The following is a 113,392-nucleotide window of genomic DNA, read 5'->3' on the forward strand; positions in this document are numbered from 1 at the left end:
GCCACCATGTGACCTGTATCGACAAGGACCGGGAAAAGGTGGAAATGCTGCGTTCCGGCGGCATCCCGATCTATGAGCCCGGCCTCGATCAGCTGGTCCAGCGCAATGTCCGCGAGGAACGCCTCAGCTTTGACACCGACCTGACCCAGGCGGTGAAGGAAGCCGATGCGGTCTTCATCGCGGTGGGCACGCCCTCGCGGCGTGGTGACGGGTTTGCTGACCTGTCCTATGTGCACGCGGCCGCGAAGGAAATCGCTGAAGTGATGGACGGCTATACCGTCATCGTCACCAAATCGACCGTTCCGGTCGGTACAGGCGATGAAGTCGAGCGGATCATCCGCGAAACCCGGCCCGATGGTGATTTTGCGGTTGTCTCCAACCCGGAATTCCTGCGCGAAGGCGCGGCGATCGACGATTTCAAGCGGCCGGACCGTGTTGTTGTCGGAACCGAAGATGAACGCGCCCGCGAGGTCATGAGCGAACTTTACCGTCCGCTCTATCTCAACGAGACGCCGATCCTGTTTACCACCCGCAGAACCTCCGAGCTCATCAAGTATGCGGCCAACGCCTTCCTGGCGATGAAGATCACCTTCATCAACGAAATGGCGGATCTGTGCGAGAGCGTCGGCGCCAATGTTCAGGAAGTCGCCCGCGGCGTGGGTCTGGACAATCGCATCGGCGGCAAATTCCTGCACGCTGGCCCCGGCTATGGCGGCTCCTGCTTTCCCAAGGATACGCTGGCCCTGACACGGACGGCCCAGGAGGCCGGAACGCCGCTGCGCCTGATCGAGACCACTGTCGAGGTCAATGACCGGCGCAAGCACGACATGGCCAAGAAAGTGGTCAAGGCGATGGGCGGCGATGTGTCCGGCAAGACGATTGCGGTGCTTGGCCTGACCTTCAAGCCCAACACGGACGATATGCGTGAAGCACCGTCGCTCGACATCATTCCGGCTCTCCAGGACGCCGGTGCGAAAATCCGCGCTTATGATCCGGCGGGCATCGTCGAGGCCGAGAAAATGCTCAAGGATGTGGAGTTCACCTCCGGCCCGTATCTGTGCGCGGAGGGCGCTGATGCCATCGTCATCATCACCGAATGGAACGAGTTCCGGGCGCTTGATACAGAACGCCTAAAATCGGTGATGGCCGGCGATATCATGGTCGATCTGCGCAATATCTACAGCCCGGAAGACATCCAGAAACGCGGCTTCAATTATACCAGCGTCGGCCGCTAGGCCATTTTCTCAAAAAAAACCTGCCTATAACGTCCAAACGATCCTGATTTCTAACAGGCTAGATAACGGTCGCCATTCCCAATGCGTGGTTTTTGGGATTAACGGTTTTTTGTTTTCCCTGAAATGGTGGGATCAGCAGGGTAATTTCAAGTATTTTCAGGGTAGAGTGACGCATCGTCGGAGAGGTGATATATAAATCTCAAAGGGTTGGATGTTTTTTCCCTAATCTCATTATCAGGGAAACAAAGGGCCGGATCAGCGTGAGAATGGACATTATCACGGAAAGCTGCGGCTAGAATTTCAGCGAGCCAAGTAGCGCTACCTTAATTTCACGATGAACAAATTCCGTGGTTTCAAAAGCCAGGCAAGCGACGGCGTCAGGTTCTATTTCGTGTTATAAAAGAAGCTCTCGGGAACAATCGCTACCTAAAACCCAGCTATCAATAGACATCGATTTGATTGACGACGTTTACGGTCAGCTTGATCGGCAGAGAAGAAAGTCCGCACGAAGTCCGTTCCAAACCGAAATGATGTTAGATAGAAAAAGTCAGCCACCGCCCTCTTGCGGAGGTGATTTTGCCGATGATCTCGAATATCGAGGCTATGATGGATTGCGTTTCGGCGAAAACCGTTGAGCTAAGTCGGGCCGCTAATGTTTCTAATTTGTGTTCCGCAACCCAACCAGCTTTCCGCTCTTTCAGGTTCAAGAAAATTTCGATCTGATTGTACAAAGTAAGACAGGCGAAGAAGCGCCATCTGACGCGACCTAACGCTAGGTGGTAGGCTCACATGTGTTAAGCTGGACGCTTTCATTTTATGCCGTCCAGCTGAACGCATCTTTTCAAACCAGAGGTGAGGTCAGCGAAGGCGTGCTGAGTTCGATCGGTGTAGTAGAGGCGCGCACGACGGGCCAACCCGTCCAGGGAGTCTGGTCTGACCCCCCATATCAAAAAAGATGCACTTTCGTTTCAATCACCTGATCATAGAGTCTATGATACCCGATCAGAGCCTGGGATAGCGCATCCACCTGATCATCGTTTTTGCCTTCTGGAAACGCTCTGCATTCATCCAAAAACTCATTAATCCAAGGTGCGCGAGAGGGGTGCCATACGTGCACGCGTCCTTCGGAAAGGAAAAGGCTTGCAATATCGGCACGCTCTTCCTTTGACCCCTTCGGTGAGAAGGCATGAAGATTGGTGTTTATGCCAGAACCATTGAGCCGCTCTTTGTGCAGAAAATGGTCAACCTCGTCTGCGAGGCCCGGCCCGTTCGAGGCATTTTCGATGATTAGTTCATTCGGCTTGAAATGTCGGATCAGCTTAAAGGTGATGTTCTTTAGTTCAACCAGTTTGGCCTTTTGTCTCCAACGAGCGTGGAGATACATATCTCCGTCGAAAACGTAGAAAATCAAAATCACTGAGTATGATTTTGCATACGGTCCGCCGCTAGCAGGATCAATGCTCAACAAGATCACGTCGGGTTTGTCTCTGGGATATTTTTCGAAAAACTTGAAGTCATCGACATCAATCATTCCTGAGCCAAAAGGAATCGGCATTTGGAGAAATTGCGCCTTGTATGCGTGTTCTCCCAGGACCTTTTTCTGCTCTTCAAGGAAGTCCTTTGGTAGGCGTTTTTCGTGAAGCAGCTCACCTTTTTTCCAATGGGTGAAATGGCCTGGTCCTGTTTCAATCTGACGATCCTCGGAATTTTGGGCGGGAAAGATGAGGGTTTTCCATCCGCCAAGGCTCGTTAAGGCAGCATGAGGGTCCCAAATTGATAAACGTTGCATAACCAGAATGGCGGGATCCGACGCAGCATTGTTAAAGCGCGTCAAGGCACTTTGCTTAATCCAGTCAGCGGTCTTTTCACATGCTGATTCATTTGCCGCATCCGTTGCACTAATGGGATCATCGAAGATAATGATGTCCGCTCCCATGCCCGTGAGTCCGCTCATCGTGGTCACGGCAGTCCGGGCACCGCCCTGTGACGTCGTGTAAACCCGTTCCGTGTTTTTATTTGGTTTAGGGCCGAGTGTTGGAAACACCTGATGGAAGTCCGGGTGCGATAATAATGTGCGGAAAGAAGACGAATGCTCGTTGAGCAGATTCTCGCCGTGACTAATTACCAGCAACTTTTTTGTTGGGTCGTGTCCGAGCATAAATGCCGGGAATGCTACAGACACTATGAATGATTTAAGCGTCCGCGGTGGCATGTTAATCGCCAGCCGTCGGCAATTCCCGGCCAAGATTTGCTCCATCTCGTAGCAAAGTGTGGTGATGTGGAAATTGTCTGCAAAGGGATTTCCCGGGAAGACCATTCCAAAGGCAAGCCGGACAAATGATTTGAAGTCGTTTCGCGCTACGGTGAAGACGGTCTTCTTAGATGGATTAGGTGCCGTCAATTTGCCCTCCACCGCGATTTGAGGATCGCCGTACAAAGTCTTCCAAAAGCTCCAGGTCCTCTTCTGTCGGGGGCAAAGAGTGGAGGCTTCCCAAGGCCTCCTCAGGCCAATGGGCTGCGATCTGGCGCATGAGTTCGGCCATGGCCCTCGCATCGCCATTGATAGCGCGGGTGACGAGTTGTTTGACCACGGCCTCTATTTTTGTGAGTTTCTTAGATTTTCCTGCCTCTTTGATGGTGAGCTTTTCCGACAGCTCCGCGATGAGGATGGTGGAGAAGTTTTTCCGGCCCTTAGGGCGCCCCTTGGGATTGCCGGACTTGCCCTTTTTGAAACGGGACGCTTTTGGCGGTTTGCCGTAACCGATGTCATAATCGCTCATGACAGACCTCCCTTTTGAGAGGGCGCAGGAAGCCTGGCGGCGTCCCATCGCGCTTCTCGATCGTTAGCCGATGCGACCAGCTCAGGAGAGCGCCCTGTGAGATCAGACCAGCGTTTCAGGATTACATCGACATAAGCCGGCTCGAGCTCGATCACGCGAGCCCTCCGACCGGTCTTTTCCGCGGCAAGGAGTGTTGAACCCGACCCCGCAAACCCATCGATGATAATTTCATTGGGCCTGGAAGCATCCAGGATGGCATCCGCAATCATTTTTGTTGGTTTAACCGTGGGATGGTCAGCCAGATCTTTATCCCGGCCGGCATGGAAGGCGTTCGCGCCTTGATAGGTCCATACATTGGAACGATTGCGCCCATACTTGCCCAGCTGAACATTGTTTATGTGTGGGCCGTTGCCCACTTTAAAAAGAGCTATCAGCTCATGACGGGAGCGATAGAAGGATCCCATGCCTGCATTGGTCTTGTTCCAGACAATAAGATTGAGCTGTTCGGAGAAGATAGGATCAGCCGCCGCATAGAGTTCGCGTAAATGCCGGTGATCCATACAGATGTAATGGAGAGCGCCTTCTTTTGAGAACGTGGCTGCGTGTGAAAGCCCCGTTGCCAAAAAGCAGGTAAACTCACTTTTTGACATCTCGCCGGATGCCATAGCGAACTCGGCGTTATCTTTCGAAGAGACGTGGCCCTTGATAGGCACGTTATAGGGCGGATCGGTAAAGCAAAGTATCGCCTGATCTGGGCCCATCAATGTCCGCCAGCTGGTCTCCTCGAGGCTCGAGCCACAGAACACCAGATGATCATCCAGTTTCCATAGATCCCCTGGCCGGGAAGCAGGCTGCTTTGGCGGTGGAGGGATGTATTCAACGTCATCGGCGCTATCTGCCGCTTCATCGCCTGCGAACATGAAATCGATCTCGGCGACTTCAAAACCTGTAAGCTCGATCTCTAATTCCGGAGCCATATCCATGATGGCCGCAAGCTCGAGCTTTAAGACCCCGTCATCCCATTTTCCACGTTCGGGCAGCCTGTTGGCGCTGATGACGAAGGCCCGTTTTTCCGCCTCGCTTAAGTGAAACACCTGAACGGCGTCAATCTCATCACGGCCGAGTTTCTTACACACCTGCACGCGCAAGTGGCCTGAAAGAATCACATTATTCTCATCAATAATGATGGGATCGATCAGCCCAACCTTTTCGATCGATTTTCTAAGAGCGCTTTGTTTTCCCGCATCGTGTTTACGGGCGTGGTTTTGGAACGGTTCTAGCTCATCAATGCGAACCAAACCCATGCGATGGATGTTGGCTGGAGCTGCCATAGATCTCTCCTAAGTTCGAGTAACAGATCTGGTGATCGGGCTCGATCTGGAGAGAGTTCTGGCAAAAAAGGCTGGATCCGCCGCGCTCATCGATCAAGCTGATCGTGGCATCAAAGCGTCTTCATTTTGATCGCGGCACTTTGGCCTTACCCAGCAGCGGGCTGATCAAAACTCAACTCTGGTGGAATCCACATTGGGTAGATAAATATCTGATTCTTGCCGGCCAAGCCATCGAAAATTATAAGCTGGGAAGATCAGCTCTAAAGGCACGCTGCTCGAAGAGATGAGGGCGGCCATCGCGCTGCCGGCCGCATTGCGTTTGAATTCTGAATCGGACGAGACGCGCGAGAGCGCTGCTCGATTTCGGCAAGGACCGTGTCCGGTTCTTCGCGGGTTAAAACGAAGACGATCTCTTCATATTATCGATAACCGAAACGACCACAGACACGGACATCTTGCGCGACGCGACCTTGGTTGTACGATCCTGGGTGGTGTTCAAAATTTATTGATGTCGGCTAAAAAGCTGCACTCTCATTGATCTGGTTGGTCTCATATCCCTGAAGGGAGATGCGTCCCTTGGTTCTGTCGATTAATGCCCTTAAGAACCGATTATTTAGAGGCCCAAAACTGAAAGGATAATCGCGCTGACCCTGCCACGTGCTATCAATCGCCAAACTGCTATCAAGCTTGCAGGCTTTCTCTTAGCGATTAGACAGACCAACGTTCATCGCTAATCGCCAACAGACTAGGGAATTGAATTATGTCCGGAATGCCTTGCGCCGACTTGGCCCCAAACACCTGGGAGTTTGAAAACTCGGCTTTGATTAAGCCAACCGGCTTTCGCGAATATGATGCGCGTTGGTGGTTTGGGCATCCGGCCTCTAACAAGGCGCCTGAGATTAACCTATACGGCATTCAGGCGCTTGGTCTTGGCCTTGGCACGCTCATACATGAAATCGGCGTCGCACCAAAGATCGTAACGGGCCATGATTTCCGAAGCTACTCGCTGGGCGTAAAGCAAGCCCTGACCGTCGGCCTCATGTCGGCGGGCATTGAGGTTCACGATATCGGTCTCGCCCTGTCACCGACGGCCTATTTTGCCCAATTCGATCTCGACATTGACTGCGTGGCGATGGTGACCGCCAGCCACAATTCCAATGGCTGGACGGGGGTGAAGATGGGCGTGGAAAAAGCGCTGACCTTTGGCCCGGATGAAATGGCGCGCCTCAAGGAAATCGTCTTGAACGGTCAGGGCATCGCCAGGCCCGGTGGCGGCTATGTTCGACAGGAGCGCGTGGCCGAACGCTATCTTGCGGATCTGTTTAACGGGGTGTCGATCAAGCGGCCTTTGAAAGTTGTCGCCGCCTGCGGTAATGGCACGGCCGGCGCCTTCGCGCCGAAAGCTTTGGCCGCCATGGGCGTCGAAGTGATTCCAATGGATTGCGAGCTGGACCATACGTTCCCGCGCTATAATCCGAACCCGGAAGACATGAAGATGCTGCACGCGCTGCGCGATGCAGTGCTGGAACACAAGGCCGATGTGGGCCTCGCATTTGATGGCGATGGTGATCGCTGCGGCGTGGTCGATAATGAAGGCGAGGAGATCTTCGCCGACAAGGTCGGTCTGATGCTGGCGCGGGATCTATCGGGCCGGTTCGATAATGCGAAATTCGTCGTCGATGTGAAATCGACCGGCCTTTTCCTGACCGATCCGGTGCTCCAGGCCAACCAGGCGACCACCGAATACTGGAAGACCGGCCATTCCTATATCAAGCGCTATTCCAAAAAGACCGGCGCGCTGGTGGGTTTCGAGAAATCCGGCCATTTCTTTTTCCAGCCACCGCTGGGCCGGGGTTATGATGATGGTATCGTGGCCGCCCGGGCCGTGCTCGACATGCTCGACCGCAACCCGAACAAGACCATGGCCGATATGCGCCGTGATCTGCCGGTCAGCTTTTCCTCGCCGACCATGTCGCCGTCCTGTGCCGACGAGATCAAGTATAACGTCGTCGACCGGATCGCGGCGGCTTACAAGGCCCGCCCGGAAATCCTCGGCCGTAAGGTGCGTGATGTGCTGACCGTCAATGGCGTCCGCTTCACGCTGGAAGACGGGGCTTGGGGTCTGGTGCGCGCATCCTCGAACACGCCCAATCTCGTGATCGTGGTGGAAAGCCCCAACTCGGCCGAGGACATGAAAGCGATCTTTGCCGATATCCGCGAGGAGCTGGCCAAAAACCCCGAAGTCGGCGAGTTCGACCAGTCGCTATAGCCCTTAAATGTCGGGCTTTCGCAATGCCGAGAAAGATAATCGCCCGGCGGGTTGAGGCGGGATGCTTGCCTTCCGGATCTTTTGAGCAGGGTTATTACGCCTCTCTAAAAGCTAAAAATCCGGTCCGTATAAATGTAATTTGTGGCCTACGGGCAGGCCAACAAGGTTCGTAGTATGCTTTGGTCCAAGGTTAGCTGGAAATGGTACTGAAAATCGCGATTTGGCTTCTGATAAATCCCCCTATGGTTGTGCATTGTTGCAAGCCAACATAGTTTGGCCATGATCGAAATGATTCTCGGTTTTTCCGTGAAAAAGGATCGTTCCTATCGAGTCGAAGCGGGGTGCGCCCAGACGCTCCGCTTCATTCGATGCTTGTTGGGGGAAGGCGCATGTATCAGATGCATTTAGAGTTCGATGGTGATAAAACTGCGAAGGCTTTCGACCGGCAGATTGCTAAACTTCTTGAGATCACCTCTCAGCAAAGCGCTGATCCCGCATTCGTGATGATCACAAGCAATAATTCTGCTGATAAACGCCGTCGCAAAATAACAACAGACGACCCAACATTATTTGTAAAGCTGTCTGAGATGACGTCCGACTAAAATGAATTAGCGGGGTTTTCCTCTAAAAAAGCAACTTATGATTGCAACGCAAATCAGCGCGGCTCCGACAAACAAACTTGTAGCACCCATTTTCATCCTCGCCCATAAAGCCACTATCATAGGTTTAAAATATTGGGAAGCCAGCCGTCTCGCCTGACACACGAAAACTTTGCGAGCGTTCAAGAAACCTGACGCAGCCCCGTGGTTTTCTTCCTCTTTCGAAGACTTTGAGCATTTGATTAAAACGGAAGTCCGATCATCTTTCCAATATCCGGGAAGATGGATTAGCCTGAGATAAGATTGACAGCCTCGTCAGCTATTGAGAAAGCCGCAGTCAATCCTGGGCTCTCTATGCCGGTAAGGCAAACCAGATTTTCGATTCCATGATGGCTTGGTCCCAATATTCCAAAGTCCGAAAAACCACCTGCGGGACCACAAAGCTTAGGACGGATCCCCGCATAACCGGGCAGTAACTTAGCGTCCACGACGCCCGGCCAATAAGCACGGATTGCGCTCACAAAAAGGGATTTACGCGATTCATCAACATCGAATAATCCCGCCTCCTCATTTGTCGTATCCAGCCATTCGACATCAGGACCGAATTTTACACCACCCGACCCGTCAAGCGTTGCATGGACCCCCAAGCCGCCTTCGACCGGCAAGGGGTATATATGCCGGCTAAAAGGCGATTTGCCTTGCAAAACAAAATAAGAGCCGCGTGCCCAGACTTGTTTGGGAAATTTCGCTTCAAGCTCGGCAGGGCAGCCCGCAAGGAGTTGATCCATACCAAGGCCCGCTGCAAGCACGACTTGGCTACATTGGATTATTATGTCTTGTCCTGAGAGCAATAACTCGAAGCTTTTGCCGGCCCGGCCAATGCTGCTGACTTTGGATTGCAGTACAATTTGGCCGCCTTGCCTCTGTATATCGGCCTCTAAGGATTGAATAAAAGCAGTGGCATCAACCCATCCTGAATCCGGCGATAAGAGCGCGAGCGGCGCGAAAATTTCCGGCTCATTACGCTTTAACCAACTTGGCGTTACAAGCTTTAGGTTATCAACACCTGCGGTTTCAGCGTTGATCTTGAGATCCAATAATCTTGGTATTTCCGTTTCGCTCGCGGCGACAACAATTTTACCGGACCGATGGTAAGACAGCGCCCGGTCTTCTAAATAGCCATAAAGGCGCTGACGCCCACGAACACAATGGAATGCTTTCTTAGATTTCGGCGGATAATATATGCCGGCATGGATGACCCCGCTATTGCGTGAAGAAATACCCTCGCCGAGTAAGGATGCGCTCTCAAGGACGGTAACGGAATGGCCTTCCTGCCCAAGTGCACGAGCGCAAGCTAATCCGATAACACCCCCGCCAACAACAACCGTATCGAGCTTTACGAGCTCCATCCGCACCTCTTAACCCGCTACCCAAACGCCTATTCTCTTCAATCTCCGACAGAGAACCAAAGCTGCTTTACATGACCTTGAACGCCCGCACTCAAAAACAGTCGCCAGGAATAAGAAAGGCCAGTTTCTCAACGTCGTTTAAAGTTGTTTTGAACCCTTTTCAGCATGGCCTCCATTCGAAGAAGGGGAAAGGGTGGCTTTTACGGCAACGACAAGCGCTTGGAGGGGGCGCTGCCCCGCTTTGTTTGGCGTGATGATCTGTTCCCCAAATATGGAGCGGAGCCAGTCGGCAAACAGGCAGCATTTTCGATCCTTGGCGGACCAAATTGGGCTCAATTCGCTCGGCAAAAGCCGCCTAATTGTGGGATTGCATTCGTTAAACTTGGCTTCCCATAGATTGATGCTCCTCCCAAAGCTCGCGCGCTATCGATAACGCATCGATCTTGTGTGCTGCCCACCATTCCGCTTCATCGGGATCGCGATGAAGTTTATCATGGCACATCCGACAAAGAGGAACCGTGAATTCGTCCGAAACTTTACGGCCGAGCGCTTTAGGTTGTGCAAAGCGGATGTGGTGAGCATCCGTTGGTTGACGAGCGCAAACCAAACACGGGTGTGATCGCACAAGCCGAAGATGATCTGGCTCGCGCCGTCTTAGCGGTTTTAGCCGGGTCGCGGGTGCTTCCATCGCCCTTGCGGAAACACCACTTGGGTTCGTAGCGTCTTCGTTTTCATCCGATTTGTTTTTGCTTTTGCTGGGGCGGTCGGTGCGAGAAGTTTTCTGTTGAACGGATACCCGTTGACCATTCGCGACAGAGAATTGCGTTGGATCAAAACGGCCATCCGATGGTTCATTGCGCGGGCCTCGCGATAAACACTTCGCGGCATTCTCGGGCCTGTTTTGCGACGTCGACAAGCATTCGCTCGCCTTGCTTTCCGGCTTGGTCTTGGACGTCGGCGGTACAATAAGCCCAAGCGCCTTGCCCATGGTCGCAAACGCGCGAGCTGTTGCATCAAGCTCGGCAGCTTTTAGCCCCCGATCATGGGCTTCAAACGGCGTTGTTCCTTTACCCTCGCCACATCCATGCGCCTCGCGATGGATCGGCCCAGACTCCGAGACGATGCTGACCTTAACCCGTGCTACATAGGCGGTGGTAATCACGCCGTCGCGTTCTCGTGTCGCCGCGTTTCGCATTTCGATAATATCACGCGACCAATTGAATGGACCAAATAACCGGTTCGCCTCTTGTATGATGCCCCTGGCCGCTGCGGGGCCGTCAAGGCTCAATCCTTTTCTGCCCCGCACAAGTTTCCGAGCAAGCGTTTGGGTCTTATGTTCGGTCATCTTTAAACCCTCACGCTAAGGCAGAAAGTAGCATCCCGCAGTTTCGCGCCGGGAATGGCTTCATCGGATTTAAGGGCGGTAAGAATGGCACGCCGATCTATTTTTGCAGGCTGGGCGATCAAAAACCGTTCAGGCAGAGCCGCTTCATCGACGATGTCGACACCAGGTGGGCTGTTGCGCACAGATGCGGTTAAATCAGGCTGCCGCAGGCTGGAAATTTCGCATTCACGCATGATCTTCAAACACGCCGCTCTTTTGCTCTGAGCACGGTTTTGAAATCGGCTGGCGCGAACGCGCAACGTTTCCAAGCGTGTCTTGATGGACTCTGCGATCGCTTCATCCTCAAGCGCTGAGCGCAATGTCTCTGCTATCATTTCTGGCAAGTCGCTTATGCCAGAGAGCGTGTCCTCAAGCGTAACATCGTCGATATCATCGTGCGCGGCGAGCAAGCGTTCACGCCAAACCAAATACGACGCTTTTTCAATTTGCATATGGTGCATTAGATGAGCCCTCCTTTTAGTTTAGCTCATCCGCACACACGCTCTGATTTCTCTACAAATCCAGTCTTTATGTCTCAGCGGGATTAAGATGGATCGATCAACTGTCTCCAACTGGAGACAGGATCGCCAAACCAAAGATGGACTTTTTGGGCTAATGAGACAGCCACACAATAAGAATGCGGTGCCTTTCGTGCGTTCTGCAATCAAACGAAGCAAAATGAATTCCAGATGCAGGCTGCGCTGAAATTTTTTTGGAGTTCATCGTCCTCAAATTCCAGCCGGGCAATTTCTAGCGTGCCAAAGCCCCGGCGCCAGGTTAGGGGTTCCAATTAAAGCTGGATAAATGCGGATCACCTTTTTGCGGCCTCATGAAACGTCACATCGATGATCCGCCGAAATGTGAGCTTATAGTTGGAACTGAACTAAACCCAACAGGTTGTTTCGGGTTAATGAGCATCAAAGGTAACCAATGCGCTAGCGTTAAAAGCCTACCATCAGAAAGCCAATGAACATACTTTTGTTGTAGGTGAAGGGCTTCATGATGATAGATATAATATCGTCGTCGATGTCAAAAAAAGCATCGCTGCGGTTAGCTGATTGAGGGTTGTTTGTTGACAGACCGCTTGGCGAATATTCAGTCTCTAAGGGCCCTGGCAGCGTTGATGGTCGTGGCGATCCACATCCATGCCAATGAAGTCCGCGTCGCTGGGGAGCCGCTCCTCTCGCCCTGGTTTTATCATGGTGTCGCGGGTGTCGATCTGTTCTTCGTCATTTCGGGTTTCATCATGGTCCATGTGACCCGGAACCGCGATCATTCGTTTGGCGGGATCGCCCATTTCTGGTTTGACCGCGTCTGGCGCATCTATCCGCCGGCGATTCTTTTCACGCTGCTGACGCTGATTGCGTTAAGCATCAGGGGAACGCTGGATGATTGGCTTTCGCAAACAAGCCTGATTTCCTCGTTTCTGCTTTTGCCCCAGCAGAATCATCCATTGCTGGGTGTTGCCTGGACGCTCGTCCATGAGCTCTATTTCTACCTTGTTTTCGGCGCGCTCTTGCTGCTCGGACAGCGATGGCTGCCGCTGGCGCTTCTGTTCTGGGGCGCCCTTATTGGGCTTGGATTGACTATAGGGGTGGCGCCCGCCGCCAATCCCTGGGTTCAGGTCGCCTTTCATCCGCATACATTCGAGTTCATCGCGGGCGCTTTTGCTGCCCTGGCTTTCCACAGGGGCTGGGTGCGGTTCCCCGTCGTCATCACCATGTTGGGCGTGGTCGCCTGGATAGCAGGTGCCTTGTGGATCGGAGAGCCGGCTTTCGAAGGGTATCCGGCCTATTGGGGCCGCGTGCTGGCCTTCGGCCCGGCCAGCGTCCTGCTGGTGCTGGGTCTGGCCGGGCTCGAGCGGCAAGAGCGGCTCGTCCTGCCCGCCTGGTCGCAGGTCATCGGCGACTGGTCCTACAGCCTCTATCTGTCCCACGTGCTTGTCATCGTCACCCTGACGCATCTGTGGATGAGGTTCGCGATGCCCGGGCCGGCAGACAATCTGCTCATGATCGGCTTGATGACGGGGCTGGCCCTGGGGTTTTCTGCGATCGCCTACAATGTCTTCGAGCGGCCGGTGCTGAAATTCTCCAAACGCCTGGGCCGGAAGCTCTTCGCAAAGGCCGGCTGAGCGGCGCTGTCCCAGCCGAAAGTAACGGCGTTCCAAGCGCTATCTGTCGCCGGTTCTGAGTTCGGCACCGCAGCGTTGCGCCACGCGCTGCGCCATGGGGACCATCTCGCTATCGGCCGCCCAAACCAGCTGGAAGCGATGCTTGGCCGTTTCCAGCCACAGAATGTATTCGGAAACCCACAAGAACACCGATTGGCGCACGGATCGGCCGAAGGGGCTGGTCAGACCGATGGCCGCAGCAATCGTGGTCCAGAAGATCATGGTCATGGCGAGCGGATAGAAGCGGCTGAAATAACCAGCGATAACGCCGGCGATGATCAACTGGCTGAGCAGCATCAGCAGCCCTGCAGCCCGCGGCCGCAAATCCCGCGTTTCCTCGTCGCGGTGCGCTTCGCCGCCGGAATCATAGGACAGGGAAATCACCTGATAGCCCTGTTCGGTCAGGCTGGACCGCATCTGCTCCAACCGGCTGTCATTCTTCGGGAATTTGGAGGAAAGCAGGAGGGCGTGTGGCATTCTATCGAATCTGGGCAAAAGCGATGGCGTTCGCGGCAGGTAATCCTGCCGGTATGGATGGCGATGTACGTCGCGCTTCAGCCTTCACAGGCCGACACGAAGACGCGTGCATCACCTGCCATGCGGAATGTGCCCTGATCAAGCCTTAGCGCGTGGTGGCAACGCCCTCACCCCGGCTCTGGCGAACCTCTACTTTCCGCAAATGCGCAATAGTTCAGTGCTCTGGATGCTTATGGCACTTCGTCAGCCCGTCCTTTTCGCTACCCAATTCTCAAAGGCCTCGTTTGCCAAGGTTTCAGCTATCCGCTTTTGTAGCAGTAGGCGGGCAAAATATTTACGAAAATCTTGAGCATTCATTTCGTCGGGCTCTTCTCCGTCAAGTCTCGCAAACTGCTCGACGATTTTCAACTCAGCATCATTCATTTTAAACCTCCGACTTAATGGGTGCACTTTGCAACATTATACATTACCACGAAGAGGTAATGTGCAAATCTGCAAATCTATATATGAAGATACGACAAGGAGAATCTTGATCAAGCGTAAACTTCGCTTCAAGAATAGCACTGAATCAGGAGATGTGGCCCAGGCTTCTGATCCGCGGTTTGCCGCCTGGTCCTGGCCTGCTCCCTTAGAAGTGGTCCGTTTTGAGAGTTAGGGTCTGGCTCGTGATGAGGAGTTGGGACATGGACCGGAAGGTATACTAGGCCGGAGAGATTATTGCGCATTTGCGGGAGGTAGATGTTCGCCAGAGCCGGGGTGAGAGCATTGCCTCGGCGGTGAAGGCGATCGGTATTACCGATCAGACCTATTATCCTTGGCGGCGGGAGTATGGGGGCTTGAAGGTTGATCAGGCTAGACGTCTGAAGGCCTTGGAGAAGGAGAATGCCTGGCTTCGCCGTGCGGTCTCTGATCTGACCTTGGACAAGATGATCCTGTCAGAGGCTGCCAAGGGAAACTTCTAAGCCTTTCGCGTCGCCGGGCGTGTGTTGATCACGTGGTGGAGGCCTTGCGTGTATCTGTGCGCCGGGCCTGCCGCATGATCGGCCCGCATCGCTCCACCCAGAGAAAACCTCCGCAGGGCCGTCAGGATGCAGCGGCCCTGACGCAGGCTGTGATCGACTTGGCTGAGCAGTATGGCCGTTTTGGCTATCGTCGGGTCACAGCGCTTCTGCGGTCTGACGGCTGGTCGGTGAACACAAAGCGGGTCTACCGCATCTGGCGACGTGAAGGGCTTAAAGTGCCCAGCAAGCAACCGAAGCGGGGCCGGCTCTGGCTCAATGATGGATCGTGTGTGCGTCTACGCCCGCAGTATAAGGGCCATGTCTGGTCCTATGACTTAGTTCAGGATCGCACACATGATGGCAAGGCCTATCGCATGCTATGTGTGCTCGATGAGTATAGCCGGGAGTGTCTGGCCATACGGGTTGAGCGAAGGCTTAACTCAACACGGGTTCTGGAAACCCTTGCCGACCTCTTCCTTGAACATGGGGCGCCTCAGCATATCCGCTCTGACAATGGTCCCGAGTTCATCGCCACAGCCCTGCGCGACTGGTTGACACGGCTGGATGTGAAGACGCTCTACATCGAGCCCGGATCACCATGGGAGAATGGTTATTACGAGAGCTTCAACTCAAAGCTCCGCGACCAGTTCCTGAACCGGGAGGTGCTTTACACACTCAAGGAGGCCAAGGTGCTCATCGAGGCATGGCGCCAGCACTACAACACCATAAGGCCTCACTCGTCACTTGGGTATAAACCGCCGGCGCCCAAAGCTATCTTGCCAGCGGCTTATCTGCCACCTTACGATCAACCCATGACGGCAAATAAACCGCACATAACCCGTCGGGCCCTAACTTAAACCATGGGCCCTAAATAGGGGCAGCCTATTCCAGAAAATCAAAGTCATCGCGAGCGGATAAAAACGGCTAAAATAGCCTGAAATAACGTCCGCAATCACGAGCTAGCTCGCCAGCATTAACGTCGCAATTGCTCGCGGATGTAAATCCAATGTTCTTTCCTCCTTGACCTTATCCCCGCCCGAGTCGAAGGCAACAGAAATAACCTGATAGCTTTCGGTTATCAGGTTAGATCGCGCTTTTGCTAAGCGTCGGTCGACCTTCGGAAATTTTTTTGAAAGAAGAAGTGAACAGGGCACTATAGAGTTTAATGAATCAAAACCGAGAAATAATTGTTATTCGCACATAGGGTAGTCAAAGCGATAAGGAGACGACGGACTCACTAAGTATACGATTTGCAACAATCCCGATAATTGCCATAGTTTTCTCGGATCGTCATTTAGCGGTCAGCCGAAGAGCGAGATTGCTTATTTTCGTGCTAACGGGTTGCCTTCATATATTGCGAAACAACATCTCCAGAAGCTCCCGCTGCTTCTACCCGGCCTGCGTCCAGCCATAAGGCTTCATCGGTTTGATGCTCGATAAGAGCTAGGTCGTGGCTAGCGAGCACCAACGCTCCTGACCGATCAACAAGTGAATGCATTCGCTTTTGAGCTTTCTGCTGAAATATGCGATCACCCGCTCCCAGCCACTCGTCAACGATAAGAATGTCCGGCTCGAAAGCGGTCGCAATAGCAAAGTTTAATCGCATTGCCATGCCCGAAGAATATGTTCGAACGGGCATACGAATATAATCTTCTAGCTCGGCGAAGGCAGCTATTTCCAATACCCGAGCTTTAGCATCCGCTTTGGAAAGGCCGGCGATCATACCGCGTAGGATGATGTTTCGCTCGCCCGTCGCTTCGATCCGCATGCCATGAGCGATATCAATTAATGCTGATATCTCACCGTCAACGTCGATATGACCTGAGGTGACCGGGAGTAGACCTGCTATAGCTTTTAAAAGCGTGGACTTTCCCGAGCCATTGCGACCGATTAATCCGAGGCGCTTGCCGTCCGATAAATCAAAACTTACGCCCTTAAGTGCATTCACCCAACGCTTAGCGCCCTGCGTGGTTGAAATTTGACCCGCGCCTTTAGGGCTGATCATGCCATCAGCATTATCGTAAACGCGAAATCGAAGCGATACATTTTGGGCTTTTATCGATGGCATTTCACTAAAACCAATAAGGAATGCGATTTCTAAAAACCGAAAATACACTCACAGACAACACCGCCAACAAGAGCGTAAGGCAAATTGATATCAGCCAGCTCATCAGCGGTAATTCAAAGTCAACTAAAGGCGCGCGCACGATATCAATGTAATAGGTGAAAGGATTCCAGATAAGAAAATCGGCGAGCGGCCCCACTTGATCAGGGGTCCAAACCAGCGGCGTGAGGAAAAATAAAACGCGCATGCCGGTTTGTACGATTTGTGCGATATCGCGATAGCGAAGGCAGATTACCCCAAGCAGCATCTGTAAAAAGACACCGTTGAGGATAATAAGCAGTATCCCTGCGAGCGATGAGAGCGCTACCAGACCTGGAAAATGGCCTGTAAAAAGAAGCACAGCGACCGCCACGACGGCGCTGTAGGCAAAGATAACTATATCGCGCGCAACACTCTCGAAAAAATAGGTCGAATAGGGAAGCTTAACGCCTTTTACCCAAGTTTCAGAATTGATCAGCGACGTGCACCCATCCACTACAAATGCGCTGACCATTTGCCAAACCAGAAAACCTACTGTGACGTAAGCTGCAAACCATGGAAGGGGCGCAGGGTTGATCGCGCCAAAGATAAAGATCTTTGCAACGATAAAGATGAGATAGGACAGCGTTAGCCAAACCAATCCGAAGATGGTTCGCCGATAGCGTTGTCGAAGATCATCTTGTGCCAGTGAAGTCCAAAGCTCAAATTTGCTCAAGCCTTGGCGAATGTCACGAATTGCGATTTTAAATCGTCCCGCCATCAAATTTTATTGGCTTTGATTACGCTGCGCATCGTCTCGATAGAAGATTCACCTTCCTCACCATGGTCGAGGGCAAATTGAAGAAACGCGCGCAGATAGCCTTGCTTGCTGCCGCAATCAAAGCTTTCGCCTTCGTATTCCAGCGCGAAAAAATCCTGCTCGCGCATGAGTGCTGCCATGGCATCTGTCAGCTGAATCTCCCCGCCTGCGCCGCGCGCCTGATTTCCAAGAAAGCTAAATATCTCCGGCTGTAGAATATATCTGCCGGTGATCGATAAGTTGGAAGGCGCTTCCTCGACGGTCGGTTTCTCGACCATTCCCCTCATTTTTATGGTTCTATTGTACTGGCTTTCAGGAGCGACGATACCATACTTATTGACCTCGGTTTCCGGCACCGTCTCGACGGCGATCACATTGCCGCCCTTTTCTTCATAGGTCGCCACCATTTGCGCCATGCAGCTTGGGAAAGCTTTCACAATGACATCGGGTAACAGAACAGCAAACGGTTCATTACCGATGACATCTCGCGCGCACCAGACTGCATGCCCCAGGCCAAGTGGAGCTTGCTGACGAACAAAGCTCATTGACCCAGGCTTTGGTCGCTCGATTTCCAATTGCCGAAGGAGTTCCTGCTTGCCTTTTTCAGAAAGCAATGATTCTAGCTCATAAGCCCGATCAAAAAAATCATCAATAGCGCTTTTGTTTCGACCGGTCACAAACACAAAATGTTCGATTCCCGCCTCGATTGCCTCGTTTACAACATACTGAATCGCAGGACGGTCGAATACCGGAAGCATTTCTTTTGGGACGGCTTTTGTTGCGGGTAAAACGCGGGTTCCCAAACCTGCGACAGGCAGAACGGCCTTCCTGATTCTGGCCATAGCAACTTTTGTTCCTTCGCCTCGCCCATGTGCCTCAAGGGCTTTCTACCAGCTAATCTAGACTGATTGCATCCCTATGTCGATTTTAGGCGCTGCACTAACCTTGTCGCCTGCCATGCATGGCATTAGGAGTAGGTTTTTGATTACCAAAGAGAGCGTCAACGTGATAAGGCCAATTATATTATGCGGCGGCGGGGGAACACGGCTTTGGCCATTATCGAGCCCGCGACTTCCAAAGCAGTTTCTCAATCTGGTTGGGTCGCAATCTATGTTGACCGAAACTGCCGCGCGTGTTGGCGACGCAACCCGTTTCAGAAGGCCTCTCGCGATTGGCTCGACTCGGCATGCCGGTCTTTTGCGTGAAAGCCTGCCAAATGCGGATTTATTGCTAGAGCCTGTGGCAAGAAACTCGGCTCCGCCCGTCATAGCTGCCTGCCTACTGAGCGACGCCGACGAACTTCTGTTGGTGCTGCCATCGGATCAGCACATTGCTGACATTTCGGCTTTTACGGCGGCCATCGAAAAAGGTTCCCTTTTTGCAGCTGATGGTCGTATCGTTACGTTTGGAATTGAGCCAGATCATCCGGCCACTGGCTATGGTTACATTGAGGCCGAAGGTGGCGGCGACGTGCGTCCGGTTTCGCGTTTCGTAGAAAAACCTGATTTTGAAACCGCCGTGGCTTATCTCGAAACAGGACGCTTCTTCTGGAACGCCGGCATTTTTCTTTTTAAAGCCGGCACTATGGTAGAGGCATTTAAGAAGTACGCGCCAGATATCTTCGAAGACACGCAGGCGGCTCTAAATGGTGGAAAGCTAGATCGAGACGCATTTTCCAAAGTTCGGTCGGAGAGTATCGACTATGCAGTCATGGAGCGAGCCCGTAATGTATCCGTATTGCCTGTTTCCATGGGGTGGAGTGATCTCGGCGATTTTCGTTCTTTAATGAAGGCTGGCGCGGTTAGCTCAAGTGATAAGGTGGTTAAGTACGGTCCGGTAGCCACGACGAATACGACGAATGCTTATGTCCGCTCTGAATCGCCCCGTGTAGCAGTGCATGGTCTAAATGATCTCGCTGTCGTGGCAACTAGGGACAGTGTTTTGGTCACGCGGCTTAGCGACGCAGAAGGCATTAAGGGCGTAATTAATGAACTTTCGATCGCAGGTCATGCTTCTGTTTCGGAGGAACACCGGTCTTGGTTAAGGGGCTGGCTCTGGAGCCACATTATGCCAGCGTGGGCGCGATTGGCTGTCGACCCTTCGAGCGGCGTACTGATCGAAGGTTTAGATCTAGGCGGCCAACCAATGTTGTTTGCCGATTGTAGAGGACGTGTAGCCCCGCGACAACTTTTCAGCTTTGCGCGGGCTAAGCGGCTCGGTTGGAATCCGGGAAATTTGGCCGACAATGTCATTGAATCCGCGCTGGCCTTTCTCGCCGACAAAGCCCGCTCGCCGAAAGGGGGCTGGGCTCATGCATTCAATGCCGACGGCTCAATCGCAAACGGCGCACGCGATTTGTATGATCATGCCTTTATAGCTCTGGCTGGATCCGAGCTGGTTGCATTGGGCGAACGCCGCGGATTCGCACTGGCCGAAGAAGCCTTCGAGATTATCGACACGCTATTCGCGGATCCGCAGTACGATGGCTGGTATGACCCTGAGATCGCGCCAGGTGAAAAATTGGCTAATCCACACATGCATTTGCTGGAAGCCAGCTTGGCTTATTATGAAGCCGTGTATGATACGGCCTCGTTGAGGCGTATCGAAAAGATTACCACGCTCTTCGAACGCTGGATGTTCGATCCGGAGACGGGAGCAATGTCTGAGCAATTTGACGCCGATTGGTTACGAAAAGCCGGTTCTCGAATAGAGCCGGGCCATTGCTATGAATGGGCTTTTCTTTTGCATGAAGCTGAGCGACTAACCGGACGCGATACAGCGAGCTGGCAGCGCCGCTTGGTAGACTATGCAGAAACTCACGGCTTGCGGAGTGGCCTAGCTGTAGACACTTTGGGAGCTGAGCCTGTCAGCTTCCGCCTATGGCCGCAGCTCGAACGCCTGCGCGCTTTGACCCATGTGCCGCGGCCGGGCGCGGACGTGGCTGAAATTTTAGGGCAGATCATCGCGTATTATTTACGGCCCGGCCCCGATCATTGCTGGGTCGACAAGTTGAATGTAGAACTTGAACCTGATGTTTCGGCTGTCCCGGCTAGTATGGTCTATCATTTAATGACGGCGCTTGCGCCGATTGCGCCACCCCGTTAGGCCGGGCTTTCTCGGAGTGAGACAAGGGAATTCAAGATGAGTGGACCCCCGCTGGTTGTTGTCGCGTCGCGATCATTCTCCAATCATCCTATTTTGGTTTCTGAACTGCGTGCAAAATATCCCAACTTACGCCTGAACGAGGCCGGCAAGTCGCTTGCGGGCGATGAGCTGGTCAAGCATCTTCAGGGTGCGGAGCGCGCGGTCATAGCACTTGAAAAAATCGACGCCTCGATCCTCTCGCGCCTGCCGGACCTGAAGATCATCGGCAAGTACGGCGTGGGCCTAGACAATATCGACATGGCCGCGATGCGCGAGCACGGGGTGAAGCTGGGCTGGACCGGCGGCGTGAACCGGCTGGGCGTCGCCGAGCTGGCCCTGGAGCTGATGCTGGGCGGCCTGCGCAAGACCTGGGAATCCCGCGAACTCGCCGAAAGCGGCGGCTGGGTGCAGATCCGCGGCCGTCAGTTGTCCGGCAAGACCGTCGGGATCATCGGCTTCGGCCATGTGGGCAAGGAAGTCGCGCGCATCCTCGCGCCCTTCCAGGTCCGCATTCTGGTCAATGACATCAAGGACGTGTCTCAGGCTGCGGCTGAGGCCGGCGCGGAGCTGGCCGAGAAGGATCAGATCTTCGCCGAAGCAGACGTGATCACACTGCACACGCCCAAGACGGCGGACACCACGCGCATGATCGACGCGCGCGCCCTGTCCATGATGAAGCCTGACGCCGTCGTGGTGAACACCGCTCGCGGCGGCCTGATCGATGAGCAGGCGCTGTACGACGCGCTGACCGAGAACCGGATCGGGGCCGCCGCCATGGACGTGTTCGAGGGCGAGCCGCCGGGCGATAATCCGCTCATCAAGCTGACGAATTTCGCCGCGACGACCCATATCGGCGGTTCGTCGGAGGAAGCGGTCCTGAATATGGGTCGGGCGGCCATCGCTGGACTTGAAAACGCCGTCGAGGCAGTCGAATCCAATTTCTACTATCGTTGAGCAAGAGTGATCCCATGAAGGAAGACGCGCTTTCGGACCTGAAAATCCTGGTCACCGGCGGCACGCGCGGCATCGGCAAGGCCATCGCCGAGCGGCTGGCGTCGGGCGGGGCCCGTGTGGACGTCACCGGCACCCGGCCTGACGGCGAAGCGCCTGAGGGGTGTGGCTATCACGGCGTGGATTTCTCCGACCGCGTGGCCATCGACGCCTTCGCCCAAAAGATCGCCGAGGCGGGCTATGACGGTCTGGTCAACAATGCCGGGGTCAACAAGATCGGCCCCTTCGCCGAGATTGACCCGGCCGATTTCGACTGGATTCACCAGATCAATGTCGTCGCCCCCTTCCGCCTGTGCCAGGCGGTCCTTCCGGGCATGAAGGCGCGCGGCTTCGGGCGGATCGTGACCCTGTCCTCTATCTGGGGCCACATCTCCAAGGAGTTCCGGGCGAGCTACTCCACCAGCAAGTTCGGCGTGGACGGCATGACCGCCGCGCTTTCGGCTGAAGTCGCCGAGCATGGCATTTTGGCCAACTGCGTGGCGCCGGGATTCATCGACACCGAGTTGACACGGCGCGTCCTGGGCGAGGACGGTATCGCCGAACTGGTGCAGAAGGTCCCCGCACGCCGGCTTGGCAAGCCGCAGGACGTGGCCAATCTCATCGCCTGGCTGGTCAGCCGCGAGAACGCCTATGTGACCGGCCAGAATATATTGATCGACGGCGGGTTCACCCGCACCTGACGGCGGACGTCGCTCTTAAACCAAGGAACGGACATACGATATGGTCGAGAACCTGACGATCCAGTCCCACAAGGGTCCCTACACGGTCCATTTCGAGGAAGACGCTCTGGAGACGCTGAACGCGGAGATTCCGGAGAACACCCACTTCATCATCGACCGCAATATCGCCGAGCTGTACCGGGAGAAAATCCCGAACATCCTGAACCATGAATCGGTTCTGCTCATCGAGGCGATCGAGCCGCACAAGAGCCTGGAGGAGTGCCCGAAATACGTCGAGCACCTGGTCAGCTGCGGCATGCGGCGGGGCCATACCCTGCTCGCCATCGGCGGGGGCATCATCCAGGACATCACCTGTTTCCTGGCCGCGACCATGCTGCGCGGCGTGCCCTGGCGCTTTTTCCCGACCACCTTGCTGGCCCAGGCTGACAGCTGCATCGGCTCGAAGAGTTCCATCAACGCCGGCTCGGCCAAGAATATCTTGGGCACCTTCACGCCGCCGGTGCGCATTGATCTGAGCACGCGGTTTCTCGATACGTTGCCGGCGCGCGACGTGCGCTCGGGCGTGGGCGAGATGATCAAGGTCCATGTCATCGACGGGCCTGAGAGCTTCGACACGATTGCGGCGGATTATGAGCGCATCTTCGAGGACCGCGAGGTCATGCGTCACTATCTGCGCCGCTCGCTCGCCATCAAGAAGAACTATATCGAGAAGGACGAGTTCGATCAGACGATCCGGCTGGTGTTCAACTATGGCCACAGCTTCGGACACGCCATCGAGGCGGCGACGAATTTCGAAATTCCCCATGGGATCGCGGTGACCATCGGCATGGACATGGCCAACTGGGTCAGCGCTCAGATGGGCATCGGGACGCAGGCTCATTTCGAGCGCATGCACCCGGCCATGGCGAAGAACTACGCCGGGTACGAAAACACCGCCGTACCCATCGACGTGTTCATCAAGTCCATCTCCAAGGACAAGAAGAATCTCGGCAAGGGCAAAGTGACGCTGATCCTGCCGGACAAGGACGGGAAGATCTTCCGCGACAGCTACGACAATGACGAGCGGTTCAGCGAATTGTGCGAGCGTTTCCTGATCGAGGTGCGTGGCATGAGCCTGGCGACCGCCTGAGGCCACGCCCTTCTGACATGAAAAAGCCCGGCGCGGCGCGCCGGGCTTTTTTCTGGGTTCGGCTAGAGGTTTTACGACCGACCGGCCGCGGCGGCCTCTTCCGCCAGGCGGCGCTCCATGAGAAATTCGCAATACGCGAAGTCATGCTCTTCGTCGATGTCCACGCTTTCAAGATGGGGCGTCGGAAAGAGCTTGGGATTGTCGCCGACCCGGTGGCCGTTCTTGGCGAAGGAGTCCCGGGTGAAGATGTAAAGGCAGGAATTCTCTTCATAGATCGGCGGCAGGTGCTGGGTGGGCAGCATTTCCTTGGGATTGTGGTTCACAGGCGAGCCGTCCGGCCAGTAGAGCCTGGTATGCATCGCGCTCACGGCGAACAGGCTGTCATGGCCGCCCGGCTCGAAATACGCTTCCACCGCTGCGTCGATGGTCTCCGCGCGCAGGAGCGGGTTGGTGGAGTGGGTTTGCAGGAACACCTCGGCGTCTGAATTGGCCATGTGATGTTCGATCAGCGGGTTCATGCTGACGAAATCACCCTTCAGCGCATCAGGGCGGCGCAGGATCTTAATGCCGGGAAAATCTGCCCGGACGGTCGCTTCAATGCCGTCATCGTCGGTCTCCACCGAGATGTCGGCGATCCGGTCGGCTTTGAGAAGTTCCGCGATGATCCAGTAGCAGCATGGCTTGCCGGCCAGCGGACGGATATTCTTGCCCGGAACACGGGAAGAATGGCCCTTCATGGAGATGAAGGCGGTTACAGACTTGATCATGAAACAAGCTCCGACAGGAAACGCCGGGACATTAGTCTTCGACTGATTTGCGCGCCTGTCAACTCCGTCAAGGCTCGCTGCTTTGCGGTGCAGCAAAAGTTGTCTATCTACCCATTGCCTGCTCCAAAATGAATGCGTAAAAGGCCTCGTGATTTTCAGTCGGCGGTCTCAGCGTTCGCCGCAATAGCCTGACTTTAAGTACGCCGAGGGGAATTGCCGACATGACCGCAGCGCCCGCCAATTCACGGCCGCCCTCCGACGGGGCATCCGGGACAAATCTCAAAGGCGGTTTTCACCGGTTCAAGAGCGAATTGCCGGACAGCGAGCTTGAGGCGCTATCCGATATGCTCGGCGGTGCGTTCGACATCGAGATCACACTGGAAGAGGCCCAAGCCGCCCAGGCGCGGATCCAAAACTATGTCGCCTCAATGGATGGTCGGGTCGGCGAGGGGGTCGACGACCTTCTGGCGCTGTGGTTTGCTCGCAGGGCCGCGGCGCTGAGTGTTCTGAAGGCAAGCAACTCCAAAGGGCGTCCGAAGGTCAACAGCTTCGAGATCGGATCGCTGTTCGGCGGCAGCGGCGGGACGTCCATCATGGCTGTGGACGATTTGAAAATCGCACACCGGCTTGTCGCAATTGACCCGCTGGACGGTTATTACGGTCAGCCGGTCGACCCCGTGACTGGGGCGTCCGTCGATCTGAACACGCTGGAACGCAACTTCGCCCGCGCCGGCGCCGAGCCGACAGATTTCGAGATCGTTCAGGGCCTCTCGGAGGATCCCGAGATCATCGCCCGTGCCTGCCGGCTGAAGTACGCCAGCGGCTATATCGACGGTGACCATACCCTTCTGGGCATTCACAACGACTGGTTCGAGTATACGCCGCGCATTCGGCTGGGCGGCTATGTAATCGTCGACAATTATAGCGACCCGACCTCGCCGGAGGTCAGCCATTTCATGGACAATGTCGTCTTGACCGAGTTGGCCGACTATTGGACCCCGATCCTGAAGACCGGACAGACTATCGTCCTTCGCAAGGACGTTGAACTGCCGCCGGAGTTGCGCCGCCGACTTGCCGGGGCGGTCGGCCTCGCCGCTCTGCGTGCCAATGTCCGCTGGCGTGACAAGGAGCTGGGCAAGGTTACGCATGAGCTGACCGAGCGGCGCAAGCAGGTCCAGAATCGTAATGATAGAATCGAACAGCTTCTATCCGATATAAAGCGAGCCGAAGCCGAGCGTAACTTGATCGCCGAAAAGATCCGTTCGGAGACTGCCAATGAGTATGCGCCTAAACTGGCTGAGCTGGATAAGACTCTCAGTGCCCGCACCGCTGAGCTTAAGGCACTTAGAAATGATCGTGAGGCCGACCAGGAAGCACTAGAAGCCGCGCGTCTCAAAGTCCAGAGGCTGGAGAGCGAGCTGAGCGACCTGGCAGCTCGGCTGTCCGGGCTTCAGGTCGAGAACAAGGCGGTTGCGGACCGGGCGAAAGCGCTGGAGCGCCAGGTCGAGGAGGCCCAACGCAGCCGTGACGATGAGCGCGCCGCGTTCCATGAGTCTCAGGTCGAGCTCAACCGATTGAGCGAGCGTGCGGTTGAGGAGCGGACTCAGCTAAACCAGGAGCTGGCCTCCCTGCGTGGAACGCTACACGAACGCGATCTGGAATTAGTGCGCCTGTCAGAGCGCCTTGAAGCACGTGACCGCGAACTAGAGGGTGTCCGCCGGAGCTCGGAGGCTACCGAGGTTGCACTTGATAAGACTCGCAAAAAGGCGGAGGAGCTTGATAAACAACTGCGCGATCAGGACGGCTTGATCCGCGAGCTGCAATTCAAAGTCCAGCAGGCTGCGTACGAGGCAGAGCAACACGCTGAGACGCGCGGCGCTCTTGATGCCGCTCGAGCGGAGCTTGAATCCGCGCGTGAAAAGGCTTCGGCGTTGCGTGCCGAAATGGTCGAGACCACAGCGCATCTGTCCGTTTTGCGTGACGAGAGCGACAAGCTGCGCTCACAGCGCGATGAGCTCACCGAGCAACTCGTAGAGGCCGATCGGCAGGCGGCGGACCTCGTCGGCCAGCTGGACGAGCTTGGTGACCGCAACTCCCAGCTGGCGGCCGCCGTTGAGAATGAGGCAGCGCGGGCCGATGAAGCTGAAGCTGCGCTCCAGGCGGCCGACGAGCGCGCCGGGGCGCTGGACGCCGAGTTGCGCTTGCGCAACATCGATCTGGAACGCCTGCGCAGTCAAGCTGCGGACGCCGAGGCCCGGGTCCGGTCGCTTGAGGAGATGAAGGCGGAAAGCGAAACTCTTGCTACACAGAACGAAGCCGACATGGCGCGCGCGCGCCAGCGAATCACCGCCCTGGTCGAGGCCGACGACGCCCGCACGGCCGAAATGGCCAGGCTCCGGCGGGAACGCGACCTGGCGGCGAAGGCTCGCGATGAGGCTGGTCAGAAGACGCGCCAGGCGGAGGCCGATTTGCAGGTCTGGCGTCACAAGGCCTCGCGTGCGTCCCAGGAGTTAGATCAGAGCCAGTCTGAGGCCGAAGCTGCGCGCGCCCAGGCTGCACAGCTTGAAGCGCGCCTGCGTGTTCTGGAAGCTCAACAGGGCGCGCCGCGCGTCATGCTGCGCCGCCTTTTGAAGTCGTCGGCGGTGCGCACCCTTGAGCTGTTCGGCATGCAAGAGGCGGCGATGCGCCTGCGCGGACGGCGCGCCCCGTCAGCCGCTGCGCTGGCGCCGGTCCGTCCAACCATGCCGCTGATCCCGACGACGCCGAAAGCCCATGACGCTGGACCGCCGCAGCATGACCTGACCTTCTTTGTGAACTATACGTTCGGCGGCAAGACGCGCTATTTGCCGCGCTCCGACTTCCTGCTCCATACGCTTCGGACCGGCCGGGCCCTGCGTTCGCTTAAAGGCGCGTTCAAGGGACATCGCTGCTGGGTGATAGGCAACGGTCCGAGCCTGAACCATCAGAACCTCCAGCAGCTGGCTGGCGAGTTTACGATCGGCGCGAACTACATCTACATGAACAAGGAGAAGATGGGGTTCAGCCCGACCATCATCTCCTTCTCCAACTATCTGGTGATCCAGCAGCGTCTGGATGAAATCCTCAATCTCGAGGATTCGGTGAAGGCGCTGCCCTTCTACCTGTTTGACGATTTTGGCGCCCCGAAGGACACGCTGATCGTCAACATGCAGCACCAGACGCCGGAATTCTCTCTGGACGCTTCTTCCTACGCCTCGACCCAGAGCACGGTCACTTACGTGAACTTGCAACTGGCCTATTATCTGGGCTTCGACGAGGTCTGCCTGATCGGCTGCGACAACCGCTATGTCCAGCCCAAGCATGGCCGCGAAGGCACGGTCCTGACCCAGGAAGAGGACGATCCCAACCATTTCACGCCGGCCTACTTCAAGGGGCTGAAGTGGCAGAAGGGCGATACCGACCGGATCGAGCAGCTTTACGCCATGGCCGGGCGGGCCTTCGAGGATCGCGGCTCGAAGATCGTGGACTGCACCTATAATGGCGCGCTGCAGATCTTCGAGAAGCGGGATATTGATACGGTCGTGCGGCGCAAGCCCGGGCCTCCGACCGAATTGGTCGAGAAAGCCAAGGCGACGTTCAGGAACGCGTCACGTCACCCAGCTCAGCTCGAGCCGAAGACCGTCATCGTCACGATTTCCCCTGATCTGGCTGACAAGTTCGGGCACCACTACAACATGGACGCCTTCCTGCGAAACTCCGCTCACGCGGCCGGCCAGGAACTGGTTTCCCTTTGTTCGATTCAGCTGGATCGCCAGCTGGCGGACCATGGGAACTGGCTTGTCCCGACCTTCTCGGTGAAGAGTTGGCACAGCGCGCTGGACGCCGCCGTCGTCGCGCGCAAGCAGCGCGAATTCGAAGCCGAGCTGCTCAAGGGCCTCGCGGTGGTCATGCAGGCTTTCGAGCCCGGCGTGAGGTTCGTGCTTTACATGTACACGGGCAATCTCCAGCTCGGCAAAGTCCTCGCTGACGTCGCGGCCGGCTTCGACAATGTCGAAGCGCATGTGCATCACTTCTACGCCGCCATGACCGACATCGAGGACCCTGCGGTCGTCGCCCAGTCGAAGGATTTGATCCACGATATCCAGGCCCGCGGCGGGGAGCTGTATCTGGGCACCTACAACCTCGTCAGCTACTTCAAGGACAAGACCGGGTTAAGGCTGAACTATCTCGGCGATCCGTCCGTGACCTTCGACGATGAGGAGGTTCAGGCGATGATCGAGGAGGGGTCGTCGCCGCGTGACGGCCTTGTGGGGCCGGCGCGCGTGTTCTTCCCGCCCAATATGAACGTGGAGAAGGGCTACGGGACGGTGCTGGATGCGACCGAAGCGCTGCTGGAGTCGGACGAACTAAATAGCGAGTTCAAGCCGATCCTGCGCTATGTGCCGCGCGAACACTCGCCCGAGGACCTGGTCCGCCGCGCGCAGGCCCTCAGGGACGCCAAGGGCGCTGAGGTGCTCGAGGGCGTGCTGTCCGACGACGACTTCAAGTCGGTGACGCTGAGCGCGGATATCATCGCCATCACCTACACTGTCAGAGCCTTCAACCGGCGCATGTCAGGCAGCCTCACCGATGCGCTCATGACCGCCAAACCCATCGTGGCCACGCGCGGCACCTATGTGGGCGATCAGGTGGAGCGCTTCGGGTGCGGAGAGGTGTTCGACGAGGGCGATGTGAACGGTCTCATCGCCGGTCTGAAGAAGATCCGCGCGAACTACCGCGCCTATCACGAGGCCGCCATCGCCGCGCGGCGCGAATATTTCAAGGAACGTAGCTGGGACGCCCTGCACCGCCGCTTGACGGGCTAGGCGGCCCGCTTTGAACAGACAGGCCGGTGCGCCGGCAAGAGGGATTGAGACAGGACCATGAGCAAGAAACGTGCATTGATCACCGGGGTGACCGGACAGGACGGGGCCTATCTGGCCGAGCTGTTGCTCTCCAAAGGCTATGAAGTTCATGGCCTGAAGCGCCGCTCGTCCTCCTTCAACGCCCAGCGCATTGACCATCTCTATGATGGTCCGCATGCCGTTGAGGAGGGTCTGAAGCTGCACTATGGCGACATGACCGACTCCACCAACCTGATCCGTCTGATCCAGGAGACCCGGCCGCACGAGATCTACAACCTGGCCGCCCAGAGCCATGTGAAGGTGAGCTTCGAGACGCCGGAATACACCGCCAACGCGGACGCCATCGGCACGCTGCGCATGCTCGAGGCGATCCGGATCCTGGGGATGGAAAAGGAAACCCGTTTCTATCAGGCCTCCACGTCCGAGCTCTACGGCCTGGTCCAGGAAGTGCCCCAGAGCGAGACCACGCCCTTCTATCCGCGCAGCCCCTACGCCGCGGCGAAGCTCTATGGCTACTGGATCACGGTGAATTACCGCGAAGCTTATGACATGCACGCCTCCAACGGCATCCTGTTCAACCACGAAGGCCCGACCCGGGGCGAAACCTTCGTGACCCGCAAGATCAGCCGGGCTGTGGCGGCCATTCATCTGGGGCGCCAGGACAAGCTGTTCCTGGGCAATATGGACGCCAAGCGCGACTGGGGTCATGCTCGCGACTATGTGGAGGGCATGTGGCGCATCCTTCAACAGGACGAGGGCGATGACTATGTCCTGGCCACCGGCGAAACGCACACGGTGCGCGAGTTCGTCGAGCTGGCGTTCAAGGAAGTAGGCATCGAGATCGTCTGGTCCGGCGAAGCGGAAAGCGAAGTGGGCAAGTGCGCCAGCACCGGCCGCGAATTGGTCGCCGTCGACCCGCGCTACTATCGCCCGACCGAGGTCGAGCTTCTAATCGGCGATCCCAGGAAGGCGGAAGAGAAGCTGGGCTGGGAGCACTCCACCCCCTTCCCGCAGCTGGTCAAAGACATGGTCCAGAGCGATCTGAAACTCATCGAGCTGGAAGCGACCTACCGGCGCAATCACGGCGGAGAGTAAGTCGTGGCGTATTCCCTCACTGGAAAGCGGGTCTGGGTCGCCGGTCATCGCGGCATGGTCGGGTCTGCGCTGGTGCGCCGGCTGGAGCGGGAGAACCCGGCCGAGATCCTGACCGTCACCCGCCAGCAGGTGAACCTGATCGACCAAGCCGCCACAGCGCGCTGGATCGGTCAGGAGAAGCCCGACGCGGTCTTCATTCCGGCCGCCAAGGTGGGCGGGATCTACGCCAACGACACCTATCCGGCCGAGTTCCTTTACGAAAACCTGATGATCGCCTCGAACATCATTCACGCCGCGCATGACGCAGGCGTGGAGAAGCTGCTGTTCCTGGGCTCATCGTGCATCTATCCCAAGTTCGCCGATCAGCCGATCGAGGAGGACTCGCTTCTCACAGGCCCGCTGGAGCCCACGAACGAGTGGTACGCCATCGCCAAGATCGCCGGCATCAAGCTGTGCCAAGCCTATCGCAAGCAGTATGGCGATGACTTTATCTCCGCCATGCCGACCAATCTTTATGGTCCGGGCGACAATTATCACCCGCAGAACTCCCACGTGATCCCGGCCCTTATCCGCAAAGCCCACGAGGCCAAGCTCGCCGGCGCAGCCAGCATGGAGATCTGGGGCACGGGCACGCCGCGGCGGGAATTCCTGCATGCCGACGACTGCGCTGACGCGCTGGTGCACCTGATGCAGGTCCACTCCGCGCCCGAACACGTGAATGTCGGCTCCGGCGAAGACCTGCCCATCGAGGAGCTCGCCCGGATAATCATGGACGTTGTGGGCTTCAAAGGTGAGCTGACCAAGGACGAGACCAAGCCGGACGGCACGCCGCGCAAGCTCATGAGCGCGGACCGGATCCGGGCGCTGGGCTGGAAACCGTCCATCTCCCTGCGCCAGGGGCTGGAGCACGCCTATGCCTGCTTCCAGCAGGAGCAGGCCGCTGCTTAACGCAGAACAGCGCCGTCTCAGACCGCTCTGGCGCTGACCGAATAGCGCCCGGCCGTGAAGGTCGTGACGCCTGCGGTGAAGGGTTTGGCGCGCGCCAGCCCACCGGTGGCGATCACGGTTCCCGCCGGAATGCGGTCCACGACGCTGCGCAGGCTTTCCAGGGTCTCGGATACTCCCGCCAGCGCGCCGCCGATCATCCAGTCGCCATGGCCCTCGGACGCTTCGCCATCGGCCGCTGTCATGACCGCCGGCAAGCCTTCCAGCTCCTCAAGCGCAGAGGCAGGCAGACGCTCGCCCAGCACCAGGGCGCCGGCGGCGCACCGGTCGGCGACAAGGCTCCAGACACCGGCGCCTGGCGGATCGGCGAGGATCGTGTCGGGGATCTCCAGACCCAGCGCCACATGGTCGAGCAGGGCGCGCAGGGCGGCGATGTCGCCGCCATGGGTGTGCGGGTCAAGATCGGCGGCGAAAGCGACGCAGATCTCCGGCTCCACCTTGGGCGCGATCAGACCTTTAAGGGCGATCTCGGACCCTTCGCCTTTGGCGATCTCCGCGGCTTTGAGGGGCCCGAAATAGGCGCGCTGCACCGAAAACACATTGCGGGTGTGGGTGTTGGTGCCGCCCAGCTTCCAGCCCGCAGGAATTCCGTCGATCTGGGCCAGCGCGGCGCGTGCGCCGTCGGCTTCGGTCTTCGGGGCGATGTCTGCGGGGAAGGTGTCTACCGTGCGGCGCGCGCGGCGGTGGTCTGTAATGAAGGCGGCGAGGGCGTCGGCGGTCATGGCGGCGGCTCCGATGGGTTCAAAGAGTGTCAGGTGACCAGAACCGGCTGCGGCGCGCCGGGCTGGAGAAAGGCCGCGACCGGCAGGCTGGCGGGATCCGCGCCCTTCGCCGCCTGAGCGTAAAGGGCCTGCTTCTCGGGATTGTTGCACAACAGGAAGATGGCGTCGCATCGCTTCAGCGCAGCCGGCGTAAGGGAGATGCGCTCCGGCGTACTGTCCGGCGGCCCGTCAGAGGGCGTTATCAGCCGGCCCTCCGGCAGGCTTACCCAGTCGCCGCCGGGAAACAGCGAAGCGGTATGCCCGTCGGGCCCCATGCCCAGAAGCGCGACGCAGGCGGGCGTGTTCAGGAGCACGGCCATGCGCGCCTCAAGCGCGGCCAGAGCCTCCTGCCGGGTCTGGCCGCTTCGATACAGACCCTCGATGGCGGCTGCTTCAAGCGGCGTCCCGGCCAGATAGGCGCGCATGGCGCCCTCATTGCTGGCCGGATCGTCCAGCGGAACCCAGCGCTCATCGCCCATGATGAAGGCGACCTTGGTCCAGTCCAGATCTTCACGGCTGAGCGGCTCCACGATGGATTTCGGCGTGCGTCCGCCGGACCAGATCACTACGGCCTCGCCTTTGCGCGTCAGATCCGAGCGAATGGCAGCTGCAATTGCCTTCGCTGCCTCGGAAAGGGAAATGGGAGCTGGGTTTGTTTTCATAGGGCGCGGCGCGAGATCACTGGAAGTCGAGCCCTTGCCACTCATGATTCATGTGGGTGGCGCCCCAATACTGGGTCATCGGCTTGCCCTGTATATCGATGACATCAAGCGGCTGCCGCAGCAAAAACTCCTTATTGTCGTGCACTGAAATGACGGCGAGGTGCTCTCCTGGATTGAATGCAGATCGGCTGAGGTCTAGAAACCCGGACACATAACCATCAGTATCAGGCCTGATGATCGCGCCCTTCTGAAAGCTGGCGAACGCGGTCACTTGAATATTGTTTTGATTCCACACGGGGATGCCGATCCGCAACCCGCGGGGCGAGTATTTCAGCCTGAATCTGAAATGGATCCCGACAGGATCGCCGATCGTGAACGACCCCAGACCTTCACCCGATGGCGTGCCCCAGTACGCGTGCTCGAATTCAACCAGGTCTTCCTGTTTGACAAAGTGTCCATGGATCTGGGTACGAAATCGTTCGCCGGCCTCGGGCTGGTTTGCGCCGAGCAGACGGCTCTCGGACTCTTGGTAGAATTCAATCGCTTCCTCCGGCGTCCCTTTGCACACGATCGCACCGCGCTCGAGCACGATGGCCTCGTCGCAGAAGTTCCGGACATCGCTCATGTTGTGTGAAACGAGCACGAAAGAACTATTCTGCCGCATCTCCCGCACTCGCCGCAGACACTTCTGCCGGAAATGGAAATCGCCGACGGCCAGGATCTCATCTATCAGGAGAAGACTTGGGTCGACGTGGGTTACGATGGCGAAACCGAGACGCGCATTCATGCCCGAACTGTAGGTGTTCACCGGGGCGTCGATGAAGTCGCCCAGCTCGGCAAAGGCGATTATATCGTCAGCGACCGCCTCCATTTCTTCCTGCGAACGTCCGAGCACGGCCCCCTTGATGAAAATATTCGCTCGGCCGGACAGGCGTGGATTAAACCCGGCTCCCAGGTCGATGAAGCTCGCCGAGTCACCTAGAATCCGCACTTCGCCGCGGTCCGGCAGCAACTGCCCTCCCAGCACTCGAAGGAGGCTGGTCTTGCCGGCTCCGTTGAATCCGATCACGCCGATGGCTTGGCCGCGATTGACGCTGAAGTTTATGTTCCGCAGCCCCCAAAACTCATCTTTCTGATGATCTGAGCGTTCCACGCTGCGCCCTGTTAGAGCACATAGAAAAACTTCAGAGAGCTGTTTGCGCGTCGCGGCGGCTGAGCGTGCGTAGCGCTTGTACACGCCATCGACTTCGAGAATGGATTCCAGCTCGTCGCGCATGATCACAGAAAACCTTTCAATCGAGGCTCCATCACGTAAATCAAGTTGCAGCCGCCGATAAATATGGCGACAGCCAACACCGTCCAGATCCCGAAAGTGAGGGCATGAGGCGGTGCGCCGAACACAACTGCGTTCCGGATCGCGTCGATGTAAACGGCGAACGGGTTGAACGCCAAGAGCCTGTCAACGATCGGATGAGATGGCAGCGGGAAAATCGTAAGGCTCAAGAAGAAACCGTAGCGGAAAATGATTTGAATGATGTTCTCAACGTCTCGATAGACGGAATTGAGAACGGAGAAGATCATTCCCGCGCCCAAGGCGAGAAGCAGCGGCGGAATGAGCATAGGCAAAACAATCACGGCCTGCCATGGCGGCGCTCCGATCAGCAGTCCGAAGATGACGCAGCCGGCTAAAATTCGGACAACGGTTTCAAATGCGGACTGAGCGAAAGCTTCCGCAAGGACTGCGGCGAGCGGATAGCGGGTTTTGTTCAGGATCGCCGCATTGCTTTGGAGCGCGGCCATTTGACGTGTGACCAGATCAGTCATCAGCATCCACAGGGTCAACCCGATCGCTATATAGACAAGCGCAGGCATGTCATCACGGGTCGGAAACACCGCGATGTAGGCGAGCAACGCATACGCGCTTATGGGCAGCAGCGGCTCGATAAACTGCCAAATTATGCCGAAAGCAGTTTGATTAAACCGCGACTTGAATGTGTTCTTGTATTTTATTGATACATGCCATCGATGTCGCCAAAGCTCCCGGACGAGCTCGTCGATTGCATCGAGGGGAGTTTTTGCAAGGCGAGTCTGTGATCGATACACGGTAACCTGACGGTCCTTGGACTGCTGACTTGGCACTTTGATCCCCCGCGTCTGTGCAGTATCTTGTGTGGCAGCTAATCAGCCAAATTTCAATTCTCTATGCTGGACAGGGCCGAGCGTAGGAATCCGGCGATTGCTCAGCGATGCAGGATCTTTCATTCGGCAAGGCAAGCCGTCTCGTCCGGATGGACGCCAGTCTAGGCGGCGATCCGTACACGCCGGCAAAGGCTGTGCGGAGGAGAAATCGAAATGTGGACTTCGATCCGGCACAAGGTCGCTTTCTTGGCGAATCCGAAACGCGCATCGACCTCTATCCTCAAGGCGCTTGATCCTTATGCTAACATTCGCTCGAAGCTTTTCGAAAGAGATCGCGCTAATCCGATAGAAGAACCGGACCCGCGCGATCGGCCGAGCGAGATTTATAAGCATTCGACGGCGGCTTAGGTCAAACATGTCTTCCAGCTCAAAGGACTCGACTGGTCGTAATCCGCTCTAAAACTTTAGGCGCTTCATGGGTGCGGGTGCGGTCTAGTATAATTTCGGCCTCGAGGCGCCCCAGTCGGTCTGGCATAAGCCGGCTAAGGCGCCGAAAACATTCTTCTATTTCACACAGTGTAATGAGCTCAATGTGCAATGCCATACCATTGACGTGATGACCCGGGACGGGTCCGAGTAAATCTTGGTCGACTCGATCATGAAAAGTAAAAGAGCTGACGTCGGTGCTGCCCGATCTTAGCGCGGGACTGAATCTTGATTTGCCTATCGGGCGCCTCAACGCCACGAAATCAAACTAATACACCGACGCCTACGATGCTTAGTTCAAAGCCGCGTATCGAAGCTTTTCGAGGCAGACATTCAAATGGACGAGTATCAGTTCGGTTCGTAAGGCGGCGCCAGCACCCCCTGGATCGCAGAGGCGCGCACGCGTTGAGACCATGACCGTCCGTCGCACGCGGTTCTGACCATGTCGATCATTGCAACGGCGAATGGAAGTCGTCCCCGACGATCCGCATGGTGACGGCTGGTACGGCGCTGCAACGTTCGTTAAAAGCTGTTTCGGGCACAAGGGGAGCGTCGTCCAAGTGGTGCTGCCGATGACGGCTTGACGTGGCCCTGGCCATCTGTCGGCGGGTTTAGAAACGAGGCACGGTACAATGCGTGACTACGATGTGATTCTTCAAAACGGTATGGCGAAGAGCGGCAACTACTGGCTCTACAACTGCCTGCAGACGCTTATGGCGGAAGCCGGCGTCCCCATGCGCTCTTACATCCAGAACCACGTCATCTATAAGGAGGCTCGGACCTGGTCTTTGAGCTTTGCAGAGCAGGCCTCAATCGACGTCATGGACATCACACCGGAGGGCTATTTCACCCGGATCTCCTCGAAGTTTTCCGAGGAAATCATTGATCTGGACGCTCACTTTGAACGGGTCCGTCACCTCTGGTCTCATTCCCCTTATCGCGGGGCGATGTCCGATGCTGTTTATGAGCGCTGTCGCGCGGTATTCTATATCGTGCGTGATCCACGCGATGCACTGTTATCACAGGCTGATTTCATGTTCTCGGAGTACGGTCGAACGCATCTCAAGGCTACCGCCGCCGACCGCGACAGCTTTATTGAGGAGCGTACGCGCGCCTATCCGGTCCATTGGGCGAAACATGTCGGCGCCCATCTCGGGGCGCAAACGAGATTGCCGGTCACGATCATCCAGTATGAGGCCATGAAGGCAGATCTTCCCGGCCAGCTTAGCCGCCTGGCTTCGGCAATGGGACTGAATGACGTGACACCCGCACGCGCGGAAGGCCTCGCAGCCGAATTGGGGTTCAACGCCATGAAAGCACGCTCAAACAGTGCGCATCTGAACAAGGGGCGCACAGGGCGTTGGCGCAGCGAGTTGACCGGCGAGCAGCAGGCTAGATTCGTTGAGGCGGCGGGCGAGCTCATGACGAAGCTGGGGTACGCCGCATCTTGAATGCGCTTGCTTGCGCTCTTCAGTCAAACTTGAACAAAAATGGTTGCCGACGGTTGACTCTGCACAGCGTCCACAGCATTCAGTCGCGGCATCCATTGGGGAAGGACATGCTGGCGATAACGACGGGGCTGACGAAGGCGGCCAGCAGTACAGTTTACACGCTGCTGATTTCTTTGCTGCAGCAGGCCGGTCACGACCAGACCGGATGGCGCGGCGTCACACTAGCTCGCCTCGCCGCGACGGATGGCGTTGCGGTATCCAGAACCGGATTCATGTCGACCGATTATCTGAAAGCGGTTCGGCCCGCGCTCGCCGCAAGCGGGTTTGACCACTGGCATGCTGTAAAGACCAATGGCGGCTTGGTTCAGAAGTGCCGGTCCCTGCTGGATGTGGAGCTGATCAAGGCTATCGCCACCTTTCGTGACCCGGGCGACGCAGCTGCCTCGCTGCTCGAGCACGCCGAGCGCCAAGTCATAACAGGCGGACCAGAGCGCGCCCGCCTGGCCCATATCATCACGCTGCGCGATGCGATCGACCATGTTGCAGAGCGGACCCGCGCCGCAGCCACCTGGCTACGTGACCCGCGTGTCCTGAAGCTGGACTATGCTTTAGTGAAAGACCGCCCGGCGGAAGCCGCTACGCGCCTAGGCGAATATCTGGGGCTGGTGGTCTCCGATCCGGGCGCCGCCGGCGGCGGTCCACAGCCAGGCTCAGCTCGCTGCGGTCTGTTCGCCGCCGTCGCATCGCCTGACGAAGCCGCCTATGCGGCCGAGAAATTCGCCGAGTACGCCGGGGTGGTTAGAGATCTGCAGCGTTAAGTATCGCCGTCTCCTTGGGCGGCCCTGCTCATACCCCAAAAAATGACGCCGCCGGATCGATCCCGCGACATTCTGCTTCAAGCAATTCGGCAAGTCCGTCAGGATACCGAATATTCCGGTTGGCCGACCAGCATATCCACAACCGTGGTGAGCCACATCATATGCACGGCTTCCACGATATTGTAGGCTCGGCTTTCAAAAAAGAAGCTAATGTCGCTAGCCTGACGCAGAGGGTTGTCCGGGGCGCTGCCGGTGAAGGACACGACCTTCAAGCCCTTCTCGCGCGCATACTTCGCAGCGTTCACCACGCTTGGTGAGCGGCCTGAAACGCTGATCAGAACTACGACGTCCTGTGGGTCGGCGAAGTGTTCTACAGCTTTGGCGATCCAGTTCTCGTACCCGAAATCGTTGGCGAAGCAGGTGATGAGGTTGGGCTCGTTGAAATCAAGTCCGCGAACCTTGCCCTGCTTGGAGAAGTCGACGCGGCCGTGAGCCGCGATAGAGGCGCTGGCGCCGTTGCCGGCGAACATAAGCTTGCCACCATTATCGCGCACTTTAAGGCACAGCGCGTGGAAATCACGAAGGTTCTTGTAATGAGCCTTCTCAAATGCCGGCATGAACCGGCTGAAATAATCGTCGAGCCAAGCATTTGTGCTCGGCCGATGCACCCCATCGTCCATCAATCCACCCCTTTCTGGTTGGATATCTTGCCCACTACGCGCCTTTCTAGCCGATCTGCGCCGGATGACGCAGGCGTGCGAGGCACGCTGGCATTTCGAGCTGAGGTTTGGTACCGGAAACTGGTATCAAATTCAAGCGTGCGATCGGATCCGCCCGCAGATTTGAGAGGGATTTCATGAAATCGATTAAGGCCCGTCTGGCGGCAGGCGAAACATGTATCGGATCGTGGCTTTCCATTGGCTCTCTTGAAACCGCTGAGATGATGGCGCGCGCCGGTTTCGACTGGCTGGCCATCGATATGGAGCACACCGGGCTAAGCGCTGGCGATCTACTCGATCTGATTCGCCTCGTCGACATGGCGGGAGTCGCGCCTTTGGTGCGCGTTGGCGAGAACCACCCGCTGTTGATTAAGCGAGCTCTGGACTCCGGCGCGCAGGGCGTGATCGTACCGATGGTTGGCTCGGTCGAGGAAGCTGAAGCCGCTGTACGATCGGCGAGCTATCCCCCACGCGGGGTGCGCGGCATTGGTCTCTATCGGGCGCAGGACTATGGGCTGGACTTTCCAGGTTACTGCGACTGGATCAACGACAACACGCTGGTCGCCATTCAGATCGAACACAAGGACGCCATCGATCCGCTGCCGGCGATGCTGGAGGTGGAGGGCGTCGACGCGTTCTTCATCGGTCCCTATGACCTGTCGGGATCTTTTGGCCGACCGGGCGAATTCGATAATCCCGAAGTCGCGGACGCGCTGGAGCGGATCGACCGGATCGTGAAGTCCGGCGTGCGTCCGGCTTCAGGAATCCATGTGGTCGACCCGGACCCGGCTAAACTGAAGGCGGCCATAGCGCAGGGGCACCGGTTCGTGGCGTTCTCCAGCGATCTGTTGATCTTTTCCCATACGCTCAAAGCCCACGGCGATGGCCTAGATTTCACGCGCAACTTTAATCCACCCTGGCGGGCCTGACCCCGGCTTCCCCAGCAAGAGGACATGAATAAGTGACAAAGACCATACGAACCGCGATCGCCGGCTACGGCAAGATCGGCCAACGGCGCAAGGAAGTCATGGAGGAGCATGGCGGTTATGAGGTGATCGCCGTGTGCGACATCCGCTACCCTGCGGAAGGCACGATGCTGTCTGATGGGACAGCGGCCTACCAGACATATGAGAAGCTTCTCGAGCTGGATATCGACGCTCTGATGGTCTGCCTGCCCAATGACGTTGCCGCCGACGTGGTCGTCGCCGCCCTCAAGCGCGGGCTGCACGTGTTCTGCGAGAAGCCGCCGGGCCGCGAAGTAGCCGACATCGAGAAGGTCATTGTGGCCGAGCGCGCCGCGCCGGGCCTGAAGCTGAAATACGGCTTCAATCACCGATATCATGACTCCGTGATCGAAGCGCTCGACATCGTTCAGAGCGGCAAGTTCGGCAAGCTTCTGAACATGCGGGGCGTCTACGGAAAGTCAGCCTTCATTCCCTGGCCGCGTCCGACCGCAACGGGGTCCGACAAAGATGATCGTGCGCAATGGCGTACCTCGCGCGCCATCGCCGGAGGCGGGATCCTGCTCGACCAGGGCATTCACATGGTCGATCTGATGCTGACCTTCGCCGGCGGACCGTTCAGCGATGTGAAGAGCTTCGTTTCCAACGACTTCTGGAAGCAGGATGTCGAGGACAACGCCTATGCCCTCATGCGCAACGACGACGGCGTCGTGGCCTTTCTGCATTCCACCGCGACCCAGTGGCGACACAAGTTCAATCTGGAGATCTTCCTGGAGAATGGAGCGCTGCAGCTGACCGGCATCCTCTCGGGATCGAAGTCCTATGGCGAGGAAAAGCTCACCATCACCCCGCGCGTCGACAAGGCCAACGGCCAGCCTTCAGAGACCACAGAGAGCTTCATTTTCGATGACTCCTGGGCGCGGGAAATGGCGGAGTTCGCGGACTGCGTCGCTAACGACAAGCCGGTCGAGGTCGGCACAAGCGGCCAGGCGCTGGACAGTATGAAGACGGTCTATGCGATCTATCAGGCCGATGCACGCTGGGCGGAATATATGAACGCGCCGGCGTAATCTGCGCCAAGCGTCTGACCTATGGTTTCGAGCGGTTGCGCCTGCTCTCAGCGGCGGCGAGAAGCTTGTCGAATTCAGCTTCGTCGAGACGCGTGTTCAGCTCGACCAGTTCGATCTCCTGGCGAGCCGTGTCGCGCTCGAACGCCTCGATGCGCTTGATGAGGCTAAGCACGATGCGGCGCGTCTTGATCGCCACCGCTCCTGCAAGGCCGAGCGCGGCCAGTGCGATGAATCCGGACGCCATCGCGACCGCGGCCGTCAACGTGGGCATGGTGGCCATGAGGGCCGCCGCCGTGAACACGCCCGCTGCGCCGGCCGCCAGGGCGGTCAGATTGTTACGAACCGTCTTCAACAAAGCCGAGGGCTGTCGCGCCGGCTGCACGGCGGCGGGCTGCACCTGGCCTGCGTTTGGGGTGCGCGCACTCATGCGAGGCCGGGCGAGCGCTTCGGCCAGATCGATCCGTTCGAAGACTTCCAGCTCGCCGCCGACCGTGGCGTTGAAGACTCGAACGCCCTTTGTCTCCAGTGCGATGCGGGCCTGCTGGTACTGATCGATCATGGCCTTCAGATCGGGCATATGCCACCGGCGGCCTTCGCCGAAATAGCGCGGATCGAAGTGATTGGGGTCGTCGTTGCGTGTAGAGGTCAGGGCGATGGCGCGTCGGGCGTCTTTGGCGCCGACCTCGACGCTGTCCTCGATGCGATATGACGTATCGCACCCCACCAGGATGATTTCGGAGAAGCCCATCAGCTCGGCCAGCTGAAGCAGTGTGATCGTGACCGTAGGGGGCTGCACGAGATACGTGGCGGGCTGGGGTGAAAACATGGACCATGGCAGATTGCTGGAGTCCGGCGCACGCTCGCTGACAAAGTAGCGGTTCGGCCCGTCCGCGATGTGAAGGCGCGCTGGTTGCGGAGGGGCGTTTCCGATATGGTCCACCAGCCGCGCCGGAAAGAACGCCGTCATTGACGGCTCCGCCTCGAGCATCGCCATGATGTTCGGCGCCCGGTCCGGCAAGACCCGTGAATCCACGCACGCATAATAGCTCGGCCGCCAGCTCACACGATCGAACAGCAGAAAGGCGCCGTTCGAGGCGAAGACTGTCTCGCCCTCCAGGAGGGACAGGTCGGTCTGGTTCAGTGACGGACCATTGCCGAGGATCACGCAACGCTCGCCTGCATGCTTGTCCTTGAAATGGGCCAGGTCGCATGTTCTGAACAGATCGGGTGAAGCCGGTCCGCCGCTGGACGACTGAACGCTGTGCGCGACCATCTGGAGCATGCGCCGGTTCACGTCCCGAGGCTTCAGGATCGGCGGATCGCATACGCTGAGCTCTGCGTTGCGCAGCTCGCGCTCGATTTCGGACAGCTCGGTCGGCCGCTTTGGCAGGAGACGCCCATATGCAGCGCGGTAGTCCGGCTCAAGGTGATCCAGCTCGCGCTGGATCACTTGCAACGTTTCGGCGCGGTAGGCTTTCGCCTGGGTCACGGAACGCTGACCCGGTCGGACGCGGAAACAGCCCAGGTAACGGTCCAAGGTATGGAGTTCGGCTTCGCGGAAGAAGCGCATCCACAACTCGATATCGACAGCCAGACGCAGGCTTTCGTCCAGTCCTGCGCCTGTGCGCTCCCACAGGCTGCGCCGCCAGAATGTGGATTCCTGCTGGATATAGGCGTGGTCGCCGGCGAGCATCCGCAAGCGTGACCAGGGCCGCGCCGGCATGATGTTGGTCACATCGCCGGTCGCGTTCATGGAGGAGGCCCGCCCTGTGATCCACTCCACTTCCGGATAAGCCGCGAACAGGCGCTGGACGATGCTCAGAGTGCCGTCAAACAGCACGTCATCGGAGTTCAGCCAGCCCATGATTTCGCCGCTAGTTTTTTCGAAACCTTTGTTGATGGCGTTAGCATGGCCATTGTCTGGCTCAATAATGGTGGCGTGCAGTCGTTGGGAGAACTGATTGATTATCGCCTCTGAACTGTCGCTGGAAGCGCCGTCAACAACTACATATTCGAGTTCTTTTACGTCCTGTTTTAGAACTGAAATAATGCAATCCTGAAGATAGTCCGCACCGTTGAAGTTCGGCGTGACGATAGAGATCGTCAGGGGGGGGGCGACGGACGGATGCATGTCAGTAAGCGTTCAGTAGGGGGCGCTGAGCAACCGCCATAACCGATTTTAATGCGTTTATTGGTCCAGCATACCGGTTCACCAATCGCGCGATTTCATTGAGGCGCCCAAAGTTGATCTTAGACGTCTTGGTGCCCTCACCCATGTAAACTTGCGAAAGCATTGCAGGTGTGCGCTGAAAAGGTGCGCCAGCAGCGTAAAGCCGGACCCAGAGATCCCAATCCATTGTATAGTGAAGAGACCGATTAAGACCCCCGACCAAGTCAACCCAGTTTCGCCGCACGAAGCATGAAGGTTGGGAGACTATGTTGGAACGGTAGATCAGGTCGCTTGCGTCAGCGACCTGATCATGGTGACCGGTAACGATACCGTCGATGTCGACAAATTTCGATCCGCCATAAAACACGGCAAGATCTCGATCTGCATTGAACGCGGCCGCAGCAACGTTAAGAGCTTCAGGCATCAGCTGATCATCAGCGTTTAACCAAAACACTACATCTCCGCGAGTTTTGGCCCAACCGGTTGCGATCGCGTCAGCTTGACCTTTGTCTGGGCCCTCATGATGATACGCGAAATCAAGTCCACTCTCGCTGATAGTATGAGCGACCCGCGGATCGCCGCTAGAATCCATTAATGCAATTTCCAACTCCACATTCTGAAACTTAATGCTAGATAGCATTTTAGGTAGCAGCGGATGCCAGCAACCTATTGGCAAAGCCACCGAGAAATTAATGCTTTCTGATATCGTAACAGCCATGAAATTGCCCCAAAAACTTTCGATCACAATCCGATGGATAGTCGTAGACATGCTTAATTCAAAAGTGAAACCATGATTGCATGTAATTCAAGGGTTTAAGCATACCATGTGTGGAATTATTGGCCTCGCTGGCCGCAGCAACTGCGCGGATACACTGCTTTCGGGTCTCTCGCGGCTGGAATACCGCGGATACGACTCGGCCGGCATCGCCGTCCTCGGCGCCGATGGCATAATCGTCACCCGCCGCGCGGTCGGCAAAGTGGCCGGGCTAGCGCGGCAGGTGGATCCGGCAGTGACCGGCGACACCGGTATCGCTCACACTCGCTGGGCCACGCATGGCGGCGCGACTGAAGCCAACGCCCACCCTCATCGCGCCGGCCGTGTCTGTCTCGTACATAATGGCATAATCGAGAATGAAAGCGCACTGCGTCAGGAAGTGCTGGCCGATGGCCGCAGCCTTAAAAGCGAGACCGACAGCGAGGTGGTGGCCCATCTCGTCGACATGGCGCTCGCTAGGCACGATGACCCGCGCAAAGCCGTGGAATCGGTCGTCCGGCGGCTAACCGGCGCGTTTGCGCTGGCCATCATGATCGACGGCTTTCCTCGCCAGATATTCGGCGCCCGCCGCGGTGCGCCCCTGCTTGCCGGCTATAGCGAGACCGAAGGCGTCCTACTTTCCGATCCGGTCGCGATCGACTTGTCCGGGCATCAAATTGTCGCGCTCGAGGATGGTGACACGGTTATGGTGGAACCGGGCCGGATGACCATTGTCGACACTAACGGCAATGTCTGCCTGAATCGGAAGGAAGTGAAAGCCGATTACGCTTCGCAGCAGGCGGATCGTGGCCATTACCGCCACTTCATGCAAAAGGAAATTCACGAGCAGCCAGAAGTCATCGGTCGCACGCTGAGCCGGTACGTTGATGTTCCCAATGGCCAACCGGTTTTGCCCGTGGGCTGTAATTTTGCCGATATGGACCGCCTTATCATCGTGGCTTGCGGCACGGCGGCCTTTGCCGGCCGTGTGGCTGAATACTGGTTCGAACGCTATGCCGGCCTGCCGGTAAAGGTCGATGTCGCATCGGAATTCCGCTACCGCAAGAATGCATTCATGAAGGGCGATGCCGCGTTGTTCATCTCGCAATCAGGTGAGACGGCCGACACACTCGAAGCGATGCGCCTGTGCAAGGCCGCGGGCCTGAAAACGCTAGCTCTCGTGAATGTCGAACACTCAACTATAGCGCGCGAGGCTGATATCGTCCTGCCGACCCTGGCTGGACCGGAAATCGGGGTAGCGTCCACAAAGGCCTTTATCTGCCAGCTTGTCGCGCTTGCCGCGATGAGCGTCGGGGCCGGCATCGATCGCGGCAAGCTAGACGAGGCTAATGCCGCGCAGCTTATCAGCGAGCTGAATGCTGCGCCGCGGCACGTCGCCGACACGCTGGCGCTACAGGCCGAGATCGAGGATATCGCACACAACATCTCGCGCGGATCGATGGTGATCTACATCGGCCGCAATGCCTATTTCCCCCTAGCCTTGGAAGGCGCGCTCAAGCTGAAAGAGATCAGCTATATGTTCGCTGAAGGCTATGCCGGTGGCGAGCTGAAGCATGGCCCGATCGCCCTGATCGACGAGGATGTCAGTGTCATCGCTCTGGTGCCCGATGACGAGATGCTGGAGAAAAACCGCTCGTCGATCCGTCAGGTGGCCTCACGCGGGGCACATGTCATTGTCGTTGCTGATCCGGGCAGCGCGCCAAAGCTATCGAACGAAGCCGAAGTCCTGATCACCGCGCCAGCGACTGGTACGATTCTGACCCTGTTGGCCCAGACCGTCGTCGTCCAGCTGATCGCATATCATGTCGCCCTGATCAAAGGTACCGATGTTGATCAACCGCGCAATCTAGCCAAGTCAGTGACTGTCGAGTAACGAAATCAATTGTGACTTCCTCGCCTGCGTCGCGAGCCTTATTGCGGGCGCTCAACGAACCGGAATACCGACATGACCACGCCCGTTCCCTTTATTGACCTCGCCGCGCAACGCGAACGCATTCGCGAAAAGCTGGAATCCTCCATTGCGTCCGTTATCGAAAGCGGCCGCTACATTCTCGGCCCCGAGGTCAAGGAGCTCGAAGAACGCTTACGCGATTTTGGCAAGGCGCCGCACGCGCTGGCCTGTGCTAACGGAACCGACGCGCTGGTGCTGCCCTTGATGGCTTGGGGTCTCAAGCCAGGCGATGCCGTCTTTGTGCCCAGCTTTACATTTGCCTCGACGGCTGAAGTCGTCCCCTGGCTGGGCGCGACACCGGTCTTCATTGATGTCAAACCCGATACATATTGCATGGATCCGGAATCGCTGAGCGCTGCCATTGAGCAGGTGAAAGCCGACGGCAAGCTTAATCCCCGTGTCGTGATTGCAGTCGATCTATTCGGCCAGCCCGCAAATTACCCGCAGATATCTGGGATTGCCCGCAAACATGGTCTCAAATTGATTGCTGACTCCGCGCAGGGCTTTGGTTGCACATTGAACGGCAATCACCCGATTCACTGGGCGGATGTCACCACGATCAGCTTTTATCCCGCCAAGCCGCTCGGCGGATATGGCGATGGCGGCGCGCTTCTGTGCAAGGACGAAGAGCTTCTGAAAACGATTCGCTGCCTGGCCACTCATGGTCAGAGCCAGACGACCTATGATTATATCCGCATTGGTATGAATTCACGCCTCGATACCATCCAGGCGGCGGTTCTGCTGGCCAAGATGGACGTATTCGAGGATGAGATTCGTACCCGCAATGAAGCCGCCGCGCGCTATGCAGACGGGTTTGGGGATCTGGTTTCGCCACATCATGTCATCGACGGCGGCGTCTCCGTCTGGGCGCAATACACGATTGAAGTTGATAACCGGGACGAATTTCGCAAGAAGCTGATAGATGAGGGCGTTCCAACAGCCGTTTATTATCCAAAGCCGTTGCACGTTCAAAAGCCCTATACCGGATTCGGGCGCGCGCCTACCGGGCTCCATGTTACGGAAGCTGCTTGCGAACGCGTTGTATCCCTGCCCATGGATGGCTATCTATATGGCCAGCGTCAGGACCGGGTCATTGCGGCTGTTCGCAAAGCGCTGGGCGGCTGATCTAAGCCCTTCTTGCCGAAGCGAAATTTTTGTGTCCCTCTGGCCTCCGGCGTTGAATTGTCGGGGCTGTGATTAGGGTGCGGCCCAAATTCCTTAGGCGGGTCGAATTTAGATATGGCTGACATCAAAGAAACCGTTGCCAATTATGCTGCGCGCTTCAAGCAGCAATCCGGGCCTTCACGCGAATTGTCGCCGCATCTCAAGCTGTTGGAGGCGGAAGTCATCCACATCATGCGCGATGTCGTGGCGGAATTCGAACATCCGGTGATGCTGTATTCCATCGGCAAGGATTCGACGGTCATGCTTCATCTGGCGATGAAGGCATTCTGGCCGACCAGACCCCCCTTTCCGTTTTTGCACATCGACTCCCTGTGGGAGTTCAAGGAAATGGGTAAGTTCCGCGACGAGCTCGCGGCCGAACTCGGCATCGATATACGCGTGCATGTTAACGAGGAAGGCCGCAAGAAAGGCATCGATCCGTTCGTTTACGGCTCCGCGCTTCACACACAGATCATGCGCACCGATAGCTTGCTGCAAGCCCTGAATGAAGGCAAGTATGATGCAGCATTTGGCGGCGGCCGGCGTGACGAGGAAAAATCGCGCGCCAAGGAACGGGTCTTTTCATTCCGTAATTCCAATCACGCCTGGGACCCGCGCAATCAGCGCCCGGAACTCTGGCATATTTTCAATACCCGCATCCGCCAGGGTGAATCGATCCGCGTTTTCCCGCTCTCGAACTGGACCGAGGTCGATATCTGGCAATACATCCTCGAGGAAGAAATTCCGATCGTGCCGCTCTATTTCGCGAGCGAGCGCCCGGTCGTAGAGCGTGATGGCACGTTGATCATGGTCGATGACGAGCGCATGCCGCTGGAAGATGGCGAGACGCCGGAAATGAAGAAAATCCGTTTCCGCACGCTGGGTTGCTATCCGTTGACGGGTGCGGTCGAGAGTGAAGCGGAAACGCTGGAAGATATTGTACTGGAAATGCTGACTGCGCGGACGTCCGAGCGCGCGGGACGGCTGATCGATTTCGATGAAGCCGGTTCTATGGAGAAGAAAAAGCGCGAAGGGTATTTCTGATGGCGGATGGAGATGTCGCCCGCAAGGTTCGCGAACGCCTGACACAAGCTGGCGAAGGCGGTGTGCTGCGTTTCATAACTTGCGGCTCGGTTGATGACGGAAAGTCGACGCTGATTGGACGCCTGCTGTTTGATTCCAAACTACTGTTTGAAGACCAGATCCGCATTCTCAAGCAAGACTCGAAGAAACACGGCACGGCGGGCGAGGAAATTGATTTCGCCCTCTTGCTGGATGGTCTGGAAGCCGAGCGTGAGCAGGGAATCACGATTGATGTCGCCTATCGCTTCTTCAATACCGAACGCCGCAAGTTTATCGTCGCCGACACACCCGGCCACGAGCAGTATACGCGCAACATGGCGACGGGCGCCTCAACCGCTGACCTTGCGATTATTCTGGTCGATGCGCGTAAGGGCGTGCTGACTCAGACCAAGCGCCACACCTACATCGCCAATATGATGGGCATTCGCCATGCCGTACTGGCGGTAAACAAGATGGACCTGGTCGGCTATTCGCGCGCGGCCTTCCACGAGATTGTTTCCGATTACATGAATATCGTCGAAGATCTCGGCTTTGCGTCGGTCACGCCCGTGCCGCTGTCAGCACGCTATGGCGATAATATCTTCCAGCGCGCCGATTCCATGAAATGGTATGACGGCCCGACGCTGATGGAACATCTCGAAAGCGTCGATACCACCATGGACGAAGTCCTCGAACTGCCTTTCCGGTTGCCTATTCAATGGGTCAACCGACCGAATCTTGACTTCCGCGGATTTTCCGGAACGATTGTCGGCGGCCGCCTCAAAAAGGGCGATGACGTTTGCGTCGCGCATTCGGGCAAGGTTGCGACTGTGTCGCGCATTGTGACGGCCGATAGTGATCTTGATCAAGCCGCCAACGGTGACGCCGTCACCATCGTCCTGGATCGCGAGATCGATATTGCGCGCGGCGACATGCTGGTTGATCCCAAATCGCCCACCGAGGTTTCCGACCAGTTTGCGGCCGAAATTCTGTGGATGACGGACGAAAAAATGTTTCCGGGGCGGTCCTATCTTTTAAAGGCTGCCGGTGGCCAGATGACGCCGGCCTCCGTGACGACGCTAAAGCACAAGCTGAACGTCAACACGTTTGAAAAAGAACCGGGCAAGTCGCTGGACCTGAACGAGATCGGCGTGTGCACTCTTTCGACCTCGAAGCCGATCGCGTTCGACAAATACGCCGATCAACGTGAGACCGGCTCTTTTATCCTGATTGACCGCTTCACCAATCAGACGGTGGCTGCGGGCATGATAGAGTTTTCGCTGCGCCGTGCCAGCAACATCCATACGCATGCGATGGATATCGATAAGGCGCGCCGGTCCGAGCTGAAAAACCAGAAACCGACCATTCTTTGGTTCACGGGCCTGTCCGGTGCCGGCAAATCGACCGTCGCTAACCTTGTCGAACGCAAGCTGGCCGATAATGGACGCCACACTTACTCGCTGGATGGCGACAATGTCCGTCAGGGTCTAAACCGAGATCTCGGCTTTACCGACGCGGACCGAGTGGAAAATATCCGCCGGATCGGCGAAGTGGCGAAGCTGTTTGTAGATTCCGGGATGATCGTCACCTGTTCCTTCATCTCGCCCTTCCGATCGGAGCGTCAGATGGTGCGCGAGCTGGTGGACGAGGGCGAGTTTGTTGAAGTCTTTGTCGATGCGCCCCTCGAAGTCTGCATCCAGCGCGATCCGAAAGGCCTCTATGCCAAAGCAAAAGCCGGAAAAATAAAAAACTTCACTGGTTTCGATAGCCCCTATGAAGCACCGAAATCACCTGAGATTCACATCAATACGGCCGAGGTTTCAGCCGAAGATGCCGCAGAACGCGTCATAGATGAGCTCGCAAAACGCGGGCTGCTCGGATAGTGCCTAGCCAGGCGGTGCTGCCCAGGCAATAAAGTGGCCGTTCCTATAGTCGTTCTCAGATTTGCCGTAGCGAAATTGCGTACCGTCTGGCTTCGTGACGGCACCCCCTGCGCCATTGAGTACAGCATGACCGGCACCAGTATCCCATTCCATGGTTGGTGCGAAGCGTGGATAAATATCGGCGACACCTTCGGCCAAGCGACAGAATTTCAGCGAGGATCCTGCGTAAAATTTCTCGACAACGCCCTGTGCCTCGATAAAAGCCTGCGTCTGATCATCGGCATGAGACCGGCTAATAATTGCTACCGGCCCTGATGGGGGTGGGGTCTTGCGCGTTGCAATAGGCACAAGTGCCGCCGGATTTAAAATGCAGCCTGGAATTAGGGGCCCTGCAAAAGCACCTTCACCTCCGAGATAAATACGTTCCATCGCCGGTGCAAAAACGCATCCGACGACGGGATGGCCCCCTCGGATCAGGGCGATATTCAGCGTAAACTCGCCATTCTTAGCGATGAACTCCTTGGTCCCGTCAACAGGATCAACAAGTAGAAATTCATCACCCACATCGGGACGCACGCCAGTGGAAAACTGTTCCTCGGCGATTATCGGAATGTTCGGATGGGTTGATTGCAGCGCGTCGAGCATGATTTTTTCCGCAAGGGTGTCAGCTTGGGTAACAGGCGAACGATCGGCTTTCTGTTCTGGCGTAAAGTCGGTGGCGTAGACCTCCATTACGGGTATAGCAGCGCGCGAGCAAATCTGCGCAAACTCCAGCGCGAGGTTGTTCTTGTCGTAGGTCAAAGCAAATTCCGAACTAATATCTATCATGCTGGTAGCATCATCGAGATGAGAGACAAAGGAGTTATGGCCTTCTGCTGGTTTTGACGACACGGAGTTCGGGTGTATCTCGAGACCGGAGGAAAGGCATGACACGACGGCGTGATGCTTGTGGGCTTTAACGCGAAGCTTGCCGTTGAAGCTTTCCACGAAGCCGTTCTGTTGAGGCTTGCCCGGTGCGATGTAGTGCCATGCGATGCCGGTCTGGTTTTGCCGTTCCAGAACGGCTCGGCTGGTCAGTTCTGTGCCGTTGTCGGACACGATGGTCTCAGGCTTGCCGTAGAGCCGGATGCAGCGATCACGCTGTCGAACCACACGCGCACCTGACAGCGAAGTATCTGCCACCAGCGCCAGATATTCGCGGGTATAGTCGTCGATCACATTGAGCATGCGGAAGCGCCGGGCTGGACCGAAGACGTCGGATACGAAGTTGAGGCTCCACCGCTTTGTAGGGCCATCCGGCACCGGCATGGGCTCTCGGGTGCCCGTCGCCCGCTTGCGGCCACGGCGGCGCTTCACCGCCAGCCCTTCATCCTTATAGAGCCGGCGAAGCTTCTTGTGGTTCATCGTGATGCCCTCACGTTCAAGCATCAGGCCGATCCGCCGATAGCCGAGCCGGCGGCGTGTGGCCGTGATCTCACGCATGCGAGAACGCACGTCCGGATTGTCCGGCTCGGCTTCTCGCCGCACCGTCTTCGGATCGACGCTGACCAGAAGACAGGCCCGGCGTTGGGAGATGGCATAAGTCTCCATCACCTTACACGCCGCGTCCCGCCTCATCCGGGGCGTCGTCAGGGCTTTCCCAGAAGGTCTTTCAGGATCGAGTTGTCCAGAAGGCTGTCGGCCAACAACTTCTTGAGCCGTGCCTTCTCCGTCTCAAGCACCTTCAACCGACGGGCGCCCGAGACGTCCATCCCGCCGAACTTCGCCTTCCACTTATAAAAGGTCGCCGAACTCACACCGTGACGCCGGCACATATCTGCCGTCGACATGCCGCGTTTCTGTTCAGCTAGGATCGCGATAATCTGCTCTTCCGTGAATTTGCTCTTGCGCATCGTCTGTCTCCGTACCGACAGACTCTCAATTCAAGTGAGGGACCAAATGGGGCTCAGGTCATATCGAACACATCATTCGCGATGCTGGGCGTTTTCATCGCCGGATCTCGAAGGTTGATTTTTTAGAGGGCGGATATCAGGTGCACGGCGAATTAGATCAACTAACGAAAAATTCATAGAACGCAGTATTTTTATCGTTCTACATTTGCGGTTTGATTGAATCTCCTTGCGCTTTCTCAAGATCCTTGGAAAATCGCCTAAGGCGTCAATTATCGCTTTTCCTGTAATCATAAAGCGCCCGTGAAACAGGCTTCTCAACAGGAAGGCGATGTTCGCGGTAGCGTGTACAGGCGCGCCCAGCCAAAAAAGAATGGGCGGCGCGTTTTTAGCCCAAGTCCAAATTCGATTTCGGGTTCCGTGATATATCGTAAATTCTGAACGAGGCCCGCTAATACCCGATCCAAAATGATGCACTATAGCATCATTACATTGGACCGCTTTAAATCCCTGTATTCTAAGTCTAAAGGCTAAATCAACATCTTCCATGTAACAAAAAAAATCTTCGTCAAAGCCACCGGCGAGGATGTAAGCATCGCGGGAATATAATGCAGCAGCGGCGCAAGGACCAAAGACTTCCCCCGAGCCGATGTGAGTCGAGCAATCCCATCCATACCCACCGCGCCATGCAAGTCCCCATGGTGAATAAACATCGCCAACCCCATCAAGCTGGGTAGGATTTGAAAGTGAAATCTGCTTACAACCGACCATGGCTGAATGCGTTTGCTCTGCAAAACGAATGGTCTTTTCAAGCCAATTTTTCTCAGGCACGGCATCGGGATTTAGCATTGCTATCCAGGGGGCGTTGCCAAGCTTTGCACCTTGATTGCATGCGACAGCGAAGCCCAAATTCTGCTGGTTTTTTATAATAATAAAGCGTTCATCGGGCGGCAACAAGTATTCATCGACATGGTCATTCGAAGCATTATCAATGATAAAGGCTCGAAAACGACTTTCGGTTTGAAGAGATAGTGATTTTAGGCATTTTGATAGAAATCGCCTCCCATTATAGTTGACAACCACTATGTCTACGAGAGCCTCACTATTTTGGTTGTTAGTTTCAACTGCCATAAAAATATCACTTAGGCTGGGGGCAAAGCTTTAGTTGTTTTGGGGGTTATAGCTATTTTTAATTGACTAACAATCTGTTGCCCCAATGAACTTAGATCGGCGTGAAGCGCTGAACTATCACGTAGGCTCCTTTGGGATTTCTTGATAACGATACCGATCAGAAACGAGGGTGTCATGGGCGCTAATAAGAAATATTTTGGGACCGATGGTGTTAGAGGACGTTCAAATACACCACCTATGACGCCGACAATAGTTATGCAGCTGGGGATGGCGGCTGGAGTTTATTTTAAGCAACAATCGCCGCGTCGTCATAATGTCGTTATCGGAAAAGACACACGGCTATCGGGTTATATGTTTGAGACGGCGTTGGTGGCCGGGTTTACCGCGGTTGGCATGGATGTCTTTCAATTTGGTCCTATGCCAACACCTGCTGTCGCTCAATTAACGCGATCGCTTAGGGCCGACGTAGGGGTGATGATAACGGCCTCCCATAACCCTTTTTACGATAATGGTATAAAATTTTTCGGGCCTGACGGTTTTAAGCTATCTGATGACGCAGAAGCGATCATCGAAAGTCTGATGCAATCACCTGATGAGCTCGAGCTAGCGGAAGCAGCTAATCTCGGGCGAGCAACCAGAATAGATGATGCCCAAGCGCGTTATGTAGAGATTGCGAAAGCAACTTTTCCGCGCGAGCTGACGTTGTCGGGTTTTCGCATTGTTGTCGACTGTGCGAACGGTGCTTCCTATAAAGTCGCTCCGACAACTTTATGGGAATTGGGCGCGGAGGTCATTGATATAAACACCGAGCCGGATGGTTTTAACATCAATGATGAATGTGGTGCGACCGATCCATCTGAGCTTGCTTCAAAGGTCTTAGAAACGCGCGCTGATATTGGCATCGCATTTGATGGAGATGCGGACCGCTTAATTATTGTCGATGAAAAGGGTCGCATTATCGACGGGGACCAGCTATTAGGGTGCCTAGCAACGAATTGGGTCAAGCTTGATCGTTTGAAGGCCAACTCAATTGTTGCAACGGTCATGTCCAATCTGCAGCTAGAAAATTATCTCAATGATATCGGTATCGTGTTGGAGCGTTCGCCTGTTGGAGACCGTCATGTCGTCGAGCTAATGCGACGCGTAGGAGCAAATCTTGGGGGTGAGCAATCGGGCCACATCGTATTGAGCGATTTTGCTACTACCGGCGATGCTTTGATCGCAGCGCTCCAGTTACTGGCAATTATTAAAGTGGAAGACCGGCCTGTAAGTGAGGTATGCCGTGTTTTCGAGCCGTTGCCCCAAAAAACTACGAGCATTACGGTTAGCGACGCAACCGCAATTCTTAAAGCCGACGCTGTCGTTTCCGCCATTGCCAATGCTAAAGTGGCACTCGGCGCTGGCGGACGACTGCTAGTCCGGGCGTCGGGGACCGAACCGGTTATTCGGATTATGGCTGAAGGGGATCCCGTGCTTATTGACAAAGCTCATCAAATGGTTGTCCAGGCAATTGAGGACGTTCAAAAGCAAAAGATGATCAACTAGAATGCTATTGCGGTCGCCTGATTATATTTTCTACCCCGCTTTTTTACTTATCGCTGTATGCCTAATAGGCATTCCATTGGGTTCAACAGCGTCCCAGCGTTCGGCCTACAGGGCGGACATTCTTGAGACTGGAATTACCATATCGCCCTTGCGATTGGATGGAATTGTGACCGGACAGGGCGTTGAGGCGACAACGATCATGCTTACCGGCGAGCCGAGCGCTATCCGTATCATGGCTACCCACCGCCTCGGTGATCCCAATATTGTGCCATCGGCAGGGGCCTTTATTCCCTTATTTTCTCACGAGCTTCAGGCGCTTAGAGGCCGGCGGTTCTCAGTGGAATTTGTCTTTTCTCCCGACGGCAATGAGGCGGACCAAAAAGCAATCCAAACGGGCGTATTCTTTCCCGGAATGGGACAAAACGGATGGGAAGAGAGCTCAATATCTCCAGAAAACCCCATCATTCGGCGATTAGCTATTCCGAACATGTGCCAGCTTGATTATGTCTATCTAGGCGTATGGCCAACAAATACAGGTGAAGCGGGTTCGGTCGATCTTACTGAAATGCGGATCGATTTACTTGATCAAATAGAGTGCAATGAAGATGATCAATAAGCCTCGTTTGCTGGTGACCGGTGCTGCGGGTTTCATAGGTTCACACTGCATGCGAGAGGCAATTATCCGCGGTTATGATGTATTGGGCGTTGATAATTTAAACAATTACTACGATCCGAAATTAAAAAATGATCGCCTTCGATTTGTTGGAGAGGTCGGTCAATTTGAGTTTGAAGAAATTGATATTTCCGATTATGGCCGGTTTGCCAAAACGACCCGATCCTATCGCCCGAATTACGTGCTCCATTTGGCAGCGCAGGCGGGGGTGCGCTATTCCATCGAAAGACCATTCGAGTATGCGAAGTCAAATTTGGTCGGGCACCTGTCAGTGCTCGAATCGGTGCGAGCCTGCGATTCGGTCAAACATCTTGTTTATGCATCATCGAGTTCGGTTTACGGCGATCGAAATTCAGTGCCTTTTTCCGAAGACGAGCCAGCAGATAGCCCCGCCTCGCTTTATGCAGCGACGAAGCGGTCCGACGAATTGATGAGCTTTTCATATCACCATCTCTATGGAATCCGTGCCACAGGTCTTCGTTTTTTCACGGTTTATGGCCCATGGGGCAGGCCTGATATGGCTTATTGGATATTCGTCGACTCCATTTTGAAAAATAAACCGATTAAGCTTTTTAATCGCGGCAATATGGTGCGTGATTTCACTTATATTGGAGATATAGTAGACTACGTTTTCAAAATTATACAGGCAGATAAGACAGTACATAATGTTTATAATATTGGAGGGTCATCGGCCCAGCAGCTTAAATATTTTCTTGCAATTATAGAAAGGGCGTGTGGTCGAGAGGCTATTATCGAATATGACGATATGCAGCCGGGCGATGTAAAAAGAACTGCGGCAAGTAATAGGCGCCTCATTGATGAGTTTGGTGATCGAAAAATGACGCCAATCGAAGAAGGTATTCCCGCTTTTGTGGAATGGTTTAAAGCTTACTTTAAGGCGGCGCCTACGAACTAACTATGAAGTTGTCGATCGGGTCGCCGATAAGTTGACCGCCCAAGGTTCTGCCATTAACGTTTCACCATTGGGGGTGGTGGAAATGTTGCGATTTTTAGTTGTTTTTCCGTTTCTGCGGGATTTGACTGAAGCGGAGAGAGAAATAAATCTTGCCATTCATTCGATCGGCGTTGACACGAGGGAGTGCGTGTTTTTGACGAAAACAACACGCTCGGGCCAGTTTGAGCTTGCGACCGAGACAATTGAATCATTCCAATTGATTGAGGCGCGACTTACCAAAAAATTTGGTCGAAGGATTTTGGTTCGATCTAAAGACGGCATGTCGAAACCCAAAAATGATGCACACAGCCCAGCAGCGCCTGTTTTTTAGCCTCCGCTATGGCTTATGCGGGTTTGGCTCCTCTATTTCGATTGAAAACTGCCAAGAAAGCATAACTTAACCGCAAAATAGTGCAATTCGACTTGAAGAAAATTGTATTTAGATCGAATCTAGACCTTCAATGTCTAATTTAAACGATCCGATGGCGGCGGCCATTTCACGTCTCGATCGCGCGATTTCGCAGGTTGAAGCGCGGCTGGACCGCCTGATTTCCTCTGCTCGCGATACCTGTGATTCGGATGAGGATCGCGCGCGCCTGGCCGAGGCACTGGACAAGGCCCGCGCCAGTGAGGCCGCCATGGCCAGCGCCGCCGAGGACGCCTCAAGGGCGTTGGGCGAGGCGATTGAGGAATTGCACAGAGCCGCCGAGGCCGCCGTGGAGAGCCAAGATGGGTAAGGTTTCTGTCACGCTAAACGGCCGCGCCTTCACTATCGGCTGCGAGGACGGGCAGGAAAGCTATCTGCGCGATCTCGCCCGCCATCTCGACAATCATGTCACCGATCTCTCCCGGCAGGTCGGCCAGATCGGCGAATTACGCCTGTTGCTGATGGCGTCTCTGGTCGTGGTCGATGAGCTGAAGACCGCCCAGAACCGGCTGGAAGCGCTGGAGAGTCATCTCACCCGCTTGAAGAGCGAAGGCGGGTCTGCCGCGCCGGACGAGACAGCATCCGATGGTCTGGTCGAGGCGCTGAACGGTATTTCTGCACGCCTTGAGGCACTGGCTGCAGACGAGACCCCTTGAGCATGAGGCGCGGGCAGTCCACATATCGCTGTGGCGGTCTCTGCGGCATGCGTCAGGACTTTAATTCCCCGCGACCTTACATCTCATCTAGGGAGCTGCCTCTGATTGGGATCGTGGTCCCTGATACGCGGCGCCCACCTGCACTTGTGGGTTCGATGGGAATTTACAAAGTCCGACGGTGATCGCGGAGCCGTCACTTGATTTCTGGATTTCGAAAACGCTGGGCAAGGAAAAAGGCGCTGACGCGCCGGGCGCAAATTTTGGGCGACCGCGATGTGCTGGCCCGGGCCCTGGTCGACCGGTTTCCATCGGATATCTGGCCGCGCATCGGTCAGGTCGTCTCCGGCTATGTACCATTTGGAACTGAGATTGACTCTTTCCCGTTGATGGAAACATTCTTTTGCGAGCAGGTCTCGTTGTGCCTACCTGTTGTGGCGGAACGCACCAATGCGCTTATGTTCCGGAAGTGGGAACCGGCCGATGGTTTGGGCAATGGCCTCTGCGGCAATCTTGAACCGCTATCTGATAAGCCCGAAATGACACCCAGCCTGTTGATCGTGCCGTTGCTATCCTTCGATGCGAAAGGCCATCGCCTTGGCTATGGTGGCGGATATTATGACCGAACGCTCTCGGGGCTACGGGCTGGGGGTGTTCCTGTCACGGCCGTAGGGATAGCGTTCGAAGAACAGCTGGTCGCTTCGGTCCCGACCGCAAAAAATGATCAGTCGCTGGATCTGGTGATTACACCCAGTCGTGTTTTTCAGCCCTGATTTGCCGGCCGCCGGACCCTCCCCCTTAGTCGCCGCCAGAGATGACGGCGGCGGTCAGATCCGCTCATCAACGCCTTCCAGTCAGACCAGCGGAAGGACTGATGGTCCCATGGGAACAGACCGTCGTTGTTGAAAAGAGTACGATTTATGAACACGCCGTCAAACTGGGTCAGCGTGTCGTGATAATAGCATAAGTCTACAATATCGAAGAGCTGCAAGCCAGCATCGTCCAGCGCGGTGCTGATATCCGCCAGCGCTTGCGGCGCAATCTCAATAACTACAACCGCGCAGCTGGACAGCGTGTGTCTTGCGCCCTTCAACACGTCCGGCTCATGCCCATCTGTATCAATTTTCAGCAAAAAGGGCGCTTCGGCCGCGTATTCAGCCAACAGGCTGTCGAGTGTGCGGCAATCAATAATCACCCCATCTCCGCCGGTACAGATATGGGAGTGTGTCACGCTTTCCGCGCTGTCATTACGCTCACTGGTAAGATGAGCTGATCGATCGAGCGATGACGCGGCCACTTGATGCAGCACATAGTCGATATTGCAGTAATTCCGCGCAATCGCATCCGCATGCGCCACTTCCGGTTCGATTAGCACGTGTTTTTTTGCCGGGAACAGCTCGATCAGGTCCGGCGTTTCCTCGTGCACACCGACATCGATGATCGTCTCCGCGGGCAGTCCGAGCTCAATTAGTATAGACAGGCATTGATAGCGGGAGGGAAATCTCATTGGCAGCCGATCGGTTCTGATTCTCCAAGCCATGCGACAGCTTGAAATTCTGACCGAACTATTATCTGTAGTAGACCGTTTGGCAAAATTGCTAGATGAAGCATCAGACTTTATAAGCTGCGATAGACAGTACACAGTTCTTCCATGCGGATAGCATTTTTCGGCGATGTCATGGGCAAGAGCGGCCGCCAGGCGGTCAGCGAATACCTGCCCGGATTGCGCGCCAGCCTATCACTGGATTTCGTTGCGGTGAATGCGGAGAACGCGGCGGGCGGTTTCGGCATTACCGAGAAGACTGCCAACGACCTTTTCGATGCCGGCGCGGATGTCCTGACGCTGGGCAATCACGCTTGGGACCAGTCCGAAGCCCTGTCCTATATCGAGCGTGAGCCGCGCCTTCTGCGCCCGGCGAACTATCCGCCGGCCACGGCGCCGGGCCGTGGCGCAGGTGTCTTCCCTGCGCAGAACGGGGCCATGGTCTTTGTGATGAATGTCATGGGCCGGCTTTTCATGGACCCGCTGGATGATCCGTTTGTGGCGGTCGAGCGTGAATTGTCCGCCGCGCCGCTGGGTGAGATCTGCGATGCCGCTCTGGTTGACTTCCACGGCGAGGCCACCTCGGAAAAGAACGCCATGGGCGTTTTCTGTGATGGCCGGGCCAGCCTCGTGGTCGGCACGCACACGCATGTCCCGACGGCAGACCACCGCATCCTTCCGCAGGGAACCGCCTACATTACCGATCTGGGCATGACGGGCGATTACGATTCCATTATCGGCATGGACAAGGAAGAGCCCATGCGCCGCTTTACCACGCGCATGCGCTCGGGCCGGTTCCAGCCGGCGGATGGCGACGCCACGCTGTGCGGTGTGGTGATCGAGACCGATAACCGGACGGGGCTGGCCACGAACATCCAGCCCGTCCGAATCGGTGGTCTGCTCGGACAGGCCGAGCCGGCGCTCTAGATCTTGCCCTGACCGGCGGCTTCCCAATCCTTCAGGAAGGCGGCAAGGCCCTTGTCGGTCAGATCATGCTGGACCAGCGCGTCAAAGATGTTCGGCGGGATCGTACAGGCGTCGGCGCCGGCCATGGCGCTGGCTTCGACATGCTCGACCGTCCGGATCGAAGCTGCCAGAACGCGTGTCGCAAAGCCATGCTCGTCATAGAGCAGGCGGATATCCTCGATCAGGCCGACCCCGTCCTCGCCGATATCATCCAGCCGGCCGATGAAGGGCGAGACAAAGTTCGCACCGGCCTTCGCCGCCAGTAGCGCCTGGTTGATCGAAAAGCACAGCGTCACATTGGTCGCGATTCCATTGTCGGCCAGCGCCCGGCAGGCCTTCAGCCCGTCCATGGTCAGCGGCAGCTTCACCACAACATTCTCGGCAATCGCCGCCAGCGTCTGACCCTCGGCAACCATCCCCGCCGCATCGGTGGCCACCACCTCCGCGCTGATCGGGCCGGAGATCAGGCCGCAAATGTCGGCGATGCGTTCCTTGATGTCGGCGCCGGCCTTGGCCATCAGCGAAGGATTGGTAGTGACACCATCCACCAGACCGCTATCGGCCCGCGCGGCGATGACGTCCAGTTCGGCGGTATCGAGAAACAGCATCATGGCAGCAAACTCCTTGTCTGCGTCCGGCATAAAGCGCGGCGGTGAAGGAAACGTGACGAGGCGGCTTGGAAGAACAGCTGCTTATGCGGTATGCACGCGACCAGCTGACAGCAGAACCACTGAATGGAGTTACGCCACCATGGCCGGCCACTCGAAATGGGCAAATATCCAGCACCGCAAAGGCCGTCAGGACAAGGCGCGCGGCAAGCTGTTTTCCAAGCTCTCCAAGGAAATCACGATCGCCGCCAAAATCGGCGGTCCCGATCCGGACATGAATCCGCGCCTGCGTCTGGCGGTTGCCAACGCCAAGGGCCAGTCCATGCCCAAGGACAACATCCAGCGGGCCATCGACAAGGCCACCGGTAATGATGTCGAGGCCTATGAGGAAATCCGCTATGAGGGTTTCGGCCCGGGCGGTATCGGCATCATCGTCGAAGTCTCGACCGACAACCGCAATCGCGCTGCCTCTGAAGTGCGCACGGCATTCTCCAAGAATGGCGGCAATCTGGGTGAAACCGGTGCTGTGGCCTTCATGTTCGATCAGGTCGGCGAGATCCGTTATTCCGAAGAAGTCGCCGACGAAGAGGCCATGTTCGAGGCGGCCATCGAGGCCGGTGCTGAAGATGTCACTTATGAAGAAGGTGATGAGGACGAGGGCGAGCCGGGCGAACGCATCGTCTATTGTGCCCGCGATGATCTGGCCGAGGTTGCCGGAAATCTCCAGGCGGCACTGGGTGACGCCAAATCGGTCAATATCATCTGGAAACCCCAGACCCTGACCCCGGTCGAGGCCGACAAGACTGACAGCGTCATCAAGCTTCTGGAAGTGCTCGACGATCTCGATGACGTCCAGAATGTCTATGCCAACGCCGATTTCCCGGAAGACTAGATGCTGCCGGGCCTCACCTTCCTGGATGCGGTGAATTTCCCGTCCGGGAGTGGCACCGGCGATGACCGCTACGGGTTTGACGAGGGCGCCGGCACGGCCTGGGTGGTCGATGGCGCCACCGATGTCGGCACAATGCGCCTCTTCCCTGAAGCCATCGATACCGGCGAAGGACAGATCCTGGGCTGGGAGAGCGATGCGGCCTGGTATGCCGAGCGCCTGTCCGAGCGCTTCACCCGGCCTCCGGAACAGCTGGAATCAACCCGCGCCTATCTGGAGCGCTGCATCCGGGACATGGCCGCAAAGGCCAATGAGGATGCCGCTGTGCCGATCGCCGGCCAGCCGCGCCATAATCTGCCCAGTGCGGGCGGTATCTGGATGCGCCGTCAGGATGACCATCTGGAGTTCGCCGGTCTGGGCGATTGCATGGCGATTGTTGAGATTGACGGACACTGCCAGATAATCGGGGATGTCGAGGGCATCCGCGCCGAATACCGTATGTGGGGCAAGGCGATAGGTGAGCAGGACCGCGCCGCCGGTTTCGCCAAGGCTCGAGAGATCCGCAATGTCATGAATACCGATGGCAACCACTGGGTTTTTTCGCTCCATCCGGAGGCCGCTGCCCATGCCGGGATCGAGCAGGTCCGCTTGCGCCGCGAAAATCGTATCCTGTTGATGTCGGACGGGTTCTTCCGCCTCATTGAGCCTTATCAGGCCTATACGGCCGCGCAATTGATGGCCGAGGCGTGTGAGCCGGACGGCCTGCCGGCTTTGGCAAATGCCCTGCGGGCCCGCGAACGCAATCCCGAGGACGATGCCGCCATGGGGCGGTTGAAAACCTCCGATGACGCCTGCGCGGTGCTGGTCGAGATCAGCTGACCGGCTTTTTCGCCACAATCAGGTCCTGGAAGGCCATGGCGTTGGCAAGACCTCGCCAGGTGCCGGCATGGATTTTATCGCTGATCTCCAGTCCCGCTGACTGCAGCGCATCGCGAATGACCTTGCGCTGATGGGCGATGGCGCGTTCCGGCGTGCGCCTATCGATCGTAGCGGACACCTCGTCGATTGGATGCTGGAATTTGTAGGCCGCCTTGCCATCCTCGCAGGCTAACCGCGATTGTGTATCCAGCAGAAAAATCGTGAACAGGAAGGCCCCGCCCGGTGCGAGGCAGCGCGCAGCCTCATCGATATAGCGGCGCACACCGTCAATCCGCATATGGGTGAAGACCGAGGTCGCAAAAGCAAAATCGATGCTGTCATCCTCGACCGGGAAGACGAATTCGGCATCCGGTGCCTGACCGCGCGGATTGTATTCGGTGTTGAAGATATCGGCGTGGACGAAGCTCGCGCGAGAATCGCTGCCAAGGCGTGTTTCTGCCGCCTTTATGGCCTTTGCCGAGGGGTCGAATCCCATATAGCGGCCGTCCGCATCCAGCCAGTCCAGCAGGCCTTCGGCCATGCGGCCCGGCCCGCAACCAATGTCGAGGACACGGGCATTCGTCTGCACGCCGGCCAACGCCCGCGCCCACAGCGCAATGGCTTCACCGGCGGCTTTCCAGTCGCCTTCACCGGAGAGATCGGCCAGCGCCGGATCGGCCGCTTCGGCGAGGCCCAGCACACCCGCTGTCCCGCGCCACAAACGGCGCGCGAAACGGACCGCGGGCCGCGGTAAGAGGGCGTTGATCGTGTTGCGCATCATTCCGGCGGCGAATAGCGCCCGATCACCGGCTGGGTCAACGAACCCAGCCATAAATCGCCGTTCTCATCCGGCACCACATTCGCCAGCATGCCGAAGCGCTGGTCCGGATCGTGATAGCTGTCGAGATAATGGCCCTCTTCATCCACCACCAGGACGAAGGCCCTTGTCGGCCCGGGGCGCAGCCAGACCCATTCCGGCAGCTTGGTGATCATCCGGGTCCAGAACGGATCGCGGTGTAAAAAGCGCATGATCGGAACACGCTGTGTGTCCATGGCGATGTAGAGACGCCCCGTCCCGTCACCCATCAAGCCATCGGGAATGCCCGGCAGGTTTTCCGCCACGATCTCGAACTCGCCGGCGCGCTCGCCCTCGATCCAGTAGCGCGACAGGCGATAGCGATAGGTTTCCAGCACATAGACGGCGCGCCCCTCGGCAGACATGGCGATGCCGTTCGCGAAATAGAGCCCGTCCTGCAGAACGCGCATCCCGCCGGTCTCCGGATCCAGCGCGTAGAGAATGCCATAAGGGCGGTTCTCGGCCATGTCATAGGCATATTCCGGCGCGCCCTCACCGGCGCCCCAGCGCCAGGACGCTTCCGAGAAATAGATCGTCCCGTCCGGTCCGACATCCAGATCATCGGCGAAGGCGAGTGGATGTTCGGTCTCGCCCGTCGATAATAGGGTGACATCTCCAGAGCCGACATCGATGCGGTAGATGCCGTCGATTGCGGCGGCCAGCAGCCGGCCGTCCTGATCCCATTGCAGGCCGAGGACAGAGAGGCCATCGGTCACCTGCGCCACGGTTTCGCCGTCCCAGTCATCGCCATTGCGGAACAGGCGGACAATGCTGCCATCATGCTGGCCGGAATAGACCGACCCGTCCGCACCGATGGCCACATCCTCGGATGTGTGCAGCAGCGGGTGGCGGATCTGTTCGGCGTCGGCCAGCCGGCCGCGCGGTTCCAGAACGCCGGTCAGCGCTGGCGGCTCGGGTTCGTCCCAATAGGCCGGATCGACGGTGGCGGGCCAGACCCACCATAAAAGAAACAGCCCGGTCAGAACACCGATCGCAAAAAGAATGGTCCGCATTTCCCCCTCCCGCCTTGCACTGTGAGTCTAGCGCGAACCCGGCCACGTCGGAAAGACAGCATTTTGCTGTGGGTAATCGGCGCAGGGCTCCCATCCGGCTTGCGAATCCCGCTAAAAGAAAAGCGCTGCTAACTTAACCTGGAAGGGTGCCATGACATCGCTGGACCTCAAGACATTGAAACCGATGGCGAATGCCGTTCGCGCCCTGGCGATGGACGCTGTCGAGCAGGCGAAATCCGGACACCCCGGCATGCCGATGGGTATGGCCGATGCGGCGACCGTTTTATGGTCCCGGCATCTGAAGTTCGACCCCGCGGATCCCTACTGGAAAGACCGCGACCGGTTCGTTCTCTCGGCCGGGCATGGCTCCATGCTGATCTACGCCCTGTTGCACCTGGCCGGTTATGCCGATGTCACGCTTGATCAGATAAAGAATTTCCGCCAGCTGCATTCCTGCACGCCGGGCCATCCGGAATACGGACACACCTCAGGCGTCGAGACCACGACCGGTCCGCTGGGCCAGGGCATTGCCACGGCTGTCGGCATGGCGCTGGCCGAGCGCATCCTGAATGCGCGCTTCGGCGATGATCTGGTGGATCACCGCACATGGGTTATCGCGTCCGATGGCGATCTGCAGGAAGGGGTCAGCCATGAGGCGATCTCGCTGGCCGGCCATATGGGGCTGAACCGGCTGATCGTCCTCTGGGATGACAACTCCATCCAGATCGATGGCTCGACAGAGCTGGCCGAACACACCGATGTCCTCAAGCGCTTCGAGGCGGCCGGCTGGGCGACCGATGCCGTGGATGGGCATAATATGGACGAGGTCGACGCTGCGCTCGAGCGCGCGAAGGCCTCTGACAAGCCTGTCCTGATTTCCTGCAAGACGATTATCGGTTTCGGCGCGCCGACCAAGGCCGGCAAGGCGTCCAGCCATGGTTCGCCTCTGGGCGGGGATGAGCTCGCGGCGGCCAAGAAGGCTATCGGCTGGCCGCACGCCGCCTTTGATGTTCCCGATGATATCCGTGCCGACTGGAAAGCTGTGACGGCCAGGGGGGCTGCGGCCCGCGAGGCGTGGCAGGGGCGGCTGGACAACTCACCCCGTCAAAGCGAATTCGAAGAGGCTTTTGGCGGCGGCCTGAACGAAGCAGCGGCGCGGGCGCTCGAGGCCTGGCGCAAGGAGCTGGCAGCCGAGAAACCCGATCTCGCCAGCCGCGCCTCCTCAGGCAAGACACTGGAACAGATCGTGCCGGCCATGCGCGAACTGGTAGGCGGATCGGCCGACCTGACGGGCTCCAACAATACAAGGACACCGGACCAGCAGGCCATCCAGTCAGGCAAGTATTCCGGGCAATACATCCACTATGGGGTCCGGGAGCACGGGATGGCGGCCTGCGCCAATGGCATGGCGCTGCATGGCGGCGTACGCCCCTATATCGGAACCTTCCTGGTGTTTGCCGATTATTGCCGCCCGGCCATTCGCCTGTCGGCGCTGATGAACCAGAACGTCACCTATGTCTTCACCCATGACTCGATCGGTCTGGGTGAGGATGGGCCGACCCACCAGCCGGTTGAGCACCTTGCGGCTCTGCGTGCCATTCCGCTGGCCGAGACCTTCCGTCCAGCCGACGCGCTGGAAACGGCAGAGTGCTGGGAAGCGGCCCTGTCGCATACGAATTGCCCCGGCATTCTGGCGCTGTCCCGTCAGACGCTGCCCTTCCTTCGCGACGATGATGGCAGCATCAACAAATCCATGCGCGGCGCCTATGTGCTGCGCGATGAGCCGGACGCCAAAGCGGTGATCATCGCCACCGGTTCGGAAGTTGCGATTGCCGTCGAGGCGCAGGAAAAGCTGAAGGCGAGGGGCGTGCCCGTCCGCGTCGTCTCCGCGCCCTGCCTCGACCGCTTCATGATCGAGGACGGGGAATACCAGGCCGAAATCCTTCCCGACGGCTTGCCGCGGGTGGCGGTTGAAGCCGGCATTCGTCAGGGCTGGGATGCCGTTATCGGCCGCGATGGCGGCTTTGTCGGCATGACCGGTTTTGGCGCGTCCGCGCCGGCAGAGGTGCTCTACGACTATTTCGGCATTACCGCCGAGCGGGTCATCGAGGAAGTGATGGCGCGGGTCTAGTTGACCCGCTCCACCACACCGTAACCGAACAACCGGTTCAGAGCCTTCTGGGCCTCTTCCTCGCCGGCTTCGGCGAAGGCGGAGATGTCGAACACCTCGCCATCGAGCACCTTGTCCAGTCCGGCTTCGGCCGTTGACGGGAATGTCAGCTCGCCACCTGCGGTGATCAGCACCAGCTGGTCGCCATCCTCGGCCAGGCGCCAGGGCATATAGGGACGCACCTTGAATTTTGCGCCTTTTTCCTCAGTCGAGCCACGCTTGACGATGGCGTCTTCGGAGTAGGGCGGACGCGAGCGGATGAAATTGTCGATATACATGTCGAAGGCCGCATCCAGATTGGCGTCCTTGGCAATCTTGCTGACCAGCAGCTTGAAGTGGTCTTCGGCCTGCGAGCGATCGAAATCGGCGCGAGCATAGCGCGGCGGCAGGGATTGCCGGAATTCCGGATGGTGAAGGGCAACCTCTGATACCGCTTCCAGCATCAGGTCCGCCCAGGTCTTCACGATCAGGCCGACCGTGATGTGCAGGCTGTCACCAGAGCCTTGCGTACGGGCATCATGCATCAGGCCGCGTGGAACATAGGCGCATTCACCGGCTTTCAGGACGAATTCCTCGACCAGCTCGCCGGGCTGGTGCTCGTTGATATTGAAGCCTTCGCCGCGGAACGGCTTGTCGACCGTCTGGTCATACAGATGCCAGAGCTTCTCGCCCTCCACCTGCAATACGAAGACATCATGGTCGTCATAATGCGTGCGGAAACCCTGATTGTTCGGCGGGGTCAGATAGATGTTCGTCTGTACATGGCAGCTCAGCTCGGATTCCAGGGCGCGGCAGAAATTTTTCAGCACCAGTTCCGACTGGTGAAGCTGCGGCAGGATCAGGGTGGCGCCTTCCTGGTAGAGATTGGCGATGCTGCCGCGATCCGCCGTGCCGTTCGACAGGATGAATTGCTCGCGGCTGATCTGCGGGTCGGCCCTTGCCATGTCGACGCTGTCGCCATTGAAGTCATGGCTGGCGAGTAACTGGTCGATCCGGGCGATGGTCAGGAGCTCGTGATAGCGATCCGGCTCGTCGCGCTTAACGATCAGTGCCTTCTGCTCGTAGTAATTCTTGAAGAAGTCCTCGGCACCGGACGGCCCGATGACGTAATCGAGGATGTTATCGCCCCACGGATGTTTGCTCATTCATTCCCCCAGACACCGGTAGTGCGGGCGGTTAAGCCCGCCCGGCACTCCGATGAAATCATGATTGGATAAGAAGTCTACCGGCTGCGGCAGCGCTATCTTGACGCGGTCTAGCAGCGGCGTCCGTTACCGATCGGGTCGGCATAAGTGCCGGTATCGCTATCGGTACAATTACGCCGGCGTCCGCCACGGCCACCCCCGACCGGGTCGGCATAAGTGCCGGTATCCCTGTCGGTAATTCCCGTATTGCGTCCACCCCGGCCACCGCGGCCGCCACGTCCACCGCCGACCGGGTCGGCATAGGTTCCGGTATCACGGTCGGTCACGCCAGTCCGGCGCCCGCCGCCGCGTCCTCCGCCGACCGGGTCGGCATAGGTTCCGGTGTCACGGTCGGTGACGCCGGTCCCGCGACCACCACGGCCACCGCGGCCACCACCGACCGGGTCGGCATAAGCGCCCGTGTCGGCATCAGTGACGCCGGATCGATAAGTGCCCCGGCCATAGCCGGCAGGATCGGCATAGACGCCGGTATCGGCATCCGTCAGACCGGTATAGGCACCGGTGGTCGTGCAGCCTGACACAATGCCAGCAGCGCCTGTCGCCACGCCCGCCCCGGCGACCCGGGTCAGGAATGATCGGCGCGAAAGCTTGGATTTCTTTGCCATTGGGATTTCCAGTTCTTTTTAGCTAGCAGCGATCGCCCCGCCCGATCGGATCGGCATAAGTGCCCGTGTCCGAATCGGTGCAACGGCGGCGTCCGCGGCCATTGCCAACCGGATCCGCATAGGCACCCGTGTCGCGGTCTGTGACGCCTGAACGGCGCGAACCACGGCCATTGCCAACCGGGTCGGCATAGCTACCCGTGTCCCGATCGGTAACGCCCGAATTGCGGCGGCCACCCCGGCCGTTGCCAATCGGGTCGGCATAGCTTCCCGTATCGCTGTCGGTCACACCGGAATTGCGGCGGCCACCCCGTCCATAGCCAACGCGGTCAGCATTGCGCCCGCTGTCGCTGTCGGTTCTGCCGGTCCGGCCATAGCCGGCACGGTCGGCATAGGAACCGAGGTCGGAATCAGTCTGACCGGTATAATTCTGTGCGGCCGCGCCGCCTGAAATCGTTCCAGCGGCACCTGCCGCCAGGCTTGCGCCTGCCACCCGGGTCAAAAATGAGCGGCGGCTGAGTTTGCCTTTTTTGGCCATGGTCTGGCCTCCCCTGTCTTGCGTCCGGCTTGCGGCCGGGTCCCACGCAAGAGGATGTTAGGCAGGAGGGGCGGGAAGCGTCAAACCGGAAACCGGAATAATTTCGAATATTCGCAAGAAAACACCGGTATTTGGACCCGCTTTTGAAAACGACTCTCAACTATCGCGCAAATAATAATTATTCTCAGAAAGCGGGCACAAAAATACCGGCTGCCTTGCGACAGCCGGTATCCTGTTGGTTATGCCGTAGCGGTCTAGCCGCCGCGGCCCCGGCCAGCCGGGTCCGTGCAGCCACCATTGTCGCTGTCCGTGTAACCGGAGTTGCCACGGCCATGACCAGCGCGGTCGGCGCAGCCGCCCGAATCGCTGTCGGTATAGCCCGTATAGCCCGTGCCGCGGCCGACCTGGTCAGCGTAAGCGCCGCCATCATTGTCGGTGATGCCCGTACGGCCATTGCCACCCGGATCGGTGATGTTGCCGCTGTCAGCGTCAGTCCGGCCCAGCATCACAGCTGCGCTGGCACCAGCGCCAACGGCACCCGTAATGGCGACACCGCCCGCAACGCGGGTCAGAAATGAACGCCGGCTAAGTTTCCCTTTTTTGGCCATGTAAGAGGCCTCCCCTGATAGTTAACTAACTGCGCCCCCGCACGGGTACGTCAGGTGCGAGACTAGGCGGTAAAAATGGAAGCCGTCAAATAAAAACATAGTTTTGATTGGGCTTGTGATTATCATTCGCAACTATTCCCCTCCTGATTGCGCAGAAATGGCAAAATAAGCAGGAATGCAAATCATTCGCACCGCAGTGAGCGATGTCTGGCCACGAAAAGGCCTGTTGTCCGCATCTGTGCGCCGCCGGGAAATCCGGGCTAGTCTGGCGCCATGACCGAAACGATTCGGATACTGGGCATTGATCCCGGCCTTCGTCATACCGGATGGGGTATCATTGACGTTTCCGGAACGCGCCTGTCACGCGTTGCGGACGGCACTATCTCTCCGGCTCCGGATCTGGCCCTCGCCGACCGGTTGCTGGCGATCCATTCCGGGCTCGAGGAGATCATTGCCACGCACCGGCCGGTTGAAGCGGCTGCCGAGGAAACCTTCATGGCCAGTAATGCCGCCAGCGCGCTGAAGCTGGGTCATGCGCGGGCTGCCGCCCTGCTGGCTCCAGCGCGTGCGGGCCTGCCGGTGGCGGAATATGCGGCGCGCCTGGTGAAGAAATCCGTCGTTGGGACCGGAGGCGCCGACAAGAACCAGATCGCGGCGATGATCGCCATCCTGTTGCCAGGCTGCAAGGCGAAGGACGATGCCGCCGATGCGCTGGCCGTGGCGATCTGCCATGCCCATCACCGCAAGGCCGCTTCAATGGGGAGTGCCGCATGATCGGAAAGCTGCGCGGACGCGTCGATGCGATCGGCGAAAGCGAGCTGGTGCTGGACGTCAATGGCGTTGGCTATCTGGTCGGCATGGGTGGCCAAGCGCTGGCCCGCCTGCAACAGGGCGAGGAGGTCGAGATCCATATCGAGACCCATGTCCGCGAGGATGCGTTCAAGCTGTGGGGCTTCCTCTCGGAACGCGAGCGCGCCTGGTTTGCCCGCCTCCAGCTGATTCAGGGCGTCGGCGCCAAGGCCGCCCTGGCGGTGCTGGATGCGCTCGGCGTCAACGAGCTGGAAAGCGCCGCGGCGCTGGGTGATGCCTCGGCCTTCGGTCAGGCGAAGGGGGTGGGTCCGAAGCTCGCCGGGCGGCTGGCGCTTGAACTGAAAGACAAGCCACCGCCGGTGGGACGCTCCTTTGCACCGGGCTTCAGCGTGTCGGCCACGGCGGGCATCGCCTCGGCTGATCAAGCAGTTGTGAACAATTCAGGCAATGCTGCCCGCGAAGAAGCCGTGTCGGCCCTGACCAATCTGGGTTATGCCGAGACCGATGCCCGCCGCGCCGCTGCTGCCGCCAGCCGGGCCAACCCGGAGGCGGAAACCGGGGACCTGATACGCCTCGCTCTGAAGGAGCTTGCCAAGTGAAACTGTTTGTATCCGCCCTGATAGCGGCCTGCCTCGCGGCCCCGGCGCTGGCGCAGAATGTCACCATCCGCTTCATCGCCAATGAAGGCGTCCATATTTCGGACGGCGAGACCGGCGTGCTGATCGATGCTCTGACCTGGAATTCCTATGATGGCACCTATGCCCTGCCATCGGACGAGGCCCGCGCCGCCATGATCAATGGCGAGGCGCCCTATGATGATGTCGTGGCGCTGCTGTTCACCCATATTCATGGGGATCACTTTGACCCGGAAGGAGCCGTCGCGATCTCGCAGAACGGCGTCACAATCATGGGGTCGGTCCAGATATTTGACGCCTTCATCGCCGCAGGTGGTGAAGAAGCTGCCATAACATTATTAGAACCCGCCGAAGTCTATTGTGAGGAAGATGGTACTGATTGTCCCACCTATGAAGATCTGGGAAACATCACGTTTTTCCCACCAGGGCTCGAGTTTGAGCGACCTTTTTCGTTAGGGGATCAACAGCGTGTTTTGGAGGAGCAAGAGGCTTTGGCGGCCAATGTAGACGCCCGCCCGATATTCCACCGGAACGGTGTCGATCACTGGAGCTATAGGGTCGAGATCGGCGGTGTTTCCATCCTGCATCTCGGTGATACCCAGCCGCAAATGGCCGATTTCTCGGTCTGGGATGACACGGAATTCGACGTCATTCTCTATCCCTACTGGTTCGCGCAGATGCCGGAGGGCGTCGCCTTCCTGGATTCGCGTCCTGATGCCCGCGCCATCGCTTTCCATATTCCCGCCGCTGCCACGCCGCAGACCATCCGCGCCGGGCTGGGCGATCGCGAACACCTGTTCGGCGAAGGCACGAGCGTGGCGATTGCCACCGAATGACGGACGCGCGCGACATCTCTCCCGAGGCCCGGCCCGAGGATGCCCGCGACAAGGCGTTGCGGCCCTTGTCCTTTGCGGAATTTGTCGGCCAGCCGGCGGCGATCGCCAATCTGAAAGTCTTTGTCGAGGCGGCCAGCCGCCGCGAGGAAGCGCTGGACCATGTCCTCCTGTCCGGCCCGCCGGGCCTTGGCAAGACCACGCTGGCGCAGATCGTGGCGCGCGAGCTGGGCGTCAATTTCCGCGCCACTTCCGGACCGGTCATCGCCAAGGCCGGCGATCTTGCCGCCATCCTTACCAATCTTGAACCGCGCGATGTGCTGTTCATCGACGAGATCCACCGGCTCGCCCCGGCGGTCGAGGAAATCCTCTATCCGGCGATGGAGGATTACTGTCTCGACCTGGTGATCGGCGAGGGCCCGTCCGCGCGGACTGTCCGCATTGATCTGCCGCCCTTCACCCTTGTCGGCGCCACCACGCGCGCCGGCCTTCTGGCAACGCCGCTGCGCGACCGGTTCGGCGTTCCGGTGCGTCTGGAATTCTATGACACGGACGAGCTGGCCGGTATTGTCGCCCGCGCCGGTGGCAAGCTGGGCCTGTCGATGAGCGAGGACGGCGCCCGCGAGATTGCCCGCCGCGCCCGCGGTACGCCGCGCGTCGCCTCTCGCCTTCTGCGGCGGGTGCGCGATTTCGTCGAGGCTGACGGCAAGAATGCCATCGATGCGACATCCGCCGACCTCGCCCTGAAACGGCTGGAGGTGGACGAGATCGGGCTCGACAGTCTCGACCGCCGGTATCTCAATGCGTTGACCGGGCATTTCTCCGGCGGACCGGTCGGGCTGGATACGCTGGCGGCGGCTCTGGCTGAAGCCCGCGATGCGCTGGAAGACGTGGTTGAACCCTTCCTCATCCAGCAGGGCTTTATCCAGCGCACGCCGCGCGGCCGTATTGCTGCGGCCCGCGCCTGGACCCATCTGGGCCTCGACGTGCCCGCCAGCCAGCAGGGCGGATTGTTCGACGGTGGCAGCAAATGACGCCGCTTTGCGGACAGTGGGACGACGACCACATTCACCGCCTGCCGGTGCGGGTCTATTACGAGGACACGGATTTTTCCGGCATCGTCTATCACGCCCGCTATCTGCATTTCTTCGAGCGCGGCCGCACCGAAAGCTTACGCGCGCTGGGCGTTCATCATTCCGAGCTGATTGAAAGCGAAGACCCGGTCGCCTTCGCCGTCCGGCACATGGATATTCACTGGCTGAAACCGGCGCGCGTGGACGAGGCGCTGACGGTGGAAACGCTCTATCGCCCGCATAAAGGCCCGCGCCTGAACATGGAACAGGCGATCCGCCGCGGCGAAGACACCTTGTGTACCGCCACGGTCGAGGCCGTCATCATCGACCCGGCCGGCCGCCCGCGCCGCCCGCCGAAATGGATGATCGAGGTCTGGACGCCCGTGGTCCAGGAAAAGCCTTCCTGAGCACAGACTTTCAAAAATCTGCCGCAATCTGAGTGAAGTTTAACGCGCGTATGACGCGCATTGGCTTGACGTGTGCGCCCGGTTTCGTTTGGAAGCAGGGGATTAACGCTTGTTCGCGTAACCCTTGGCCTCTCGGGCCGGCATGAAAGGACGTTTGATGGAAAACGGGATCATCGAAGTGGCACCCGTCATTCAGGAATTCGGTTTCGCCGATCTTTTCCTGCGCGCTGACTGGGTCGTGAAGGCGGTCATGGGGGTTCTGGCCATCATGTCGGTCGCCTCCTGGGCCATCGCCATCGACAAATGGCTGTCGCTGCGCGCCGCGCGGTCCAAGGCCAAATCCTTTGAGGAGGCCTTCTGGTCGGGCCGCGACCTGGATTCGCTCGCCAATGAATATGGCAAGCGCCCGCGCGATCCGTTCAGCCGCGTCTTTGCGGCTGGCCTGCGCGAATGGAAGGGCCGCAATGCCGGCGAACGCGTGGCCAAGGCGGCCAACGCCGAAAGCTCTCGCGAGCTGTCACGGCTGGAGGGCGGGCTGGGCCTGCTGGCGACGATCTCGTCCTCGGCACCCTTTATCGGTCTGTTCGGCACGGTCTGGGGGATCATGAATTCCTTCCGCGCCATTGCCGCCTCGCAGGACACCAATCTGGCGGTCGTCGCGCCGGGTATCGCCGAAGCCCTGTTTGCCACCGCGCTCGGCCTTCTGGCCGCTGTGCCGGCCGTGATCTTCTTCAACACGCTGTCGTCCAATCTGTCGGGCTATGCCGCCAAGCTGGAGGCCTTCGCCGACGAGCTCTCGGCGCTGGCTGACCGGGGCGAGGGCTAGGCGATGGCCGGCTCCGTCTCATCCGGAGGCCGCCGCGGCCGGTGGAAGCCGCAGGCCGAGATCAATGTGACGCCCTTCGTGGACGTCATGCTGGTGCTGCTGATCGTCTTCATGATCACCGCGCCTTTGCTGACTGTCGGCGTCGAGGTCCAGCTGCCGGAAACCGATGCCCAGAGCATGTCCGCCGACAGCGAACCGCTAACCGTGACCGTCGGCGCCAATGGCGAGATTTTCCTGCAGGAAACCCCGGTAGAGCTGGACCAGCTGGTGCCGCGCCTGCGTGCGATTTCCGGAGCCGGCTATGAAGGCCGGATCTTCATCCGCGGAGACGAGAACGCCAATTATGGCGAGGTCGCGCGGGTCATGGCGCGGATTTCCAGCGCCGGTTACACCAATCTCGGCCTCGTCCACAGCCCGGGCGTCGGCGGACGCGCGGCAGACGAGCAGGAAGAGTAGCGGCTGGCCGGTATGCGCACAGCGATCGTCATCCTTGCATCCCTGTTGCTGCATGCCGGATTTGTTGTCGCCGGCCTCTTCTATTTTCCCCATGCGGTGAACCAGTTCACCACCAGCCAGATCGTGCCGCTGGAATTCATCGATGACATCGCTCCGATGACCAATCTTCCCGAGGAAGAGGAAGAAGAAGAATTCGTCGAGGAAGAAGCACCCGCGCCGGTTCCCGAAGAAGAAGCCGAACCGGAAACACCGCCGGAACCAGAAATCGATCTACAGGCCGCTCCCGAAACCGAGCCCGAGCCGGAAGTCGAGGATACGCCAGTGGAAGTCGCGGCGGAAACGCCCGAGCCGGAAGTCACCCGCCAGCCCGAAACCACACCCCAACCGGCGCGGACACAGAACCGGGATACGCTGGATGATTTGCTCGGCGATCTGGCCAATGTCGTCGACGAGGAGCGCTCCAGCTCACCATCCCGCAATCAGAATCGCGGCGCACAATCCAGTGAGGCGATTGGTGTCACGTTGGCGGATTCCATCCGTAGCCAGGCGCAGCGTTGCTATCGCAGTTCAATCGACGCGCCGGATCCGGAGCGGCTGATTGTGGTCGTTCGGGTCCGTTTAAACCGGGACGGCAGCCTCGACGGGCAACCCGATATTCTGAACCGTCAGGCCATCGATGCCTCCGGTGACCGGTACTGGCGAGTAGCCCGCGACCGGGCCCGTGCCGCGATTGCCGATTGCGCGCCTTATCGCTTGCCTGCCGAACATTATTCCATATGGCGCCGCATAGATGTCACTTTCCGGCAAGAGACTTGATGCTAGTCTGCTGCCTCAATCTCCGGAGTCCTGACCGATCATGACCCAAATTTTCCGCCGCCTTCTCGTCCTGCTCTTTATCGCTGCACCGGTTTCCGCCTTCGCGCAGGAGCCGCTGCAGGTCGACATCACACGGGGCAATCTCGACCCGCTGCCGATCGCCATTCCGGCCTTCATTGATGATGGCAGTGACAATGCGCGCGGCGCCGATATCGCCTCGGTCGTGGCCGCGGACCTGGAAAGTTCCGGCCTGTTTGCAACCGTCGATGAGTCCGCCTTCATCGAGGAGATTCGGGATTTCAATTTGCGCCCGCGCTTCCAGGACTGGCGTCTGATCAATGCCGATGCGCTGCTGATCGGTCAGGTCACGCGCCAGGCTGATGGCCGGCTGCTTGTGGGCTTCCGCCTCTGGGATACGCGCCTGCAGGAACAGCTGATCGGTCTGCAATTCGTCACCGCGCCGGAAAACTGGCGCCGCGTGGCGCACCGTGTCGCGGATGCCGTCTATGAACAGCTGACCGGCGAGACCGGCTATTTCGACACCCGCATCGTCTATGTTTCCGAAAGCATCGGCCCGCGCGGCGAACCGATGCGGCGGTTGGCCTATATGGATCAGGACGGCGCCAATCCGTCCTTCCTGACCGACCGGTCCTACTGGGCCTTGCTGCCGAACTATTCGCCGAGCGCCCAGCAGATCACCTATGTCTCCTTCCTCGACGGGCAGGCCACAACCTATGTCTACGATCTGGAAAGCGGCCGCCAGGAAGCCCTGTTTGCCTCTGGCGGAACCGGTCTTGCGCGGATCGATCCGGACGGTCAGTCCCTGTCGGCTCGCTTCTCGCCGGATGGCGAGCAGCTGGCCGTGTCGATCGAGCTGCAGGCCGGACATGACATCCATCTGTTCGACCTGCGCTCGCGCAGCCTGCGCCGCCTGACCCAGCACCCGGCGGATGATGTCGAGCCCAGCTTTTCACCCGATGGCGAGCGGATCGTGTTTTCTTCCAGCCGCGGTGGTGGCTCACAGCTCTATGTGATCGATGCCGATGGTGGTGGTGATCCGCAGCGGATCTCCTTCGGCGAAGGACGCTATACCGCGCCGGTCTGGTCACCGCGTGGCGATCTGATCGCCTTCGTCAAGCAAAGCGGCGGTCAGTTCTCGCTGGGTGTGCTCGATGCGGACGGTTCGGGTGAGGAACGCATCCTGTTCCGTGGCTATTATGTCGATACGCCGGCCTGGTCGCCGAACGGACGCGTCATCCTGTTCACAAGGGGTGAGCGTGGCCGGGAAGGCACAGAGTATGAAATTTGGAGCATTGACCTGGCCGGATTCAACCTCAGGCGGGCACCGATCACCGGTCAATCGTCCGATCCGGCGTGGTCGCCCTTGATCGAATAGGGTTTTTGGCGTTAGCGTGTTGACCTGCGTGCGGCGGATGCCGCGACTGGCGATCCCGGGCAGCTTTTTTGGTGAACCGGCCCGGATTGTCTCGAAAAAGGCGTAATCGCGCGTACTGGTGGAGGCTCCGGGGGCTGGCAATGGGACCCCGGTGAAGAAGGGAAGTACACCGATGAAATTCAAGTTTGTAATTGTTGCCGCCATGACGGCGATGCTCGCCGCATGTGCGTCGACCCCGCAGGAACCGGTGACCACGACGGAAACGTCGACGCCGCCGCAAACCACGCGGACCGTGGACACGGGCAGTCAGCCGACCGGACCGATCCCGGGCACCACGGACCACTTCGTGGCGACCGCTGGCGACCGTGTCTTCTATGATTTCGATCGCTCGACGCTGACGTCTGCCGGCCGCGAAACGCTGCGCCGTCAGGCGGACTGGCTGAACGCCTATCCGGGCGCCACGATCATGATCGCCGGTAATTGCGACGAACGTGGTACGCGCGAATATAACCTCGCGCTGGGGGCCCGCCGGGCCAATGCGGCACGGGATTATCTGGTCAGCCTGGGCGTCTCGCCCTCGCGCATCCAGACCGTGTCCTACGGCAAGGAGCGTCCGACCTGCCGCGAATCCAGCGAGCGTTGCTGGGCGCTGAACCGGAATGCCATCACCATGATAACCGGTGGTGTAACGGGCTAGATCAGGACGATTGTCCGGAACAACGCCCGCGGATCCAGGTCTGCGGGCGTTTTTCTTTGTTAATCTGGCCGCCGTATTTTTGCCGCCTCAATCGCTTATCCCCCGCCGCATAGGCAAAAGACAGGGATGACCCGACCATGACCCGTATTCTCCTCCCGCTTCTGGCTCTTGTGATGTTTGCTGCACCGGTCGACGCGCAGTCGCGGCGCGAGCTGGCCCGCCGTCTGGACGCGGTTGAAGCCCGCATGGCCGAAATGGACCAGCAGCGCATCTCGCAAATGGATCAGTTGCTGACCCGGATCGGTGATCTCGAATACCAGGTCCAGGAAGCCACGGGCACAATCGAGCGGCTGGAATTCGACAACCGCCGGCTGGGCCAGCGGATCGACGCGCAGGATCGCGAAATCCAGAGCCTGCGCAGCCAGATCGAACAGATGCGCCGCCGTCCGGCCGAGCCGCAATATGATGAAGACGGCAATCTGATCGAGGAAGACGAGGTCACCGATAGCGGGTATTCGCAAACACCAGCTGGGCCCGGGTCCGGTCCGCGTGACCTCACTGGCGGACGTCTGGCCGTGACCGATGAAAACGATCCGTTCGCGAGCGACCGTGCCGCGGCGACCCAGCCGCTGGGTGGCAGCATGGCCTCTGCGGCCGACCGCGCTCCGGTAATGAGCGCTAACCAGGCCTATGGCCAGGCACGCGCCAAGCTTCTGGACGGTGATTTCGACGGCGCCCAGGAGGATTTTTCCAGCTTTATTGCCGATTATCCGGACGATGAGCTGGTGGACGAAGCCTGGTTCTGGCTGGGCGAAACGCATTATGTGCGCGGCGATTATTCCTCCGCCGCAGAAGCCTATATCACCTCGCTGCGCGAAGAGCGGAACGGATCGGTTGCGCCCGACGCGCTGGTCCGCCTCGCATCCTCGCTGGCCGCGCTTGGCCGCAATGACGAAGCCTGCTCGACGCTGGCGCGTTTCTCGCGCGAATTCCCGTCGGCCGGTCCCAATGCCCGTGCCCGCGCCGATCGCGAAGCGCTTCGTGCCGGTTGCCGCTGACCCGCCATTTCCTGATCCCGATGCGATCACGGCCTGCCTGAAAGGGCAGGAGAAGCGAACGCTGGTCCTCGGTTATTCGGGTGGCGGGGATTCCCATGCCCTGCTGCTGATCGCTGATGGCTGGGCCAAGGCGAATGGCGCCACGCTTGTGCCGGTCATTATTGATCATGCGCTGCGGGCCGAAAGCGCCGCTGAAGCCCATCTGGCCGCCGATCGGGCCGAAGCACTGGGCTGGAAATCCCATATCGAGTCCTGGACAGGCGAAAAGCCATCCACCGGTATTCAGGCGGCAGCGCGCTTATTCCGCCTGCAGACATTTGCCGGTGTCGCGCATGAAGCCGGTGCCAGTTCGGTTCTGCTGGGACATACGCTCGATGACCAGACCGAGACGGTCTGGCGGCGCCTGCGGGCCGGCGGGAAGGGCGATTCCCTGGCCGGCATGTCCAGCCTTGATCCCTTTCCCTTGTGGCCTCAGGGCAAGGGGCTGAGCCTTATCCGGTCATTGGTGGGCGCACGCCGCGCGGGCTTGCGCGCCTGGCTCGAAGCGCAAGGCGAAGCCTGGATCGAGGACCCGTCCAATCTCAACCGGGAGTATTCGCGGGTCCGGGATCGCCAGCTGCTGGCCCGGCTGGAACAGCAAGGCTTCGATCCCGCCCGGCTGACCGCACTCGCGCAGCGCTTTGCCGGGCAGGCAGCTTGCGAAGCGGAAGAGGCCGGCCATTGGCTGATGGCACATGCGGAGTTCCTGTCCTGGGGCGGGGTCCGCCTTGAAAACAACCGGCCACCGCTTCGCGCCATGGATGCCATGCGCGCCGCCGTGAGTGGTCAGCCGGGCAGAGACACCAAGGCCGCCCGCCGTCTGTCCGATGCGCTTTCAAGGGGCGAGGCTGCGACCGCGGGCGGGGCGGCGCTGACCCGTGATCGCAGGGGGGCGCTGATGATCCGGGATCCGGGCTTTGTCTCCGGCCGGGCCGATGGCAGCCAGACCGGTGCGATTTCGGTCCGTATCGGGACAGAGACGATCTGGGATGGCAGGTTTTCAGTTACCGGCGAAGGAGTAGAGTTACGGAGTCTTTCCAGCGCATTGCCAGCCGACATCGCCATTGAATTCGGCTCGATTCCATCAGGGCCGGCGCGAGACGGCCTCGCAGCTATCTGGAAAGACAACGAATTTTGCGGACTTTGCGGAACCGATCCGTGCTATGCTGATGCCCGATGGCTGGCGCCTGAGCTGGTCGCGCGCAATCTTTTCGGAGACCGGCCACCGGAGTGGTTCCGGACACAACTGCGCGACCAAACGGCGCAAGGCTCGCATTAGCGCTCATAATGCCCCATATCGGGATAGAAACGGCGTTCAAACGACGGAAGACGAGATGAATTTACGCAATCTGATGATCTGGGCCATCATGATCCTCCTGCTGGTGGCGCTCTTCAATCTGCTGCAGCCGCCGCGCGATGCCGCCGGCAGCAACCAGATTGAGTATTCCCGCTTTATCCAGCTGGTGGAGTCCGATCAGATCAATTCCGTTGTGATTGATGGCGACCAGATTCGCAGCGAAGGCGCGAATCCGGTTCACTCCATTTACCCGGTCGAGGACCAGCAGCTTTACCAGATCCTGCGCGACAATGATGTCGAGTTTGAAGTTGTCCCCGCACCGAGCGGTTTCAACATCTTCGGCTGGCTCCTGAACATTTTCCCCTTCCTCCTGCTGATCGGTGTGTGGATCTACTTCATGCGCCAGATGCAGGGCGGTGGCCGTGGTGGCGCCATGGGCTTTGGCAAGTCGAAGGCGCGCCTCCTGACCGAGAAGCAGGGCCGCGTGACCTTTGACGATGTCGCCGGTATCGACGAGGCCAAGGAAGAGCTTCAGGAAATCGTCGAATTCCTGAAAGACCCGTCAAAATTCCAGCGCCTCGGCGGCAAGATCCCGAAAGGTGCGCTGCTGATCGGCCCGCCGGGAACCGGTAAAACGCTCACCGCGCGCGCTGTCGCCGGTGAAGCCAATGTGCCTTTCTTCACGATCTCCGGTTCGGACTTCGTGGAAATGTTCGTCGGCGTTGGTGCCAGCCGTGTCCGCGACATGTTCGAGCAGGCCAAGAAGAATGCACCCTGCATCATCTTCATTGACGAGATCGATGCCGTGGGCCGCTCGCGCGGTGCCGGCCTCGGTGGCGGCAATGACGAGCGCGAACAGACGCTGAACCAGCTGCTGGTCGAGATGGACGGGTTCGAGGCGAATGAAGGCATCATCCTCATCGCTGCGACCAACCGTCCGGATGTGCTCGACCCGGCGCTTTTGCGCCCTGGCCGCTTCGACCGCCAGGTTGTGGTGCCGAACCCGGATATTATCGGCCGCGAGAAGATCCTGAAGGTCCACATGCGCAATGTGCCGCTATCCGACAATGTCGACGCCAAGGTGATTGCGCGCGGCACGCCGGGTTTCTCCGGTGCGGATCTGGCCAACCTCGTGAACGAGGCCGCTCTGCTCGCCGCGCGCCGCAACAAGCGTCTGGTGTCCATGTCCGAATTCGAGGACGCCAAGGACAAGGTCATGATGGGGCCGGAGCGCCGCTCCATGGTCATGTCCGACAAGGAAAAGGAACTCACCGCCTATCACGAGGCCGGTCACGCCATCGTCGCACTGAACGTGCCGGCAGCCGATCCGGTTCACAAGGCGACGATAATCCCGCGCGGCCGCGCGCTGGGCATGGTCATGCAGCTGCCGGAAAACGACAAGCTGTCCATGACCCACGAGGAAATGACCTCGCGTCTGGCCATCATGATGGGCGGTCGCGTCGCCGAAGAGCTGAAATTCGGCAAGGAAAAAGTGACCTCCGGAGCCGCCTCCGACATCCAGCAGGCCACCCGGCTTGCTCGGGCCATGGTCACGCGCTGGGGCTTTTCCGAAGATCTCGGCCCGGTCGATTATGGTGATGACCAGGGCGAGGTTTTCCTTGGTCAGCAACTGGTACAGTCCAAATCCGTCTCCAGCGAAACCGCTCGCAAGATCGAGGAAGAAGTGAAGGGTCTGGTTCAGGGTGGCATGGACGAAGCCCGCAAGATCCTGACCAAGAAGAAAAAGGAATGGGAGGCTCTGTCCGAAGGCCTGCTCGAGTACGAAACACTCTCCGGAGAGGAAATCACCGAGCTTCTGAAGGGCAATCCGCCGGATCGCGGATCCGATGAGCCACCATCAAAAGACGACATGCCGACGGGATCTGTTCCCGTGACGGACGAGGACGAGGCCGATGACAAAGGCCCCGAAACCTCCGGCGGTCCCGCCCCTCAGGGCGCATAGACAAAAAAGGGCGCCTTCGGGCGCCCTTTTCATATCCGGATATGGCTTGCCCTATTCGACGCTTACACCGGTCCGGTCCGGCAGATCGGCCATGAAGGCCCAGCCGCCGAAGGTTTCCGATACCACTGCGATCAGCTCGTTCTCGCCCTCCCGCAAAGGCAGGCCGACCGTGTCATGCAGTCGGACGCGGCCATAAAAACCGGGATCGCGGGCCTGCCAGCCATTGCCGGCGGCATAAAGCAGCTGGCCGTTAAGGTAGAGCCGGATCCGGTCGCTATAGCCGAAGCGAAGTTCGCGGACACCGGCCGAATCGGCCGTCAGCCGGGTGCGGACCATTGCCGAATTCAGAAGCTGGCTGTGGCTGTTCACGCGCGCCAGATTGGCGGCGCCATTGATATCCACGTCCAGGCTTTGCCATTGATCGTCCGCCGTCGGCAGGGCTTCGGCCTGTGTCACTCCGGCGAAGCGGGATTCCTCGAACGTGCCGGAGACCTCAAAGCGCCGGATCAGTGTCTCTGGCAGATCGGTCGAAAACAGGCCCGCGGGAAGGCCCGGCATGCCTTCAAAGGATTGGACCTCGCCGATAATCTGGTCATCCGGACCCGCCGGACGGATCACCATGTTGGCATAGCGGACCTGCGAGCCGAGGCCGGCGCGCAAGCCGATCGCTCCACTTGCGGCATCCGTCTGCAAGTCCGGCACATGCATCACCGGTTCATTGCTGTCGATGTAGAGGTCCATCCGGTCGCCAATGACGACCAGCTTCACATGCGTCCAGGCCCCGGGCTCGAAATGCACCGCCGCGTTGAAGCGGCCATCAATATACATCTGCCAGCCGGTCACCCCATTGATCACCGGCATGTACTGGACAGCATCAATCTGATCCTGCGCGCCATTGCGCATGTAGAAATCCTCGAAATTACGATCATTCAGCGCCCGGAAGCTGACACCGACAAAGCCGGTGGGCTGGGAAAGCATGTCGAATTCCATGACGAAATCAGCCAGGTCGATATCGTCTGCCCAGATGCGTCCGTCGACCAACATCACCTCGCGGCCCTGATAGGTTTCAATACGGGCCTCGTTTCCAGCCAGGCGCCAGCTCGCTCCGGCAAACTCGATGATCCCGGATTCTGCAGTCTGGGCCATGGCCCCACTCAGCGGCAGCGCCGCGGCCAGCACCAGGGTGGCCATCAGTCTGATTGTCATTTCAAGTCCTCTCGATCGGTCAGATCGGAGCAATCTCGAAACTCAGGCCGCGATTGTATTGGACATTTCGGACTCGGCCCGGCGCTCGGCGTGCAAGCGGGCGGGGCTTTCTGCAGAAAGGGCCCGGGCTTCCCGGATCATGTGGCTCTGATCGGCATAGCCTGCCTCGACCGCAATGCCGGCCCAGTCGGGCCGGGGGACAGTTTCAGCCAGCCTGATGGCGTTCAGATGGCGCAATAGCCGCCCATATTGTTTCGGGGTCATGCCCGTGGCCTGCTCGAAGCGGCGGCGCAACTGCCGGTCGCCAATGCCCAGATGCTTTGCCAGACCCGCGATTGAAACCCGGCCGGCTGATGCCCGGATGCCGGCAGCAGCCCTGTGCTGGAGTTCGTGCTCGAAGCCGGGCCGGATCGTCTGCAAACCATCAGTCAGCGCCCGCGCTACCGCTTCGCTGTGCATCAGCGGCGCCTCGCCCAGCAGGCGTGCGAAATGCTGAACCAGAAGGCGCGGAGCCTCATGGACACCATTGGAAAACTCGCGTGGATCAAGCGCCGCAGCCGCTTGGGCGGCTTCGGGATAGAGCCGCAGACCGATCATGGTCTCCCGTGCCGCTGGCCGGTACCAGCTGGCCCGCGTCAGCCCGCCGGAAATGATCAGATCGCAGCCTGTAGCATCGCCCTGCCGGTCGCGCCGCAGGCGGATCGCCAGCGAGGGCTTGCCATCCGGCAACAAGCGGTGCGCAACGGGATTGTCGCCAGCTTCATAAATCCAGACCGCTTCGCATGACAGGCCCGACTGTCCATCCAGGCGCCATTCACGATACCCGCCCAGGCAGGCATCCGCAGGCATTACGATGGCTCCGGAACTATCCATGCCGCAAAGCTAGCTGGATTTCCGCGCGCAATCCCATCAAGATTTCGCGATGAGTTTTCCACCCTCCCAACACGGACGGCCCATGGTGATGGGCATCGTCAATGTCACACCCGACAGCTTTTCCGACGGCGGCCGGTTTGCTGATGTGGATGCGGCGATCGACCACGCGCTGAAACTGGTGCGCGAGGGCGCAGACATTCTCGACATTGGCGGCGAGTCCACGCGCCCCGGCGCTACGCCGGTCGATGCCGCAACCGAGCTTGAGCGCGTGATCCCGGTGATCCGTGGCATCCGGCGGCATAGCGATGTCGGTATTTCCATCGACACGATGAAGCCGGAGGTCGCGGCAAAAGCCGTTGAGACCGGCGCGACCATCTGGAACGACGTCAATGCGCTTAAAACGCCTGGCGCGGTCGAACTCGCGGCAAAGCTCGGCTGCGGTGTCATCCTCATGCACATGCAGGGTGATCCCCAGACCATGCAGCAGGACCCGGTCTATGAGGATGTTGTCCGCGAGGTCGGCACCGGATTGTCACGGCGCGCGGAAGCGGTGATTTCGGGTGGCGTTTCGCGTGAAAAAATCTGGCTGGATCCCGGTATCGGATTTGGAAAATTGCTGCAGCATAATCTGCAATTGCTGCGCAGCATTTCGGGGCTGTCAAAACTCGGATTTCCTCTTCTGATAGGAGCTTCCCGCAAGCGCTTTATCGGCATGATCGATGAGGATGCGGCGACATCTGACCGGCTTGGTGGATCGCTTTATGCAGCCATTCATGCTGCGCAGCAAAATGCGGCGTGCGTCCGCGTCCATGATGTCCGGGAGACCGTACAGGCCTTCAAGGTCATGGCCGCTATTGCTGCGGCGCGCTGACCCGGCTTTCGTCCAGCGTCAGGATATCGAGGGACAATTCATCCCCCTTCACCAGATTGACGCCGGCGACATGCCCCAGCGTGCGCAGAGCATGGCCTTCAATGGCCGTCATGAACGCCTCCCGCTCGCTGGCATCCACCACGGCAATACCGCAATCACGATAGGCGAGAAGATGGTCCGCCGCCCCGGCGCCATCGGTCAGCGCGGTATGCGTGCCGAGATAGAAGACATTCGAGGGTTCGCGATATCCGGCGGTCGCGGCTGGATAGGCGTCGCAGCCCTGAAGTCCTTCGACAATCGCGTGAACGCGGCTCGACGGCCAGGCGGCTTCCACTGACGGGATCGCAAAGCCGAATGCGAAGAGATAGGTCAGGGCGGCAAGGCCGGTCACAGGCACAATCCGGTCAATATCGGGACGCAAGGCCAACCAGCCAATTGCGATAACCGCGACGATTCCCGTGCCCAGGGCGATATAGGCAAACATCAGCTCGTCATCGCCCAGTTCGATCGCGCCATAGATCGGGATGGCGGCGATCACCAGCCCGGCGATCATGGCAGTCCCGATCCAGGCAAAGTGCAGGGTTTTCGACTTCCAGCCGGTCAGCAATTCACCGATACGCGACAGGCCGATACCCGCCAAAAGCGCCAGCGCCGGAAAGGCTGGCAGCACATAGTGCGGCAACTTGGTCTGGACGAATTCGAAGACGATCCAGGTCGGCAGCGCCCAGACGATCAATAGGCGTACATCCGGAGATTTCCGCCCGGCCCAGCCCGCCAGTATGGCCAGCCCCAGCAGCGCCGAGCCCGGCCAGAATATGGCGGGCGACAACATGGAATGATAAAGGAAGGGCCCGCCATGGCTGTCATCCGCTTCGCCGACCTTGCCGAACAGGGCGTGGCCCACCGATTCCTGCAGGAAGCCCCAATCTGTGGCGATATTGATGGCAATCAGCCAGGGCAGGGCGATAGCGGCCAGTACGGTCAGCCCTTTCAGCCAGTGGAATTTGCCAAGCGCCGACCGCGTCTCCTGGTCCCGGATCAGATCGAAGACAAATATCCCGGCCAGTCCGCCCATCATCACCGCAATTCCGCCGGGCAGGAATTCCAGCCCGAGAAGCTTCAGAACCTCGATCACGACGGCAAGACCGAAAAGGCTGAACAACCAGTTCGCATGGTGTTTGAACGCGAAATAGCCCAGCAGCGTCAGCGCCGAGACCATGGTGATGATCGGCCCCTTGATCATGATCGCCGCACCGCTGGCCGCCCAGAACAGGAGTGGCCAGCCGATGAATTTCAGCCGCTCACCGGCCTCGGCCTTCAGCAACATCATGATCAGCCCGATCTGGGCGAGCACACCGGCCGCCAGCAGCATGCCGTCAGTCTTGGCGGTGCGGGCCTCGACCTGGCTCATCAGGGCGACGGCCAGTAACAGGCCGGCGGTCAGCCCGACCTGGGGCCCGAATAATCGCGCGCCCAGCCAGGCTGTTCCGAAGACGGCGATCAGCATGCCGATCAGGGAGGGCAGGCGGAAGGCCCAGATATCTGCATCCGCTCCGCCGAAGGGCAGGGCGGACAAGACCTGCATCCAGTAGATCCCGGCCGGCTTTACATGCCGTGGATCCTCCTGGAAGCGGATATCGACATAATCGCCGGTCTCCATCATCTGGGTGGCGGCTTGCGCATAGCGCGCTTCGTCCCGGTCCATCACCGGCTGGGAGGACAGGCCCGGCGCCATCGCCAGCAGCGCAATCAGCGCCAGAACGAGCCAGGCCCGGTAGGTCAGGCCCCAACGGGATTCGCCTGAAAACAGCCAGTTCGACAGCGCCTGCATCAGTCGTCACTCCGCGGGGCGAACAATAATTCGCGGGCTGGAATGTGCGTGCGCCGCATCAGCCAGTTCACGCCCATCAGATCGAAGAAACCGGCCACCGCCCGGCCGAGATTGGTATATTTCGTCTCGCCGGAAATCCGCGCCCGGTTCACCACATCCACATAGATCTGGTCAAAGCCCAGATAGCGCGTCAGCGGCGGCAGATAGCGGTGCAGCGAGTCGAAAAAGGGCAGGGCCAGAAACAGATCGCGCGGGATGACTTTCAGACCGCAGGCCGTATCCGGACACTCATCGCGCAGCATGGCGCGGCGGATGCCATTGCCGATTTTCGACGCCCATTTGCGGTTGGCGCCATCAGTGCGGTTGGTCCGGCACCCACAGACAAGCGCGGGTTCATCCAGAGAAGTGAGATCAATCTTCGAAACCATGTCGACAACGGATTGCGGATCGTCCTGACCGTCTCCGTCCATGGTGGCCACCCAGAATGTGTCAGCGGCCAGAAAACCGGTGCGCAGGGCGGCGCTTTTGCCGGCGCGGTCCGGATGCCGGATGGCGATGAGCTGAGGATATTTCGGCTCAAGCGCCGCCAGTTTCTCCCAGCTTGCGTCCGTCGAGCCGTCCTCGACGGCGATGATACGGAAGTCTTCGAAGGCAGAGGAAAACACCTCGACGGCCTCGGCCATCACGGCATCGATATTGCCGGCTTCATTGTGTACCGGAATGACGATGGAGATCTGACCTGCCTGCATGCCCCGCCCGCTCGGATTGTTCACCGTCTGGATAGCGGGTTTCGGGCTGCGGGGATACCGCTAGCTGACAGCTTTTCTAATCATCGAGAGCGTGCTGCTTGTAGAGCGCTTCTAGCCGCGCAACCACCGGGTTGCGGACAATGTCCGGCACCTTGAAGCGGATGGTCTGAACGAAATCCTCATTCTGAACCATGTCCATCAGATGCGGAAACCCGGATTCGCCGTCGCCGCGATGATCAGATATTTCATGGAGTTTCCCCTCGTTTTGGGTCCCTGATGGTCTATTGCAGTTCGTCGCGGCGGGCTTCCAGTTGCGCTATGAGTGCCATGGCACTTTCTTCGAGCTCGCCCAGGTCCTCATACTGGATCATCGAGAAGGTTCGCATGGTCCTCAAGCCGGCAGCAAACTCCGGGTAAGTCTCTATCATCATAACAAAATCTTCGACCGGCACGGTCTGTCCAAGGCCTATTCCAAGCGAGCGTCGCTCGGCGTCGATTCCCGGCATATAGCTCCGCACAAAGCTCTCGAGATCCATGACACTGGTCAGGTGGGTGCGATAAGCTTGGAGGCTCGCGATCAGTTCCGGGGCCCGCATGATGGCGACGTCTCCGGTGGCAATCAGCATGTCCCAGGTTCCTCCGGACTGGTCGATCGTCCGCATCGCGGTCGCCGCCAGCATCAAGAGCTCGTCATCATAACCATCGGGCAGAGCGACGGGTTCCAGGTCGGGGAATGCCGGCGAGTCATGGATGGTCCAGGCCGGTTCCTCGTTCAGCGCCAGCTGGAATATCCGGTTGGTGGCGGCGATGCGAAGCTGGGCAAAGGAAAGGGACTGGCGGATCTCGGCCAGATCGGACTCGACGTCGTCAATCAGCTCGATCACATAGCGCTGCTCACGCTCCCGATCGCTGCGTTCCGCATTCCAGGCCGTGATCTGGAAACCGATCACCACACCGGCGATGACGATGAAAAATTCCAGCGTTACGGCGAACCAGTTCTGTTCGCGGAACGCACGGGTGAGGCGGGCGAGGATCATCGGTTGCCTCCGTATTCGGCCCGCAAGGCCGCCAGCAGCGCTTCGGCGCGGTCACGGGCGTCCAGATAGACGATCTGGTTGTAAATCTGCCAGCTCTCCACATGGGCCAGCGCACTGATCATGCCGGGCCGTTCGCGGATCCGCTCCAGCGCGGCATCGGCATCGGCAGTGGAAAAGGTTTCGAGTTCGACGCCCACAACGCCGTCGGTCACGTAGGCATCAACCCACAGACGTTCCTGTGCAGGGGTCAGAACGCCCGCTCGCTGCGCCATGTAATCGGTCTGCACGTGGGATCGCAGATAGTGCCATTGCGAATAGGATTCGAGGAATTGGTAATAGGCTCCGATCTGGGACCGCAGCGTTTCCGCACGAATTATGGCGACATCGCCCCGCGAAATCATTTCCTCGAATACCACCTCATCAACGGTCGGGACAAAAGTGTATGCCGCGGTGACGATGCCGCGCAGGAAGTCGGTCGGGTCCTCATGCGCGACAGAATTGTCCTCGATGGCCGCCAGGACTTGTCTGGCCTGTTCTGCCCGCAGAATCGCCAGTTCGATGGCGTTGGAGAACTGGGCAATGTCGGTTTCGAGCGCGTCCGCCAATCGCTCGACATAGCGTTGCTCCAGATCTCGTTCGCCGCGTGCCTCGTTCCAGGCCGTGATCTGGAAACCGATGACGACGCCGGCGATGACGATCAGGAATTCGAGCGCGACAGCGAACCAGTTCTGGGTCCGGAACGCGTGAGAGAGGCGGGAGAGGATCATTCGGTGGCTTCCATGGCGGCGTAATCGGCGAGGGCGCCATCCAGCAGTTGTGCAAAATAGTTCAGATTCGACTGGTTCTGATCCGCTTCGATGATCCGCCAGCGCAGCAAGCTGGCAAGATGCGGATCGTCTCGCAGCCGCTCTGCCAGGGCAGAGACTTCTTCGTCAAAACCACCAATCTCGCAGGGAAAGGCCAGAAACACGCTTAGCGCCTCATAATCGCCAATGTCGATGTCGGGGTCCTCGGCGCAATTGGCCACCAGATGCCTGTGCAGGGCTGGAGAAACAATTTGCCGGAAAGCATCGCGGAAGGGTGTTTCGCCCAGCCCGGCCAGAAGGCTGCTTTCTGAGCTGTTGTAATATTCAAGCGCGGCGTCGCGGAACTGGCCCTGAGGGACCAGATTGATCTCGCCGCTGGCGAGCAGTTCCTCATAGGTCGAGCGGATCACTCCGGCCCAGAAATACTGGCTGCCACGGAAGGCCTTGATGACCAATTGCTCATCGCTGAGATCGGTCCGGCCTTGCATGGCATCAAGCGCTTCCTGGGCTTCCAGGGCGACGTCGCGGAAATAGCTGGAAGTGGCCGTAATCCGCCAGCGTTCGGCCTCCAGGTCGACGGCCAGTCTCGCCAGCATCGACTCCGCTCGCGCCTGTTCTGCGCGGGCTTCGTTCCACGCCGTGATCTGGAAGCCGATCACCACACCGGCGATGACAATGACAAACTCTAGCGTCACGGCGAACCAGTTTTGTGTCCGGAAGGCGCGGGTCAGGCGGGCAAGGATCATTCGGTCGGCTCACAGCTTCGATCGGAAAGGGCGGCGATGAGGTTTTCTGTTGCCTGCTGCAGCTGCCGCATCAGGTGACGATCCGTCACACTCATGATCTGGCGGGAGGCAATAATGCTGGCGAGCTCTGAGCGGTGAGCATTGATGGCGTCCGCGAGAGACGCGCCACTCGCTGCCGCATGGACGGCAAACCCGGATTGCGTGGCCGCCACCTGATCCATGGGCAGGATTTCGGAAAAGCGCGCATAGACGACATTGTCCCGGTAATGCAGCGTGTCCTGGCTGGTCCGCATCAGGCGCTGGCGGCTGGATTCCCAGTCCTCGATAATGTCGAGCAGGCAGGCGGGTTCCAGCGCCACGACATTGTCCGCAGCCAGCAATCCTTCCAGCGCGGTTGTTTTCAGCTGGAGGATTTCAACCCGTATGGCAATGAACACAAGAACCGCCAGCTCTTCCTGCGCAAGCTCGTCATCGGTCCCGGCCAGGTAGGCGCTGAATTCGGTCAGGTGATCAATCGACCTGTCCATATGCTCTTCGTAATCCGAGAGCCTTTCCATGTTCTCCAGCATTTCCTGGCGCACGGCTTCAGCCTGTAGCTCGAGACGCCGGATATCGCCTTGCGCATCATTCCACGCCGTGATCTGGAAACCGACGACCACACCGGCGATCACGATGACGAATTCCAGCGCCACAGCAAACCAGTTCTGCGTCCGGAAGGCGCGGGTCAGGCGGGCAAGGATCATTCCGGCACCTCGCAGGGCTGGCCGGTTTCCTGCGCCAGCCGCTCGCAGAGCTCTACCGTCTCGCCTTCGAGCCAATGGATGTATTGCCCGAAAATGGCATGCATTCTGGCCATCTGGACCAGAGCACTCTGACGTCTCGGATCCTCTGCCAACCGGTCCAGATCGACCCGCGCGCGCGTCACCATGGGGTCGTCTGTCGGCTCATGAAAGACGAATTCGTTGAGTGTATCGGTAAACGTGGTCAGCCCGCGGCGGAAACTGCCGTGCTGGTTTTCTATCCAGATGACGGCACCCTGATAGTAGTTCAGCGCGGAGATCAGCTCCTGATTGTCGATCAGGGTCAGATCGCCCGACTGCTCCAGCGCCCGGTAAGAGCCCTCCTGGATGGGGGGAGCCGAGAAATACATCAGCTGGGCGACAGCGCGCTCGAACGTTTCTGCGTCTTCCGGGGCCAATTCACCGCTCATCGCCACACGGACCATGAGGGCCTGTTCAGCCAGGCGTTCTTCGTTCGACTCATTGCGCGCGCGAAGCCCGGAAATGTTCTGCTCTGTCTCCTGCTGCAGGCGCTCCAGTGCCTGGGCGACGCGTGCTTGCCCCTGCCGGGTTTCATTCCATCCCTGGATCTGGAAACCGATCACCACACCGGCGATGACGATCAGGAATTCAACGGCCACCGCGAACCAGTTCTGGGTCCGGAAGGCATGGGAAAGGCGGGCGAGGATCATTCGGTGTTCTCCGGCGGAAGATCGTGACCGGCTTCCAGTTCCAGCACTTCGTCCACCGTGCCATGCAGCGCACTCAGCGCCCCATCGACGCTGAGATTATGCGCATTGTGAGTGGAAAAACCGAATCCGTTTGTAGCGAATGCGTTCCGGAACACCGGGTCGGCCCGCATGCCGTCGAAATCGCATTCAAACTCCGAATACGGCAAACCGATGCCGCCCTGTCGGCTCGCAGCCCTGATTAGGTGTGGGAATTGGTCGTGCAGAACGATGACCATGTCTCGCGACAAGGCGTTCGAGTCCTCCGCCCGGCGGACGACAAGGAGATAGTTTCCGATGGCCGCCCGGACCTCGGGCGACCGGATCGTCTCGAAACCGCCGACCGACAGGAGTTCGTCGAGAACGGCAAGTCGGTCGGTCGGGTTGCTGACAACAAAGGACAGGCCGATAGCGGCGCAGTGTTCCTCTTCTGGTTCGTCATCGGCCCGGCCATTGAGCATGTCCGCGAACTCGACCAATCGCGTATAGAATCCTTCGCGGCGCGACACACTCCTTTCCCGCGTGACCTGAAGCTCTTCGATCTCGGTGTGAAGACGTGCCAGATAGGCAACTTCCCGGTCTCTTTCGCTTTGCATCGCGCTCCAGCCCTGGATCTGGAAACCGATGACCACGCCGGCGATAACGATGACAAACTCCAGCGCAACGGCGAACCAGTTCTGCTCGCGGATGGCGCGCGAGATACGGGCGAGGATCATTCTTCATCCTCTAGAGCCGCATTGATCAGGGCCAATAATTCTTGCGCCTGTTCCTCGCGCTCCAGCGTAATGCTGATCTGCGCCATCGCCAGCTCCAGCCCGGTCCGGATATAGGCCGTCAGTTCGAGGTCGGACCGCGCGGCCTCAAGGACGGTGTCGAGGTCCTGCTCGGAAAACAGCGAAAACCCGTGTCGGTAGAGAATGGTCATGGCCGGCGCCCGGATATCCCGGAAAATGGCCAGATTGTTCTGAAGGTCCTCGTATCCGGTGTAATAGCGCTGGATGGCGGCGCGTAATTCCTGATCCTCGATCAGGCGCAGACTGCCGCCATTGACCAGTGATTCATAGCCCGTGCGCTGCCCGGTCCGGCCGCGGATCAGATTGACGCGCGCCAATAGCGTCGGGTGATCATCCTGTGTGATTTCCGGTAACATGTCCCGGTCAATAGGGAATTCGAACACCAGCATCAGGCGGGGCAGAGGTGTGTCGCTCTCGATCCGGGTCAGCAGGTATTCCGCCGCCGCAAACCGCCAGAGGCTGGCATTCAGCGTGGTCTCGAGCACCGAGATATCGGCCTGGATATCCTCACGAACTTCCGCCAGCTGCTGCGTGATGATCTCGCGCTCCGCGCGGTCGGCATTCCAGGCGGTGACCTGAAAACCGACGACAACACCGGCAATGACGATCACGAATTCCAGAAACACCGCATAGTAATTCTGTTCGCGGACGGCTTTGACGAGATTGGCGAGGATCATGGGGCATTCACCTGTGTTGCGAGGGTATCAATCAAGGCACATCCCCATGAGCAGGATAAAATTATAGAGGCCGACGCCCAGCTGTTGCAGGAGACCGGCCAGGAAAATCAGCTCCAGCCAGCCAACGAGGCCAGCCGCGGCCAGGAAATGTGCCGCGATCGCGGTCAGCCCTGTGACACTCAGCGCCATCTGCATGGGCGTAACGCCGCCCTTGCGCAGGCCGATGATGAAGAAGGGCAGGAAATTCGCGAGATGAAGCAGGCCGAGAACGAGGTTCGACCACCGCCAGACTTCTTCATGCGACCCGATCTCCGTGGCGAGCAGCTCCGGCGCGAAGCTGGCGGCCAGAGCCGTCGCGGGCGGCAGGACCAGCGCATAAAGCTGCAACCGTTCTGCCTGGCTCCAGCTTCCGATTGCGCGGTCACCCAGGGCGACAACGATGCCGGAGAAACCGATCAGGGCGACCGATAGCTGCGCGATTGTGTGAAGCGCGCCGAGATGAGCGATTTCGTTCATGGGGCGGTCTCCGTATCAATTTGTTCAAGCAGCGCCCGGGCTTCGGCTTCCCGCCCCATGGCGATACTAATCTGCCCCCAGGCCAGCTCCCGAGCCGTGCGGATATAGGCCATGAATTCCGGATCGGTGCGGGCCGCTGCCAGAACAGGTGCCAACTCGTGTTCGGAAAACAGCGAAAATCCGTGCCTGTACAGCACGGGCAGCGCCGCCGCGCGAATATCGCGGAAACTGCCCAGATTATTCTGAAGATCGGCATATTCCGCATAATAACTCTGTATCGTTGCGCTTAACTCGCGGTCGCGGTCCGACCGCTCGGTATTCCATGCGGTGATCTGGAAACCGATCACGACGCCGGCGATGACGATGACAAACTCCAGCGCGACAGCGAACCAGTTCTGCTCGCGGAAGGCTTTCGAGAGGCGGGCGAGAATCATGAGGCGTCACCGCAATGCGCCGTCTCGGCGGCCAGCCGTGCCGTCACGGCCTGTGCCCGGTCGGCCAGAAGCTGCTTCCAGTACAGGTTGGTTTCTGCAATCCGTGCCATCGCCTGGGTGGCCAGCATGAACTCACCGCTGGTGACAAGGGCCTCCAGTTCTTCGCCTAGCGGTCCGGTCAGGGTCTCTATCTGCTGTTCCGTCAGGCCAATCGTCTGCACGATCACGCCCGCCGAACTGAACATCGCATCGTTCACGCCTGCCATCTCGAACCGGTGAGCCGATTCGCCATAATCGATGAGCGCTTCGCGGAGACGGCGCGATCGGATGAGGCCCATCTCGCCGCTGGACACCAGCTCGTCATAGGTCGCCGAACCGGCCGGCGGAGCGCGAAGAGTTACCACCCTCTCGCTGTACTCGCCGATCTGCTCCAGCCGGAGCCCCCGCAAGGCGTCGTCCCGTAGCGCCTGCGCCTCCGAAAGCGTAGATTCCGCATCGACGACATGCTGCAACACGTCGGCCTCGATCCGCGCAAACTCCTCATCCAGACGGCACAGGATGACCGCTTCGCGCGCCCTTTCGACGCGGTCAGCGTTCCAGCCATTGATCTGGAAACCGATCACGACGCCAGCGACCACGATCACGAACTCGATGGCCACGGCGAACCAGTTCTGGGTACGAACGGCGCGGGAGATGTTCTGCAGGATCATTCGGCGGCCTCCGCATCCTGCGGCTCGATACCCAGCTCGGCTTCGATGGCGGCGATCATCTCCTCCAGCCGCTCGCTCAGGGGCTCGATGCCCACATAGGTGAAGGACTGGAAGCGGGCGATATTGTCCATGAGCTCGTTGCGGAAACCATTGTCAGCGCGCATCCCCGCCAGGTCGCAATCTATCACCCGGTCGAACCCGTCCCGGTCGTCTGGATCGTCGGACGGTGCCAGATCCATCGGCATCAGGTCCGGATAGGCGCTGGCAAGGCGCACCAGCTGGTTGTTGATGGCATCGCTGTAATTGCGGGCCGAATCGCGGCCAAGCAGATAGGCTGAAATCGACTCACGGACGGCGCGACTGTCGATAATGTCCAGTCGCCCGGTCGCTAGCAAATCTTCCAGCGTAGGCAGGCTATCTGGCGGCAGGGAATAAATGTGCGATCCTGCGATCGCGCGGCATTGCTCAACCGTTAAGGAGTTCTCCGTACCGGTGAACAATTCGCTGCGCAGCTCAACCAGCGCATCGCCCCACCGGCTTCGGAATTCGGTCAGCCCCTGACGCGTTTCCAGAAGTTCCCGGCCCTCGGTGTGCAGACGTTCGAGGATCCGGACCTCGTCTCGCAATTCGTTCTGACGTTCGGCCCAGCCGGTCACCATGAAACCGATCACCACACCCGCCACCACGATGATGAATTCCAGCGCGACGGCGAACCAGTTCTGCTCGCGCACGGCTTTGGAAATGCGGGAAAGGATCATGGCGCTACCTCGTCTGCTTCGATGCCCCGCTGGCGCTTTTCTTCATCCATCGCAGCGAGCATGAGGCCGATATCCTCGATCAGATTGTCGGCACGTCTCTGGAATCCCATGATGAATGTCACCGTATTGGAATAACGGCGCTGAAACCCGGCGTCGCGGCAGACCTCGGTAAACGGGATTGTCAGGCCGAATGTCGCTTCTCCGGTCTCTGGGTCATCAATCAGGCCGAAGGCCGGATGCCGCGTGATGATGTCGCCCCACATCAGGTCGAAATTGATCTGAAGCTGTTCACTGTCCTCGGCGATGTGTCCGGCATAGGTATCCATCGCGGCTTGGAAGTCCGGCGACAGGCGGGATGTCAGATCGACATCGCTGGCCGTGGCCTGGAGGACCGTATCGAGATAGGTCGGAATCCAGTCGCCCGACAAGGACCAGATCACGTCGTGGACGTAGGAAATGCCTTCCTCCGGCAGTTCGCATTGGTGGATCGCATCGAACACGGTTTCGAGATAGGGCGTCGCCTCCTCGATCATCGCACTCTGGCGCTGCGCCAGGGTCAGGTTTGACCGGACTTCGCTTTCCAGCCGGACCAGAACCTGGTTCACCCGCGCTTCCTGTGTCCGGTCGGCATTCCAGGCCGTGACCTGGAAACCGATGACGACACCGGCGATCACGATGATGAATTCCAGCGCGACGGCGAACCAGTTCTGTTCGCGCACGGCCTTGGAGATACGGGCAAGGATCATTCGCCGGTCTCCTCTTCCTCGTGAATGATTCCCAGCTCGGCATCGATGGCAGTGTGGAGGTCGTTGAACGCCTCATCGAGGAAATCGTAGACGAAGCTCTCGGACGACCGGACCATTGCGTAATTGCGCATCAGATGAGCCCGGAATGCGCGAGAGTTCCGCATGGCCTCCAGATCGCAGACCGAGCGGCGGTTCCAGCCATCATCGTCCTCGGGTGCTTCGACCAGCACGAACCAGATCAGGTCCGGAAACAGCTCGGTCAGATCATCAATCTCGACGGCTTGCTGGCGGATCCAGTCCCGCACCGTCGCCTGCTTGGACGCAAAGTCCGTAACGGCCTGGCGCAAGGCGGGATTGTCAATCGAGGCCAGCGCACCGGAATCCACCATCTCGTGAAGCGAGGGAATTTCATCCGGTGCCGCATGCATCTGATTGGAATTGGCGATGGCTGCGCATTGCTGCGGCGTCAGCGTGTCCGCCTCGACATTTCCGGTGATGATGGGACGGGCCTCGATCAGGCCCTGCAGCTGGGTTTCAAGGCGCGGCCGGACCATATCCCGGACCGACATGATAATACGGACTTCGTTCTCGATCCGCGCCAGCGCATCGCGTGCATAGGCGCGCTCGGCCCGGCGTTCCGCCAGTTGCGAAATCTGGAAGGCCAGCAACACCCCCGCCACCACGATGACAAATTCCAGCACAACTGCGAACCAGTTCTGCTCTCGGATGGCGCGGGTAAGGCGGGCAAGGATCATGACAATTCTCCGCAATGCGCCGTTTCCGTTTCCAGCAACCCGGTCACCTCCGCCACCCGCGCTTCGGTCGTCTGCTTCCATTCCAGATTGTACAGGGCGAGGCGTTCCAGCGCCTGCGCCGCCATCAGGAATTCACCGCTGGTGACATGAGCACGCAATTCGTCTGCGAGCGGTTCGGGTAAGTCCCTGATCTCGTCTTCTGTCAGTCCGATCATGCTGACGGCCGAACCGGCAGAAATAATCTGCATGGTCGAAAGTTGGTTGCCGGCGGCATAGAAGCGGTCCGAATGCTCGCCATAATCGATCAGCGCCTCTCGTAGTTCGCGAGAGCGTATCAGGCCCATCTCGCCGCTCGACACTAGCTCGTCATAGGTCGCCGAACCGGCAGGCGGCGCCCGCATCCGTGCTGCAGCCTCGGTATAGTTCGCAATGTCCTCCAGCCGGAATCCGCGCAGCGCGTCCCGGCGGATGCGCTGTGCTTCAGCCATGGAAATCTCGGCATCAATGACATGCTGGCGCACATCCGCTTCGATCCGGCCGAATTCCTCATCCAGCCGGCACAGGATAACGGCCTCCCGCGACCGCTCGACCCGCCCGGCATTCCAGGCCGTGATCTGGAAACCGATCACCACACCGGCGATCACGATGACAAACTCTATGACGACGGCAATCCAGTTCTGCTGGCGCAGGGCGGTGGCAAGGCGGGCCAGGATCATTCGGATGCCTCCTGCGTTTCGTCCAGATAAGCGCGCACAGCCTCATATTGGTCGCGGCCGGCCTCCGCGGTGCCACAGGGAACGCCTTCGGCAGCCGAAAGCGCCTCGCACATGGCGATGGCGTCATTCAGCGCACCGATCCTGAAGAACAGAAATACCCGCTGGTTTCTTGAGGCATCGACCACCGCGCTGACAAATTCGCGGTCAGTGGCCAGGGTGGGGATATCGAATTCATAGCGGCGAAGCGTGCTGCGGGACGGGTCGAACCGGCTGGTAAGGCGCCCTTGCAGGCGTTCCTGCCCTCTGTTGGTCGAAGACCGGAATTGCGTCAGCTGACCGGTGATGAAGGTCAACGTGTCCGCATATTCGGAGACGGCAGCCTGGGCGTCGGAGTTGGAAATACGGCTCATTCCACCGGACGCCAGAAGCTCGTCGAACACGGTGCGCGGCGGCGTAATGGCAGCATAAAAGTAGAGACGTTCGACGCCGCTATAGACAAGGCCCTCGGTGCCCGGCTCGATTTCTCCGGTCTCCAGTGCATACAGGAGTGCCAGCCTCTCCTGGTCGCGGACCATGTTGGATCTGACATCCTCCGCCCAGAACGCCACCACGGCTTCGGATTCCAGCCGCAACCGCGCGAGGGCGCGCTGCTCCTCCGCGCGCTGGTGTGCCGCCGATGCCAGCTCCGTCACCTGGAAGCCGATCACCACACCGGAAATGACGATGACGAATTCGAGGATAACCGCGAACCAGTTCTGTTCGCGGACGGCATGGGCGAGGCGCGAGAGAATCATTCGGCGTCCTCCATATCCATCGCCGCATCGACATGGGCGCGGAAATCCGGGTCGGTATAGTGGATACGATTTTCTGCCCAGGCCCAGGGGGGGCGTGAGCGCGCCATGCGCGCATACCAGACATCCCAGTCGCGCCAGGCGTCATCGGTCAGAATGCCGTCCTGATGATAGAGAAAGCCGGATTCCCAGCTGTCGAAGAAATAATGCTGCAGCGTCAGATAGCGCAGCTCCTCGGCCTCGTTCAGAAGCTCGCGGTCGGTTTCCGCCCGCACGATGATGTCGGCCAGCACATCAGATTCGATGATCGCCAGCATCTGCTGCTGACCCATCTCGACCAGCGAGATGTCCGCCTCCCGGGCCGACAGGGTCTGCGAGGCCCGGAACTGGAAGCCGACAAAGAGCAGGGAGGCGACAATGGCGAAGGCGGCGACAATCTCGGCGATCGCCCCATAGAAATTGATATCGCGCTTCATGAATTGGTCCCCCCATGGGTCAAACCGAGAATTTCATCCAGCCTGCCATGGACCCGGTCGAGCTGATCGCTCCACGGGCGCAAACCGTCACGCACATAGGCATCATAGGCATCAGCATTCCGGCTGATTGCTGTCAGAAACCGGGGATCCGCTCTCATGGCTTCGAGATCGCAGAAGGTCTGGTTCCGGATCTCCCCCATTCCCTCGTCGAAATATCCCCGGGAATACACCAGATCGGGAAATTCAGCGGTGACGTCGTAGGTCACATTGCTCTGGATCGCGATATAGTCCCGAAGCGCGGTCCGCGACTGGCGGTAATTGACCAGCGCCCGCCGCAGATCATCGTCGCGGATAATGTCGATCCGTCCGGCCTCCGCCAGTTCGGTAAACGCCGTCAAATCCGGCACATTGATGTTGAAATACTGCAGCGAACCGATGGTGATGCATTCATTCACGGTCAGGCTGTCACGCCCGTTCCGCCGGAACAGTGTATCCAGCATCGACAATGTCTCATCCAGGCGGGTCAGGCGCCGTTCTCGCAAACGCCCGCTCAGCGTCTCGGCCAGAACCACATCCTCATGCAGATCCACAAGGAAGCGCTCTTCATCGACACGCTCCTGCCGGCCGGCATTCCAGGCCGTGATCTGGAAGCCGATCACCACACCGGCGATGACGATGACGAATTCGATCACCACGGCGACCCAGTTCTGCGCTTTCAGCGCGCTGGCGATACGGGAGAGAATCATTCGATTTCTCCTATCAGGTCCCGCAGCGCCGACAGGGCTTCGGCAGTCTGATCGATCTGGGCCTGATGAATGGTCAGGGCGGCGTACTGGTTGGAAACCCAGAAATGCAGTTCGGCATTCACCTGCTCATGACCAATCAATGTCGTGGCCAGCGCCGATATACGCCCCGGATCTGTCGTTTCCGGTCCGTCGCAATCGATCAGGCGCTGGGTCCGGCCGACAATCGACTGCCAGCAATTCTCCCAGATATAGGTCTGCAGATCGATGGGTATGATTCCACGTACCGTTTCGCGATAGGCGGGCAGCGAATCCGTGATCTCCGAGAAACCGGTACTTGTGTAGTAGGACGCGAGAAGGCCCCGTAATTGGACGCTGCGCACCAGATCAAGATCACCCGTGGCCAGCATTTCCCGGTAGGTTGCATCAACAGGTTCGGCCCCGCCAGCCTGGCTGGCATTGAAATAGGCGAGGATGACGCGCCAGTCGCTCGGCGCCTCCGCCTCTCCCGACGCATAGGACAGGGCCTCCATGCCCAGATCACGCACCTGCTCACGGAAGGCATAAGCGGTTGTAAACCGCATCTCATTGGTCTCGAGATCGCTCAGCAGCCGGTCGAGATAGACCGCCGCGCGCCGGTCCTCATCCTGACGTTCTGCCCAGCCATTGACCTGGAAACCGATCACCACACCCAGGATCACGATGACGAATTCAATCGCGACGGCAAACCAGTTCTGGGCTCTTATGGCCTGGGAGATGCGGGAGAGGATCATGGCGCCTGCCTTTCCTCGATCGCGTCGAGAACGGCCTCGGTAGACTCCTCCAAATTCCGGTTCAGCCACCAGATATATTCGAAATGCAGCGACATGATCGCCAGGTGTCCGGCAAAGGCCGGGTCTTCCGAGAGAGCCTGCCAATCGGTTTCAAATCGCGCCGGAACCGGCTCCATCAGGCCGAAATTCAAGGGAAAGGCCGAGACCATTGCCTCGATCGAAAGCTCGGCGAAAACGGCGCCGGTGCGCGTGTCCTGGATCGAGTCCTGGGTGTTGGCTTCCGCCTCCTTGGTTTCATCGTACAGGCCCCGCCAGTCCCTCAAAGCCCTTTCAACGCCGGAATTGCTGAGAAGCTGCCGGCCATCCATGCTTTCCAGCCGTTCCAGAGCCAATAGCTCCAGTTCAAGCGTGGGATTGGTGAAGGCATGGATCGCGATCCGGTTCAGATGTTCGCCATCGGTCTCCTCTGAATACTCCGAGAGCAGTACGCGCAGTTCCCGGAGCTCGGGATTATAGCGCTCGAGCAAGCCGATATTGGTGCGGATACGCTCCAGGTTTTCTCGCATCTCGGCGGCGACAAGGTCGATCTGGGCCTCGACCCGGGCGGCCTCTGCCCGGCGCTCGCTGAGCAGGGAAATCTGGAAAGCCAGAAGCACCCCGGCCACGACGATGACGAACTCGATCGCGACCGCCAGCCAGTCCTGTCGCCGCAAGGCATTTGATAACCGGGCCAGGATCATTCGAAGGGATCCCCCGGCTGCTCGCACGCCTGTCCGGTCAGCCGGCCTGTCTCCGCGCACAGATCGCGCGCGAGGCTCAGCGTATTGTCCCACCAGCCCTGCATGGCCCGCATCCGGTTATTCGCCGCCAGAAGGTATTGCAGGAATTCCGGATCAGCGGCGGCCGCATTCCAGTCGATCACGAAACGCCGCTCGCGCGTCGTGCCGGGCGCATATTCCAGCCATACATAATCGAATTCGGTGACATCGGCGTCCGTCGCCGTAATTGTCCGAAAATAGTCGATCTGGCCCTGCAGGAAAACAACGCCCGACTGGTACTCGCCGAGCGCGTCGCGAAAGGCTTCATCGCCCAGGTTCGAGAGCATGCCGGAGCTGACGATCTCGGTATAGACGCCCTGGCGGGGTGAGAAAGCCGGCAACAGGCTGACCGCGACCGCGCCGCTGCGGTTTTCATCGGTATCAATGCCGTCCAGATCGCCTGCGATAATCCGCTCGATCACCTCGGTCCGGCTGGTATTGATCTCGTCATAGTTGGCGACCATCCAGGTCAGAATGCCGACGGCGTTCACGACCTCTCCATGCAGGCGGTCGAGGGCAACGGCGCGGTGTGCCGCATCGGACCGCTCATCCGCCCATTGCGTCACCTGAAAACCGATCACCACACCAGCGATGACGATGATGAATTCCAGCGCAACAGCGAACCAGTTCTGGGTCCGGAAAGCATGGGAAAGGCGGGACAGGATCACCGGGTCACTCCCCCACCTTGTGAGGCAGCTTCGAGATCCGCAATGACACGCGTCAGGATAAGCGTATCACCACGCAGATTGGCACGCGTGGATCCGAGTATCGAGAACTGGTAGCGAAGGTCGGCTAGCAATTCCGGATCAGACAACAGGGCTTCCGCTGCGGCCGGGATGTCGTCGCCATCCAGTTCGAGCTGGCATTCGGGCTGGAAGCCGATAACGCTGCCATTGGCATTCCTGACATCGCTGCAACCCGAGCGAATGGCTTCCTGAACCCGGTGCGGTATGGCGCGCCGGACACGTATCCGGTAGGCGGAATTGCCCAACGTGGTTGCGATATCTCCCGTGTGATCCGAGTCGTAATATAGCGCGAGGCTGGCTGTCGGCGCCGCCCGTGGCAAAAGGCCGAGATCGCCGGATGACACGATTTCGTCCCATGTCGCCCGGATTGCGGGGTCGGTCGCAAACTCTGTCGCGCGATAGGCGTTGATCACCAGCATTTCGGGATCAGGCGCTGGGCTGGAGAGCAGTTCGACTGTCAGCTCGCCGCTTTCATCGACCGCATCATAATAGGCGATCAGCGCGTTGCGCATGGCGAGATCGGTTTCGAGGTCAGCAATCAGGCGTTGGACATAGTCCCGGCCACGGGCCTGGTCGGCCAGTGTCTGATTCCAGTTGGACACCTGCATCCCGATGAACACACCGAGGATCACGATGGCCAGGTCCAGTCCGACTGCGAACCAGTTCTGGTCTTTCACGTGTTGGGTGAAGCGGCGCAGGATCATGGCGTCGGCTCCGGGAGGCCGCAATCGAGCGGGCCTGTGTCCTCGCCGATGGCCGCAGCGACCTCGATACGAAGAGCATCAGCTGCCTCGCCCAGATTCTCCAGCCAGACATTGTTGACATGGGTGATACGCAGCGCATGGCCGAGCGCATTGATGAAGGTCTCGTCGTTCGCCAGTGCGTCGAAATCATAGGTGATGGTGTAGACCTCCCCCGGCACGGGCCGCAAACGGAGTTGCACATCCCGAACGAAGCTATCCTGCGCGTCGACGAGGACCTGGATCAGCTCGTCGAGAGAGTTGAACCGGGCTTCGGCTTCCGCGATACGCGCGCGCAGCTCATTATCGGAAATGAGGTTCATCTGTCCGCCATTTACCAGCTCGTTCAGGGTAGCGCGGCTCAGCGAACTGGTCCGAATTCGGGTGGAGGCGATCAGCTCGAAGCCGGTATCGTCGATCGCCTCGGGATCATTGGCCAGAAGCGCATCAAGCGTTCGCCGGGCACGCGTGTGCCATCCGCTGGAGACGTTCGCATTGCGTTGGAGCGCACAGGTCGACTGAACCATGTCTTCATGCAGACGTACCAGATAGGTCAGCTCGTTTTCCCGATTAGCCTGTTCACCCCGCCATTCCGTGATCTGGAAACCGATGACCACACCGGCGATCACGATGACGAATTCGATCGCAACGGCGGCCCAGTTCTGCTGGCGCAGGGCAGTGGCGATGCGGGAGAGAATCATTCGGAAGCCTCCGATGGCTGCGCATCTGCCGGACCCTCATCGTAGAGATAGTCGTCCATGGCCTCGTAAAAGTCGCGGATGGCGTAGAAGCCCTGGTTGACCTCAGCGATCGTCCGGCTCTTGACGTAGATAACGTGTGCCAGTGCGCTGATGACGGCCTCGTCACCGGCCAGCGTATCGAAATCAGCCTCAATGATCGCGCCGATGGCTTCACCACTGTCTTCATCCCATCGCACCCTGATCCGGGCCCTTTGGTAGAGAAGCTCCCGGGCCTCTCGCGTCTCGGTGTTGAAGGACGCCACGCCATTCTCTGCATTGCGAACCTGAGCGATGAGCTGCAGTGCGCTGTCGCGGAGTTCTGTCGAAGAGATCAGGTCAACAACGTCAGGATTGCCAAGCAATTCCAGCGACGCGGCGTCGTTGAGATCAAGAGTTAACATCGCAAGGCCGATCCCGTTCCTGAAGCGCGCCGACTCTTCGGAGTCCAGCTCACCGGCGATGAGGGCATCAAGGGCGAATTCACTGGTCTGCAAGGCGGTCAGCATGCTGACTTCAGCGCGCGGCCCTCCTTCTACGATCGCCGCAAGGTCGATATGCGTGCGCACCAGGAGTTCGCGCAACTCGTCCTGCTCGCGCGCCCGGTCATTGGCTGCCGAAATCTGGAAACCGATCACCACACCAGCGATCACGATGACGAACTCCAGCGCAACGGCGAGCCAGTTCTGGGTCTTGAAGGCACGCGAGAGGTTGTCGAGGATCATGGGCGGTCACCTGTGCCAGGCTCGCCGGCAATCGCCGCTTCGAGATCGGTGAGGACCGCGAGCATCTCTTCATACCGCTCTACAAATGAATTGAGCCGGGAAACGTTATCGACATATTCTGCCTGGAAGGCTCTGTCGCGGCGCATGACGGCCAGATCGCATTGAAGCGTCCAGTCATACCCGTCTCCGGCGCGCCGGGAGACCCGCACAAAGCTGCGGGACTCGGGCGGGCGCTGTGTCTGGCCTTCGGCCAGAGGGGTTCTGACATTCCAGATCGCCTCGGGGTGGCGTGCGGCCAGGCGAAATAGCTCGTTGACCAACTCCGCGTACTGGCGCCGCGCACGATCCCTTAGAATTGCAAATTCCCGCAGGCTGGCGCGGACCCTCTCGCTGGCGATCAGATCGGAGCGGCCCGTGGAGATGGTTTCCTCAAGCACGGGCAATTCATCAGTGGGGGCCGGCAGCCAGTGGGACATCCCGATCACGCGGCATTCGGTGTCAGTCAGCATGCGCTCGGGCGCAGCGTCGAACAAAAGGGGATGGACATCCCTGAGGATTTCGGCGCGCGGCAGATGCTCGGCGAGTTCCGCAGACTGGATATCCAGCAATGTCTGGACCTCCTGATGCAGCCGCTCCAGCAAGCGCGCCTCTGCCCGCCGGTCAGCGCGCTCGCCATTCCACGCCGTGATCTGGAAACCGATCACGACACCAGCAATCACGATCACGAATTCAAGCGCAACAGCGACCCAGTTCTGCTGGCGCAGGGCGGTGGCAATACGGGAGAGGATCATGAGCCGGAACCCTCTTCGCCAGGATCCCTTTCCAGGCGGCGTTCGAGCCATCCATGCAATTCGGTCATTTCGTCGGCAAACCGCTGGCCCGCCCAGACACGGTCCAGCCGGGAATCAACAACCTCGATCATTCCGTTTCGATAGAGGTGGTCTGTGCAAAGCGTGTTGATATCGAAATCGGCGGTGACAAAGCCGTCAACGCCACCATCGAGCAGCCGGTCGACCGTCATGTCATCGCCAAGCTGGGTCCTCAGCGCAACACGATTGGTGACCAGCATGCTTGCCCGTCCCAGCTCGGCGCGGAAGTAGGCGATATAATCTTCGGTTTCGTCGGCGATAGCGAAAGCATCAACAATCGCCGCCTTCAAGCGCCCATCGCGCATCCGGGCCAGCGCGCCTGCAGAAACCATCTCGTTGAAAGTCGACCGAACAACGCTGATGCCTGGCAAGACGGAATGCCCCACCAGCGCGCGCTCGAAGGCCATCCGTCCCGCGTCCGGGAGTGAGCACGTCTCCAGCGCTTGCATATGGACAAGCAGATCGGAAATCTCGTCGCGAGCCTGTGAATCGGTGGCGGCTTCGTCCGCCAGCATCTGCTCGACATCGACGAGGAGGCTTTGCAGGTAGGCGGTTTCGCGGTCACGGTCTGCCTTTTCTGTGCTCCAGTCGGTCACAACAAATGCGACAAGAACACCGGCCACGACGATCACGAATTCAAGCAAAACCGCGAACCAGTTCTGTTCGCGGACAGCTTTGCTAATCCTTTGAAGGATCATCCCCTTTTACCTCCCCATGGGGGACGCTAGCAGGGGTCACAAAAATTACAAAAGGGAAAGATTGGAGATCTTTACCTGGGATCGGTCAGCGCTGAGTCCCGTCCGGCCAATTGCATTCGAAATCCCGGTCGCCGGCCGGGCGGCAATGTGGCGGAAAGCCCGCCTCATACCAGTAATCGACAATGCCGCGTCGCTGCAGCATGGCGCGTGCAGCGTCCGAATTCGCCAGCCCCGGATAGCCCGGCAGCCAGTACCAGCCATTCGAGCCGTCGACCGGAATCCGGTCATAGGCCCGGAAGGCGAGGAAATAGGTGGTGGCGATATAGGCGTCATAATCCGGGTCCCAGCCGGAATCGGCCAGCCGTCGCCGGAACTGTTCAAGCGCGGCTTCACGGTCGTAATCCTCGTCGCTCAGCGCGCGCTGGATTTCCGGCACGATCCAGCGGACATCCAGCGGAATGGTGTCGGCGGTCTCGCGGATCATGAAAGCCAGCAGCAGCGGGTCGTCCCGCCGGGCCAGCAATCCCAGGAAGTCGGGATAGGATTCGACATGCGCCGTACCCATCGCCGGCACAAGGGCGCTGAGCGCATCATCGGGGTCACCGATCAGAAGGATCGTGCCTGCGCGATTGTAAAGACAAACGCCATAGAGGGGTTCGGCGGCCACGCAGGCATCGAAATCGGCCAGTGCCTGCTCGAAGAAGCCGAGATCACGCAAGATCTGTCCACGCCATAACCGGGCGGTCGGATTGTCGGGCTCAATCTCCAGCGCCCGGTTGTAATTGGCCAGAATCCCGCCCCAGTCGCGCGATTGACTGGTCGCTGCGGCCTGCGCGATCGCGGTATAGCCCATTGCATTATTGGGCTGGAGCTCAAGTGCCCGGTTTCCGGCCGCCAAGGCCAGTTCGAAATAATCCCGGTCGGCAAACGCCCAGCCCGGCGCAACACCATAGGCCGCGCCCAGCAATGCCCAGGCCTGGGCAAATTGCGGGTCCAGCTCGACCGCCTGCTCCAGCGCTTCGATCGACAGGGGCAGATTGGTGTAATTCCGGTTCAGGAAGAATTCCCGCCCGCGAAGATAGGCGCCATAGGCATCGACATCACTCGTCGCGCGTTCGGCGGTCGGTGCGGCGATCTCCACGCCCATCTGCTCGGCCAGTGCACGGCTGATCGCAGCAGCGATATCATCCTGGACGGCAAACAGGTTTTCTGCGTTCAGCTCGCGGTCGAACGTATCCGACCAGAGGTGCTGGTCGGTTTCGGCATCAATCAGCTGGGCGGTAATCCGGATCGTGCTGCCGGACGTTCGGATCGAGCCTTCCAGCACATGACGCACGCCCAGCGCCGCGGCGATATCCGGAATAGACAGATTGCTGTCGCTGCGGAACATGAAGGCGGAGGTCCGCGAAGTCACATCCAGCGCTTCGATCTGGGCCAGCACGTTGAGGATTTCCTCGGAGATGCCATCAGCGAAATAGGTCTGGTCTCCACCAGCGGACAAATCGGCAAAGGGCAGGACCGCGATCGTGTTCGCCTCGGCGGCAGCGGAAGCTGCGGGCAGGGTTCCGGCCATCGGGACGGTTTCCGGCCGCGTCGTCTGCTGCCAGACAATGGCGGCAATGAGAAGGACAATCCCGGCTCCGATGGCATAATCCAGCTTCTGGCCGGTCTGACCGGAAATACTCTCGCTGGCATCGACCGCAGCGGTCAGTTTTACGCCCTCGGGGGTCACCTCGAACGCCCAGGCGAGGATCAGCGCGATCGGGAAGGCGATACCGAGGAGGACGATCACCAGCGTATCGGTCCACACCGGCAAGCCCAGCGGTTCGGCAATCACGGCAATGACCTGCAGGATCAGCCAGCCCACCACCAGATAGGCCACGGCCACGCGGAAAACATTCCGCCGGCGAAGTTCGGCAAGGAAATGGTTCATCCGTCTGCCTCCGCGTCATACCAACCGCATTCGAAATCATCCTCGCCCACGGGCTGGCATTGCGGCGGGAAACCATGCTCGCGCCAGAAATCGGGAAGGCCGGCGGCCTCTATGGCCCCGTGGCGCGCCTCAGCAAAACCTTCACTCATCTCGGGCCGGAACCGGTTAGGCTGGAACGGGTTCCACCGGAGATCGAAACTCTGGACCGGGAACGTCGTTTCGTCGAACTCGAAGGTCGGTGCCCGATAGCCCTCCAGCGACCCGTTCTCGCGGAAATAGGCGGCCCGCAGCATCCGCTCCAGCTCGGCATTGGTGGTGCTGAAATCGCCGTTAAAATGGTAATTCGCCTCAAGATATTCTAGGTTCCCGCGGCTTTCCGAGAGGTAGGCCAGGTAATAGAGCGCGGTCGCGTTGTCTCTTACAGCAAAATACACCGGCACCATGATCTGCATGTAGGATTTCTGACCTGTCAGGATGCTGGCTTCAAAGAGCTCGATGGCCACGTCCGTATTGCCCCGGTAGAGCTCGGCAAAGGCGAGGAAACGGCGGCAGATCTCGTAGTCCGGGTCGCGGTCCAGGCAAGCCTCGAAATCGGTGACCGCCCGATCGAAGAAACCGGCGTCCAGCCAGGTCGAGCCCCGGAAATACCACGCATTGGCACTCGTAGGGTCGCGCTCGATGGCTGCATTGGACTGGTTGAGTGCTTCCGTCCACTCGAGGCGCCGGCGGGCCACGTTGCTGCGAACCGAATAGGGCAGGCTAAGATTGGCATCCAGAGCGGTAGCGCGGTCAGCGGCCACAAGCGCCAGCGCATCGAAATCCCGATTGGCCTCGCCGCCACCAATCCAGCTGTCGGCAATGCCATAGATGGCGGCCAATCCGGCCCATCCGCGGGCAAAGTCCGGGTCGGCGTCAACGGCCTGTTCGAAATAGGCGATTCCGTCAGGAATATTGTCGAAACTCCGCCGATGAAAGATCGCCTGACCGCGCAGATAGAGCTCGTAGGCATCGAGATTTTCCGTGTCGGTACTGACTGACACTTCAGGCGGGTCCATGCCGAGGGTTTCGCTGAGCGCATGCACGATCTCGGTCGCAATCTCGTCCTGGATGGCGAAGATGTTTTCGGCTGAGAGGGGACGGTCAAACGTGTCCGACCAGAGATGCTGGTCGGTTTCTGAATCGATCAGCTGCGCAGTAATCCGAAGGGTACTGCCCGCCTTGCGCACCGAGCCTTCGAGAATGTGCCGGACATTCAGCTCCTGTGCGATGGCCGGAATGCCGAACTCGTCGCCGCGGAACTGGAAGGCCGAGGTTCGCGAAGCGACATGCAGCCCGTTGACCCGCGTCAGAACGTTCAGGATTTCCTCGGCGATGCCGTCGCCGAAATAGGCCTGGTCGCCCTCTGGCGAGAGATCGACGAAAGGCAGCACGGCAATGGAGGCGTCCAGAACCGGCATGCTTGATCCGGCATTCGCCTCTGCCAGCAAGCCGTCCGGCCCGGCCGCGCTGTCCCGCGTCGCGATCTGGAAACCGGCCACACCCAGCACGATGACCAGCAATCCGATCAACACGAAATCCGTGGTCCCGAGCGGCCGGAAACCGGTTTTCTCGTCCGCTGCCGACGTCTTTTTCAGGCCTTCGGGTGTCAGCTCGAACGCCCAGGCGATGAAGAGGACGATGGGAAAGCCGGTGATCAGCAAGACAAGCGCGAATCCGTCGGTCCATGACGGCAGACCCGCCGAGGTCTCGATCGCTCCCACGACCTGCAACACCAGCCAGCCGACCACCAGATAGGCGGCGGCGACGCGGAATACATTCCGCCGACGAAGCTCTGCGAGAAGGTCAGTCATGCCGTGTCCTCAATCGCATTCGAAATCGTCCTCGCCGACGGGGCGGCACTGCGGGGGAAACCCCCGGGTCTGCCACAGATCCAGAACGCCCGTATTGCGGATCTCGTTGTGGAAGGATTCACTGTCCCTGGCCCGCGCAAATTCCGGCTGCCATAAATTGACCGTCGCCAGTAGCGGTTCGCCGCGATGCAAGATCGGGATCAAAAGCGCCTGCAGAAGATTATCGTCAGCTGTTCCGACGGTCTCGGCATGTTGCCAGGCATGTGCGCCCAGTGCCGTGTGATCGGCCTCCGGGTTCATGAACGCATCGTAGATGTCTCCGACCCGGGGATATTGCGGCAGGACCGCTGGCTGATTGACCGCAAACTTGAAGGCGACTTCCTCGCCGAGGTCAGCAAGCAGCCGGAAATTCGTCCAGCTCGTTGTCATCACGCCGTGATTGATCGAGTAGAGATAGGCCTCCCTTGCCTCCTCGATGCGGCCCATGGCGGTCAGCGTGTCGAAGACATTCTCGGCACAGGGCGCATATCTCGGCTCGAAGGTAACGCATTGCCGGAAATCGGCGAGGGCGTCTTCAAGATAGCCCAGCCGCAAATAGGTGATGCCGCGCCAGTTCAGGGCCGAGCCGTCACGGGGATTGATCGTCAGCGCCCGGTCGAACTCTGCCAGGATTTCCGAAAAATCCGCTTCTGCATGTCCCTGGAATGTGAAGTTTGTCAGAGCCTGGGCGCGCACCGCGATGGCGGTGGCGTTGTCCGGGTCGATCGCCAGCGCTTCGTCGGCCAATTGCCGCGTCTGCTCAAACATTTCTTCGGGGGTCCCGGCCGGATAACCGTATTCGATCAAAAGCAGGCTGACCCCGGATCGGATGGCCATGGCCTGGGCGAAATCCGGATCCTGCGCGATGGCCCTGTCCAGCAATTCGGTCACGCGGTCCAGCTGGATCCGGCTCTGATAAAGCGCTCGCGCTTCCACAAAGAGGTCATAGGCACCCACATCGTCGGTCAACGCCTCGGCTTCCACGTGCTCCGGCGCCACGCCCAGAATATTGCTCAGCTCGACGACGATGGCATTGGCGATCTCATCCTGTATGGCAAAGACATTCTCTGCCGTCAGCGGGCGATCATAGGTTTCCGACCAGAGATGCGTGTCGGTCTGGGCATCGATCAGCTGGGCGGTGATACGGAACGTGTTGCCGGAACGCCGGACCGACCCTTCCAGAACGTGGCGGACATTCAGCTCCTCGGCGATCTCGGGAATACCCAGATCCTGGCCCTTGAACTGGAAAGCCGACGTGCGCGACGTGACATCCAGCGCATCGACGCGGACCAGGACATTCAGGATTTCCTCGGAAATCCCGTCTGAGAAATATTCCTGGTCGCCCAGCGGGGACAGATCCGCGAAAGGCAGGACTGCGATCGAGTTACGGTTTGGAGCCGGTGCGGTTTCTGCTTCAGCGACCGGGCCGGGTTGGACCGGTGTCGGCGACTCGCTCGCGACAAAAGCCTGCATGCTGGCAATGACAACGACAACCGCGACCGCCGCCATCAGCACATAGTCGCTGGGGCCCAGCGGACGGAACTGGCCGTCACCGGCACCGTCCGCCGTTTTCTTCAACCCCTCCGGCGTCAGTTCGAACGCCCAGGCGATGAAAATCACCACGGGGAAACCGGCGATCAGGATGATCAGGGCGAGGCTGTCTGCCCATCCGGGCAGGCCGGCGGCGCCGCCAATCGTGGCCACCACCTGCATGACGATCCAGCCCGCCACCAGATAGGCAGCCGCAACCCGGAAGACCTGACGGCGGCGAAGCTCTGCGAGCAAATTCATTCAGCGGCCTCGAACCGGCATTCGAAATCATCTTCACCGACGGCCCGGCATTGCGTCGGGAAGCCGTGCGCCTGCCATAATTCCAACAGGCCGTCGCGCCGCACCTGTTCGCGCCAGATTGGATCGGACAGGACGTCGGAGTCGATGATGTAAAAGGTGTTCAGATCCAGACGGTTGGGGTCTTCCCAGGTCTCCTGCATGCCTTCGAGCATGACCTCGGTGTCATTGAGGATCAGCCCGGCTTCTGCTTTCGCAAATCCCTCCAGCTCGGGCAAAATGGCGCGGATGGCGAGGGGCCCCTGTGCCCAGGCCTCTACCAGCAGCAAGCGCTGGCGCAGCCAGGGGCGGTCGGGATCCAGGCTCTGCGCTGCCTCAGCCAGCAAGGCCGCTGCCTCCGCCTGCCGGCCCTCTTGCGCATATTGATAGAAGGCATTGTTGATCGGAAATATCAGGGTCGGTGAGAGTTCCATTGCGGCCAGGAATTGTTCCAGGTCGGCCTCCGGATCCACATCGGGTAGATAACTGTAAGCCCAGCCCAGCGTGTTGCGATAGATCGCCACCATCGGGTCGATATCGACCGCGTGCTCGGAGAGATCGCGGGCGCGCTCCGCATAGCCCCAATCCGCAAAATATTGGGCGACGATATCCAGAACGGCCGGGTCGTTGGGCGATAATTCCAGCGCCCGCTCGAATGACGCCATGGCGTCAATGTGATTGAACGCTTCGGCCTGGAAAGTGCCGAGCCGGGCCCAGGCTTCACCCTGGGAGGCATCCAGCTCGATGGCACGCTCGGCCACTGCGCGGCCGGCGCGATCCAGCTCTGAGATCTGTTGTGGACTGAGCGTGAAATAGGCATTCCAGACACCCAGCACGCTGGACAGTGCCGTCCATGCCGGCGCGTAGTCGGGGTCGCGGGCCAGCGTCTCCGTCAACAGCATTCGGGCCCGGTCGAGGTTTTCCTGGCCTCGGTCGAAGTAAAGCTGCCGCGCCTGCAGATAGGCATCGTAGGCGGCAATATTGTCGGTTCGGTTGACGCGCAAGCTGTCAGCTTCCAGGCCCAGCGAGACCGCCAGCTGTTCAGAAACCGCAGAGGCAATCTCGTCCTGAATATCGAAAATATCCGCAAGCTCGCGGTCATAGGTTTCCGACCAGAGGTGGAAGCCGTCTTCGGACCGGATCAGCTGAGCGGTGATGCGCAGACGCGTCCCACTCCGCCTCACACTGCCTTCCAGCACATGTGAGACGTCCAGCGCCTCGCCGATCACCCGCAAGTCCTGGTCCTGCCCGCGGAAGGCGAAACTGGAGGTCCGCCCCGCTACCTGCAGGTCCGGAATTCGCACCAGCACATTGAGGATTTCCTCGGAAATGCCGTCGGCGAAGTAGGCCTGGTCGCCTTCCGCGCTCATGTCGACGAACGGCAGAACGGCCACCGACAGTAATCCGTTGGCCTCGTTCGCTGTCGGCCTGTCGGCGGCGGTCTCGGCCGGGCCGGACGGCGCCAGCTGTTGCCACATGATGGCAGCGATCAACAGCACAATGCCCGCGCCAATGGCATAGTCGAGCCGCTGACCGGTCTTGCCGGAAATACTCTCGCCTTCGGGAACGGCAGCCGTGAGCTTCACGCCCTCGGGCGTCACTTCGAACGCCCAGGCCAGGATCAGCGCAATCGGAAAGGCGATGCCCAGGAGGACAATCACCAGCGTGTCGGTCCAGCCCGGCAGTCCCAGCGGTTCCGCGATCACGGCAATGACCTGCAGGATCAGCCAGCCGACCACCAGATAGGCCACGGCCACGCGGAAAACATTCCGCCGACGTAACTCTGAGAGTATGGAATTCATTCCCGGTTCTTCCCCTGCAACGCGTCTAGCACACGTCGCAGGAGAAAACGAATGCTGTTTTAAACGGTTTAGAACCTAGCGGTCCGTGCGCGCCAGTTCCGCGGCAAACCAGTCCCGCGCCTCGCGGCCTTCCAGCGTTTCCAGGGTGTCCAGAAGGTCGGGCGTCGTATCGATTCCCTCTACCATGTAACGGGTCATGAAAGCCGCAAAAGCCGGCCGGCCGAGATAGGTCTCCAGATGCCAGAGCGCGACCGGCCCGGCCCGGTAGCTGACCAGATCAGGACCGCGCTCCGTGGCACCTTCCACCCAGACGGGCGGCAAATCCCGGCCCTGCACCTGGCCGAGATAGCGCTGCATCCGTGCCAGAAAGGCGTCCTCGCCGAAGCGTTCGCGTAACGCCATATTGCCGGCATATTCGGCGAAGCTTTCATTCAGCCAGTTCTCGACCGTCATGAAATCCGCACCAAAGCTCCAATGGTGTGACAACTCATGGCAGACGAATTGAGTCATCGGTCCGGCTTCGGTTTCGGAGATATCGGTCAGGGTGATGTAGCTGCGCCGGTTATACGCACTGCCCGCCCTCTCATGGATCACCAGATGCGCCTGCGGCAGCGGATCTTCCGCGCCGTAAAGCCCGTTCAGATAATCAAAACAGAAGGCTGCCGCCGCGTTGAGTTCGGTAAGACCCGCATCTGTTTCGCGCAGATCATAGAGGGTGTAGCCCTCCTCGGCGCGGATCCGGAAATCCGGAGCCATGGTGAAGGCAATATCCAGCGACGGCTCGCGGTTCACGATCCGTGCGCCGGTTGGCAATTGAGTCACCTGGCCATTGGCAACAGCCGGCCAGGGTGCGCCGACATCCACCCTCAGGTCAGCCGTCAGAAACCCCCGGAAAGAAGCCTCCACCGGCAGCCAGAAACTGTCGATCGTCAATTCGACCCGTTCCGGCGAGACGGCGTTGATGTCATTGGTCAGCATGTCCATCGGCAGGCCGCCATCATAGCTGAGGGTGATTTCGCGGGCATCGCCGGCCAGCGCAATGACCACGGCCTGGAATGGGCCCTGCTGCGCCAGCTGGAATCCGGTGGAATCGCCACCGACCGCGATGTTTCCGAACGTGGGCGCCAGCAGGAAGGTGACGCTATCCGGCGCCTCGCCGAGCAGGCCGATGCGCCATTCCGCGCCGACTTCTCCGGCTTCCGTATCGACCGTCAGCTGGCCCTCATAGTGATAGACGGGTGTGTCGAATTGCG

General features: G+C 58.9%; 109 protein-coding genes, 1 other RNA gene and 1 pseudogene (2 of these 111 cut by a window edge). 46 read left to right on the forward strand and 65 right to left on the reverse strand.

The annotated features are described in order from the left end of the window. Positions 1–1,235, forward strand: partial view of a UDP-glucose dehydrogenase family protein gene (locus tag V0U79_RS05645; RefSeq protein ID WP_330198505.1) — the 3' portion only. Its footprint begins 67 nt before the window's first position; the window shows 1,235 of its 1,302 coding nt (coding positions 68–1,302); the start codon falls outside the window, past its left edge; it ends in the stop codon at positions 1,233–1,235. 946 nt (positions 1,236–2,181) lie between these two features. Here the strand turns inward: V0U79_RS05645 and terL are convergent. From terL to V0U79_RS05660, 3 genes are read right to left on the reverse strand one after another with little or no spacing between them, the layout of a single operon-like run. Further along, positions 2,182–3,636 carry a phage terminase large subunit gene (gene terL / locus V0U79_RS05650; protein WP_330198506.1) on the reverse strand — a complete coding sequence of 485 codons (1,455 nt, stop codon included), beginning with the start codon at positions 3,634–3,636 and terminating at the stop codon, positions 2,182–2,184. Then, entirely contained in the window at positions 3,623–4,015 is a 393-nt protein-coding gene (locus V0U79_RS05655; protein WP_330198507.1) for a DUF5681 domain-containing protein, read from the reverse strand. Before V0U79_RS05655 ends, terL begins: the two co-directional genes overlap by 14 nt. Beyond that, positions 4,012–5,346: a site-specific DNA-methyltransferase gene (locus tag V0U79_RS05660; protein WP_330198508.1), complete on the reverse strand. Its 1,335-nt coding sequence runs from the start codon at positions 5,344–5,346 to the stop codon at positions 4,012–4,014. The genes V0U79_RS05655 and V0U79_RS05660 overlap by 4 nt, the downstream gene beginning before the upstream one ends. A 760-nt stretch (positions 5,347–6,106) precedes the next feature. Between V0U79_RS05660 and V0U79_RS05665 the strand changes: the two genes are divergently transcribed. Both V0U79_RS05665 and V0U79_RS05670 read left to right on the forward strand, forming a co-directional pair. Next, a complete protein-coding gene (locus tag V0U79_RS05665; protein ID WP_373696446.1) occupies positions 6,107–7,615 on the forward strand; it encodes a phosphomannomutase/phosphoglucomutase in 1,509 nt (502 codons plus the stop codon). Between the two features lie 389 nt (positions 7,616–8,004). Beyond that, the gene (locus V0U79_RS05670) at positions 8,005–8,217 is read left to right on the forward strand and encodes a hypothetical protein (protein ID WP_330198509.1); all 213 of its coding nucleotides are present in this window, start codon (positions 8,005–8,007) and stop codon (positions 8,215–8,217) included. Between the two features lie 284 nt (positions 8,218–8,501). Here V0U79_RS05670 and V0U79_RS05675 read toward each other — a convergent pair whose 3' ends face one another. From V0U79_RS05675 to V0U79_RS05685, 3 genes are all read right to left on the reverse strand, one after another. Continuing rightward, positions 8,502–9,623 carry an NAD(P)/FAD-dependent oxidoreductase gene (locus tag V0U79_RS05675; RefSeq protein WP_330198510.1) on the reverse strand — a complete coding sequence of 374 codons (1,122 nt, stop codon included), beginning with the start codon at positions 9,621–9,623 and terminating at the stop codon, positions 8,502–8,504. 376 nt (positions 9,624–9,999) lie between these two features. Further along, a complete protein-coding gene (locus V0U79_RS05680; RefSeq protein WP_330198511.1) occupies positions 10,000–10,968 on the reverse strand; it encodes a DUF968 domain-containing protein in 969 nt (322 codons plus the stop codon). Between the two features lie 2 nt (positions 10,969–10,970). Then, positions 10,971–11,468 (reverse strand): siphovirus Gp157 family protein, encoded by a 498-nt coding sequence (locus V0U79_RS05685; RefSeq protein WP_330198512.1) that lies wholly within the window; start codon positions 11,466–11,468, stop codon positions 10,971–10,973. Positions 11,469–12,079: 611 nt separating this feature from the next. Between V0U79_RS05685 and V0U79_RS05690 the strand changes: the two genes are divergently transcribed. Next, positions 12,080–13,138 carry an acyltransferase family protein gene (locus V0U79_RS05690; protein ID WP_330198513.1) on the forward strand — a complete coding sequence of 353 codons (1,059 nt, stop codon included), beginning with the start codon at positions 12,080–12,082 and terminating at the stop codon, positions 13,136–13,138. Positions 13,139–13,177: 39 nt separating this feature from the next. On the opposite strand, the gene V0U79_RS05695 is transcribed toward V0U79_RS05690, so the two are convergent. Next, positions 13,178–13,654 carry a hypothetical protein gene (locus tag V0U79_RS05695; RefSeq protein ID WP_330198514.1) on the reverse strand — a complete coding sequence of 159 codons (477 nt, stop codon included), beginning with the start codon at positions 13,652–13,654 and terminating at the stop codon, positions 13,178–13,180. A 243-nt stretch (positions 13,655–13,897) separates the two neighbouring features. Beyond that, positions 13,898–14,077 carry a hypothetical protein gene (locus V0U79_RS05700; protein WP_330198515.1) on the reverse strand — a complete coding sequence of 60 codons (180 nt, stop codon included), beginning with the start codon at positions 14,075–14,077 and terminating at the stop codon, positions 13,898–13,900. 290 nt (positions 14,078–14,367) lie between these two features. On the opposite strand from V0U79_RS05700, the gene V0U79_RS05705 reads away from it, so the two are divergent. Continuing rightward, a protein-coding gene (locus V0U79_RS05705; RefSeq protein ID WP_330198794.1) for an IS3 family transposase occupies positions 14,368–15,512 on the forward strand; the annotation gives its coding sequence in 2 pieces (ribosomal slippage) (positions 14,368–14,602 and positions 14,602–15,512; 1,146 coding nt in all). A gap of 476 nt (positions 15,513–15,988) precedes the next feature. Here V0U79_RS05705 and V0U79_RS05710 read toward each other — a convergent pair. From V0U79_RS05710 to galU, 3 genes are read right to left on the reverse strand one after another with little or no spacing between them, the layout of a single operon-like run. After that, the gene (locus tag V0U79_RS05710; protein ID WP_330198516.1) at positions 15,989–16,771 is read right to left on the reverse strand and encodes an ABC transporter ATP-binding protein; all 783 of its coding nucleotides are present in this window, start codon (positions 16,769–16,771) and stop codon (positions 15,989–15,991) included. Next, on the reverse strand, positions 16,728–17,519 hold the full coding sequence (locus V0U79_RS05715) for an ABC transporter permease (RefSeq protein ID WP_330198517.1): 792 nt from the start codon (positions 17,517–17,519) through the stop codon (positions 16,728–16,730). Before V0U79_RS05715 ends, V0U79_RS05710 begins: the two co-directional genes overlap by 44 nt. Then, on the reverse strand, positions 17,519–18,400 hold the full coding sequence (gene galU / locus V0U79_RS05720; RefSeq protein ID WP_330198518.1) for a UTP--glucose-1-phosphate uridylyltransferase GalU: 882 nt from the start codon (positions 18,398–18,400) through the stop codon (positions 17,519–17,521). Before galU ends, V0U79_RS05715 begins: the two co-directional genes overlap by 1 nt. A gap of 115 nt (positions 18,401–18,515) precedes the next feature. Between galU and V0U79_RS05725 the strand changes: the two genes are divergently transcribed. From V0U79_RS05725 to V0U79_RS05740, 4 genes are read left to right on the forward strand one after another with little or no spacing between them, the layout of a single operon-like run. Further along, positions 18,516–20,663 carry an AGE family epimerase/isomerase gene (locus V0U79_RS05725; RefSeq protein ID WP_330198795.1) on the forward strand — a complete coding sequence of 716 codons (2,148 nt, stop codon included), beginning with the start codon at positions 18,516–18,518 and terminating at the stop codon, positions 20,661–20,663. Between the two features lie 36 nt (positions 20,664–20,699). Further along, positions 20,700–21,656 (forward strand): phosphoglycerate dehydrogenase, encoded by a 957-nt coding sequence (locus V0U79_RS05730; protein ID WP_330198519.1) that lies wholly within the window; start codon positions 20,700–20,702, stop codon positions 21,654–21,656. A 14-nt stretch (positions 21,657–21,670) separates the two neighbouring features. Continuing rightward, the gene (locus V0U79_RS05735; RefSeq protein ID WP_330198520.1) at positions 21,671–22,393 is read left to right on the forward strand and encodes an SDR family NAD(P)-dependent oxidoreductase; all 723 of its coding nucleotides are present in this window, start codon (positions 21,671–21,673) and stop codon (positions 22,391–22,393) included. 40 nt (positions 22,394–22,433) lie between these two features. After that, positions 22,434–23,522 (forward strand): AroB-related putative sugar phosphate phospholyase (cyclizing), encoded by a 1,089-nt coding sequence (locus V0U79_RS05740; RefSeq protein ID WP_330198521.1) that lies wholly within the window; start codon positions 22,434–22,436, stop codon positions 23,520–23,522. A gap of 71 nt (positions 23,523–23,593) precedes the next feature. Here the strand turns inward: V0U79_RS05740 and V0U79_RS05745 are convergent, their stop codons facing one another. Then, a complete protein-coding gene (locus tag V0U79_RS05745) occupies positions 23,594–24,259 on the reverse strand; it encodes an acylneuraminate cytidylyltransferase family protein (protein WP_330198522.1) in 666 nt (221 codons plus the stop codon). 251 nt (positions 24,260–24,510) lie between these two features. On the opposite strand from V0U79_RS05745, the gene V0U79_RS05750 reads away from it, so the two are divergent. Genes V0U79_RS05750 through fcl form a run of 3 tightly spaced genes read left to right on the forward strand, consistent with a single transcriptional unit; the run spans position 24,511 to position 31,215 of the window. Beyond that, positions 24,511–29,133 (forward strand): hypothetical protein, encoded by a 4,623-nt coding sequence (locus V0U79_RS05750; protein WP_330198523.1) that lies wholly within the window; start codon positions 24,511–24,513, stop codon positions 29,131–29,133. Between the two features lie 57 nt (positions 29,134–29,190). Beyond that, positions 29,191–30,267, forward strand: a complete 1,077-nt coding sequence (gmd, locus tag V0U79_RS05755) for a GDP-mannose 4,6-dehydratase (protein ID WP_330198524.1) — start codon at positions 29,191–29,193, stop codon at positions 30,265–30,267. A 3-nt stretch (positions 30,268–30,270) separates the two neighbouring features. Then, positions 30,271–31,215, forward strand: a complete 945-nt coding sequence (fcl, locus tag V0U79_RS05760) for a GDP-L-fucose synthase (RefSeq protein WP_330198525.1) — start codon at positions 30,271–30,273, stop codon at positions 31,213–31,215. A 17-nt stretch (positions 31,216–31,232) separates the two neighbouring features. Here fcl and V0U79_RS05765 read toward each other — a convergent pair whose 3' ends face one another. Genes V0U79_RS05765 through V0U79_RS05780 form a run of 4 tightly spaced genes read right to left on the reverse strand, consistent with a single transcriptional unit; the run spans position 31,233 to position 34,834 of the window. Beyond that, positions 31,233–31,994, reverse strand: a complete 762-nt coding sequence (locus V0U79_RS05765) for a hypothetical protein (protein WP_330198526.1) — start codon at positions 31,992–31,994, stop codon at positions 31,233–31,235. Between the two features lie 29 nt (positions 31,995–32,023). Continuing rightward, complete coding sequence (gene pgl / locus V0U79_RS05770) at positions 32,024–32,695, reverse strand: 6-phosphogluconolactonase (protein WP_330198527.1); 672 nt, start codon at positions 32,693–32,695, stop codon at positions 32,024–32,026. A 16-nt stretch (positions 32,696–32,711) separates the two neighbouring features. Continuing rightward, positions 32,712–33,971, reverse strand: coding sequence for an ABC transporter ATP-binding protein (locus V0U79_RS05775; protein WP_330198528.1), 1,260 nt, complete (start codon positions 33,969–33,971; stop codon positions 32,712–32,714). A gap of 2 nt (positions 33,972–33,973) precedes the next feature. Continuing rightward, complete coding sequence (locus V0U79_RS05780) at positions 33,974–34,834, reverse strand: ABC transporter permease (protein ID WP_330198529.1); 861 nt, start codon at positions 34,832–34,834, stop codon at positions 33,974–33,976. A 1,118-nt stretch (positions 34,835–35,952) separates the two neighbouring features. On the opposite strand from V0U79_RS05780, the gene V0U79_RS05785 reads away from it, so the two are divergent. Beyond that, entirely contained in the window at positions 35,953–36,771 is an 819-nt protein-coding gene (locus V0U79_RS05785; protein WP_330198530.1) for a sulfotransferase domain-containing protein, read from the forward strand. A 107-nt stretch (positions 36,772–36,878) separates the two neighbouring features. Then, positions 36,879–37,589, forward strand: a complete 711-nt coding sequence (locus V0U79_RS05790; RefSeq protein ID WP_330198531.1) for a hypothetical protein — start codon at positions 36,879–36,881, stop codon at positions 37,587–37,589. Positions 37,590–37,687: 98 nt separating this feature from the next. On the opposite strand, the gene V0U79_RS05795 is transcribed toward V0U79_RS05790, so the two are convergent. Further along, the gene (locus V0U79_RS05795) at positions 37,688–38,269 is read right to left on the reverse strand and encodes a D-sedoheptulose-7-phosphate isomerase (RefSeq protein WP_330198532.1); all 582 of its coding nucleotides are present in this window, start codon (positions 38,267–38,269) and stop codon (positions 37,688–37,690) included. Between the two features lie 176 nt (positions 38,270–38,445). On the opposite strand from V0U79_RS05795, the gene V0U79_RS05800 reads away from it, so the two are divergent. Together V0U79_RS05800 and V0U79_RS05805 are read left to right on the forward strand one after the other, a co-directional pair. Then, a complete protein-coding gene (locus V0U79_RS05800) occupies positions 38,446–39,237 on the forward strand; it encodes an HpcH/HpaI aldolase family protein (RefSeq protein ID WP_330198533.1) in 792 nt (263 codons plus the stop codon). 32 nt (positions 39,238–39,269) lie between these two features. Beyond that, positions 39,270–40,340 (forward strand): Gfo/Idh/MocA family protein, encoded by a 1,071-nt coding sequence (locus tag V0U79_RS05805; RefSeq protein WP_330198534.1) that lies wholly within the window; start codon positions 39,270–39,272, stop codon positions 40,338–40,340. Positions 40,341–40,359: 19 nt separating this feature from the next. Here the strand turns inward: V0U79_RS05805 and V0U79_RS05810 are convergent, their stop codons facing one another. Continuing rightward, positions 40,360–42,471 (reverse strand): glycosyltransferase, encoded by a 2,112-nt coding sequence (locus tag V0U79_RS05810; RefSeq protein WP_330198535.1) that lies wholly within the window; start codon positions 42,469–42,471, stop codon positions 40,360–40,362. A gap of 1 nt (position 42,472) precedes the next feature. Next, complete coding sequence (locus V0U79_RS05815; RefSeq protein ID WP_330198536.1) at positions 42,473–43,228, reverse strand: glycosyltransferase; 756 nt, start codon at positions 43,226–43,228, stop codon at positions 42,473–42,475. A gap of 106 nt (positions 43,229–43,334) precedes the next feature. Here V0U79_RS05815 and glmS point away from each other — a divergent pair, with 106 nt between their 5' ends. From glmS to cysN, 4 genes are all read left to right on the forward strand, one after another. After that, on the forward strand, positions 43,335–45,158 hold the full coding sequence (gene glmS, locus V0U79_RS05820) for a glutamine--fructose-6-phosphate transaminase (isomerizing) (RefSeq protein WP_330198537.1): 1,824 nt from the start codon (positions 43,335–43,337) through the stop codon (positions 45,156–45,158). A gap of 72 nt (positions 45,159–45,230) precedes the next feature. Then, positions 45,231–46,361 (forward strand): DegT/DnrJ/EryC1/StrS family aminotransferase, encoded by a 1,131-nt coding sequence (locus V0U79_RS05825; protein WP_330198538.1) that lies wholly within the window; start codon positions 45,231–45,233, stop codon positions 46,359–46,361. Positions 46,362–46,475: 114 nt separating this feature from the next. Then, positions 46,476–47,444 carry a sulfate adenylyltransferase subunit CysD gene (cysD, locus tag V0U79_RS05830; RefSeq protein WP_330198539.1) on the forward strand — a complete coding sequence of 323 codons (969 nt, stop codon included), beginning with the start codon at positions 46,476–46,478 and terminating at the stop codon, positions 47,442–47,444. Then, the gene (gene cysN, locus V0U79_RS05835) at positions 47,444–49,345 is read left to right on the forward strand and encodes a sulfate adenylyltransferase subunit CysN (protein WP_330198540.1); all 1,902 of its coding nucleotides are present in this window, start codon (positions 47,444–47,446) and stop codon (positions 49,343–49,345) included. The genes cysD and cysN overlap by 1 nt, the downstream gene beginning before the upstream one ends. 3 nt (positions 49,346–49,348) lie before the next feature. On the opposite strand, the gene cysQ is transcribed toward cysN, so the two are convergent. From cysQ to V0U79_RS05850, 3 genes and pseudogenes are all read right to left on the reverse strand, one after another. Further along, complete coding sequence (cysQ, locus tag V0U79_RS05840; protein ID WP_330198796.1) at positions 49,349–50,173, reverse strand: 3'(2'),5'-bisphosphate nucleotidase CysQ; 825 nt, start codon at positions 50,171–50,173, stop codon at positions 49,349–49,351. Positions 50,174–50,305: 132 nt separating this feature from the next. After that, a pseudogene (locus V0U79_RS05845) lies at positions 50,306–51,237 on the reverse strand (IS3 family transposase); the annotation flags it as partial. 72 nt (positions 51,238–51,309) lie between these two features. Then, a complete protein-coding gene (locus V0U79_RS05850) occupies positions 51,310–52,365 on the reverse strand; it encodes a glycosyltransferase family 2 protein (protein WP_330198541.1) in 1,056 nt (351 codons plus the stop codon). 174 nt (positions 52,366–52,539) lie between these two features. Between V0U79_RS05850 and glmM the strand changes: the two genes are divergently transcribed. From glmM to V0U79_RS05890, 8 genes are all read left to right on the forward strand, one after another. Continuing rightward, on the forward strand, positions 52,540–53,910 hold the full coding sequence (glmM, locus tag V0U79_RS05855) for a phosphoglucosamine mutase (RefSeq protein WP_330198542.1): 1,371 nt from the start codon (positions 52,540–52,542) through the stop codon (positions 53,908–53,910). A gap of 166 nt (positions 53,911–54,076) precedes the next feature. Continuing rightward, positions 54,077–54,526, forward strand: coding sequence for a hypothetical protein (locus V0U79_RS05860; protein ID WP_330198543.1), 450 nt, complete (start codon positions 54,077–54,079; stop codon positions 54,524–54,526). Beyond that, entirely contained in the window at positions 54,510–55,499 is a 990-nt protein-coding gene (locus V0U79_RS05865) for an NAD-dependent epimerase/dehydratase family protein (RefSeq protein WP_330198544.1), read from the forward strand. Before V0U79_RS05860 ends, V0U79_RS05865 begins: the two co-directional genes overlap by 17 nt. Before the next feature lie 31 nt (positions 55,500–55,530). Continuing rightward, positions 55,531–55,869 (forward strand): hypothetical protein, encoded by a 339-nt coding sequence (locus V0U79_RS05870; RefSeq protein WP_330198545.1) that lies wholly within the window; start codon positions 55,531–55,533, stop codon positions 55,867–55,869. 130 nt (positions 55,870–55,999) lie between these two features. Then, complete coding sequence (locus V0U79_RS05875; protein WP_330198546.1) at positions 56,000–56,275, forward strand: DUF4164 family protein; 276 nt, start codon at positions 56,000–56,002, stop codon at positions 56,273–56,275. After that, positions 56,268–56,621 carry a cell division protein ZapA gene (locus V0U79_RS05880; protein WP_330198547.1) on the forward strand — a complete coding sequence of 118 codons (354 nt, stop codon included), beginning with the start codon at positions 56,268–56,270 and terminating at the stop codon, positions 56,619–56,621. Before V0U79_RS05875 ends, V0U79_RS05880 begins: the two co-directional genes overlap by 8 nt. Positions 56,622–56,655: 34 nt before the next feature. Beyond that, a non-coding RNA gene (ssrS, locus tag V0U79_RS05885) (6S RNA) lies at positions 56,656–56,816 on the forward strand. A 2-nt stretch (positions 56,817–56,818) separates the two neighbouring features. Then, positions 56,819–57,391: a 5-formyltetrahydrofolate cyclo-ligase gene (locus V0U79_RS05890; RefSeq protein WP_330198548.1), complete on the forward strand. Its 573-nt coding sequence runs from the start codon at positions 56,819–56,821 to the stop codon at positions 57,389–57,391. Here V0U79_RS05890 and V0U79_RS05895 read toward each other — a convergent pair. After that, positions 57,382–58,158 (reverse strand): FkbM family methyltransferase, encoded by a 777-nt coding sequence (locus V0U79_RS05895; RefSeq protein ID WP_330198549.1) that lies wholly within the window; start codon positions 58,156–58,158, stop codon positions 57,382–57,384. The genes V0U79_RS05890 and V0U79_RS05895 overlap by 10 nt on opposite strands. A gap of 111 nt (positions 58,159–58,269) precedes the next feature. Here V0U79_RS05895 and V0U79_RS05900 point away from each other — a divergent pair, with 111 nt between their 5' ends. Further along, entirely contained in the window at positions 58,270–59,088 is an 819-nt protein-coding gene (locus tag V0U79_RS05900) for a TIGR00282 family metallophosphoesterase (RefSeq protein ID WP_330198550.1), read from the forward strand. Here the strand turns inward: V0U79_RS05900 and fsa are convergent. Further along, on the reverse strand, positions 59,085–59,738 hold the full coding sequence (fsa, locus tag V0U79_RS05905; RefSeq protein ID WP_330198551.1) for a fructose-6-phosphate aldolase: 654 nt from the start codon (positions 59,736–59,738) through the stop codon (positions 59,085–59,087). The two genes, V0U79_RS05900 and fsa, sit on opposite strands and share 4 nt — an antisense overlap. Before the next feature lie 139 nt (positions 59,739–59,877). Between fsa and V0U79_RS05910 the strand changes: the two genes are divergently transcribed. Next, the gene (locus V0U79_RS05910) at positions 59,878–60,627 is read left to right on the forward strand and encodes a YebC/PmpR family DNA-binding transcriptional regulator (RefSeq protein ID WP_330198552.1); all 750 of its coding nucleotides are present in this window, start codon (positions 59,878–59,880) and stop codon (positions 60,625–60,627) included. Then, positions 60,628–61,503 (forward strand): hypothetical protein, encoded by an 876-nt coding sequence (locus V0U79_RS05915; RefSeq protein WP_330198553.1) that lies wholly within the window; start codon positions 60,628–60,630, stop codon positions 61,501–61,503. Here the strand turns inward: V0U79_RS05915 and V0U79_RS05920 are convergent. Beyond that, the gene (locus tag V0U79_RS05920; protein WP_330198554.1) at positions 61,496–62,320 is read right to left on the reverse strand and encodes a class I SAM-dependent methyltransferase; all 825 of its coding nucleotides are present in this window, start codon (positions 62,318–62,320) and stop codon (positions 61,496–61,498) included. The two genes, V0U79_RS05915 and V0U79_RS05920, sit on opposite strands and share 8 nt — an antisense overlap. Beyond that, positions 62,320–63,411, reverse strand: a complete 1,092-nt coding sequence (locus V0U79_RS05925) for an SMP-30/gluconolactonase/LRE family protein (RefSeq protein WP_330198555.1) — start codon at positions 63,409–63,411, stop codon at positions 62,320–62,322. Before V0U79_RS05925 ends, V0U79_RS05920 begins: the two co-directional genes overlap by 1 nt. Before the next feature lie 151 nt (positions 63,412–63,562). Here V0U79_RS05925 and tkt point away from each other — a divergent pair, with 151 nt between their 5' ends. Further along, complete coding sequence (tkt, locus tag V0U79_RS05930; protein WP_330198556.1) at positions 63,563–65,542, forward strand: transketolase; 1,980 nt, start codon at positions 63,563–63,565, stop codon at positions 65,540–65,542. Here the strand turns inward: tkt and V0U79_RS05935 are convergent. The 4 genes from V0U79_RS05935 to V0U79_RS05950 all read right to left on the reverse strand — a co-directional run bounded on the left by V0U79_RS05935 (position 65,539) and on the right by V0U79_RS05950 (position 68,534). Continuing rightward, entirely contained in the window at positions 65,539–66,726 is a 1,188-nt protein-coding gene (locus V0U79_RS05935) for a cupin domain-containing protein (protein WP_330198557.1), read from the reverse strand. The genes tkt and V0U79_RS05935 overlap by 4 nt on opposite strands. 110 nt (positions 66,727–66,836) lie before the next feature. Further along, positions 66,837–67,391, reverse strand: coding sequence for a hypothetical protein (locus tag V0U79_RS05940; protein ID WP_330198558.1), 555 nt, complete (start codon positions 67,389–67,391; stop codon positions 66,837–66,839). A gap of 22 nt (positions 67,392–67,413) precedes the next feature. Next, entirely contained in the window at positions 67,414–67,926 is a 513-nt protein-coding gene (locus V0U79_RS05945; protein ID WP_330198559.1) for a hypothetical protein, read from the reverse strand. A gap of 254 nt (positions 67,927–68,180) precedes the next feature. Then, positions 68,181–68,534 carry a hypothetical protein gene (locus V0U79_RS05950; protein ID WP_330198560.1) on the reverse strand — a complete coding sequence of 118 codons (354 nt, stop codon included), beginning with the start codon at positions 68,532–68,534 and terminating at the stop codon, positions 68,181–68,183. A gap of 273 nt (positions 68,535–68,807) precedes the next feature. On the opposite strand from V0U79_RS05950, the gene ruvC reads away from it, so the two are divergent. The 13 genes from ruvC (at position 68,808) to ftsH (ending at position 80,840) form a co-directional block, all read left to right on the forward strand. Beyond that, positions 68,808–69,308 carry a crossover junction endodeoxyribonuclease RuvC gene (gene ruvC, locus V0U79_RS05955; protein WP_330198561.1) on the forward strand — a complete coding sequence of 167 codons (501 nt, stop codon included), beginning with the start codon at positions 68,808–68,810 and terminating at the stop codon, positions 69,306–69,308. Continuing rightward, positions 69,305–69,943 carry a Holliday junction branch migration protein RuvA gene (gene ruvA, locus V0U79_RS05960; protein ID WP_330198562.1) on the forward strand — a complete coding sequence of 213 codons (639 nt, stop codon included), beginning with the start codon at positions 69,305–69,307 and terminating at the stop codon, positions 69,941–69,943. Before ruvC ends, ruvA begins: the two co-directional genes overlap by 4 nt. Further along, positions 69,940–70,815 carry an MBL fold metallo-hydrolase gene (locus V0U79_RS05965; RefSeq protein ID WP_330198563.1) on the forward strand — a complete coding sequence of 292 codons (876 nt, stop codon included), beginning with the start codon at positions 69,940–69,942 and terminating at the stop codon, positions 70,813–70,815. Before ruvA ends, V0U79_RS05965 begins: the two co-directional genes overlap by 4 nt. After that, positions 70,812–71,846, forward strand: a complete 1,035-nt coding sequence (ruvB, locus tag V0U79_RS05970; protein ID WP_330198564.1) for a Holliday junction branch migration DNA helicase RuvB — start codon at positions 70,812–70,814, stop codon at positions 71,844–71,846. Before V0U79_RS05965 ends, ruvB begins: the two co-directional genes overlap by 4 nt. Next, entirely contained in the window at positions 71,843–72,292 is a 450-nt protein-coding gene (ybgC, locus tag V0U79_RS05975) for a tol-pal system-associated acyl-CoA thioesterase (RefSeq protein WP_330198565.1), read from the forward strand. The genes ruvB and ybgC overlap by 4 nt, the downstream gene beginning before the upstream one ends. A gap of 157 nt (positions 72,293–72,449) precedes the next feature. Beyond that, on the forward strand, positions 72,450–73,118 hold the full coding sequence (gene tolQ, locus V0U79_RS05980; RefSeq protein WP_330198566.1) for a protein TolQ: 669 nt from the start codon (positions 72,450–72,452) through the stop codon (positions 73,116–73,118). A 3-nt stretch (positions 73,119–73,121) separates the two neighbouring features. Continuing rightward, positions 73,122–73,574, forward strand: a complete 453-nt coding sequence (locus V0U79_RS05985; RefSeq protein WP_330198567.1) for an ExbD/TolR family protein — start codon at positions 73,122–73,124, stop codon at positions 73,572–73,574. Positions 73,575–73,586: 12 nt separating this feature from the next. Continuing rightward, the gene (gene tolA, locus V0U79_RS05990; protein WP_330198568.1) at positions 73,587–74,390 is read left to right on the forward strand and encodes a cell envelope integrity protein TolA; all 804 of its coding nucleotides are present in this window, start codon (positions 73,587–73,589) and stop codon (positions 74,388–74,390) included. A 40-nt stretch (positions 74,391–74,430) separates the two neighbouring features. Beyond that, on the forward strand, positions 74,431–75,786 hold the full coding sequence (gene tolB, locus V0U79_RS05995) for a Tol-Pal system beta propeller repeat protein TolB (protein WP_330198569.1): 1,356 nt from the start codon (positions 74,431–74,433) through the stop codon (positions 75,784–75,786). Positions 75,787–75,958: 172 nt separating this feature from the next. Next, positions 75,959–76,483, forward strand: a complete 525-nt coding sequence (gene pal, locus V0U79_RS06000) for a peptidoglycan-associated lipoprotein Pal (RefSeq protein WP_330198570.1) — start codon at positions 75,959–75,961, stop codon at positions 76,481–76,483. A gap of 137 nt (positions 76,484–76,620) precedes the next feature. Further along, entirely contained in the window at positions 76,621–77,541 is a 921-nt protein-coding gene (gene ybgF, locus V0U79_RS06005) for a tol-pal system protein YbgF (protein WP_330198571.1), read from the forward strand. Further along, entirely contained in the window at positions 77,492–78,859 is a 1,368-nt protein-coding gene (gene tilS / locus V0U79_RS06010) for a tRNA lysidine(34) synthetase TilS (RefSeq protein ID WP_330198572.1), read from the forward strand. The genes ybgF and tilS overlap by 50 nt, the downstream gene beginning before the upstream one ends. A 55-nt stretch (positions 78,860–78,914) precedes the next feature. After that, positions 78,915–80,840 carry an ATP-dependent zinc metalloprotease FtsH gene (gene ftsH / locus V0U79_RS06015; protein ID WP_330198573.1) on the forward strand — a complete coding sequence of 642 codons (1,926 nt, stop codon included), beginning with the start codon at positions 78,915–78,917 and terminating at the stop codon, positions 80,838–80,840. A gap of 51 nt (positions 80,841–80,891) precedes the next feature. Here the strand turns inward: ftsH and V0U79_RS06020 are convergent, their stop codons facing one another. Further along, entirely contained in the window at positions 80,892–82,046 is a 1,155-nt protein-coding gene (locus V0U79_RS06020; RefSeq protein ID WP_330198574.1) for a 3-keto-alpha-glucoside-1,2-lyase-like domain-containing protein, read from the reverse strand. Between the two features lie 42 nt (positions 82,047–82,088). After that, a complete protein-coding gene (locus V0U79_RS06025; RefSeq protein WP_330198575.1) occupies positions 82,089–82,895 on the reverse strand; it encodes an AraC family transcriptional regulator in 807 nt (268 codons plus the stop codon). A gap of 73 nt (positions 82,896–82,968) precedes the next feature. Here V0U79_RS06025 and folP point away from each other — a divergent pair, with 73 nt between their 5' ends. Beyond that, positions 82,969–83,790: a dihydropteroate synthase gene (gene folP, locus V0U79_RS06030; RefSeq protein ID WP_330198576.1), complete on the forward strand. Its 822-nt coding sequence runs from the start codon at positions 82,969–82,971 to the stop codon at positions 83,788–83,790. On the opposite strand, the gene V0U79_RS06035 is transcribed toward folP, so the two are convergent. The 33 genes from V0U79_RS06035 to V0U79_RS06195 all read right to left on the reverse strand — a co-directional run. Continuing rightward, a complete protein-coding gene (locus V0U79_RS06035; RefSeq protein ID WP_330198577.1) occupies positions 83,771–85,621 on the reverse strand; it encodes an ArnT family glycosyltransferase in 1,851 nt (616 codons plus the stop codon). The two genes, folP and V0U79_RS06035, sit on opposite strands and share 20 nt — an antisense overlap. After that, positions 85,621–86,370 (reverse strand): glycosyltransferase family 2 protein, encoded by a 750-nt coding sequence (locus V0U79_RS06040; RefSeq protein WP_330198578.1) that lies wholly within the window; start codon positions 86,368–86,370, stop codon positions 85,621–85,623. The genes V0U79_RS06035 and V0U79_RS06040 overlap by 1 nt, the downstream gene beginning before the upstream one ends. A gap of 76 nt (positions 86,371–86,446) precedes the next feature. After that, a complete protein-coding gene (locus V0U79_RS06045; RefSeq protein ID WP_330198579.1) occupies positions 86,447–86,569 on the reverse strand; it encodes a hypothetical protein in 123 nt (40 codons plus the stop codon). Positions 86,570–86,651: 82 nt separating this feature from the next. Further along, positions 86,652–87,407, reverse strand: a complete 756-nt coding sequence (locus V0U79_RS06050; protein ID WP_330198580.1) for a hypothetical protein — start codon at positions 87,405–87,407, stop codon at positions 86,652–86,654. Continuing rightward, positions 87,404–88,174 carry a hypothetical protein gene (locus V0U79_RS06055; protein WP_330198581.1) on the reverse strand — a complete coding sequence of 257 codons (771 nt, stop codon included), beginning with the start codon at positions 88,172–88,174 and terminating at the stop codon, positions 87,404–87,406. Before V0U79_RS06055 ends, V0U79_RS06050 begins: the two co-directional genes overlap by 4 nt. Then, positions 88,171–88,959: a hypothetical protein gene (locus V0U79_RS06060; RefSeq protein WP_330198582.1), complete on the reverse strand. Its 789-nt coding sequence runs from the start codon at positions 88,957–88,959 to the stop codon at positions 88,171–88,173. Before V0U79_RS06060 ends, V0U79_RS06055 begins: the two co-directional genes overlap by 4 nt. Next, a complete protein-coding gene (locus V0U79_RS06065) occupies positions 88,956–89,702 on the reverse strand; it encodes a hypothetical protein (RefSeq protein WP_330198583.1) in 747 nt (248 codons plus the stop codon). Before V0U79_RS06065 ends, V0U79_RS06060 begins: the two co-directional genes overlap by 4 nt. Continuing rightward, positions 89,699–90,430, reverse strand: coding sequence for a hypothetical protein (locus V0U79_RS06070; RefSeq protein ID WP_330198584.1), 732 nt, complete (start codon positions 90,428–90,430; stop codon positions 89,699–89,701). Before V0U79_RS06070 ends, V0U79_RS06065 begins: the two co-directional genes overlap by 4 nt. Then, positions 90,427–91,182 (reverse strand): hypothetical protein, encoded by a 756-nt coding sequence (locus V0U79_RS06075; protein ID WP_330198585.1) that lies wholly within the window; start codon positions 91,180–91,182, stop codon positions 90,427–90,429. The genes V0U79_RS06070 and V0U79_RS06075 overlap by 4 nt, the downstream gene beginning before the upstream one ends. Beyond that, on the reverse strand, positions 91,179–91,937 hold the full coding sequence (locus V0U79_RS06080) for a hypothetical protein (RefSeq protein ID WP_330198586.1): 759 nt from the start codon (positions 91,935–91,937) through the stop codon (positions 91,179–91,181). Before V0U79_RS06080 ends, V0U79_RS06075 begins: the two co-directional genes overlap by 4 nt. 27 nt (positions 91,938–91,964) lie before the next feature. Then, positions 91,965–92,453 (reverse strand): hypothetical protein, encoded by a 489-nt coding sequence (locus tag V0U79_RS06085; RefSeq protein ID WP_330198587.1) that lies wholly within the window; start codon positions 92,451–92,453, stop codon positions 91,965–91,967. Further along, positions 92,450–92,887 (reverse strand): hypothetical protein, encoded by a 438-nt coding sequence (locus V0U79_RS06090; protein WP_330198588.1) that lies wholly within the window; start codon positions 92,885–92,887, stop codon positions 92,450–92,452. Before V0U79_RS06090 ends, V0U79_RS06085 begins: the two co-directional genes overlap by 4 nt. After that, positions 92,884–93,597: a hypothetical protein gene (locus tag V0U79_RS06095; protein WP_330198589.1), complete on the reverse strand. Its 714-nt coding sequence runs from the start codon at positions 93,595–93,597 to the stop codon at positions 92,884–92,886. The genes V0U79_RS06090 and V0U79_RS06095 overlap by 4 nt, the downstream gene beginning before the upstream one ends. Further along, complete coding sequence (locus tag V0U79_RS06100) at positions 93,594–94,355, reverse strand: hypothetical protein (RefSeq protein ID WP_330198590.1); 762 nt, start codon at positions 94,353–94,355, stop codon at positions 93,594–93,596. Before V0U79_RS06100 ends, V0U79_RS06095 begins: the two co-directional genes overlap by 4 nt. Beyond that, positions 94,352–95,101 (reverse strand): hypothetical protein, encoded by a 750-nt coding sequence (locus tag V0U79_RS06105; protein WP_330198591.1) that lies wholly within the window; start codon positions 95,099–95,101, stop codon positions 94,352–94,354. Before V0U79_RS06105 ends, V0U79_RS06100 begins: the two co-directional genes overlap by 4 nt. Next, on the reverse strand, positions 95,098–95,856 hold the full coding sequence (locus tag V0U79_RS06110; protein ID WP_330198592.1) for a hypothetical protein: 759 nt from the start codon (positions 95,854–95,856) through the stop codon (positions 95,098–95,100). Before V0U79_RS06110 ends, V0U79_RS06105 begins: the two co-directional genes overlap by 4 nt. After that, a complete protein-coding gene (locus V0U79_RS06115; RefSeq protein WP_330198593.1) occupies positions 95,853–96,572 on the reverse strand; it encodes a hypothetical protein in 720 nt (239 codons plus the stop codon). The genes V0U79_RS06110 and V0U79_RS06115 overlap by 4 nt, the downstream gene beginning before the upstream one ends. After that, positions 96,569–97,366, reverse strand: coding sequence for a hypothetical protein (locus tag V0U79_RS06120; RefSeq protein WP_330198594.1), 798 nt, complete (start codon positions 97,364–97,366; stop codon positions 96,569–96,571). Before V0U79_RS06120 ends, V0U79_RS06115 begins: the two co-directional genes overlap by 4 nt. Then, entirely contained in the window at positions 97,363–97,839 is a 477-nt protein-coding gene (locus V0U79_RS06125; RefSeq protein WP_330198595.1) for a hypothetical protein, read from the reverse strand. Before V0U79_RS06125 ends, V0U79_RS06120 begins: the two co-directional genes overlap by 4 nt. Then, positions 97,836–98,585, reverse strand: coding sequence for a hypothetical protein (locus tag V0U79_RS06130; RefSeq protein WP_330198596.1), 750 nt, complete (start codon positions 98,583–98,585; stop codon positions 97,836–97,838). Before V0U79_RS06130 ends, V0U79_RS06125 begins: the two co-directional genes overlap by 4 nt. Beyond that, a complete protein-coding gene (locus V0U79_RS06135) occupies positions 98,582–99,355 on the reverse strand; it encodes a hypothetical protein (protein WP_330198597.1) in 774 nt (257 codons plus the stop codon). Before V0U79_RS06135 ends, V0U79_RS06130 begins: the two co-directional genes overlap by 4 nt. Next, a complete protein-coding gene (locus V0U79_RS06140) occupies positions 99,352–100,095 on the reverse strand; it encodes a hypothetical protein (RefSeq protein WP_330198598.1) in 744 nt (247 codons plus the stop codon). The genes V0U79_RS06135 and V0U79_RS06140 overlap by 4 nt, the downstream gene beginning before the upstream one ends. Beyond that, positions 100,092–100,841, reverse strand: coding sequence for a hypothetical protein (locus V0U79_RS06145; RefSeq protein ID WP_330198599.1), 750 nt, complete (start codon positions 100,839–100,841; stop codon positions 100,092–100,094). Before V0U79_RS06145 ends, V0U79_RS06140 begins: the two co-directional genes overlap by 4 nt. Beyond that, positions 100,838–101,623 carry a hypothetical protein gene (locus V0U79_RS06150; RefSeq protein WP_330198600.1) on the reverse strand — a complete coding sequence of 262 codons (786 nt, stop codon included), beginning with the start codon at positions 101,621–101,623 and terminating at the stop codon, positions 100,838–100,840. Before V0U79_RS06150 ends, V0U79_RS06145 begins: the two co-directional genes overlap by 4 nt. Continuing rightward, complete coding sequence (locus V0U79_RS06155) at positions 101,620–102,360, reverse strand: hypothetical protein (RefSeq protein ID WP_330198601.1); 741 nt, start codon at positions 102,358–102,360, stop codon at positions 101,620–101,622. Before V0U79_RS06155 ends, V0U79_RS06150 begins: the two co-directional genes overlap by 4 nt. Beyond that, positions 102,357–103,121, reverse strand: a complete 765-nt coding sequence (locus tag V0U79_RS06160; protein WP_330198602.1) for a hypothetical protein — start codon at positions 103,119–103,121, stop codon at positions 102,357–102,359. The genes V0U79_RS06155 and V0U79_RS06160 overlap by 4 nt, the downstream gene beginning before the upstream one ends. Next, positions 103,118–103,912 (reverse strand): hypothetical protein, encoded by a 795-nt coding sequence (locus V0U79_RS06165; protein ID WP_330198603.1) that lies wholly within the window; start codon positions 103,910–103,912, stop codon positions 103,118–103,120. The genes V0U79_RS06160 and V0U79_RS06165 overlap by 4 nt, the downstream gene beginning before the upstream one ends. Continuing rightward, positions 103,909–104,688, reverse strand: coding sequence for a hypothetical protein (locus tag V0U79_RS06170; RefSeq protein WP_330198604.1), 780 nt, complete (start codon positions 104,686–104,688; stop codon positions 103,909–103,911). Before V0U79_RS06170 ends, V0U79_RS06165 begins: the two co-directional genes overlap by 4 nt. Before the next feature lie 85 nt (positions 104,689–104,773). Next, positions 104,774–106,621 (reverse strand): tetratricopeptide repeat protein, encoded by a 1,848-nt coding sequence (locus tag V0U79_RS06175; RefSeq protein ID WP_330198605.1) that lies wholly within the window; start codon positions 106,619–106,621, stop codon positions 104,774–104,776. Then, positions 106,618–108,471, reverse strand: coding sequence for a tetratricopeptide repeat protein (locus tag V0U79_RS06180; protein WP_330198606.1), 1,854 nt, complete (start codon positions 108,469–108,471; stop codon positions 106,618–106,620). The genes V0U79_RS06175 and V0U79_RS06180 overlap by 4 nt, the downstream gene beginning before the upstream one ends. A 9-nt stretch (positions 108,472–108,480) precedes the next feature. Next, on the reverse strand, positions 108,481–110,301 hold the full coding sequence (locus V0U79_RS06185) for a tetratricopeptide repeat protein (protein ID WP_330198607.1): 1,821 nt from the start codon (positions 110,299–110,301) through the stop codon (positions 108,481–108,483). Continuing rightward, the gene (locus V0U79_RS06190; protein ID WP_330198608.1) at positions 110,298–112,139 is read right to left on the reverse strand and encodes a hypothetical protein; all 1,842 of its coding nucleotides are present in this window, start codon (positions 112,137–112,139) and stop codon (positions 110,298–110,300) included. The genes V0U79_RS06185 and V0U79_RS06190 overlap by 4 nt, the downstream gene beginning before the upstream one ends. 75 nt (positions 112,140–112,214) lie before the next feature. Continuing rightward, positions 112,215–113,392, reverse strand: partial view of a M1 family aminopeptidase gene (locus V0U79_RS06195; protein ID WP_330198609.1) — the 3' portion only. Its footprint extends 61 nt past the window's final position; 1,178 of the gene's 1,239 nt are visible here — the last part of the coding sequence; the start codon falls outside the window, past its right edge; the stop codon is at positions 112,215–112,217.

The sequence above is a fragment of the Hyphobacterium lacteum genome (assembly GCF_036330345.1).
Classification (GTDB): Bacteria; Pseudomonadota; Alphaproteobacteria; order Caulobacterales; family Maricaulaceae; genus Hyphobacterium; species Hyphobacterium lacteum.

Excerpts from the sequence above, each read along its gene's own strand:
- V0U79_RS05655 (WP_330198507.1), bottom strand. The coding sequence starts at position 4,015 with ATGAGCGATTATGACATCGGTTACGGCAAACCGCCAAAAGCGTCCCGT.
- V0U79_RS05660 (WP_330198508.1), bottom strand. The coding sequence starts at position 5,346 with ATGGCAGCTCCAGCCAACATCCATCGCATGGGTTTGGTTCGCATTGAT.
- V0U79_RS05665 (WP_373696446.1), top strand. The coding sequence starts at position 6,107 with ATGTCCGGAATGCCTTGCGCCGACTTGGCCCCAAACACCTGGGAGTTT.
- V0U79_RS05670 (WP_330198509.1), top strand. The coding sequence starts at position 8,005 with ATGTATCAGATGCATTTAGAGTTCGATGGTGATAAAACTGCGAAGGCT.
- V0U79_RS05675 (WP_330198510.1), bottom strand. The coding sequence starts at position 9,623 with ATGGAGCTCGTAAAGCTCGATACGGTTGTTGTTGGCGGGGGTGTTATC.
- V0U79_RS05680 (WP_330198511.1), bottom strand. The coding sequence starts at position 10,968 with ATGACCGAACATAAGACCCAAACGCTTGCTCGGAAACTTGTGCGGGGC.
- V0U79_RS05685 (WP_330198512.1), bottom strand. The coding sequence starts at position 11,468 with ATGCACCATATGCAAATTGAAAAAGCGTCGTATTTGGTTTGGCGTGAA.
- V0U79_RS05695 (WP_330198514.1), bottom strand. The coding sequence starts at position 13,654 with ATGCCACACGCCCTCCTGCTTTCCTCCAAATTCCCGAAGAATGACAGC.
- V0U79_RS05700 (WP_330198515.1), bottom strand. The coding sequence starts at position 14,077 with ATGAATGATGCTGAGTTGAAAATCGTCGAGCAGTTTGCGAGACTTGAC.
- V0U79_RS05715 (WP_330198517.1), bottom strand. The coding sequence starts at position 17,519 with ATGGCGGGACGATTTAAAATCGCAATTCGTGACATTCGCCAAGGCTTG.
- galU (WP_330198518.1), bottom strand. The coding sequence starts at position 18,400 with ATGGCCAGAATCAGGAAGGCCGTTCTGCCTGTCGCAGGTTTGGGAACC.
- V0U79_RS05725 (WP_330198795.1), top strand. The coding sequence starts at position 18,516 with ATGCATGGCATTAGGAGTAGGTTTTTGATTACCAAAGAGAGCGTCAAC.
- V0U79_RS05730 (WP_330198519.1), top strand. The coding sequence starts at position 20,700 with ATGAGTGGACCCCCGCTGGTTGTTGTCGCGTCGCGATCATTCTCCAAT.
- V0U79_RS05735 (WP_330198520.1), top strand. The coding sequence starts at position 21,671 with ATGAAGGAAGACGCGCTTTCGGACCTGAAAATCCTGGTCACCGGCGGC.
- V0U79_RS05740 (WP_330198521.1), top strand. The coding sequence starts at position 22,434 with ATGGTCGAGAACCTGACGATCCAGTCCCACAAGGGTCCCTACACGGTC.
- V0U79_RS05745 (WP_330198522.1), bottom strand. The coding sequence starts at position 24,259 with ATGAAGGGCCATTCTTCCCGTGTTCCGGGCAAGAATATCCGTCCGCTG.
- V0U79_RS05750 (WP_330198523.1), top strand. The coding sequence starts at position 24,511 with ATGACCGCAGCGCCCGCCAATTCACGGCCGCCCTCCGACGGGGCATCC.
- gmd (WP_330198524.1), top strand. The coding sequence starts at position 29,191 with ATGAGCAAGAAACGTGCATTGATCACCGGGGTGACCGGACAGGACGGG.
- V0U79_RS05765 (WP_330198526.1), bottom strand. The coding sequence starts at position 31,994 with ATGACCGCCGACGCCCTCGCCGCCTTCATTACAGACCACCGCCGCGCG.
- pgl (WP_330198527.1), bottom strand. The coding sequence starts at position 32,695 with ATGAAAACAAACCCAGCTCCCATTTCCCTTTCCGAGGCAGCGAAGGCA.
- V0U79_RS05775 (WP_330198528.1), bottom strand. The coding sequence starts at position 33,971 with ATGCGCGACGAGCTGGAATCCATTCTCGAAGTCGATGGCGTGTACAAG.
- V0U79_RS05785 (WP_330198530.1), top strand. The coding sequence starts at position 35,953 with ATGCGTGACTACGATGTGATTCTTCAAAACGGTATGGCGAAGAGCGGC.
- V0U79_RS05790 (WP_330198531.1), top strand. The coding sequence starts at position 36,879 with ATGCTGGCGATAACGACGGGGCTGACGAAGGCGGCCAGCAGTACAGTT.
- V0U79_RS05795 (WP_330198532.1), bottom strand. The coding sequence starts at position 38,269 with ATGGACGATGGGGTGCATCGGCCGAGCACAAATGCTTGGCTCGACGAT.
- V0U79_RS05800 (WP_330198533.1), top strand. The coding sequence starts at position 38,446 with ATGAAATCGATTAAGGCCCGTCTGGCGGCAGGCGAAACATGTATCGGA.
- V0U79_RS05810 (WP_330198535.1), bottom strand. The coding sequence starts at position 42,471 with ATGCATCCGTCCGTCGCCCCCCCCCTGACGATCTCTATCGTCACGCCG.
- V0U79_RS05815 (WP_330198536.1), bottom strand. The coding sequence starts at position 43,228 with ATGGCTGTTACGATATCAGAAAGCATTAATTTCTCGGTGGCTTTGCCA.
- glmS (WP_330198537.1), top strand. The coding sequence starts at position 43,335 with ATGTGTGGAATTATTGGCCTCGCTGGCCGCAGCAACTGCGCGGATACA.
- V0U79_RS05825 (WP_330198538.1), top strand. The coding sequence starts at position 45,231 with ATGACCACGCCCGTTCCCTTTATTGACCTCGCCGCGCAACGCGAACGC.
- cysD (WP_330198539.1), top strand. The coding sequence starts at position 46,476 with ATGGCTGACATCAAAGAAACCGTTGCCAATTATGCTGCGCGCTTCAAG.
- cysN (WP_330198540.1), top strand. The coding sequence starts at position 47,444 with ATGGCGGATGGAGATGTCGCCCGCAAGGTTCGCGAACGCCTGACACAA.
- cysQ (WP_330198796.1), bottom strand. The coding sequence starts at position 50,173 with ATGATAGATATTAGTTCGGAATTTGCTTTGACCTACGACAAGAACAAC.
- V0U79_RS05850 (WP_330198541.1), bottom strand. The coding sequence starts at position 52,365 with ATGGCAGTTGAAACTAACAACCAAAATAGTGAGGCTCTCGTAGACATA.
- glmM (WP_330198542.1), top strand. The coding sequence starts at position 52,540 with ATGGGCGCTAATAAGAAATATTTTGGGACCGATGGTGTTAGAGGACGT.
- V0U79_RS05865 (WP_330198544.1), top strand. The coding sequence starts at position 54,510 with ATGAAGATGATCAATAAGCCTCGTTTGCTGGTGACCGGTGCTGCGGGT.
- V0U79_RS05875 (WP_330198546.1), top strand. The coding sequence starts at position 56,000 with ATGTCTAATTTAAACGATCCGATGGCGGCGGCCATTTCACGTCTCGAT.
- V0U79_RS05880 (WP_330198547.1), top strand. The coding sequence starts at position 56,268 with ATGGGTAAGGTTTCTGTCACGCTAAACGGCCGCGCCTTCACTATCGGC.
- V0U79_RS05895 (WP_330198549.1), bottom strand. The coding sequence starts at position 58,158 with ATGGCTTGGAGAATCAGAACCGATCGGCTGCCAATGAGATTTCCCTCC.
- V0U79_RS05900 (WP_330198550.1), top strand. The coding sequence starts at position 58,270 with ATGCGGATAGCATTTTTCGGCGATGTCATGGGCAAGAGCGGCCGCCAG.
- fsa (WP_330198551.1), bottom strand. The coding sequence starts at position 59,738 with ATGATGCTGTTTCTCGATACCGCCGAACTGGACGTCATCGCCGCGCGG.
- V0U79_RS05910 (WP_330198552.1), top strand. The coding sequence starts at position 59,878 with ATGGCCGGCCACTCGAAATGGGCAAATATCCAGCACCGCAAAGGCCGT.
- V0U79_RS05915 (WP_330198553.1), top strand. The coding sequence starts at position 60,628 with ATGCTGCCGGGCCTCACCTTCCTGGATGCGGTGAATTTCCCGTCCGGG.
- V0U79_RS05920 (WP_330198554.1), bottom strand. The coding sequence starts at position 62,320 with ATGCGCAACACGATCAACGCCCTCTTACCGCGGCCCGCGGTCCGTTTC.
- V0U79_RS05925 (WP_330198555.1), bottom strand. The coding sequence starts at position 63,411 with ATGCGGACCATTCTTTTTGCGATCGGTGTTCTGACCGGGCTGTTTCTT.
- tkt (WP_330198556.1), top strand. The coding sequence starts at position 63,563 with ATGACATCGCTGGACCTCAAGACATTGAAACCGATGGCGAATGCCGTT.
- V0U79_RS05935 (WP_330198557.1), bottom strand. The coding sequence starts at position 66,726 with ATGAGCAAACATCCGTGGGGCGATAACATCCTCGATTACGTCATCGGG.
- V0U79_RS05940 (WP_330198558.1), bottom strand. The coding sequence starts at position 67,391 with ATGGCAAAGAAATCCAAGCTTTCGCGCCGATCATTCCTGACCCGGGTC.
- V0U79_RS05945 (WP_330198559.1), bottom strand. The coding sequence starts at position 67,926 with ATGGCCAAAAAAGGCAAACTCAGCCGCCGCTCATTTTTGACCCGGGTG.
- V0U79_RS05950 (WP_330198560.1), bottom strand. The coding sequence starts at position 68,534 with ATGGCCAAAAAAGGGAAACTTAGCCGGCGTTCATTTCTGACCCGCGTT.
- ruvC (WP_330198561.1), top strand. The coding sequence starts at position 68,808 with ATGACCGAAACGATTCGGATACTGGGCATTGATCCCGGCCTTCGTCAT.
- ruvA (WP_330198562.1), top strand. The coding sequence starts at position 69,305 with ATGATCGGAAAGCTGCGCGGACGCGTCGATGCGATCGGCGAAAGCGAG.
- ruvB (WP_330198564.1), top strand. The coding sequence starts at position 70,812 with ATGACGGACGCGCGCGACATCTCTCCCGAGGCCCGGCCCGAGGATGCC.
- ybgC (WP_330198565.1), top strand. The coding sequence starts at position 71,843 with ATGACGCCGCTTTGCGGACAGTGGGACGACGACCACATTCACCGCCTG.
- tolQ (WP_330198566.1), top strand. The coding sequence starts at position 72,450 with ATGGAAAACGGGATCATCGAAGTGGCACCCGTCATTCAGGAATTCGGT.
- V0U79_RS05985 (WP_330198567.1), top strand. The coding sequence starts at position 73,122 with ATGGCCGGCTCCGTCTCATCCGGAGGCCGCCGCGGCCGGTGGAAGCCG.
- tolA (WP_330198568.1), top strand. The coding sequence starts at position 73,587 with ATGCGCACAGCGATCGTCATCCTTGCATCCCTGTTGCTGCATGCCGGA.
- tolB (WP_330198569.1), top strand. The coding sequence starts at position 74,431 with ATGACCCAAATTTTCCGCCGCCTTCTCGTCCTGCTCTTTATCGCTGCA.
- pal (WP_330198570.1), top strand. The coding sequence starts at position 75,959 with ATGAAATTCAAGTTTGTAATTGTTGCCGCCATGACGGCGATGCTCGCC.
- ybgF (WP_330198571.1), top strand. The coding sequence starts at position 76,621 with ATGACCCGTATTCTCCTCCCGCTTCTGGCTCTTGTGATGTTTGCTGCA.
- tilS (WP_330198572.1), top strand. The coding sequence starts at position 77,492 with ATGCCCGTGCCCGCGCCGATCGCGAAGCGCTTCGTGCCGGTTGCCGCT.
- ftsH (WP_330198573.1), top strand. The coding sequence starts at position 78,915 with ATGAATTTACGCAATCTGATGATCTGGGCCATCATGATCCTCCTGCTG.
- V0U79_RS06020 (WP_330198574.1), bottom strand. The coding sequence starts at position 82,046 with ATGACAATCAGACTGATGGCCACCCTGGTGCTGGCCGCGGCGCTGCCG.
- V0U79_RS06025 (WP_330198575.1), bottom strand. The coding sequence starts at position 82,895 with ATGCCTGCGGATGCCTGCCTGGGCGGGTATCGTGAATGGCGCCTGGAT.
- folP (WP_330198576.1), top strand. The coding sequence starts at position 82,969 with ATGAGTTTTCCACCCTCCCAACACGGACGGCCCATGGTGATGGGCATC.
- V0U79_RS06035 (WP_330198577.1), bottom strand. The coding sequence starts at position 85,621 with ATGCAGGCGCTGTCGAACTGGCTGTTTTCAGGCGAATCCCGTTGGGGC.
- V0U79_RS06040 (WP_330198578.1), bottom strand. The coding sequence starts at position 86,370 with ATGCAGGCAGGTCAGATCTCCATCGTCATTCCGGTACACAATGAAGCC.
- V0U79_RS06045 (WP_330198579.1), bottom strand. The coding sequence starts at position 86,569 with ATGGACATGGTTCAGAATGAGGATTTCGTTCAGACCATCCGCTTCAAG.
- V0U79_RS06050 (WP_330198580.1), bottom strand. The coding sequence starts at position 87,407 with ATGATCCTCGCCCGCCTCACCCGTGCGTTCCGCGAACAGAACTGGTTC.
- V0U79_RS06055 (WP_330198581.1), bottom strand. The coding sequence starts at position 88,174 with ATGATCCTCTCCCGCCTCTCTCACGCGTTCCGGACCCAGAACTGGTTC.
- V0U79_RS06060 (WP_330198582.1), bottom strand. The coding sequence starts at position 88,959 with ATGATCCTTGCCCGCCTGACCCGCGCCTTCCGGACACAAAACTGGTTC.
- V0U79_RS06065 (WP_330198583.1), bottom strand. The coding sequence starts at position 89,702 with ATGATCCTTGCCCGCCTGACCCGCGCCTTCCGGACGCAGAACTGGTTT.
- V0U79_RS06070 (WP_330198584.1), bottom strand. The coding sequence starts at position 90,430 with ATGATCCTCGCCCGCCTTTCCCATGCCTTCCGGACCCAGAACTGGTTC.
- V0U79_RS06075 (WP_330198585.1), bottom strand. The coding sequence starts at position 91,182 with ATGATCCTCGCCCGTATCTCGCGCGCCATCCGCGAGCAGAACTGGTTC.
- V0U79_RS06080 (WP_330198586.1), bottom strand. The coding sequence starts at position 91,937 with ATGATCCTCGCCAATCTCGTCAAAGCCGTCCGCGAACAGAATTACTAT.
- V0U79_RS06085 (WP_330198587.1), bottom strand. The coding sequence starts at position 92,453 with ATGAACGAAATCGCTCATCTCGGCGCGCTTCACACAATCGCGCAGCTA.
- V0U79_RS06090 (WP_330198588.1), bottom strand. The coding sequence starts at position 92,887 with ATGATTCTCGCCCGCCTCTCGAAAGCCTTCCGCGAGCAGAACTGGTTC.
- V0U79_RS06095 (WP_330198589.1), bottom strand. The coding sequence starts at position 93,597 with ATGATCCTGCAGAACATCTCCCGCGCCGTTCGTACCCAGAACTGGTTC.
- V0U79_RS06100 (WP_330198590.1), bottom strand. The coding sequence starts at position 94,355 with ATGATCCTTTCCCGCATTTCCAAAGCCGTGCGCGAGCAGAACTGGTTC.
- V0U79_RS06105 (WP_330198591.1), bottom strand. The coding sequence starts at position 95,101 with ATGATCCTTGCCCGTATCTCCAAGGCCGTGCGCGAACAGAACTGGTTC.
- V0U79_RS06110 (WP_330198592.1), bottom strand. The coding sequence starts at position 95,856 with ATGATCCTTGCCCGCCTTACCCGCGCCATCCGAGAGCAGAACTGGTTC.
- V0U79_RS06115 (WP_330198593.1), bottom strand. The coding sequence starts at position 96,572 with ATGATCCTGGCCCGCCTTGCCACCGCCCTGCGCCAGCAGAACTGGATT.
- V0U79_RS06120 (WP_330198594.1), bottom strand. The coding sequence starts at position 97,366 with ATGATTCTCTCGCGCCTCGCCCATGCCGTCCGCGAACAGAACTGGTTC.
- V0U79_RS06125 (WP_330198595.1), bottom strand. The coding sequence starts at position 97,839 with ATGAAGCGCGATATCAATTTCTATGGGGCGATCGCCGAGATTGTCGCC.
- V0U79_RS06130 (WP_330198596.1), bottom strand. The coding sequence starts at position 98,585 with ATGATTCTCTCCCGTATCGCCAGCGCGCTGAAAGCGCAGAACTGGGTC.
- V0U79_RS06135 (WP_330198597.1), bottom strand. The coding sequence starts at position 99,355 with ATGATCCTCTCCCGCATCTCCCAGGCCATAAGAGCCCAGAACTGGTTT.
- V0U79_RS06140 (WP_330198598.1), bottom strand. The coding sequence starts at position 100,095 with ATGATCCTGGCCCGGTTATCAAATGCCTTGCGGCGACAGGACTGGCTG.
- V0U79_RS06150 (WP_330198600.1), bottom strand. The coding sequence starts at position 101,623 with ATGATCCTGCGCCGCTTCACCCAACACGTGAAAGACCAGAACTGGTTC.
- V0U79_RS06155 (WP_330198601.1), bottom strand. The coding sequence starts at position 102,360 with ATGATTCTCTCCCGCATCGCCACTGCCCTGCGCCAGCAGAACTGGGCC.
- V0U79_RS06160 (WP_330198602.1), bottom strand. The coding sequence starts at position 103,121 with ATGATCCTCGACAACCTCTCGCGTGCCTTCAAGACCCAGAACTGGCTC.
- V0U79_RS06165 (WP_330198603.1), bottom strand. The coding sequence starts at position 103,912 with ATGATCCTCTCCCGTATTGCCACCGCCCTGCGCCAGCAGAACTGGGTC.
- V0U79_RS06170 (WP_330198604.1), bottom strand. The coding sequence starts at position 104,688 with ATGATCCTTCAAAGGATTAGCAAAGCTGTCCGCGAACAGAACTGGTTC.
- V0U79_RS06175 (WP_330198605.1), bottom strand. The coding sequence starts at position 106,621 with ATGAACCATTTCCTTGCCGAACTTCGCCGGCGGAATGTTTTCCGCGTG.
- V0U79_RS06180 (WP_330198606.1), bottom strand. The coding sequence starts at position 108,471 with ATGACTGACCTTCTCGCAGAGCTTCGTCGGCGGAATGTATTCCGCGTC.
- V0U79_RS06185 (WP_330198607.1), bottom strand. The coding sequence starts at position 110,301 with ATGAATTTGCTCGCAGAGCTTCGCCGCCGTCAGGTCTTCCGGGTTGCG.
- V0U79_RS06190 (WP_330198608.1), bottom strand. The coding sequence starts at position 112,139 with ATGAATTCCATACTCTCAGAGTTACGTCGGCGGAATGTTTTCCGCGTG.